This window comes from Thalassobius vesicularis (genome assembly GCF_004799325.1).
GTDB lineage: Bacteria > Pseudomonadota > Alphaproteobacteria > Rhodobacterales > Rhodobacteraceae > Thalassobius > Thalassobius vesicularis.
Map to the genome: position 1 here is coordinate 1 of NZ_SSMD01000003.1, position 110779 is coordinate 110779.

General features: G+C 64.6%; 114 protein-coding genes and 1 pseudogene (1 of these 115 cut by a window edge). 64 read left to right on the forward strand and 51 right to left on the reverse strand.

The window, feature by feature from the left end:
• Positions 1–41: 41 nt before the first annotated feature.
• Positions 42–206: a hypothetical protein gene (locus E7681_RS18935; protein WP_211089772.1), complete on the reverse strand. Its 165-nt coding sequence runs from the start codon at positions 204–206 to the stop codon at positions 42–44.
• Between the two features lie 273 nt (positions 207–479).
• Complete coding sequence (locus E7681_RS06490; RefSeq protein ID WP_136338474.1) at positions 480–1238, reverse strand: IclR family transcriptional regulator domain-containing protein; 759 nt, start codon at positions 1236–1238, stop codon at positions 480–482.
• Positions 1239–1497: 259 nt separating this feature from the next.
• Here E7681_RS06490 and tig point away from each other — a divergent pair, with 259 nt between their 5' ends.
• From tig to E7681_RS06505, 3 genes are all read left to right on the forward strand, one after another.
• Positions 1498–2835 carry a trigger factor gene (tig, locus tag E7681_RS06495; protein ID WP_136338475.1) on the forward strand — a complete coding sequence of 446 codons (1338 nt, stop codon included), beginning with the start codon at positions 1498–1500 and terminating at the stop codon, positions 2833–2835.
• A 203-nt stretch (positions 2836–3038) separates the two neighbouring features.
• Positions 3039–3575, forward strand: a complete 537-nt coding sequence (locus E7681_RS06500) for an HD domain-containing protein (protein WP_168733170.1) — start codon at positions 3039–3041, stop codon at positions 3573–3575.
• A gap of 63 nt (positions 3576–3638) precedes the next feature.
• A complete protein-coding gene (locus E7681_RS06505; RefSeq protein WP_136338477.1) occupies positions 3639–4055 on the forward strand; it encodes a DUF1330 domain-containing protein in 417 nt (138 codons plus the stop codon).
• 21 nt (positions 4056–4076) lie between these two features.
• Here E7681_RS06505 and E7681_RS06510 read toward each other — a convergent pair whose 3' ends face one another.
• The 5 genes from E7681_RS06510 to rpsF all read right to left on the reverse strand — a co-directional run bounded on the left by E7681_RS06510 (position 4077) and on the right by rpsF (position 7011).
• Positions 4077–4811, reverse strand: coding sequence for an acyl-homoserine-lactone synthase (locus E7681_RS06510; RefSeq protein ID WP_136338478.1), 735 nt, complete (start codon positions 4809–4811; stop codon positions 4077–4079).
• Between the two features lie 87 nt (positions 4812–4898).
• Positions 4899–5600: a helix-turn-helix transcriptional regulator gene (locus E7681_RS06515; RefSeq protein ID WP_136338479.1), complete on the reverse strand. Its 702-nt coding sequence runs from the start codon at positions 5598–5600 to the stop codon at positions 4899–4901.
• Between the two features lie 203 nt (positions 5601–5803).
• The gene (gene rplI / locus E7681_RS06520) at positions 5804–6391 is read right to left on the reverse strand and encodes a 50S ribosomal protein L9 (RefSeq protein ID WP_136338480.1); all 588 of its coding nucleotides are present in this window, start codon (positions 6389–6391) and stop codon (positions 5804–5806) included.
• 12 nt (positions 6392–6403) lie between these two features.
• Positions 6404–6631 (reverse strand): 30S ribosomal protein S18, encoded by a 228-nt coding sequence (gene rpsR / locus E7681_RS06525; protein ID WP_136338481.1) that lies wholly within the window; start codon positions 6629–6631, stop codon positions 6404–6406.
• 23 nt (positions 6632–6654) lie between these two features.
• The gene (gene rpsF, locus E7681_RS06530) at positions 6655–7011 is read right to left on the reverse strand and encodes a 30S ribosomal protein S6 (RefSeq protein ID WP_136338482.1); all 357 of its coding nucleotides are present in this window, start codon (positions 7009–7011) and stop codon (positions 6655–6657) included.
• Between the two features lie 260 nt (positions 7012–7271).
• On the opposite strand from rpsF, the gene E7681_RS06535 reads away from it, so the two are divergent.
• Both E7681_RS06535 and E7681_RS06540 read left to right on the forward strand, forming a co-directional pair.
• Positions 7272–7745, forward strand: coding sequence for a hypothetical protein (locus E7681_RS06535; RefSeq protein WP_136338483.1), 474 nt, complete (start codon positions 7272–7274; stop codon positions 7743–7745).
• Between the two features lie 112 nt (positions 7746–7857).
• Positions 7858–8439 (forward strand): YceI family protein, encoded by a 582-nt coding sequence (locus tag E7681_RS06540; protein ID WP_136338484.1) that lies wholly within the window; start codon positions 7858–7860, stop codon positions 8437–8439.
• A gap of 66 nt (positions 8440–8505) precedes the next feature.
• On the opposite strand, the gene E7681_RS06545 is transcribed toward E7681_RS06540, so the two are convergent.
• Positions 8506–9708, reverse strand: a complete 1203-nt coding sequence (locus E7681_RS06545) for a cytochrome b/b6 domain-containing protein (RefSeq protein WP_136338485.1) — start codon at positions 9706–9708, stop codon at positions 8506–8508.
• Positions 9709–9878: 170 nt separating this feature from the next.
• On the opposite strand from E7681_RS06545, the gene fabD reads away from it, so the two are divergent.
• The 3 genes from fabD (at position 9879) to E7681_RS06560 (ending at position 12121) form a co-directional block, all read left to right on the forward strand.
• Positions 9879–10814, forward strand: a complete 936-nt coding sequence (gene fabD / locus E7681_RS06550) for an ACP S-malonyltransferase (RefSeq protein ID WP_136338486.1) — start codon at positions 9879–9881, stop codon at positions 10812–10814.
• 74 nt (positions 10815–10888) lie between these two features.
• Complete coding sequence (fabG, locus tag E7681_RS06555) at positions 10889–11626, forward strand: 3-oxoacyl-[acyl-carrier-protein] reductase (protein WP_136338487.1); 738 nt, start codon at positions 10889–10891, stop codon at positions 11624–11626.
• 261 nt (positions 11627–11887) lie between these two features.
• Entirely contained in the window at positions 11888–12121 is a 234-nt protein-coding gene (locus E7681_RS06560) for an acyl carrier protein (protein WP_066009325.1), read from the forward strand.
• A gap of 8 nt (positions 12122–12129) precedes the next feature.
• Here E7681_RS06560 and E7681_RS06565 read toward each other — a convergent pair whose 3' ends face one another.
• Positions 12130–13026, reverse strand: coding sequence for a PilZ domain-containing protein (locus E7681_RS06565; RefSeq protein WP_136338488.1), 897 nt, complete (start codon positions 13024–13026; stop codon positions 12130–12132).
• A gap of 177 nt (positions 13027–13203) precedes the next feature.
• Between E7681_RS06565 and fabF the strand changes: the two genes are divergently transcribed.
• Together fabF and mltG are read left to right on the forward strand one after the other, a co-directional pair.
• A complete protein-coding gene (gene fabF, locus E7681_RS06570) occupies positions 13204–14463 on the forward strand; it encodes a beta-ketoacyl-ACP synthase II (RefSeq protein WP_136338489.1) in 1260 nt (419 codons plus the stop codon).
• Entirely contained in the window at positions 14463–15626 is a 1164-nt protein-coding gene (mltG, locus tag E7681_RS06575; RefSeq protein WP_136338490.1) for an endolytic transglycosylase MltG, read from the forward strand. Before fabF ends, mltG begins: the two co-directional genes overlap by 1 nt.
• Positions 15627–15664: 38 nt before the next feature.
• On the opposite strand, the gene E7681_RS06580 is transcribed toward mltG, so the two are convergent.
• The 3 genes from E7681_RS06580 to E7681_RS06590 all read right to left on the reverse strand — a co-directional run bounded on the left by E7681_RS06580 (position 15665) and on the right by E7681_RS06590 (position 19347).
• Entirely contained in the window at positions 15665–16831 is a 1167-nt protein-coding gene (locus E7681_RS06580; RefSeq protein WP_136338491.1) for a YbfB/YjiJ family MFS transporter, read from the reverse strand.
• Between the two features lie 131 nt (positions 16832–16962).
• Positions 16963–18210: a saccharopine dehydrogenase family protein gene (locus tag E7681_RS06585; RefSeq protein ID WP_136338492.1), complete on the reverse strand. Its 1248-nt coding sequence runs from the start codon at positions 18208–18210 to the stop codon at positions 16963–16965.
• Positions 18211–18255: 45 nt separating this feature from the next.
• A complete protein-coding gene (locus tag E7681_RS06590; protein ID WP_136338493.1) occupies positions 18256–19347 on the reverse strand; it encodes a carboxynorspermidine decarboxylase in 1092 nt (363 codons plus the stop codon).
• A 366-nt stretch (positions 19348–19713) separates the two neighbouring features.
• Between E7681_RS06590 and E7681_RS06595 the strand changes: the two genes are divergently transcribed.
• The 19 genes from E7681_RS06595 to cysK all read left to right on the forward strand — a co-directional run bounded on the left by E7681_RS06595 (position 19714) and on the right by cysK (position 35618).
• Positions 19714–20055, forward strand: coding sequence for a hypothetical protein (locus E7681_RS06595; RefSeq protein ID WP_136338494.1), 342 nt, complete (start codon positions 19714–19716; stop codon positions 20053–20055).
• Complete coding sequence (locus E7681_RS06600) at positions 19991–21331, forward strand: DNA-packaging protein (protein ID WP_136338916.1); 1341 nt, start codon at positions 19991–19993, stop codon at positions 21329–21331. Before E7681_RS06595 ends, E7681_RS06600 begins: the two co-directional genes overlap by 65 nt.
• A 78-nt stretch (positions 21332–21409) precedes the next feature.
• The gene (locus E7681_RS06605; protein ID WP_136338495.1) at positions 21410–22597 is read left to right on the forward strand and encodes a phage portal protein; all 1188 of its coding nucleotides are present in this window, start codon (positions 21410–21412) and stop codon (positions 22595–22597) included.
• Complete coding sequence (locus E7681_RS06610; RefSeq protein ID WP_136338496.1) at positions 22587–22814, forward strand: GTA head formation protein, RCAP_rcc01685 family; 228 nt, start codon at positions 22587–22589, stop codon at positions 22812–22814. Before E7681_RS06605 ends, E7681_RS06610 begins: the two co-directional genes overlap by 11 nt.
• 14 nt (positions 22815–22828) lie before the next feature.
• Entirely contained in the window at positions 22829–23377 is a 549-nt protein-coding gene (locus E7681_RS06615; RefSeq protein WP_136338497.1) for an HK97 family phage prohead protease, read from the forward strand.
• Positions 23378–23400: 23 nt separating this feature from the next.
• On the forward strand, positions 23401–24579 hold the full coding sequence (locus E7681_RS06620) for a phage major capsid protein (protein ID WP_136338498.1): 1179 nt from the start codon (positions 23401–23403) through the stop codon (positions 24577–24579).
• Positions 24580–24728: 149 nt separating this feature from the next.
• Positions 24729–25331: a head-tail connector protein gene (locus tag E7681_RS06625; protein WP_136338499.1), complete on the forward strand. Its 603-nt coding sequence runs from the start codon at positions 24729–24731 to the stop codon at positions 25329–25331.
• Positions 25328–25666, forward strand: coding sequence for a head-tail adaptor protein (locus E7681_RS06630; protein WP_136338500.1), 339 nt, complete (start codon positions 25328–25330; stop codon positions 25664–25666). The genes E7681_RS06625 and E7681_RS06630 overlap by 4 nt, the downstream gene beginning before the upstream one ends.
• Positions 25663–26091, forward strand: a complete 429-nt coding sequence (locus E7681_RS06635; RefSeq protein ID WP_136338501.1) for a DUF3168 domain-containing protein — start codon at positions 25663–25665, stop codon at positions 26089–26091. Before E7681_RS06630 ends, E7681_RS06635 begins: the two co-directional genes overlap by 4 nt.
• A 3-nt stretch (positions 26092–26094) precedes the next feature.
• Entirely contained in the window at positions 26095–26511 is a 417-nt protein-coding gene (locus E7681_RS06640) for a phage major tail protein, TP901-1 family (protein WP_136338502.1), read from the forward strand.
• Complete coding sequence (locus tag E7681_RS06645; RefSeq protein WP_136338503.1) at positions 26511–26843, forward strand: gene transfer agent family protein; 333 nt, start codon at positions 26511–26513, stop codon at positions 26841–26843. Before E7681_RS06640 ends, E7681_RS06645 begins: the two co-directional genes overlap by 1 nt.
• Positions 26830–27039: a rcc01693 family protein gene (locus E7681_RS06650; protein ID WP_136338504.1), complete on the forward strand. Its 210-nt coding sequence runs from the start codon at positions 26830–26832 to the stop codon at positions 27037–27039. The genes E7681_RS06645 and E7681_RS06650 overlap by 14 nt, the downstream gene beginning before the upstream one ends.
• Complete coding sequence (locus E7681_RS06655) at positions 27026–27685, forward strand: phage tail tape measure protein (RefSeq protein WP_136338505.1); 660 nt, start codon at positions 27026–27028, stop codon at positions 27683–27685. Before E7681_RS06650 ends, E7681_RS06655 begins: the two co-directional genes overlap by 14 nt.
• A 12-nt stretch (positions 27686–27697) precedes the next feature.
• Positions 27698–28330: a DUF2460 domain-containing protein gene (locus tag E7681_RS06660; protein WP_136338506.1), complete on the forward strand. Its 633-nt coding sequence runs from the start codon at positions 27698–27700 to the stop codon at positions 28328–28330.
• Positions 28331–28332: 2 nt separating this feature from the next.
• Complete coding sequence (locus E7681_RS06665; protein WP_425471378.1) at positions 28333–29205, forward strand: DUF2163 domain-containing protein; 873 nt, start codon at positions 28333–28335, stop codon at positions 29203–29205.
• The gene (locus E7681_RS06670; RefSeq protein ID WP_136338508.1) at positions 29202–29636 is read left to right on the forward strand and encodes an NlpC/P60 family protein; all 435 of its coding nucleotides are present in this window, start codon (positions 29202–29204) and stop codon (positions 29634–29636) included. The genes E7681_RS06665 and E7681_RS06670 overlap by 4 nt, the downstream gene beginning before the upstream one ends.
• Positions 29636–33529 carry a baseplate multidomain protein megatron gene (locus E7681_RS06675; RefSeq protein WP_136338509.1) on the forward strand — a complete coding sequence of 1298 codons (3894 nt, stop codon included), beginning with the start codon at positions 29636–29638 and terminating at the stop codon, positions 33527–33529. The genes E7681_RS06670 and E7681_RS06675 overlap by 1 nt, the downstream gene beginning before the upstream one ends.
• Before the next feature lie 116 nt (positions 33530–33645).
• Positions 33646–34461, forward strand: coding sequence for a serine O-acetyltransferase (cysE, locus tag E7681_RS06680; RefSeq protein WP_136338510.1), 816 nt, complete (start codon positions 33646–33648; stop codon positions 34459–34461).
• 95 nt (positions 34462–34556) lie between these two features.
• On the forward strand, positions 34557–35618 hold the full coding sequence (gene cysK / locus E7681_RS06685) for a cysteine synthase A (protein WP_136338511.1): 1062 nt from the start codon (positions 34557–34559) through the stop codon (positions 35616–35618).
• A 54-nt stretch (positions 35619–35672) separates the two neighbouring features.
• On the opposite strand, the gene E7681_RS06690 is transcribed toward cysK, so the two are convergent.
• The 4 genes from E7681_RS06690 to E7681_RS06705 form a co-directional block, all read right to left on the reverse strand.
• The gene (locus tag E7681_RS06690; protein ID WP_136338512.1) at positions 35673–36974 is read right to left on the reverse strand and encodes a pyruvate dehydrogenase complex dihydrolipoamide acetyltransferase; all 1302 of its coding nucleotides are present in this window, start codon (positions 36972–36974) and stop codon (positions 35673–35675) included.
• Positions 36975–36986: 12 nt separating this feature from the next.
• Positions 36987–38354 (reverse strand): pyruvate dehydrogenase complex E1 component subunit beta, encoded by a 1368-nt coding sequence (locus tag E7681_RS06695; protein WP_136338513.1) that lies wholly within the window; start codon positions 38352–38354, stop codon positions 36987–36989.
• Positions 38355–38369: 15 nt separating this feature from the next.
• Positions 38370–39359, reverse strand: coding sequence for a pyruvate dehydrogenase (acetyl-transferring) E1 component subunit alpha (gene pdhA, locus E7681_RS06700; protein ID WP_136338514.1), 990 nt, complete (start codon positions 39357–39359; stop codon positions 38370–38372).
• Between the two features lie 151 nt (positions 39360–39510).
• Positions 39511–39810 carry an FtsB family cell division protein gene (locus E7681_RS06705; protein WP_136338515.1) on the reverse strand — a complete coding sequence of 100 codons (300 nt, stop codon included), beginning with the start codon at positions 39808–39810 and terminating at the stop codon, positions 39511–39513.
• A 188-nt stretch (positions 39811–39998) separates the two neighbouring features.
• Between E7681_RS06705 and E7681_RS06710 the strand changes: the two genes are divergently transcribed.
• Complete coding sequence (locus tag E7681_RS06710) at positions 39999–41615, forward strand: acyl-CoA dehydrogenase family protein (RefSeq protein WP_136338516.1); 1617 nt, start codon at positions 39999–40001, stop codon at positions 41613–41615.
• On the opposite strand, the gene E7681_RS06715 is transcribed toward E7681_RS06710, so the two are convergent.
• From E7681_RS06715 to E7681_RS06725, 3 genes are all read right to left on the reverse strand, one after another.
• Positions 41612–42118 carry a GNAT family N-acetyltransferase gene (locus tag E7681_RS06715; RefSeq protein ID WP_136338517.1) on the reverse strand — a complete coding sequence of 169 codons (507 nt, stop codon included), beginning with the start codon at positions 42116–42118 and terminating at the stop codon, positions 41612–41614. The two genes, E7681_RS06710 and E7681_RS06715, sit on opposite strands and share 4 nt — an antisense overlap.
• 80 nt (positions 42119–42198) lie before the next feature.
• Positions 42199–43092: a fructose bisphosphate aldolase gene (locus E7681_RS06720; protein WP_136338518.1), complete on the reverse strand. Its 894-nt coding sequence runs from the start codon at positions 43090–43092 to the stop codon at positions 42199–42201.
• Positions 43093–43211: 119 nt separating this feature from the next.
• Complete coding sequence (locus tag E7681_RS06725; protein WP_136338519.1) at positions 43212–44405, reverse strand: phosphoglycerate kinase; 1194 nt, start codon at positions 44403–44405, stop codon at positions 43212–43214.
• A gap of 127 nt (positions 44406–44532) precedes the next feature.
• On the opposite strand from E7681_RS06725, the gene E7681_RS06730 reads away from it, so the two are divergent.
• Both E7681_RS06730 and E7681_RS06735 read left to right on the forward strand, forming a co-directional pair.
• Positions 44533–45039, forward strand: coding sequence for a peptidylprolyl isomerase (locus tag E7681_RS06730; protein ID WP_136338520.1), 507 nt, complete (start codon positions 44533–44535; stop codon positions 45037–45039).
• Complete coding sequence (locus tag E7681_RS06735) at positions 45032–45580, forward strand: peptidylprolyl isomerase (protein WP_136338521.1); 549 nt, start codon at positions 45032–45034, stop codon at positions 45578–45580. Before E7681_RS06730 ends, E7681_RS06735 begins: the two co-directional genes overlap by 8 nt.
• A 108-nt stretch (positions 45581–45688) precedes the next feature.
• On the opposite strand, the gene E7681_RS06740 is transcribed toward E7681_RS06735, so the two are convergent.
• Entirely contained in the window at positions 45689–46867 is a 1179-nt protein-coding gene (locus tag E7681_RS06740; protein WP_136338917.1) for a pyridoxal phosphate-dependent aminotransferase, read from the reverse strand.
• A gap of 238 nt (positions 46868–47105) precedes the next feature.
• Between E7681_RS06740 and cysS the strand changes: the two genes are divergently transcribed.
• The 4 genes from cysS (at position 47106) to E7681_RS06760 (ending at position 52020) form a co-directional block, all read left to right on the forward strand.
• Positions 47106–48527, forward strand: coding sequence for a cysteine--tRNA ligase (gene cysS, locus E7681_RS06745; protein WP_136338522.1), 1422 nt, complete (start codon positions 47106–47108; stop codon positions 48525–48527).
• Positions 48528–48645: 118 nt separating this feature from the next.
• Positions 48646–50283, forward strand: a complete 1638-nt coding sequence (cimA, locus tag E7681_RS06750) for a citramalate synthase (RefSeq protein WP_136338523.1) — start codon at positions 48646–48648, stop codon at positions 50281–50283.
• Complete coding sequence (locus tag E7681_RS06755; RefSeq protein ID WP_136338524.1) at positions 50280–51251, forward strand: alpha/beta hydrolase; 972 nt, start codon at positions 50280–50282, stop codon at positions 51249–51251. Before cimA ends, E7681_RS06755 begins: the two co-directional genes overlap by 4 nt.
• The gene (locus E7681_RS06760) at positions 51241–52020 is read left to right on the forward strand and encodes a squalene/phytoene synthase family protein (protein ID WP_136338525.1); all 780 of its coding nucleotides are present in this window, start codon (positions 51241–51243) and stop codon (positions 52018–52020) included. Before E7681_RS06755 ends, E7681_RS06760 begins: the two co-directional genes overlap by 11 nt.
• Positions 52021–52027: 7 nt before the next feature.
• Here E7681_RS06760 and E7681_RS06765 read toward each other — a convergent pair whose 3' ends face one another.
• Both E7681_RS06765 and cobA read right to left on the reverse strand, forming a co-directional pair.
• A complete protein-coding gene (locus tag E7681_RS06765; RefSeq protein ID WP_136338526.1) occupies positions 52028–53245 on the reverse strand; it encodes an MFS transporter in 1218 nt (405 codons plus the stop codon).
• Between the two features lie 80 nt (positions 53246–53325).
• Positions 53326–54177 (reverse strand): uroporphyrinogen-III C-methyltransferase, encoded by an 852-nt coding sequence (gene cobA, locus E7681_RS06770; protein ID WP_136338527.1) that lies wholly within the window; start codon positions 54175–54177, stop codon positions 53326–53328.
• 77 nt (positions 54178–54254) lie between these two features.
• On the opposite strand from cobA, the gene E7681_RS06775 reads away from it, so the two are divergent.
• Both E7681_RS06775 and E7681_RS06780 read left to right on the forward strand, forming a co-directional pair.
• Positions 54255–54884 carry a DNA-3-methyladenine glycosylase family protein gene (locus tag E7681_RS06775; RefSeq protein WP_136338528.1) on the forward strand — a complete coding sequence of 210 codons (630 nt, stop codon included), beginning with the start codon at positions 54255–54257 and terminating at the stop codon, positions 54882–54884.
• Positions 54881–55546 carry an alpha/beta hydrolase gene (locus E7681_RS06780; protein WP_136338529.1) on the forward strand — a complete coding sequence of 222 codons (666 nt, stop codon included), beginning with the start codon at positions 54881–54883 and terminating at the stop codon, positions 55544–55546. The genes E7681_RS06775 and E7681_RS06780 overlap by 4 nt, the downstream gene beginning before the upstream one ends.
• A 123-nt stretch (positions 55547–55669) precedes the next feature.
• Here the strand turns inward: E7681_RS06780 and E7681_RS06785 are convergent, their stop codons facing one another.
• Positions 55670–56080 (reverse strand): VOC family protein, encoded by a 411-nt coding sequence (locus tag E7681_RS06785; protein ID WP_136338530.1) that lies wholly within the window; start codon positions 56078–56080, stop codon positions 55670–55672.
• Positions 56081–56306: 226 nt separating this feature from the next.
• On the opposite strand from E7681_RS06785, the gene E7681_RS06790 reads away from it, so the two are divergent.
• Positions 56307–56894 (forward strand): HNH endonuclease, encoded by a 588-nt coding sequence (locus E7681_RS06790; RefSeq protein ID WP_136338918.1) that lies wholly within the window; start codon positions 56307–56309, stop codon positions 56892–56894.
• A 12-nt stretch (positions 56895–56906) separates the two neighbouring features.
• Here E7681_RS06790 and E7681_RS06795 read toward each other — a convergent pair whose 3' ends face one another.
• The 7 genes from E7681_RS06795 to E7681_RS06825 form a co-directional block, all read right to left on the reverse strand.
• On the reverse strand, positions 56907–58292 hold the full coding sequence (locus tag E7681_RS06795) for a glutamine synthetase family protein (protein WP_136338531.1): 1386 nt from the start codon (positions 58290–58292) through the stop codon (positions 56907–56909).
• Entirely contained in the window at positions 58289–59653 is a 1365-nt protein-coding gene (locus tag E7681_RS06800) for an aspartate aminotransferase family protein (protein WP_136338532.1), read from the reverse strand. Before E7681_RS06800 ends, E7681_RS06795 begins: the two co-directional genes overlap by 4 nt.
• Before the next feature lie 95 nt (positions 59654–59748).
• On the reverse strand, positions 59749–60837 hold the full coding sequence (locus tag E7681_RS06805; RefSeq protein WP_136338533.1) for a leucine-rich repeat domain-containing protein: 1089 nt from the start codon (positions 60835–60837) through the stop codon (positions 59749–59751).
• A 76-nt stretch (positions 60838–60913) separates the two neighbouring features.
• Positions 60914–61411: a bactofilin family protein gene (locus E7681_RS06810; protein WP_136338534.1), complete on the reverse strand. Its 498-nt coding sequence runs from the start codon at positions 61409–61411 to the stop codon at positions 60914–60916.
• Positions 61401–62735: a M23 family metallopeptidase gene (locus E7681_RS06815; protein ID WP_136338535.1), complete on the reverse strand. Its 1335-nt coding sequence runs from the start codon at positions 62733–62735 to the stop codon at positions 61401–61403. The genes E7681_RS06810 and E7681_RS06815 overlap by 11 nt, the downstream gene beginning before the upstream one ends.
• A 163-nt stretch (positions 62736–62898) precedes the next feature.
• Positions 62899–63708 (reverse strand): ferritin-like domain-containing protein, encoded by an 810-nt coding sequence (locus E7681_RS06820; protein ID WP_136338919.1) that lies wholly within the window; start codon positions 63706–63708, stop codon positions 62899–62901.
• 23 nt (positions 63709–63731) lie between these two features.
• On the reverse strand, positions 63732–64190 hold the full coding sequence (locus E7681_RS06825) for a peroxiredoxin (RefSeq protein ID WP_136338536.1): 459 nt from the start codon (positions 64188–64190) through the stop codon (positions 63732–63734).
• Between the two features lie 102 nt (positions 64191–64292).
• Here E7681_RS06825 and E7681_RS06830 point away from each other — a divergent pair, with 102 nt between their 5' ends.
• The 5 genes from E7681_RS06830 to lpdA all read left to right on the forward strand — a co-directional run bounded on the left by E7681_RS06830 (position 64293) and on the right by lpdA (position 72201).
• A complete protein-coding gene (locus tag E7681_RS06830; RefSeq protein WP_136338537.1) occupies positions 64293–67571 on the forward strand; it encodes a YhdP family protein in 3279 nt (1092 codons plus the stop codon).
• Positions 67568–68620 carry a tRNA preQ1(34) S-adenosylmethionine ribosyltransferase-isomerase QueA gene (gene queA / locus E7681_RS06835; RefSeq protein WP_136338538.1) on the forward strand — a complete coding sequence of 351 codons (1053 nt, stop codon included), beginning with the start codon at positions 67568–67570 and terminating at the stop codon, positions 68618–68620. Before E7681_RS06830 ends, queA begins: the two co-directional genes overlap by 4 nt.
• 99 nt (positions 68621–68719) lie before the next feature.
• Complete coding sequence (locus E7681_RS06840; protein WP_136338539.1) at positions 68720–70003, forward strand: MFS transporter; 1284 nt, start codon at positions 68720–68722, stop codon at positions 70001–70003.
• Positions 70004–70083: 80 nt separating this feature from the next.
• On the forward strand, positions 70084–70659 hold the full coding sequence (locus tag E7681_RS06845) for a DUF924 family protein (RefSeq protein WP_136338540.1): 576 nt from the start codon (positions 70084–70086) through the stop codon (positions 70657–70659).
• 147 nt (positions 70660–70806) lie between these two features.
• Positions 70807–72201: a dihydrolipoyl dehydrogenase gene (gene lpdA, locus E7681_RS06850; RefSeq protein ID WP_136338541.1), complete on the forward strand. Its 1395-nt coding sequence runs from the start codon at positions 70807–70809 to the stop codon at positions 72199–72201.
• Positions 72202–72294: 93 nt separating this feature from the next.
• Here lpdA and E7681_RS06855 read toward each other — a convergent pair whose 3' ends face one another.
• The gene (locus tag E7681_RS06855) at positions 72295–72654 is read right to left on the reverse strand and encodes a rhodanese-like domain-containing protein (RefSeq protein WP_136338542.1); all 360 of its coding nucleotides are present in this window, start codon (positions 72652–72654) and stop codon (positions 72295–72297) included.
• Positions 72655–72887: 233 nt separating this feature from the next.
• On the opposite strand from E7681_RS06855, the gene uvrA reads away from it, so the two are divergent.
• The gene (uvrA, locus tag E7681_RS06860; RefSeq protein WP_136338543.1) at positions 72888–75746 is read left to right on the forward strand and encodes an excinuclease ABC subunit UvrA; all 2859 of its coding nucleotides are present in this window, start codon (positions 72888–72890) and stop codon (positions 75744–75746) included.
• 60 nt (positions 75747–75806) lie between these two features.
• Here the strand turns inward: uvrA and E7681_RS06865 are convergent, their stop codons facing one another.
• From E7681_RS06865 to E7681_RS06890, 7 genes and pseudogenes are all read right to left on the reverse strand, one after another.
• Positions 75807–75992, reverse strand: coding sequence for a YgaP family membrane protein (locus tag E7681_RS06865; RefSeq protein WP_136338544.1), 186 nt, complete (start codon positions 75990–75992; stop codon positions 75807–75809).
• Positions 75993–76062: 70 nt separating this feature from the next.
• Positions 76063–76722 carry a Crp/Fnr family transcriptional regulator gene (locus E7681_RS06870; RefSeq protein ID WP_136338545.1) on the reverse strand — a complete coding sequence of 220 codons (660 nt, stop codon included), beginning with the start codon at positions 76720–76722 and terminating at the stop codon, positions 76063–76065.
• Complete coding sequence (gene mmsB / locus E7681_RS19360; RefSeq protein ID WP_484421931.1) at positions 76722–77639, reverse strand: 3-hydroxyisobutyrate dehydrogenase; 918 nt, start codon at positions 77637–77639, stop codon at positions 76722–76724. The genes E7681_RS06870 and mmsB overlap by 1 nt, the downstream gene beginning before the upstream one ends.
• Positions 77640–77654: 15 nt before the next feature.
• Positions 77655–78638: pseudogene (locus E7681_RS19365) on the reverse strand (enoyl-CoA hydratase/isomerase family protein); the annotation flags it as partial.
• Entirely contained in the window at positions 78635–79780 is a 1146-nt protein-coding gene (locus E7681_RS06880) for an acyl-CoA dehydrogenase family protein (RefSeq protein ID WP_136338547.1), read from the reverse strand. The pseudogene E7681_RS19365 and the gene E7681_RS06880, both read right to left, overlap by 4 nt.
• Before the next feature lie 77 nt (positions 79781–79857).
• Positions 79858–80991, reverse strand: a complete 1134-nt coding sequence (locus tag E7681_RS06885) for a carboxylate-amine ligase (protein WP_136338548.1) — start codon at positions 80989–80991, stop codon at positions 79858–79860.
• A 225-nt stretch (positions 80992–81216) separates the two neighbouring features.
• Positions 81217–82716 (reverse strand): CoA-acylating methylmalonate-semialdehyde dehydrogenase, encoded by a 1500-nt coding sequence (locus E7681_RS06890; RefSeq protein WP_136338549.1) that lies wholly within the window; start codon positions 82714–82716, stop codon positions 81217–81219.
• 102 nt (positions 82717–82818) lie between these two features.
• Here E7681_RS06890 and E7681_RS06895 point away from each other — a divergent pair, with 102 nt between their 5' ends.
• From E7681_RS06895 to coaD, 3 genes are all read left to right on the forward strand, one after another.
• A complete protein-coding gene (locus tag E7681_RS06895; protein WP_136338920.1) occupies positions 82819–83709 on the forward strand; it encodes a LysR family transcriptional regulator in 891 nt (296 codons plus the stop codon).
• A gap of 93 nt (positions 83710–83802) precedes the next feature.
• The gene (locus tag E7681_RS06900) at positions 83803–84237 is read left to right on the forward strand and encodes a CBS domain-containing protein (RefSeq protein WP_136338550.1); all 435 of its coding nucleotides are present in this window, start codon (positions 83803–83805) and stop codon (positions 84235–84237) included.
• 76 nt (positions 84238–84313) lie between these two features.
• Positions 84314–84811, forward strand: a complete 498-nt coding sequence (gene coaD / locus E7681_RS06905; RefSeq protein WP_136338551.1) for a pantetheine-phosphate adenylyltransferase — start codon at positions 84314–84316, stop codon at positions 84809–84811.
• Between the two features lie 51 nt (positions 84812–84862).
• Here coaD and E7681_RS06910 read toward each other — a convergent pair whose 3' ends face one another.
• From E7681_RS06910 to gap, 3 genes are all read right to left on the reverse strand, one after another.
• Positions 84863–85810, reverse strand: coding sequence for an alpha/beta fold hydrolase (locus E7681_RS06910; RefSeq protein ID WP_136338552.1), 948 nt, complete (start codon positions 85808–85810; stop codon positions 84863–84865).
• Between the two features lie 76 nt (positions 85811–85886).
• The gene (locus E7681_RS06915; protein WP_136338553.1) at positions 85887–86030 is read right to left on the reverse strand and encodes a glyceraldehyde-3-phosphate dehydrogenase; all 144 of its coding nucleotides are present in this window, start codon (positions 86028–86030) and stop codon (positions 85887–85889) included.
• A gap of 71 nt (positions 86031–86101) precedes the next feature.
• Positions 86102–87103 (reverse strand): type I glyceraldehyde-3-phosphate dehydrogenase, encoded by a 1002-nt coding sequence (gene gap, locus E7681_RS06920; RefSeq protein ID WP_136338554.1) that lies wholly within the window; start codon positions 87101–87103, stop codon positions 86102–86104.
• 193 nt (positions 87104–87296) lie between these two features.
• Here gap and E7681_RS06925 point away from each other — a divergent pair, with 193 nt between their 5' ends.
• The 3 genes from E7681_RS06925 (at position 87297) to menA (ending at position 89970) form a co-directional block, all read left to right on the forward strand.
• The gene (locus tag E7681_RS06925; RefSeq protein ID WP_136338555.1) at positions 87297–88259 is read left to right on the forward strand and encodes a DUF808 domain-containing protein; all 963 of its coding nucleotides are present in this window, start codon (positions 87297–87299) and stop codon (positions 88257–88259) included.
• A gap of 71 nt (positions 88260–88330) precedes the next feature.
• Positions 88331–89083 carry a ubiquinone/menaquinone biosynthesis methyltransferase gene (locus tag E7681_RS06930; protein WP_211089773.1) on the forward strand — a complete coding sequence of 251 codons (753 nt, stop codon included), beginning with the start codon at positions 88331–88333 and terminating at the stop codon, positions 89081–89083.
• A complete protein-coding gene (menA, locus tag E7681_RS06935; protein WP_136338556.1) occupies positions 89080–89970 on the forward strand; it encodes a 1,4-dihydroxy-2-naphthoate octaprenyltransferase in 891 nt (296 codons plus the stop codon). The genes E7681_RS06930 and menA overlap by 4 nt, the downstream gene beginning before the upstream one ends.
• A gap of 88 nt (positions 89971–90058) precedes the next feature.
• Here the strand turns inward: menA and E7681_RS06940 are convergent, their stop codons facing one another.
• Positions 90059–90523 carry a copper chaperone PCu(A)C gene (locus E7681_RS06940; RefSeq protein ID WP_136338557.1) on the reverse strand — a complete coding sequence of 155 codons (465 nt, stop codon included), beginning with the start codon at positions 90521–90523 and terminating at the stop codon, positions 90059–90061.
• A 216-nt stretch (positions 90524–90739) separates the two neighbouring features.
• Between E7681_RS06940 and nosZ the strand changes: the two genes are divergently transcribed.
• The 10 genes from nosZ (at position 90740) to E7681_RS06990 (ending at position 101010) form a co-directional block, all read left to right on the forward strand.
• Positions 90740–93025, forward strand: a complete 2286-nt coding sequence (gene nosZ, locus E7681_RS06945; RefSeq protein WP_136338558.1) for a Sec-dependent nitrous-oxide reductase — start codon at positions 90740–90742, stop codon at positions 93023–93025.
• 74 nt (positions 93026–93099) lie between these two features.
• Positions 93100–93750: a c-type cytochrome gene (locus E7681_RS06950; RefSeq protein ID WP_136338559.1), complete on the forward strand. Its 651-nt coding sequence runs from the start codon at positions 93100–93102 to the stop codon at positions 93748–93750.
• 16 nt (positions 93751–93766) lie between these two features.
• Entirely contained in the window at positions 93767–94477 is a 711-nt protein-coding gene (locus E7681_RS06955; RefSeq protein WP_211089774.1) for a c-type cytochrome, read from the forward strand.
• A gap of 65 nt (positions 94478–94542) precedes the next feature.
• Entirely contained in the window at positions 94543–95724 is a 1182-nt protein-coding gene (locus tag E7681_RS06960) for a hypothetical protein (protein ID WP_211089775.1), read from the forward strand.
• A 3-nt stretch (positions 95725–95727) separates the two neighbouring features.
• The gene (nosD, locus tag E7681_RS06965; RefSeq protein WP_136338561.1) at positions 95728–97011 is read left to right on the forward strand and encodes a nitrous oxide reductase family maturation protein NosD; all 1284 of its coding nucleotides are present in this window, start codon (positions 95728–95730) and stop codon (positions 97009–97011) included.
• Entirely contained in the window at positions 97008–97775 is a 768-nt protein-coding gene (locus E7681_RS06970; RefSeq protein WP_136338562.1) for a 4Fe-4S dicluster domain-containing protein, read from the forward strand. The genes nosD and E7681_RS06970 overlap by 4 nt, the downstream gene beginning before the upstream one ends.
• Positions 97772–98749, forward strand: coding sequence for a NapH/MauN family ferredoxin-type protein (locus E7681_RS06975; RefSeq protein ID WP_136338563.1), 978 nt, complete (start codon positions 97772–97774; stop codon positions 98747–98749). Before E7681_RS06970 ends, E7681_RS06975 begins: the two co-directional genes overlap by 4 nt.
• Before the next feature lie 11 nt (positions 98750–98760).
• Positions 98761–99624: an ATP-binding cassette domain-containing protein gene (locus E7681_RS06980; protein WP_136338564.1), complete on the forward strand. Its 864-nt coding sequence runs from the start codon at positions 98761–98763 to the stop codon at positions 99622–99624.
• 1 nt (position 99625) lies between these two features.
• The gene (locus E7681_RS06985; RefSeq protein ID WP_136338565.1) at positions 99626–100120 is read left to right on the forward strand and encodes a nitrous oxide reductase accessory protein NosL; all 495 of its coding nucleotides are present in this window, start codon (positions 99626–99628) and stop codon (positions 100118–100120) included.
• A gap of 5 nt (positions 100121–100125) precedes the next feature.
• Entirely contained in the window at positions 100126–101010 is an 885-nt protein-coding gene (locus E7681_RS06990; protein WP_136338566.1) for an ABC transporter permease, read from the forward strand.
• On the opposite strand, the gene E7681_RS06995 is transcribed toward E7681_RS06990, so the two are convergent.
• Complete coding sequence (locus tag E7681_RS06995; protein ID WP_136338567.1) at positions 101011–101544, reverse strand: TlpA disulfide reductase family protein; 534 nt, start codon at positions 101542–101544, stop codon at positions 101011–101013. It lies immediately after the preceding gene.
• Positions 101544–102158 (reverse strand): SCO family protein, encoded by a 615-nt coding sequence (locus E7681_RS07000; RefSeq protein WP_136338568.1) that lies wholly within the window; start codon positions 102156–102158, stop codon positions 101544–101546. Before E7681_RS07000 ends, E7681_RS06995 begins: the two co-directional genes overlap by 1 nt.
• 127 nt (positions 102159–102285) lie before the next feature.
• Here E7681_RS07000 and E7681_RS07005 point away from each other — a divergent pair, with 127 nt between their 5' ends.
• Positions 102286–103146, forward strand: a complete 861-nt coding sequence (locus E7681_RS07005; protein ID WP_136338569.1) for a bile acid:sodium symporter family protein — start codon at positions 102286–102288, stop codon at positions 103144–103146.
• Between the two features lie 69 nt (positions 103147–103215).
• Here E7681_RS07005 and tkt read toward each other — a convergent pair whose 3' ends face one another.
• A complete protein-coding gene (tkt, locus tag E7681_RS07010; RefSeq protein ID WP_136338570.1) occupies positions 103216–105234 on the reverse strand; it encodes a transketolase in 2019 nt (672 codons plus the stop codon).
• 203 nt (positions 105235–105437) lie between these two features.
• Here tkt and E7681_RS07015 point away from each other — a divergent pair, with 203 nt between their 5' ends.
• Complete coding sequence (locus E7681_RS07015; protein ID WP_136338571.1) at positions 105438–105920, forward strand: hypothetical protein; 483 nt, start codon at positions 105438–105440, stop codon at positions 105918–105920.
• Positions 105920–106315, forward strand: coding sequence for a cell division protein ZapA (locus E7681_RS07020; protein ID WP_136338572.1), 396 nt, complete (start codon positions 105920–105922; stop codon positions 106313–106315). Before E7681_RS07015 ends, E7681_RS07020 begins: the two co-directional genes overlap by 1 nt.
• 2 nt (positions 106316–106317) lie before the next feature.
• Here the strand turns inward: E7681_RS07020 and E7681_RS07025 are convergent, their stop codons facing one another.
• From E7681_RS07025 to E7681_RS07050, 6 genes are all read right to left on the reverse strand, one after another.
• Complete coding sequence (locus tag E7681_RS07025; protein ID WP_136338573.1) at positions 106318–106956, reverse strand: DedA family protein; 639 nt, start codon at positions 106954–106956, stop codon at positions 106318–106320.
• A complete protein-coding gene (locus tag E7681_RS07030) occupies positions 106953–107294 on the reverse strand; it encodes a hypothetical protein (protein ID WP_136338574.1) in 342 nt (113 codons plus the stop codon). Before E7681_RS07030 ends, E7681_RS07025 begins: the two co-directional genes overlap by 4 nt.
• Before the next feature lie 40 nt (positions 107295–107334).
• Positions 107335–107697 carry a Grx4 family monothiol glutaredoxin gene (gene grxD, locus E7681_RS07035; RefSeq protein ID WP_136338575.1) on the reverse strand — a complete coding sequence of 121 codons (363 nt, stop codon included), beginning with the start codon at positions 107695–107697 and terminating at the stop codon, positions 107335–107337.
• Between the two features lie 48 nt (positions 107698–107745).
• A complete protein-coding gene (locus tag E7681_RS07040; protein ID WP_136338576.1) occupies positions 107746–107982 on the reverse strand; it encodes a BolA/IbaG family iron-sulfur metabolism protein in 237 nt (78 codons plus the stop codon).
• A 307-nt stretch (positions 107983–108289) separates the two neighbouring features.
• Positions 108290–110449 carry a phosphoribosylformylglycinamidine synthase subunit PurL gene (purL, locus tag E7681_RS07045; RefSeq protein ID WP_136338577.1) on the reverse strand — a complete coding sequence of 720 codons (2160 nt, stop codon included), beginning with the start codon at positions 110447–110449 and terminating at the stop codon, positions 108290–108292.
• Between the two features lie 308 nt (positions 110450–110757).
• Positions 110758–110779, reverse strand: the 3' end of a protein-coding gene (locus E7681_RS07050; RefSeq protein ID WP_136338923.1) for a LysR family transcriptional regulator. 884 nt of this gene lie beyond the right edge of the window; 22 of the gene's 906 nt are visible here — the last part of the coding sequence; the start codon falls outside the window, past its right edge; it ends in the stop codon at positions 110758–110760.

The window sequence follows — 110779 nt, forward strand, 5'->3', positions numbered from 1 at the left end:
AACCGCTTGTCAGTGCGATCCGCACCGCATCTGCCCGGAATTCATCCGTCCTTGTCGTTCCCATAGCTCGTCTCCTTTGTTGCAATTAATGCTATCAAAGGAGCGGCATCAAACCGTGACAGGTCCAGATTTTCGCGCATTGCCGCGTGTGAGCCCGCCGATTTTGGCTCGTCAGTCGTTTGAGCTTTTAACCACTCTACGCTCATTGCGGCTGTTGTCCTGTTGAGAACTTTTGCAGTTGATCAACTATAGGAAGAATGCTGTTGGCTCCTATTTCGCTTGAGAAAGTTGATCTGCAACGGCGATTTCCCGAAATGAAAATTTTACAGTTCACCTTTTGTCCATCGGTTTTGACTGTAAAAAATACTACCTAATTTCTTGAAATTAAACGACTTTCACCAGATTTAGGTTCTGGCGCCGCAAGGCGTGGGGGTTCAAGTCCCTTCACCCGCACCATTTTACCGTTTGATTGAAATGACTTACAGCGCGCGCTTCAGGCCGGACTGCACCTTTTTCAAGGCGGGCAGGTAGGCGGTGACCAGCGCCTCGGCGCTGTCTTGCGTGGCGGCCATGCCGGTGTTCAGCGCGGCGATGGTGCGGCTGTGGGTGTCGAACAGGGGGACGGCGAGGGAGCGCAGGCCCATCTCGACCTCTTGATCGATCAGCGCGTAGCCCTGGGTGCGGACGCGGGCGATCTCGGCCATGATCTCGTCAGGATCGGTCAGGCTGCGGGGCGTGCGGGGCGACAGGTCCGCACCCTCGATCAGCGCGCGCGCCTCGGCCTCGGGCAGGGCGGCCAGCAGCACCCGACCCATCGAGGTGCAATGCGCCGGCAGGCGCGTCCCCGGCATCAGCCCGATCGACATCACCCGCTTTTGCGCGGCGCGCGCCAGGTAGACGATCTCGGACCCGTCCAGAACCGATACCGAGCAGGATTGCCCAATGGTTTCAGTCAGTTGGTCCAGCCATGGCTGCACGATTTGCGGCAGCGGCAAGGCCGCCAAAGCCCCCATTCCCAGCCGCAAAGTACGCGGGGTGAGGGTGAAAAACTTGCCGTCATACTCGGCATAGCCCTCGTGGTGCAGGGTCAGCAGACAGCGGCGCGCGGTGGCGCGGTCCAGCCCGGTGCGGGCGGCCACATCGGTGATGGACAAACGGGGACTGGCGGCGCCGAAACACTCCAGCACGCGCAACCCCTTGGCCAGCGAGGCGATGATATCCGTGGACCGTGGCGCCATGATTCAGGGCTAGCCGGAGGGCGGCGAAAGATCAACGGGACGGTGGGCGAACCAAGTGTTTACGGGCGAATTTGTATGATTCCCGGCGAAAATCGTACGACGCCCGCGCCCGCCCGCGTTTGCCGCGCCGCAGAACCCGCTGCACAAGGGATTCCCGCTTGCGCCCATGCCGTTCTGTCCTTAGAAGACGGCGAGATTTCGGCGCCTCCACGGGGGGCGTCTGCGTATTGCACCGAATGCACCGAGAAGGAAGAACAAGATGCAGGTCACCGAGACCCTGAACGAAGGCCTGAAGCGCGGGTATGAGATCACCGTGAGCGCGGCCGAACTGGACGCGAAAGTCAGCGAGAAGCTGGTCGAAGCCCAGCCCGAGATCGAGATGAAGGGCTTCCGCAAGGGCAAGGTGCCGATGGCGCTGCTGCGCAAGCAATTCGGCCAGCGCCTGCTGGGCGAAGCCATGCAGGAAACCATCGACGGCGCGATGAACGAGCATTTCGAGAAAACCGGCGACCGCCCGGCGATGCAGCCGCAGGTGACCATGGTCGACGGCGACAACTGGAAAGAGGGCGACGACGTCAAGGTCAACCTGGCCTACGAAGCCCTGCCGCAGATCCCCGAGGTTGATTTCTCGGGCGTGGAACTGGAGCGCCTGGTTGCCAAGGCAGACGACGCAGCCATCGACGAAGCGCTGGCCTCGCTGGCTGAAACCGTCAGCGACTGGAAAAAGCGCCGCAAGGGCACCAAGGCGAAAGACGGCGACCAGGTCGTCATGGATTTCGTCGGCAAGGTCGACGGCGAAGCCTTCGAAGGTGGCTCGGCCGAAGATTACCCGCTGGTTCTGGGCTCCAACAGCTTCATCCCCGGTTTCGAGGATCAGCTGATCGGTGAAGCCAAGGAAGGCGAAGAGATGGACGTGACCGTCACCTTCCCGACCGAATATGGCGCCGCCAACCTGGCCGGCAAAGAAGCCGTGTTCACCTGCACCATCAAGGCCGTGAACGAGCCCGTCGCGTCGGAAATCAACGACGAGATGGCCCAGAAGTTCGGCGCCGAGGATTTGGCCGCTCTGAAGGCGCAGGTCGCCGAGCGTCTGGAAGTCGAATACCAGGGTGCCGCCCGCGCCGTGCTGAAGCGCAAGCTGCTGGACGCACTGGACGGCAAGGTGTCGTTCGAACTGCCGCCGTCGCTGGTCGAGGCCGAAGCCGGCCAGATCGCGCACCAGCTGTGGCACGAGGAAAACCCGGACGTGCATGACCACAACCACGGCTCGATCGAGACCACCGAGGAGCACACCAAGCTGGCCGAGCGCCGCGTGCGCCTGGGCCTGCTGCTGGCCGATATCGGTCAGAAAGCCGAAGTCGAAGTGACCGACGCCGAGATGACCCAGGCCATCCTGAACCAGGCACGTCAGTACCCGGGCCAGGAGCGTCAGTTCTTTGAATTCGTCCAGCAGAACCAGCAGATGCAGCAGCAGCTGCGCGCGCCTCTGTTCGAAGACAAGGTCGTGGATCACGTGGTCACCAAGGCCAAGGTCACCGACAAGGAAGTCTCGAAAGACGAGCTGCAGAAAGCTGTCGAGGCACTGGACGACGAATAAGTCGCCCCGTGACACGGATTTGCGGAAGGCCACCCCCAGCGGGTGGCCTTTTGCGTTGGGGCTTGTGCGCATGGCCGGGCGTGCCTATGTTGAAGGGGCAGGGGGCGATCCGTGATCCGAGCCTGCGTTTTCCAAAACATCATGTCCCGCACCGTCGCCAATCCGTTTGGCGGGGTTGTGCGGGCTGTTCAACGGAGGTTCCGATGATGCTGATCCAACGCGCCAGCGCCTTTGCGCGCGCCCGTCATGCCGGCCAGACCCGCAAGGGGGCGGCGGCCGAACCCTATGACATCCACCTGGAGGAAGTGGCCGCCTTGGTCACCGGTTGGGGCGCGCCCGAGGCGTGGATCGCCGCCGCCTGGCTGCACGACACGGTCGAGGATTGCCCGCCGACCAGCCTGACCGAGCTGGAGGCGCTGTTCGGTGCGCAGGTGGCGGGGCTGGTGGGCGAGCTGACCGACGACAAGGCGCTGCCGAAACCCGCGCGCAAGGCGGCGCAGCTGGCACATGCGCCGGGCCGCTCTGATGGGGCTGCGCTGATCAAGATCGCCGACAAGACCAGCAATGTGCGGGCGCTGCGGGTCTCGGCCCCGGTGCATTGGGACGGGGCGCGCAAGCGGGCCTACATGGACTGGGCGGCGGCGGTTGTCGCGGCTTTGCCGGCGGGGCACACCGCAGCGCGGGCGGATTTCGCGCGCGAGTTGGCGGCCAGCCGGGCCGCTGTCGGGGACGCTGCGTAACGCGCGGGGTGCTTGACGCTGGGCCGCGGGGCGCGGCAGCATCCCCGGAAACGGAGGATGCAGATGAGCCATACCAGCTTTACCAAGGAGGGTTTCGCCGCCTTCCGCGCCAATGATCGCCCCGGCCCGATCCACATGCTGAACCTTGTGCGCCTGCGCGCGCGGGCCGAGTATCCGGACGGGCGCGAGGCAACCGGCGCCGAGGCCTATGCCGCCTATGGCGAGGGCAGCCAGAAAGTGCTGGAGCGGCTGGGCGGGCGGATCGTGTGGCGCGGGCAGATGGAGCAGATGCTGATCGGCCCCTCGGACGAACAGTGGGATCTGTGCTTTATCGCGGAATATCCCGGCCCGGACGTGTTCGCGCAGATGATCAAGGACCCCGAATACCGAGAGGCGATGGTGCACCGGCAGGCGGGTGTCGTGGATTCGCGGCTGATCCGGATGATGCCGCTACCCGCCGGAGTGAATTTCGGCGGGTAGCGGCGGGTTGACCGTGAGTGGTCAGGCCTTGCAACGGCGTCTGGGGGCACCGTCGATGAGGTGGGACAGCTCCAGCCGCAGCGCCTCGGCGGCGGCGCGTTCGTGCGGGTCGTCGGCGGTGGCGATCTGTTCGTCGCACCACGCCGCAAGGGCTGCGCTGGCGTCGAGTTTCGCGGCAGGGCGGCGGGATTTGCCGAAATGGGCCAGCGCGGTGTCGGTGTCGGCAAACTCGGGCGCGTCCAGCCGGAACCGCGCCCGAAGGCGGATGATCTGCTGGGCCGAACACTCGACCAGGGCCGCGACAAGACCATCGCGCGGCTGGCCGAGGTAGTCGTAAAGCGGCGGGCCCGAGCGGCTGAGCGCGCGGTCGGTGGGCGCATCCAGCAGGGCCACCAGATCCAGAACGCCAGCGCGGCGGGCATAGTCCAGCGCGCCGGTCAGCAGCATCGGGGCGGCACCGGGGGCGTCGGCCCAGAATTGCGAGACCTCCCACAAACGGGCCGAGCGCAGGGGCACCTGATCGGCCATCAGCGCGCTGCGGGTGTCGGACAGCATGTGCGGGCCGGTCGTCTGCATCAGGCGCAGCCCGCCGACGACCTGTCCGGCGTCGTCCAGACACAGGATATGGGCGGGGTTGCAGCGATCCAGCGCGTCGTCACCCGGATCGGAGGGCTGGCAGAGTTGCCGTCGTCGGGCGGCCTCGGCCAGCATGGCGCGGAACTGGTGCCGGTTCAGGGCATCCACCACGATCAACATCAGAGTGTTCCTACCTATGGTCAGTGCAGGTATGACTCTATCGCGCTGAGGCTGTTCCTCTATTAGGGGTTTCCCGTAGTCGCGGCGTCACCGGGGCTGGATCATGCCAAAGCCGATGGCGCGGCCGATGGCCTGCGCGGTGGTCAGCGCGCCCAGCTTCTCGCGCGAGGAGCGCAGGTGCACCTCGACCGTGCGGTGGGAAATCGACAGGATATCGCCGACGTCCTGCTGCGACTTGCCCGAGGCGATCCATTGCAGGATCTCGACCTCGCGCGAGGACAGGACGGGGCGCGCCAGCTGGCTGTGCAGGGACGAGGAGTTCTGCACCTGGTCATGCAGGCGCACGGCGCGCAGCTGCAACTCGCCCAGAGAGGCGGTGACGAGGTTGGCCCAGTCGGTTTCTGCACAGGCCGAGGTGACGCTGAGCAGGCCGTAATCGCCAAAGGGTCCGCGGATCGGGATCGACAGGCCCTGCGGGGTGATGCCAAAGGCGGCGGCCTCGGAGAACACGGTGTGAAAGCGCGCGTTGCGGTCAAAGCGCGACCATTCGACGGGCGCGATGCACTGCGCGGATTCGCTGAGGGTGGGGTCGATCAGGTGATAGCCGCGCTCTAGGTAGATCGCCTTCCACTCGGCCGGATAGGTGGCGTGGCCGAAGATGTCCCCGGTGACCGGCGATATGGTGGCGTAAGAGGCGTGATCGAATCCCAGATCGCGGCAGAGCGCGTCCAGCATCTGGCCATAAAGGCCCGCCCCATCCGGAATCGCGGCCAGATCAACGGCACGCATGACGGACCCGGCGCGGCAAAGGGGGAACTGGAACACGAACGGGGATTTTCGAACCCTCCGGCAAACTGATTGACGCAGGGGTATTTCAAAGCAGTTTGGCGGGAAATGCAAACCCATTCCGGATGGGCGTTCACTGGCCCCGACAAAAAGAAAACCGCGCGAGGTGGGCTCGCGCGGCTCGTGGTCCCGGTAAGGGGGCCAGTTTATTCCGAAGCAGCTTCGTCGTCGTCCGATGCGGCGCCGCCGATATCGTCGAACAGTTCGTTGATCTCGAACTCGGCTGCGGCGTCTTCTTCCGCGGCCAGGTCCTGGATCGACTTGCCCGATGCTTGCAGCTCGGCTTCTTCGGCCGAACGCGCAACGTTGATCTGGATCTGGCACGACACTTCGGGGTGCAGGATCACGTTGACGTCGTGCAGGCCCAGGGTCTTGATCGGCAGGATGATGACAACCTGCTTGCGATCGACCGAGAAGCCGCCGTCGGTTGCAACTTCGGCGATGTCACGCGGGGTGACCGAGCCGTACAGGTTGCCGCCGTCCGATGCCGAACGAATCACGACGAACTGTTCGCCGTCCAGCTTGGCTGCCAGGGCTTCTGCCTCTTTCTTGGTCTCCAGGTTGCGCGCTTCCAGCTGCGCTTTCTGGGCTTCGAAGTTGGCGACGTTGGCGGCCGACGCGGTCAGCGCCTTGCCCTGCGGCAGCAGGAAGTTGCGCGCGTAACCGGGCTTGACGTCAACGACGTCGCCCATTTGGCCCAGCTTGGCCACACGTTCCAGAAGGATAACTTGCATTTCAGTGTCTCCTTACTTCACGGCGTAGGGCAGCAGGGCCAGGAAGCGGGCGCGCTTGATGGCGCGGGCCAGCTCACGCTGTTTCTTGGCCGAAACTGCGGTGATGCGCGACGGGACGATCTTGCCGCGTTCGCTGATGTAGCGCTGCAGCAGCTTGGTGTCCTTGTAGTCGATCGCGGGCGCGCCTTCACCAGAGAAGGGGCACACCTTGCGGCGACGGAAAAACGGTTTGGTAGCCATGATTTAGCGTCCTTTCCTCAAGCTCACTGGCGACGTTCGCGGCGTTCGCCACGTTCTTCGCGCTTCTGCATCTGGACCGAGGGACCATCCTCGTGTGCGTCGACCTTGATGGTCAGGACGCGCATCACGTCGTCGTGCAGACGCATCAGGCGTTCCATTTCCTGCACGGCCGATGCGGGTGCATCCGACTTCAGCAGGGCATAGTGGCCCTTGCGGTTCTTGTTGATCTTGTAGGCCATCGTCTTGACGCCCCAGTACTCGCTGTCGAGGACCTTGCCCCCGTTATCAGCCAGCACGGTACCGAAATGTTCGATCAGACCTTCAGCTTGCGCGTTGGACAGATCCTGGCGCGAGATGAAAACATGCTCGTAAAGCGGCATGTGCACTCCTGTCATTTTCAGGCGCATTTCATAGGAGGGCTAACCTTCCGCGGCCCATCCACGAGAGACTGCGCGGTTCATCATTCAGATGCGGAAGGATGGGCGCGTATACGATGGATCGCCCCCCTTCGCAACCCTTGGAATGGCGTTTGGGGGCGGGGGGTGAATAAGGCGAATTTTTCGCAAATCTTCGCCCAATTGTTGCCTTTATGCGGGGCCAAGGTGGGGCCAGCCGCAACGGACAGCTTGAAAGGTATCCCATGTACGATTTGAATGCACACGCTCCGGGGCAGGCATTGCAGGACGCGCGGGCGCTGACCCGGGCGACGATGCGGTTTTTCGGCGTGGTGCTGGGCATGGTCGCGTTGGGCCTGTGGCTGGTGCCGGGGGCGTTCGACGACGCGGCCGAGGCGCTGATGCGCGGGCTGATGTCGGCGCTGTTCCTGGGCATCGCGGTGGGCCTGTGGGGCGCGGGGCAGACCCGGTTCGACGATGAATTCCATCTGGATCTGGAGAACCACCAGTTGCGCCACATGATGCGCGGGCAGGATGGCATCGCGCGGCTGCGCAAGCGCTATCGCTTTGACGATCTGGACGAGATCACCCTGCAGGGCGGCGTGCTGATGGCGCGCCTGACCGGCGGCCGCGAGGTTCTGCGCGTGGCGGTCGACCAGCAGCTGGAACCGGGCGTCATGGAGAGGCTGCGCGGCCTGAGCAAGCGCCCCGCTGTCTGACCCACTGTTCATCTGCAAACAGACCCTGTGGAAACGTGCGGAATTGCCCGGATGCGGCAGTGCGGCACATTGAGGGGCACACCCTCAACGGACTTTCCACAGGAGCCCACGAATGAAAAAGACCATGTTTGCCGCCGGTGTCGCCGCCGCGATCCTGACCGCCGGACTGGCAGCCGCCGAGCCGCAGAAATACGTTCTGGACGCAAGCCACAGCCAGATCGTGTTCAACTACACCCACCTGGGGTTCTCGACGACCTATGGCATGTTCTCGGGCTTTGACGGCGAGATCATGTTCGACCAGGAAAACCCCGCCGCGTCGTCGGTGACGGTGTCGTTCCCGGTGAAAACCATGCTGACCGGCTGGGAAGAGCGTTTCGCCCACTTCATGTCGCCCGATTTCTTTGACGCCGCCGATGATGAGGCCGTCAGCTTTGTCTCGACCGGCATCGAAGTGACCGGCGAGACCACCGCCAAGATCACCGGCGACCTGACCCTGAACGGCGTGACCAAGCCGGTCGTGCTGGACGCGGTTCTGAACCAGAAGGGCGACCACCCGATGGCGGGCAAGCCCTGGGCCGGTTTCAACGCAACCACCACGCTGCTGCGCTCGGATTACGGTCTGGGCCTGTACGCGCCCTATGTCAGCGACGAGGTTCAGGTCATGATCTCGGTCGAGGCGATGAAAGCCGAATAATCCCACGTACGGGACAACGAAAAAGCCGCCGGGAAACCGGCGGCTTTTTTGCGTTTGGGGTTTTGGTCAGGGGCGGGTTGCGGTCAGCTGGACCGAGATCGCCACGTCGAAGGCCAGGGTGCCGGGCTCGGCCACGCCGGCACCGATGGCAAAATCACGCCGGTCGGTGGTGGTGGTGCCGGCGACGGTGGCGGTGCCGTTTTCCAGCGTCAGGCTGAAGGGCAGGCTGAGGGGAATCGCGTGATCCTTGAGGCTGAGGGTGCCGATGGCCACGAATCCCTCGCTCTGCGCATGGATTTCGGCCTGGAATCGCGCGGTGGGAAAGGTGGTGGCGTCAAAGAAGTCCGGCCCCATCGCCTGCGCGGTCACGCTGCCCAAGCTCAGCGAGGGAATCGAGACGGTCACATCCACGGCCCCGCGCACGGGCTGCGTGCTGTCGGGGTCAAAGCTGATTTGCGCGGTCCAGTCGGTGAATTGGCCGGTCACGGGCTGGCCCATCTGGGTGATGGTGATGCCAAGGGTGCCGGTCTGGACCTGCCAGTCGCTTTGGGCTTGTTCCAGCACCGGGGCAGTCGTGGTCTGCAGGCTAAGCAGGCCGGTGGCGGTGGCGAACAGGGGCACCAGCGCCCAGCCAAGGATCGCGGCCACACCGGGCAGGCGCGAATGGCGCAGGGGCACGCCCGCCGGGGTGCCGCGGGTCATGCGGGCCAAGGTGGCATCGCGGTCGATCAGCGCGTGTTTCAGCGCGCCGCCGATATGCGCCAGCAGCGTGCCGATCAGCACCCAGACGAACAGGCCGTGCAGGGTCGAAGCGGCGTGCGAGACGGCCTCGGACTTGGGCACGAAGGGCAGGGACTGGCCGATCCCCCAGATCGGCGCGAATCCGGTGCTGGCGGCGTGGTGAACCCAGCCGGTCAGGGGAACGGCGACCAGCGAGATATACAGCGCGATGTGCACGGCCTCGGCGGCGAAGGTTTCCAGACGGCGCTGGGGATGCAGCGGGGCGGGGCGCGTCTGCAGCAGCATCCAGACCAGCCGCACCAGCGCCACGGCGAACAGCGCAACGCCCAGCGTCTTGTGCAGGGAAAACAGCGTGACGGTGCGGGCCAGCAACTGGGCTTCGGGCGCGGCCCCGGCGGCCTTGACCGCCTCGGCAAGGGATTCGGCGACGAACCCCAGCGGAATCAGCGCAAGGATCAGCGCAGCGGTCAGCCAGTGCAGCGCACGGGCCAGCGGGCCATAGGACAGGGCGGTATTGTGCAGGGACATCGGGGCCTCGTTCGCGAAAAGGGTGTGGACAAGCTACGCCTGCTGCGTCGCGGCGCAAATCCGCATGGGCGCGCACACCCTGCGCATCTGCGAACATGTGGCTGTTTTACTTGTGGTCAACCCGTCAGGCGGCTACACCGGCTGAAACGCTAAATGGGACGAGGACGACCATGACGACTGCTTTCGTTTTCCCCGGTCAGGGGGCACAGACCATCGGTATGGGCAAGGCCCTGGCCGACGCCTATCCTGCGGCCAAGGCCGTGTTCGAAGAGGTGGACAATGCCCTGGGCGAAAAGCTGAGCGCGCTGATCTGGGAGGGGGATCAGGACCAGCTGACCCTGACGCAGAACGCGCAGCCGGCGCTGATGGCGACCTCGCTGGCGGCCCTGCGCGCGCTGGAGTCCGAAGGGCTGGTGCTGGCCGAACGCGCCTCTTTCGTGGCGGGGCATTCGCTGGGCGAATACTCGGCGCTGGCGGCGGCGGGCTCGCTGTCGATCAGCGATGCGGCGCGCCTGCTGCGCACCCGCGGTCTGGCGATGCAACAGGCGGTGCCGGTCGGCGTGGGCGCCATGGCGGCCCTGCTGGGCCTGGATTTCGAGACCGCCCGCGACGTGGCTGCCGCCGCAGCCCAAGGCGATGTCTGCCAGGCTGCGAACGACAATGATCCGGCGCAGGTCGTGGTCTCGGGGCACAAGGCCGCCGTGGAACGCGCGGTCGAGCTGGCCAAGGAACAAGGCGCTAAGCGCGCGGTGATGCTGCCCGTCAGCGCCCCGTTCCATTGCGAACTGATGGCCCCCGCTGCCCGCGTGATGGCCGAGGCGCTGGACGACGTGGAGATCAACGACCCCGTGGTACCGCTGGTCGCCAACGTGGTGGCCGAGGCGGTGACGGATGCGACCATGATCCGCTCGCTGCTGGTGGACCAGGTGACCGGCTCGGTCCGCTGGCGCGAAAGCGTGTTGTTCATGGCCGAACAGGGCGTCACCGAGATCTGGGAGATCGGCGCAGGCAAAGCCCTGTCCGGCATGATCCGCCGCATCGAGAAGTCGATCGCCTGCAAGGCCGTCGGCACCCCCGAAGACGTGGCATCGGCGCTGAACGGCTGAGCCGGGCCAAGAATTTTTCAAAAATTCTTGACCAATTTCTTTGAAAGAAATTGGCCGGGAGAAAGGACCAAGACATGTTTGACCTGACTGGAAAATGCGCGCTGATCACCGGCGCGTCGGGCGGTATCGGTGGGGCCATCGCCAAGGCGCTGCACGGCGCGGGCGCAACCGTCGCCCTGAGCGGCACCCGCGTTGAGCCGCTGGAGGCGCTGGCCGCCGAGCTGGGCGATCGCACCCATGTGCTGCCCTGCAACCTGTCGGACCCGGCGGCGGTGGATGCCCTGCCGAAACAGGCGCTCGAGGCGATGGGCGCCGTGGACATCCTGGTGAACAACGCCGGGATCACCCGCGACCAGATCTTCATGCGGATGTCGGATGACGAATGGCAGTCGGTCATCGACGTGAACCTGACCGCCACCATGCGCCTCTGCCGCGGCGTGATGCGCCCGATGATGAAGGCGCGCTGGGGCCGGATCGTGAACATCAGCTCGATCGTGGGGGCCACCGGCAACCCGGGGCAGGTGAACTATGCTGCCTCGAAGGCCGGTATGGTCGGCCTGACCAAATCCATCGCCTACGAGGTCGCCAGCCGTGGCATCACCGCCAACGCGGTCGCCCCCGGCTTTATCGCGACCGCGATGACCGACAAGCTGAACGACGACCAGAAGGCCGCGATCAACACCAAGATCCCGGCCGCGCGCATGGGCACGCCCGAAGAAATCGCAGCTGCCGTGCTGTACCTGGCCAGTCCCGAGGCAGGCTATGTCACCGGCACCACGCTGCACGTCAACGGCGGCATGGCGATGCTGTAATCGCCGCCTTGGCACGGGATGCGACACCCGGTCCGAGGACCGGGTGACCGCTTTCTGGGAAATGGCGCTGCGAAAGCATTTGCCTCACCCGTCCCATGTGCTATAGGCCACGCAGATTTTCCGGGGGGCGGCTTGCCCGGCTGGACTACCCGCTTGCGGGAATATCAACCGCCCGGTACACCGGGCATGACAGTGAAGCCATCCCCGCGGGCGAGGGCGGAGAACCGGGCAGAGAGCCCAACAAAGTATGAGGACTTTGAAATGAGCGATATCGCAGACCGCGTGAAGAAAATCGTCGTCGAGCACCTGGGCGTCGAAGAAGACAAGGTGACCGAGAACGCGTCGTTCATCGACGATCTGGGCGCAGACAGCCTGGACACCGTGGAACTGGTGATGGCCTTCGAAGAAGAGTTCGGCATCGAGATCCCCGATGACGCAGCCGAAACCATCCAGACCTTCGGCGACGCGGTGAAGTTCATCACCGAAGCATCCTGATCCCTGTCCTACGACAGATCTAGATCCGGAACGGCACCCATCGGGTGCCGTTCTGCGTTTGGGGCGTGCAGTTTGCGGTTCAGCTCCAACAACTCGGCCAGATCGGCGGCGGGAATGGCGTGGCGAAAGTCCAGCCCTGCATAGAGCGCATTGCGCCAGACGATTCGCGCCTCGACCTGCCAGCCATGAGAACGCAGCACGACGAATTCGGCCCCCGAGGGCAGAGGCAGGTGCAGTTGCACCTTGGCGCCCAGCTGGCTGATGTCGTGCAGGGTGCCGGATCGCGTGACCCCATCGGCCGAAACCGCGCACATCAGCGCACAGGGGTGGCGGACGGCGCGGCGGCGGTGCCATTCGGCCCGGTGGCGCAGGGCGATGGCCAGCAGGGCCAGCCCGGCCGAGATCAGCAGGGCGATGACGCTGGTGCTGGCGGTGATCGTCGGCAGCTCGGACCGGCCACCGGGATCGGCGGGGCGCGGGAACGAGGCCAGCGGGCCGACCGAGCGGGCGGTGGAGGTTTCGCTCCAGCTCGGCTCGGTATCGCAGCGCATGTGAGAGATCAGGTAGCGGATTTGCGCGGTATAGGCCGCTGGATCCGCCTGTTGGGCCCCGCTCAGCAGGCTGCGTTGGGCGCGAACGAAGGCTTCGATGTCGGGGGTTTGCGCGCTCAGCCCGTCGGCGCGCATGTGGGGGGCGACGTCGGGCTGCGGATAACGCGCCAGCACCTGGCCCAGATCGCGGGCGGCCTGCGCGCCTTGCGGGCTGTCGCGGCGCTGCTGGTAACGCTCGGCCAGATGATAGACCTGCAACAGCCAGTCGCGCGTCGCGCAGTCATCCTGCGCGCGCAAGCCCGTCGGCAGCAGTAGCAACAGGCAGAGCGCAATCCCGGCCGTGGATCGTGTCATGTCAGAGTTTCCCTTGGGTCGGCCCTTTGTTTCACAAAGCCGTTAACCGCTTCCTTAGATTGGCCGAACCCCCGGCATTTCCTTGCGAGATGGCCGCGCGATGGCGTCCCACTCTTGCCCATGGGGTAGGATGCAGGGTAAGAGCGGAGAAAGACTGATGAGGAAGGGCATAGAAACATGCGTCGTGTCGTTGTAACTGGGCTTGGACTGGTCACCCCGCTGGCATGCGGTGTCGAGGAAACCTGGAGCCGTCTGCTGGCCGGGGAATCCGGAGCAGGCCCCATCACCCGTTTTGACGCCAGCAATCTGGCGACCACTTACGCCTGCGAATTGCCGCTGGGCGATGGCACCAACGGCACGTTCAATGCCGACGACTGGATGGAGCCGAAAGAGCGCCGCAAGGTCGATGATTTCATCCTGTACGGCTATGCCGCCGCGATCCAGGCGGTGACGGATTCGGGCTGGATGCCCGAGGATAACGAAAGCCGCGAACGCACCGGCGTGATGATCGGCTCGGGTATCGGCGGGCTGCAGTCCATCGAAGAAGGCGCGATCACCCTGAAGGAAAAGGGCCCGCGCCGGATTTCTCCGTTCTTCATTCCGGGGGCGCTGATCAACCTGATCTCGGGTCAGGTCAGCATCAAGTATGGCTTCAAGGGCCCGAACCACGCGGTTGTGACGGCGTGCTCGACCGGGGCGCATGCGATCGGTGACGCGGCGCGTCTGATCCAGTGGGGCGACGCGGACGTGATGCTGGCAGGCGGTGCGGAATCGGCGATCACGCCGCTGGGCATCGCGGGCTTCAACGCGTGCAAGGCGCTGTCGACCAAGCGCGGCGACGAGCCGACCAAGGCCAGCCGCCCCTATGACGCGGATCGCGACGGGTTCGTGATGGGCGAGGGCGCAGGCGTCGTCGTTCTGGAAGAATACGAACACGCCAAGGCGCGCGGCGCCAAGATCTATGCCGAAGTGCTGGGCTATGGCCTGTCGGGCGACGCCTATCACATCACCGCCCCGTCCGAGGATGGCGATGGCGGGTTCCGCTCGATGACCGCGGCGCTGAAGCGTGCGGGCGTCACCCCGGATCAGATCGACTACATCAACGCGCATGGCACCTCGACCATGGCGGACGTGATCGAGCTGGGCGCGGTCGAACGTCTGCTGGGCGCTGCGGCCAGCAAGGCGACCATGTCCTCGACCAAGTCGGCCACCGGGCACCTGCTGGGTGCGGCTGGCGCGATCGAGGCGATCTTCTCGATCCTGGCGATCCGCGATCAGGTCGCGCCGCCGACCATCAACCTGGACAACCCGGCGATCGAAACCCCGATCGACCTGGCCCCGAACGTCAAGCGTGAGCGCAAGATCGACATCGCCCTGTCGAACAGCTTTGGCTTTGGCGGCACCAACGCGAGCGTCGTGTTCGGGAAAGTCAGCTGATGTGGCGATCCATCGCGTCTAACGCGCTGACGATGATGATCGTGGCGCTGTTCCTTGCGGGCGGCGTCGTGATCTGGGGCAAGCGTCAGTACGAAACCGCCGGTCCGCTGGATACGCCGGTGTGTCTGCGCGTGGAAAGCGGCTCGAACCTGAAAAAGGTCAGCGCGACGCTGGAGAACGAGGGCGCGATCACCAACAGCACGATCTTTCGTCTGGGCGCGGATTACACCGACAAGGCCAACAAGCTGAAGGCGGGGTCGTTCCTGGTGCCCGCCGGGGCGTCGATGGCCGAGATCGTGGATATCGTCACGCGCGGCGGGGCTTCGACCTGCGGCACCGAGGTGGTGTTCCGCGTCGGTGTCACCTCGTCCGTCGTCGAGGTGCGCGAGCTGGACCCGACCACCAACCGCTACGTGGAAAAGGCCGAGTTCGACCCGGCAGCGGCTGAAAAGCCCGCAGAATACACCAAGGTGCGCGGTCAGGCCGACACGCGCTATCGCATCGCGGTGGCCGAAGGCGTGACCAGCTGGCAGGTGGTGGACGCGCTGTCGCGCATCGACCTGCTGGAAGGCGAGGCCGAGCTGCCCGAAGAGGGACGCCTGGCGCCCGACAGCTATGAGGTTGAGGTCGGCGATACGCGGGCCTCGGTGCTGACGCGGATGGCCGACAAGCAGGCGCTGATCCTGGAAGAGGCGTGGAAGAACCGTGTCGACGGCTTGCCGATCAACTCGGCCGCCGAGGCGCTGATCCTGGCCTCGATCATCGAAAAGGAAACCGGTGTCGCCGAAGAGCGCCGCACGGTGGCCAGCGTCTTTATCAACCGTCTGAACCGGGGCATGCGTCTGCAGACCGACCCGACGGTGATTTATGGCGTCACCAAGGGGCAGGGCGTGCTGGGCCGTGGCCTGCGCCAGAGCGAGCTGCGCCGCGAGACGCCGTGGAACACCTATCTGATCGACGGGCTGCCGCCGACCCCCATCGCCAACCCCGGCAAGGCCAGCATCGAGGCCGCGCTGGACCCGGCGCAGACGAAATACGTGTATTTCGTGGCGGATGGATCAGGTGGCCACGTCTTTGCGGAAACCCTGGACGAGCATAACCGCAACGTCGCCAAGTGGCGGCAGATCGAAGCGGAACGGGCCAAGCAGGACGACAACCAGTAACGCAGAACGCCTCGACACCGTGTCGGGGCGTTTTTCGTTCAGGCGCTCAGCGGGCGTTGCGCTAGGGCGATCACCGCGCCCAGGGCCAGGATCGCGCCACCAGCAGCGAGGCTTTGGCCGATGTCGCCGGTCAGATCCCCCAGCGCACCGGCCGCGATCGGGCCGATGGTCTGGCCGACCGCGAAGACCACGGTGAACAGGCTGACCGAGCGGCCCCAGCGTTGCGGCGGCAGGTTGAGCCGGCAAAAGCTGGTGACGGCACTGGGCGCCATGAAGACCGACACCCCGAACAGCGCCGCGGACAGCATCAGACCCAGCGCCGAGGGCATCGCCAGCGGCAGCAGCGCGCCTGCTGTCATCGTGGCCATCACGCAGGCCAGCGGCAGACCCGAGGCGTAACGGGCGAGGAGCGGCCTCCAGACGAAGGGAGAGGCCATGATCCCCAGCCCCATCACCACCCAGACGGCGGCGATCAGCGCGGCGGTGTCAAAGCCGCGCTTCATCCAGGCGACGAGGAAGGTGACATAGACGATGTAGCCCAGCCCAAAGCAGAAATAGCCCAGGATCTGCGCGGCCATCCGGCCCAGCGGCAGGCGGCCCGTGGTGGTGGCGGCGGGTTTGACCGGCGGGTGCAGTTGCTGCGCGGCCCACAGGCAGAGCGGTAGGAACAGCAGGCTGGTGCCGCCCATCAGCGCCCAGCTGAGCGGCCAGACCGAGGGCGGGTAATGGTCGAACAGCCACGGCAGGGCCGCGCCGGACAGGACCATGCCCAGGCCTCCGCCGACGCCGTAGTAGATGGCGATGGCCAGCGCGTTGCGGCTTTGGCTGTCGGGATGCAGGGCGGCGGCCAGCGCGCCCCCGGCGATGAAGGCCATCGCGCCGCCGATGCCGGTCAGCAGCCTCCAGGCGGACAGCAGGGCGTAGTTCTGCGTCAGCGCGGTGGCGATCAGGAAGGCGACGGTGATCGCCATGCCCCACTGAAAGATGCGTGCGGCGGGGACGCGCTGGACGATGGCCAGCGTCAGCATGGCCCCGACGATATAGCCCAGGGCGTTGGCGGTGTTGATCCAGCCGGCCTGAGTGTAGCTCCAGCCCAGATCGGCGCGCATGGCGGGCAGGATCAGGCCATAGGCGAAGCGGGCAAAGCCGTTGGTGATGCAGACGCCGAGCGTCAGGCCCAGAAGGATGGTGCCGGTGGATTTCATGTTATGCGCTCCCTGAGCCTGACAGTATCGGGGAATGCGGTGCGGTCAATCGGGGTTGCGGGGGGCGGAAACGACAAAGCCCGGCGCAAGGGCCGGGCTTTGCGTTTGATCAGGCGTCGATCAGGCGTCGGTCACGCTTGTGTCCAGGGCATGTCGGTGCCGCCCAGCCCGCCAATCTGGACGCGGGTCGGCAGGCCGATGCGATCCAGAAGCGTGAAGAAGGGCTTGGGGTCCAGCTCCTCGACGTTTTTCATGGTGTGGGCGTCCCATTCGCCGGTGGCGACCAGCATCGCGGCGGCAACGGGCGGCACGCCGGCGGTGTAGGAGATGCCTTGGCTGCCGACCTCTTCGTACGCCTCTTTATGGTCGGCGACGTTGTAGACGAACACCTCATACGGCTGGCCGTTCTTGGTGCCCTTGACCAGATCGCCGATGCAGGTCTTGCCGGTGTAGTCGGGCGCCAGAGAGGAGGGGTCGGGCAGCACGGCCTTGACGACCTTCAGGGGCACGACTTCCAGCCCTTCGGCGGTTTTCACGGGCTGTTCGGACAGCAGGCCCAGGTTTTGCAGCACGGTGAACACGTTGATGTAGTGATCGCCAAAGCCCATCCAGAAGCGCACATCGGCCTGAGGGTAGTTGGTGGCAAGGCTGTGCACCTCGTCATGGCCGGACTGGTAGGCGCGGCAGGTGCCGACGACGGGCAGATCCCAGTCGTGGCCCGAGGCGAACATCGACGTTTCCTTCCACTGCTGGTCCTCCCAGTAGTAGACGGTGCCGGTGAATTCGCGGAAGTTGATCTCGGGGTCGAAATTGGTTGCGAAATACTTGCCGTGGGACCCGGCGTTGATGTCGACGATGTCGATGGATTTGACCTCGTCCATCATGTCGATGGCAAAGCGGGCAAAGGCGTTGACGACGCCGGGATCAAAGCCCGCGCCCAGAATGGCGGTGACGCCTTTTTCGGCGCAGAGGTCACGCTTTTTCCACTCGTAATTGCCGTACCAGGGCGGGGTTTCGCAGATCTTGGCCGGGTCTTCGTGGATGGCGGTGTCGATATAGGCGGCACCGGTTTCGATGCAGGCATCCAGCACGGTCATGTTCACGAAGGCCGAGCCGACGTTGATCACGATCTGCGCGCCGGTCTGCCGGATCAGGGCTGCCACGGCGGCGCTGTCCATTGCATCCACGGCATGTGCGGCCAGAACGCCCTCTGTCTTCATTGCGCCCTTTTCGCGGACGGACTCAAGGATGGCCTCGCACTTGGCGAGGGTCCGGCTGGCGATGTGGATATCGCCAAGCACATCGTTGTTCTGCGCACATTTATGCGCCACGACCTGAGCGACGCCGCCGGCGCCGATGATGAGAACGTTCTTTTTCAACTGTAGAGACCCCCTTTGGTGGGTAGGTTGCTGGGTTTGCAGCACTTAGCCAAGCGCCGCGACGAAATCCTCATAGCCGAAGTCACGCGCCAGCGTAACCGTGCCGTCCAGTTCCCGAATGGCGATCGAGGGCATCTTCACGCCATTGAACCAGTTTTTCTTGACCATCGTGTAACCGGCGGCATCGTCGATCGAGATGCGGTCGCCGATTTGCAGCGGCGCGGGGAAGCGCGCGTCGCCGAAGATATCGCCCGCAAGGCAGGTTTTACCGGCGATCTGGTAGGCGTGGTCGCCCTGCTGCGGCAGCTTGGCGGTTTCGCGGTAGATCAGCAGGTCCAGCATGTGGGCCTCGATGCTGCTGTCGACGATGGCGACTTTCTTGCCGTTGTCGATGATGTCCAGCACGGACACTTCGAGCGTGGTGGATTTGGTGATGCTGGCCTCGCCCGGTTCCAGGTAGACCTGCACGCCGAGGCTGTCGGAGAACGCCTTGAGCCGGTCGGCCAGACGTTGCAGCGGGTAGTCGTCGCCGGTGAAGTGGATGCCGCCGCCGAGGCTGATCCAGTCGAGCTGGCGCAGGAAAGGGGCGAATTCGGTTTCGATCCGGCTCAGCTGGTCCGAGAACAGCTCGAAATCGCGGTTTTCGCAGTTGTAGTGGATCATCACGCCCGAGATGCGGTCCAGCGCCTGGGTCAGGCGGTCCATGTCCCATTCGCCCAGACGCGAGAACGGCCGCGCCGGGTCGGCCAGATCGAAGCCCGAGGTCGAAAAACGCGGGTTCAGGCGCAGGCCGGTGGGCTTGGTGCTGCGCCCAGCGAAACGGTCGAGCTGGCCCAGCGAGTTGAAGATGATCTTGTCGGCGTAGGAGATCGCCTCGTCAATTTCGTGGTCAGCCCAGCCGACGGAATAGGCGTGGGTTTCCTTGCCGAATTTCTCGGCCCCGAGGCGGAGTTCGTAGAGCGAGGACGAGGTGGTGCCGTCCATGTAATCGCGCATGAAGTCGAACACGCCCCAGGTCGAGAAGCATTTGAGCGCAAGCAGAGCCTTGGCACCCGAAGCCTCGCGCAGCCAGGCGATTTTTTCCAGGTTCTGGAGAAGGCGGGATTTGTCGATGAGGTAATAGGGGGTCTGCAGCATCGGCGGTGGTCCTGTCAGGCAAAAGCACGCGGCGGGGCGAACGCGGCCCCCGTTTAGGGCCGAGGGGGACGGGACGCAAGGATTTTCGCGGTTTTGCAGGGGGATGAGCGGGGTTGGGGGGCATTGCCCCCCGCGGCCCCACGGGGCCTTCCCCCCAGGATATTTGGGAAAAGAAGAAGGGGTTTTAGGAATTTGTTAATGATTGCGGGCGGTTAGGCGGATAGCGGGCTTGACTCGGCGCGCGGTCTTTGGTAGAGATTATGGCATGCTAGAAGAAGTGGGCAAGCGGCCCGGGGGTGACCCCGGTGCCGCTTTTTCCGTTTCTCTCGTGCGGAGCAATCCAAGCATGAGGCAGAGCGAGCACCGATGACTTTGATCACGACCGACGACAGCGCCTTTCCGCTGAACGACAGCCTGGAGACCATCAGGGACCAGTTGGAGGAGCTGCGGGCCGATATGGCCACCATGCAGGCAAGACTGAAAGACGGGGATATCGCGGCCGTCAAGGACGGCCAGAAAACCGTAACGGAGATCCGCCACTGGCTGCGGATCGCCATGGAACTGGAGATGGAATTTGCAAAACGACAGCAGAAACACGCCGGACTCGTCCATTCCTACGCCATCGACTTTGACGAGGCCCGGGATCGTATCCGGTGCCGGCTGGATCGCCTCCGCGCCTGCCGACGTGCAGGCGGAATTTCTGGATGATCTGGATGAGGGAGAGCTGCTGGCTCTCCCTTATTTGTTCGAGTTCTGGGCGATGGATCACCAGTTGCCGCCCGCCGGGGACTGGCGGTCCTGGGTGATCATGGGCGGACGTGGTGCGGGCAAGACGCGGGCCGGGGCCGAATGGGTGCGCTCGATGGTCGAGGGGTCGATGCCCAAGGATGCGGGGCGCGCGCGGCGTGTGGCGATCGTGGGCGAGACGCTGGATCAGACGCGCGAGGTGATGATCTTTGGCGAAAGCGGGATTTTGGCGTGCAGCCCGCCGGACCGGCGGCCCGACTGGATCGCGGGGCGGCGGGTGCTGCAATGGCCGAACGGGGCCGAGGCGCATGTCATCTCGGCCCACGACCCCGAGGCGCTGCGCGGGCCGCAATTCGATGCGGCCTGGGTGGATGAGCTGGCGAAATGGCCCAAGGCGCAGGACACCTGGGACATGCTGCAATTCGCGCTGCGGCTGGGGGAGCATCCCCAGGTCTGCGTGACGACCACGCCGCGCAACGTGCCGGTGCTGAAGAAGCTGCTGAAGCTGCCCTCGACCGTGGTGACGCACGCGCCGACCGAGGCGAACCGGGCCAATCTGGCGGACAGTTTCCTGGCCGAGGTGCAGGCGCGCTATGCCGGAACGCGGCTGGGGCGGCAGGAACTGGAGGGCGTGCTGATCGAGGATGCCGAGGGCGCGCTGTGGTCGCATCGTCTGCTGGAGGCGCAGCAGGTGGAGCATGCTCCGCCGCTGGACCGCGTCGTGGTGGCGGTGGACCCGCCGGTGACGGGGAATGCGGGCTCGGACGAGTGCGGGATCATCGTGGTCGGCGTGCGGATGCAGGGGCCCGAGCAGGAGTGGCACGCTTATGTGCTGGCCGATGCCTCGGTGCAGGGGGTCAAACCCGTGGGCTGGGCCAAGGCCGCCGTCAACGCGATGGAGGAATGGGGCGCCGACAAGCTGGTGGCCGAGGTCAACCAGGGTGGCGATCTGGTCGAGGCGGTGCTGCGGCAGGTCGCGCCCAACGTGCCGTTCCAGAAGGTCCATGCCTCGCGCGGGAAGGTGGCGCGGGCGGAGCCTGTGGCGGCGCTGTACGAACAAGGCCGGGTGCATCACGTGCGCGGGCTGGGGCAGCTGGAGGACCAGATGTGCCAGATGTCGGTGCAGGGCTATCAGGGCAAGGGCAGCCCGGACCGCGTGGATGCGCTGGTCTGGGCGCTGCACGAGCTGATCCTGGACAGCCGTGCGCCCGCGCAACCGCAGCTGCGTTCGCTCTAGTTCACTTTTCTTAAACTTTTAGCGTCAGGTTGCATCTCAACGCCGACGGGTGCGGCAGACGGAAACAAGGAGCACGGAATGATCATGGACTTCTTCAGACGGGGCCAGGCAGAGGCAGCGCCCGAGACCAAGGCCAGCGCCACCGGCCCCGTCGTGGCCTTTCAGGGCGCAGGCCGCGTGGCATGGACGCCTCGGGACACGGTCTCGATGACGCGGGCGGGGTTTTCGGGCAACCCGGTGGGCTTTCGCTGCGTGAAGATGATTGCCGAAGCCGCGGCGTCGCTGCCGCTGATCCTGCAGGACCGGGTGCAGCATTTCGACGTGCACCCCGTAAAGGAGCTGGTGCAGCACCCCAACCCGATGCAGGGCCGGGCCGAGCTGTTCGAGGCGCTCTATGCGCAGCTGCTGCTGACCGGGAATGGCTATGTCGAGGCCGTGGGCGGCGAGACGGGCGCGCCGGTGGAGCTGCATGTGCTGCGCTCGGACCGGATGGCGCTGGTGCCGGGGGCGGATGGCTGGCCGGTGGCGTATGACTACAGCGTGAACGGGCGCAAACATCGGTTCGACGTGACCGGGGCAACGCCGCCGATCTGCCATATCCGCAGCTTCCACCCGCAGGACGACCACTATGGGTTCTCGCCCATGCAAGCGGCGGCGCAGGCGGTGGATGTGCATAACTCGGCCTCGCGCTGGTCCAAGGCGCTGCTGGACAACGCGGCGCGGCCCTCGGGTGCGATCGTGTATCGCGGCGCGGACGGGCAGGGTACGCTGGCCCCGGATCAGTACGACCGGCTGGTGAGCGAGATGGAGAGCTATCACCAGGGCGCGCGCAATGCCGGACGGCCGATGCTGCTGGAGGGCGGGCTGGACTGGAAACCGATGGGGTTCAGCCCCTCGGACATGGAGTTCCAGAAGACCAAGGAAAGCGCTGCCCGCGAGATCGCGCTGGCGTTCGGCGTGCCGCCGATGATGCTGGGCCTGCCGGGGGACGCGACCTATGCCAATTACCAGGAGGCGAACCGCGCGTTCTACCGTCTGACGGTGCTGCCGCTGGTCAACAAGGTGACGGCGCGGGTGGCGGAATGGCTGTCGGGCTATGTCGGAGAGCGGCTGGACCTGCGCCCCGATCTGGACCAGGTGCCGGCGCTGTCGGCAGAGCGTGACGCGCAATGGCGGCGCGTGGCGGATGCGGATTTCCTGACCATGGGCGAAAAGCGCAAGCTGCTGGGCCTGCCCGCGCTGGAGGGCGATCAGGATGCGGGATGACCGACCGGGGTTCGAGCCGTTCGACTGTGCTCCGGCGTTGAGGCTGGAAGCGCATGAACGCCTCAGCGCGCTGCATCAGGACAGCCTGAACAAGCGCCTGGAACGGCAAGAAGCGATGATGGAGAAGCTGGAAAAACGCCTGTGGCTGACGGTCTACGGCGTGGTGGGCGTGATCCTGGCGCAGGCGTTCCAATCATTGCTGACGGCGCAACATTAACCTGTGAGGGGATTATGGATACGGGACTGGAACACAAATTCTGCCGCCTGAATGGCGATGAAGTCACGGTCGATGGACTGTCCATCGAGGGCTATGCCAGCCTGTTTGGCCAGACCGACCAGGGCGGCGATATCGTGCAGCAGGGGGCGTATGGAGCCTCGCTTGCGGGGCTGAAACAGGCCGGGCGCAGCGTGAAGATGCTGTGGCAGCACGACCCGGCGCAGCCCATCGGCGTGTGGGACGAGCTGCGCGAAGATGCCAAGGGCCTCTATGTGAAGGGGCGCCTGCTGGAGAGCGTCGAGAAGGGCCGCGAGGCCGCGGCGCTGATCGCTGCCGGCGCCATCGAGGGGCTGTCGATCGGATACCGCACCAAGCGGGCGGTGAAAAACCCGCAAGGCAAGCGGATCCTGACGGAATTGGAGCTTTGGGAGGTGTCGCTGGTGACCTTCCCGATGCTGCCAAGCGCACGGGTTGCGGCCAAGTCCGAGGACTTGGAAGGCGACCTGCTGCGGGACGTGGCGGCGGCCTTTGAAGGCGCGCGCCGGGAACTGGCGCGCGGCTAGCGCCTGACAGAAAGGAAAATGGGATGACCATGACCGAGCAAAAGGCTCGGACCGGAGAAGGTGTGTCTCCGGTTCATGAAGTGAGCTCCGCGATTGCGGGTTTCATGAGCGAGTTCAAAGGCTTTCGGGCCAACATTGATGCAAAACTTCAACAGCAGGAAGAGCGACTGACCATGCTTGATCGTAAATCGTACACCCCGGCGCGTCCGGTTCTGGCAACCTCGGCCGAGATCGAGGCCCCTCACCAGAAGGCGTTCGACGCCTATGTCCGCCACGGCGACGACGACGCGCTGCGCGGCCTGGAGCTGGAAGGCAAGGCCATGTCGACCGCCGTCAATTCCGATGGTGGTTACCTGGTCGATCCGCGCACCTCGGAAACCATCCGTTCGGTGCTGAAATCCAGCGCTTCGATCCGTCAGATCGCCAATGTGGTGAATGTCGAGGCGACGTCCTACGACGTGCTGGTGGACCACACCGATGTCGGCCACGGCTGGGCGAATGAAACCTCGGTTGCGGAAACCGGCACCCCGTCGATCGACCGCATCACCATCCCGCTGCACGAGTTGTCGGCGCTGCCCAAGGCCAGCCAACGTCTGCTGGATGACAGCGCGTTCGACGTCGAGGGCTGGCTGGCGGGCCGTATCGCGGACAAGTTCGCGCGTGCCGAAGCCTCGGCCTTTGTCGGCGGGGATGGCGTGGACAAGCCCAAGGGCTTTCTGACCCATACGGCGGTGGACAATGACGTCTGGGCCTGGGGCAATCTGGGCTATGTGCCCACCGGCACCGATGGCGATTTCGGCTCGGCCGATGCGATTGTCGATCTGGTCTATGCGCTGGGCGCGACGTACCGCGCGAATGGCACTTTCGTGATGAACTCGAAAACCGCGGGCGCCGTGCGCAAGCTGAAGGATGCGGATGGCCGTTTCCTGTGGTCGGACGGTCTGGCCGCTGGCGAACCCGCGCGCCTGATGGGCTATCCGGTACTGATCGCCGAGGACATGCCGGACATTGCCTCGGGCGCCGATGCGATCGCGTTCGGTGACTTCGCTGCGGGCTACACCGTGGCCGAGCGCCCCGACCTGCGCATCCTGCGCGACCCGTTCAGCGCCAAGCCGCACGTCCTGTTCTATGCCACCAAGCGCGTGGGCGGGGATGTCAGCGACTTTGCCGCGATCAAGCTGCTGCGTTTCGCCGTCGCGTAAGCGTTGGTGAAAGGGGGGCGGGCCTGATGGCCCGTCCCACAGGGGCGCGCGCTGAGGATTTTGGCGTTGTCTAGCTGCTCTCTCCGTCCGAGCAACGCTGGAGGCGCGCGCCTGACCCGATGGACGGGGGCAGAATGCGGAGTTTTTCCATGATGTTAGTCGAAGAGACCCAGGTGCCGCTGGCGGCGCTGCCGGTCGCGGATTTCAAGTCTCACCTGCGGCTGGGCAGCGGGTTCGCCGAGGACAGCGTGCAGGACGCCATGTTGGAAAGCTTCCTGCGGGCGGCGATGGCGGCGGTCGAGGCGCGCACCGGCAAGGTGCTGATCGAACGCGAGTTTTCCTGGACCCTGAACGATTGGCGCGATGCCAGCGGGCAGGCCCTGCCGGTGGCCCCGGTCAGCGCGATTGCGCAGGTGGTGCTGACGGACCGCGCAGGGGATGAAACCGTGGTGGATGCGGCGGCCTATGTGCTGCGCCCCGATCCGCAACGGTCGCGGATTTGCCCGGTGTCGGGGCTGTTGCCGACGGTGCCGATGGGTGGCTCGGTCCGGGTGCGGTTTCTGGCGGGGTATGGGCCGGACTGGTCCGACCTGCCGCACGATCTGGCGCAGGCGGTGATGATGCTGGGCGCGCATTACTACGAGTACCGGCACGAGACCGCGCTTTCGGGGCGCTGCATGCCGTTCGGCGTGACCAGCCTGCTGGAGCGCTATCGCACCGTGCGGGTCTTTGCCGGGGGGGCGGGGCAATGAGTGCGCCGCATCTGAACCGTGCGCTGGCGCTGGAGGAGGCCACGCAGGCCCCCGATGGTGCCGGCGGGTTCACCCAGGGGTGGTCCGTTCTGGGGCATCTGTGGGCCGAGGTCTCGTTCCGGTCGGGGCGTGAGGCGGATCTGGGGGGGGCGGCGGGTTCGTTGGCGTCGTACCGGATCACGGTGCGCGGCGCGCCGGTGGGGTCCACGATGCGGCCCCGTCCCGGACAGCGGTTCCGCGAGGGAGAGCGGGTGTTTCGCATCCTCTCGGTCGGGGAGCGTGACGCGGAGGGGCGGTTTCTGACCTGCATCGCAACAGAGGAGGCCGCGGCATGAGCTATGCAATGGCGGCGGCGCTTCAGGGCGCGGTGTATCAGTGCCTGCTGGCGGATGCGGTCGTGACAGCATTGGTCGGTGGGGCGGTTTATGACGCGATCCCCTCGGGCGTGGTGCCGGACACCTATGTCAGCCTGGGGCCGGAGCTGGTGCGTGACCGCTCGGACCAGACCAATGCGGGGGCCGAGCACGAGTTCACCGTAACCGTCTACACCGCGGAGGCGGGGTTCGCGCAGGCCAAGACGCTGGCGGCGGCGATCTGTGACGCGCTGGTGGATGCCAACCTGACGCTGACGCGCGGCCATCTGGTGGCGCTGAATTTCCACAAGGCGCAGGCGCTGCGTGATCAGAAGGGCGCGGGCCGCAGGATCGACCTGAAATTCCGCGCCCGCGTCGAAGATAACGGAGTTTTTCCAAAGGAGTGAGACATGGCTGCTCAGAATGGCAAGGATCTGTTGATCAAGGTGGACCTGACCGGGGACGGTTCGTTCGCCACCATCGCGGGGCTGCGTGCGACGCGCGTCAGCTTCAACGCCGAAAGCGTGGATGTGACCTCGCTGGAGAGCCAAGGGGGCTGGCGCGAGCTGCTGGGCGGCGCGGGCGTGAAATCGGCGGCAATCTCGGGGTCGGGCGTGTTCAAGGATGCGAACACCGATGAGCGGGCGCGCCAGATCTTTTTCGACAGCGAAACCCCGGATTTCCAGGTGATCATCCCCGATTTCGGCGTGGTCGAGGGGGCGTTCCAGATCACCTCGATCGAGTATTCGGGAAGCCATAACGGCGAGGCGACGTATGAGCTGTCGATGGCCTCGGCCGGGGCGCTGACCTTTACGGCGGACGCGTGATGGCAAACCCCTGGGCAGGCGAGGTGGCGCTGGTGATGGATGGCCAGCGCCACATCCTGAAACTGACGCTGGGCGCACTGGCCGAGCTGGAGGTCGCGTTGCAGGCCGACAGCCTGCTGGCGCTGGTCGAGCGGTTCGAAGGGGGGCGGTTTTCCTCGCGCGATGTGCTGCTGCTGTTGGTGGCGGGGCTGCGCGGGGGCGGCTGGAAGGGACAGGCGTCTGATCTGGCGCAGGCCGATATCGCGGGCGGCCCGATGGGCGCGGCGCGTGTGGCGGCCGAGTTGCTGGCGCGGGCTTTCGCCTTGCCGGGGGATGGCGATGGCCAGCTTTGACTGGCCCGCCCTGATGCGCGCGGGAATGCGCGGGCTGGGGCTGAAGCCAGACGAGTTCTGGCGACTGACCCCGGCGGAATTGCAGATCCTGTTGGGCGCGGGCTCGGGCCGGGCGCCTTTGGGGCGGGCACGTCTGGACGAGCTGTTGGCGGCTTACCCGGACCAGATAGGAGACGGAGACAATGGCGGAAATTGACGGGCTGGACGGGTTGCAGGACCAGGTTGACGCTTTGGAGACCTCGCTTGGGTCGGCGACCAGTATGGCAGCGGGGTTCGAGGCCGAGCTGCGCCGGGTGCAGGCGACGATGGGCGCGACGGCTGTAGATGTCAGCGCGCTGGAAAAGGGGCTGAGCCGCGGGCTACGCCGCGCCTTTGACGGCGTGGTGCTGGACGGGATGAAGCTGTCGGATGCGCTGCAGACGGTGGCGCAGTCGATGATCAACACGGTGTACTCGGCGGCGGTGCGCCCGGTGACCGACCATTTCGGCGGTTTGCTGGCGCAGGGCATGGGGAACCTGCTGAGCGGGGTGCTGCCCTTTGCGGATGGCGGCTCGTTCTCTCAGGGGCGGGTGATGCCGTTTGCCAATGGGGGCGTTGTGTCTGGCCCCACGACCTTTCCGATGCGCGGCGCCACCGGGCTGATGGGAGAGGCTGGCCCCGAGGCGATCATGCCGCTGGCGCGTGGCGCTGACGGTAAGCTGGGGGTGCGGATGCAGGGGCAAGGCGCCACGACGGTGGTGATGAACATCACCACGCCCGATGTCGAGGGCTTCCGCCGCTCGCAATCTCAGATCGCCGCGCAGATGGGCCGCGCCCTGGGCCGTGGCCAACGCATTCGCTGATCGGAGGACAAGATGCAGTTTCACGAGGTACGTTTCCCCGCCAACCTGAGCTTTGGTGCCGTCGGCGGGCCGGAACGCAAGACCGAGATCGTTTCTCTGGTTAACGGTCATGAAGAGCGCAACACCCCCTGGGCGCATTCGCGTCGGCATTACGATGCCGGGATGGGGATGCGGTCGTTGGATGACGTGGAAACCCTGATCGGGTTCTTCGAGGCGCGTCAGGGCCAGATGTACGGGTTCCGATGGAAGGACTGGTCGGATTTCAAATCCTGCCTGCCCTCTGGCAAGGTCGCGTTCGACGATCAGGTGATCGCAGAGGGAGACGGGGAGGCCAAAGCGTTCCAGCTGGTGAAGCTCTATCGCTCGGGCACCCATAGCTACGCGCGACCGATCAAGAAACCTGTGCAAGGCACGGTGCGGATCGGTGTGGAAGGCGTCGAGATGCAGGAAGGGGTACACTACAGCGTCGATACGGCGACCGGGATCGTGACCTTCGAGATGGCCCCGAACGAGGGGGACGAGATCACGGCAGGCTTCGAGTTCGACGTGCCGGTGCGGTTTGATACGGATCGCATCCGCTCTTCTGTGGCCAGTTTCCAGGCGGGCGAGGTGCCCGATGTTCCGGTGATCGAGGTGCGCGCATGAGCATGAGCGATGATATGCGCGCGCACCTGTCCGGTGGCATCACGACGCTGTGCCGCTGCTGGGCGCTGACGCGCAAGGACGGGGTGCAGCTGGGCTTTACCGATCACGACGGCGATCTGTCGTTCGAGGGCATCGTGTTTCGCGCCGATACCGGCCTGACTGCGCTTGCATTACAGCAGGGCACCGGCCTGTCGGTGGACAACACCGAGGCAATGGGCGCGCTGTCCGATGCCTCGATCAGCGAGGCAGATATCGCGGTCGGACGCTATGACGGGGCCGAGGTGCGCTGCTGGCTGGTCAACTGGGCGATTGTGGCGATGCGCGTGCTGCAATTTCGCGGCACCATCGGCGAGCTGCGCCGCTCTGGCGGGGCGTTCGAGGCTGAGCTGCTGGGGCTGACGGACTTGCTGAACCGTCCGCAAGGGCGGGTGTTCCAGAAACCGTGCTCGGCGGTGCTGGGGGATGGGTCCTGTCGTATGGATCTGGACGCGCCGGGTTACCGGACCGAGGCCGTGGTGACGCGGGTGGACGGTACTCGGATCGGGCTGGACGGCGTGGCGGGTTTTGACTCCGGATGGTTTCAGCGCGGGGTGCTGGAGGCGCTGGGCGGTGCGGCCGCTGGGCTGCGCGGGGTGATCAAGGCGGACGTTGTGGGTGTGGATGGGCGCGAGATTACACTCTGGTCCGGGCTTGGGGCCGATCTGGCGCTGGGCGATACGGTGCGCCTGACGGCCGGCTGCGACAAGCGGATGGAGACGTGCCGTTTCAAGTTCGACAACCTGCTCAACTTCCAGGGCTTCCCGGACATTCCCGGCAACGACTGGACGGTCGCTGTTCCGGCCTCCGCCACCGCGACGGGGGGTAGCCGCAGATGAGCCGCATCGTACTTGCAGCGCGGAGCTGGATCGGCACGCCCTACCGCCACCAATGCAGCGTCAAGGGCGCGGGCACCGATTGCCTGGGCCTGCTGCGCGGGATCTGGCGCGAGGTGGTCGGGCCCGAACCGGAAACGGTTCCCAACTATTCCCGCGATTGGTCCGAACCGCAGGGCGAAGAGGCGCTTTGGGCCGCAGCCCTGCGCCATCTGAACCCCAAGCCGCTGAGCGACGAGGCCCCCGGCGATGTGCTGTTATTCCGCATGCGTGACCGGGGCGTCGCCAAGCATCTGGGCATCGCTGGCCAGACCGGCGACCGCCCGACATTTATCCACGCGTATTCCGGCCACGCTGTCGTGGAAAGCCCGCTGAGCCAGCCTTGGCACCGGCGCATCGTGGCCCGGTTCGCATTCCCGGAAGGAGAGATTTGATGGCGACGATTTTGCTATCCGCCGCAGGTGCGGCGATTGGGGGCTCTGTTGGCGGCACCGTCATGGGGCTGTCGATGGCGGCGATGGGCCGGTTCGCCGGCGCCACCGTTGGGCGGGTGATCGACCAAAGGTTGTTAGGCGCGGGCTCGGACGTGGTTGAGACCGGGCGGGTGGATCGCTTTCGCCTGAGCAGTTCCGGCGAGGGCGACGCGATTTCCCGTGTCTTTGGGCGGATGCGCGTGGGTGGTCAGGTGATCTGGGCCACCCATTTCGCCGAGCATGTCTCGACCTCGGGCGGCGGCAAGGGGGGTGCCCCCGCGCCGTCGACGCGCGAATTCCGCTATACCGTCAGCCTGGCGATTGCTCTGTGCGAAGGGCAGATCGAAGGTGTTGGCCGGATCTGGGCTGATGGCTCCGAGATTTCTCCGGCCGATCTGACCATGCGCGTCTATCCCGGCGACGACCAGCAACTGCCCGACCCGAAGATGGAGGCGATCGAGGGCGCCGGCGCCGTTCCCGCGTATCGCGGCACCGCCTACGTGGTGTTCGAAGATCTGGACCTGTCGCAATTCGGCAACCGTGTGCCGCAGTTCAGTTTCGAGGTGTTGCGTGCCGATCGTGTCTTTGTGGACACCGATCAGGCCGAACCCGCCCGCGCTGTTCAGGGCGTGGCGCTGATCCCCGGCACGGGGGAATACGCGCTGGCCACGCAGCCTGCCGTCGTCGAATATGCGATGGGCTCCAGCAAGACGGTCAACGCGAATTCGCCCTCGGGCAAGACGGATTTTCTGACCTCTATGGACCAGATGGAGCAAGAGCTGCCAGCCTGCGAGGCGGTCTCGTTGGTGGTCAGCTGGTTTGGCGACGATCTGCGCTGCGGGTCGTGCCAGATCCGCCCGATGGTCGAGCAGTCCGAATTCGACGCCGCCGCCATGCCGTGGCAGGTGTCGGGCCTGACACGCGCGACCGTCGAAGTGGTGCCGCAGCTGGATGATCGCGCAGTCTATGGCGGCACGCCCACTGATCAATCGGTCATCCAGGCCGTGGCCGAGCTTGCCGCGCGGGGCAAGCGGGTGATGTTCTACCCGTTCATCCTGATGGACCAGCTAGAGGGCAACGCCTTGCCCGATCCCTACGGCGCAGATGAACAGGCCGCATTGCCCTGGCGCGGACGGATCACCGCCGAGGTCGCGCCGGGTCTGGACGGCTCGCCCGATGGGACGTCAGCGGCGGATGCTCAGGTGGCGGCGTTCTTCGGCACGGCCTCGGCCAGCGATTTCACGGTTGCCGAGGGCGCGGTCAGCTATTCAGGCCCCGACGAGTGGTCCTATCGCCGCTTTATCCTGCACAACGCGGCGCTGTGCGCTGCTGCGGGTGGCGTTTCGGCGTTCTGCATCGGTTCGGAAATGCGCGGGCTGACGCAACTGCGCGGGGTCGCCGGGTTTCCGGCGGTTCAGGCCCTGCGCGGTCTTGCGGCCGAGGTGCGTCAGCTGCTGGGGGCGGGGGTCAAGCTGGGCTATGCCGCCGACTGGTCTGAATATTTCGGCTATCACCCGCAGGATGGTTCGGGCGACGTGTATTTCCACCTCGATCCGCTTTGGGCGGACGAGCAGATCGATTTCATCGGTATCGACAATTACATGCCGCTGACCGATTGGCGCGACGGGGATGACCACCTGGATGCGGGCTGGGGCACGATCTACGATCTGGACTACCTGCGCGCAGGGGTCGAGGGCGGTGAGGGGTACGACTGGTACTATCACTCGGCCCAGGCCGAGGCGGCGCAAATCCGCACGCCGATCACGGATGCGCAAGAGCCGTGGATCTGGCGCTACAAGGACATTCGCAACTGGTGGCAGAACGATCACCACGAGCGGATTTCTGGTGTCCGTCAGGAAGCGCCGACCGATTGGGTGCCGCAGTCGAAACCCGTCTGGTTCACCGAGCTGGGATGTGCAGCCATCGACAAGGGCAGCAACCAGCCGAACAGGTTCTTGGACCCGAAATCCTCGGAATCCGGCCTGCCGCGCCATTCGTCGGGCCGGCGGGATGAGTACATGCAGATGCAATATCTGCGCGCGGTGTTGGGCTATTGGGGCGATCCGGCGAACAACCCGGTTTCTGTCGAGTATCAGGGCCCCATGCTGGACATGGCCAACGCCTATGTCTGGGCGTGGGATGCCCGGCCGTACCCGCATTTCCCCGCCAACACCGCACTCTGGAGCGACGGTGCGAACTATGCCCGCGGTCATTGGCTGAACGGGCGCGGGGCGGCGCGCTCGCTGGCCTCGGTCGTGCGCGAGATTTGCGAGGACGCGGATGTCAGCGCCCTCGATACGTCCCGGCTGCATGGGCTTGTGCGCGGCTACCTGGCCGACAGCACCGACAGCGCGCGGGCCCTTTTGCAGCCGCTGATGCTGTGCCACGGCTTTGATGCAGTCGAACGCGACGGGGTGCTGGTTTTCCGCAATCGGGATGGCCGGGCTGATGCGGTGCTAGAGCCGCTGACGCTGGCGGTTTCTGGCGACACCCCACACGGGGTCGAGCACGCGCGCACTGCCGAAAGCGATCTGCACGGCCGGGTTCGTCTGCGCTTCGTCGCGGCGGGCGGAGATTTCGAAGCTGCTGCTGAAGAGGCGGTTCTGCCGGATCAGGCCGATCATTCCGTCTCGCAGTCGGAAATGCCGATCCTGATGACCCGTTCCGAAGGGCGGCAGGCGGTGGAGCGTTGGCTGAGCGAGGCGCGCATCGGGCGTGACAGCGTCAAGCTGGCGCTGGCGCCGTCGCAATCCTGGCTGGGCGCTGGGGATGTGGTCGCGCTTGGCAAGGCGCTTTACCGTCTGGACCGCGTTGAAACCGGCGCGCTGCTGCAAGCCGAAGGTGTGCGGGTCGACGCTGAAACCTATCGCCCGACCGATCTGGACGACGAACCTGCCTCAGTCCCGGGGTTCGCGGCCCCGACCTCCGTGTTCCCGCTGTTCCTCGACCTGCCGCTGCTGAGCGGTGATGAAACGCCTCATGCGCCGCACGTCGCGGCTACGGCGAACCCTTGGCCCGGCACCGTTTCGGTGTTCAGTGCGACGCAGGACAGCGACTATGCCCTGCTGCAAACGTTGGGTGCGCCGGCGGTCATGGGGCAGCTTGTGGCGCCGCTGATGGCTGCTCCGTCCGGGCGGTTTGATCGGCACGGTGTCATTCAGGTGCGCCTTGCCCGCGGAACGCTGAGCGGGCGCAGCGAAATCGCGCTGTTGAACGGGGCCAATGTGGCCGCGATCGGTGACGGAACCCCCGAGAATTGGGAGCTGGTCCAGTTCCGCGATGCGCAACTGGTGGCTCAGGACACCTGGCATCTGTCGATGCTTTTGCGTGGGCAAGCCGGGTCCGATGGGCTGATCCCGGTTACGTGGCCCGAGGGCAGCTATTTCGTCTTGCTGGATGGCGCCGCAAAGCAGTTGGACCTGCCGTCCTCGATCCGCACGGTGGCGCAGCACTACCGGATCGGGCCATCGCTGCGCGCCTATGACGATCCCTCGTACAAGCACGAGGTGCACGCGTTTTCCGGCGTCGGTCTGAAACCCTATGCGCCGGCGCATCTGTCCAAACGGGAGTACGGAGGTGACATGGTCATCAGCTGGATCCGCCGTACACGGATCGACGGTGACAGCTGGGATGCCCCCGAAGTGCCCCTTGGCGAAGAGGCCGAGGCCTATCTGCTGCGCGTCATGCAGGGCAATCAGGTCATTCGCGAGGAAACCCTGACGGTGCCGAACTGGACTTATTCTGCCGCTCAGCAAGCGAATGACGGCCTGTCTGGCGCCTATGAAATCGCCGTGGCGCAGGTCTCGGCGCGGTATGGGCCGGGGCATTTTGCACGGCTGTCCGTCTCTGCCTGATCTCGAATGGCCCGCCTCGTGCGGGTCATTCCGTTTTGTGATCAATCATTTCAGACCTTTGCATTTTGCCAATCGGTCCTATCTGCTATAGTCCAAGTGACCGGAGGACCGCAGTCATGTATGAAACGCGCGCCAAACTTGCTGAAATCGATCCTGTCTGGAACCGGATCATCGCCGAGGCCGAACAGGCCGTAGCTGATGAACCGTTACTGGGCGGGCTGCTGCATTCGGGCATCCTGCATCATGCCTCGATCGAGAATGCGCTGGCCTATCGCACCTCGCTGAAACTGGCCTCGGGCGAGATGTCCGAGCAGCTGATCCGCGAAATCTGCGATGCCGCCTATCGGGCCGATCCGTCGCTGTCGCTGTCGGCGCGGGCCGATATCGTCGCAGTCTATGACCGCGATCCGGCCTGCCATCGCTTCCTTCAGCCGCTGATGTTCTTCAAGGGCTTCCAGGCGGTGCAGTCCTATCGCATCGCGCATTGGCTGTGGACAGTCGGGCGCAAGGATATGGCCTATTTCTTCCAGATGCGGATTTCGGAAACCTTCGGCGTGGACATCCACCCGGCGGCCCGGATCGGCAAGGGCATCATGATCGACCACGCGCATTCCATCGTCATCGGCGAAACCGCCGTCGTGGGTGATAACGTCTCGCTGCTGCACTCGGTCACGCTGGGCGGCACCGGAAAGGAAGACGAGGATCGCCACCCCAAAATCGGCGACGGCGTGCTGATCGGCGCGGGTGCCAAGGTGCTGGGCAATATCAAGATCGGGCATTGTTCGCGCATCGCGGCGGGCTCGGTCGTGCTGCATGACGTGCCGCCGAAAACCACCGTGGCGGGCGTTCCGGCCAAGGTCGTCGGCGAGGCGGGCTGCGATACGCCGTCCGTTGTCATGGACCAAAGCCTGAAGGGTTGTTCCGACTGCTGATCGGAAAAAGGGAAGCCCTCCCAACCGTTTAGATTGCGCAGATGCCCGGCGGGATTTACCCTGACCGGGCATTTTCATTCCCCGGGAGGAGCGCAATGACTCGCCAAACCGAAGGCCGCGGGCGTCTGTACGACAGCGTATTGGACACCGTCGGCAACACCCCCGCCATCCGCATCAACAAGCTGGCACCGGACCACGTCAGCCTTTACGTCAAGGCCGAGGCGTTCAATCCCGGCGGCTCGGTCAAGGACCGGCTGGCGCTGAACATCATCGAAGCGGCCGAGAAATCCGGCGCGCTGAAACCCGGCCAAACGGTGGTCGAGGCGACCAGCGGCAATACCGGCATTGGTCTGGCAATGGTTTGCGCGGCCAAGGGCTATCCGCTGGTGATCACGATGGTGGAAACCTTCAGCGTCGAGCGACGCAAGCTGATGCGCTTTCTCGGCGCCAAGGTGATCCTGACCCCGAAAGAGCAAAAGGGCACCGGCATGTACCAGAAGGCCAAGGAATTGGCCGAGAAAAACGGCTGGTTCTTCGCCCGCCAGTTCGAAACGCAAGCGAATGCCGACATTCACGAACACACCACCGCGCGCGAAATCATGGCCGATTTCGACCGGCTGGATTACTTCGTTACCGGCTTCGGCACGGGCGGCACCGTGACCGGCGTCAGCCGTGTTTTGCGGCGTGAGCGGCCCGAGACCAAGATCATCCTGTCCGAACCCGCCAATGCCGCGATGGTGCAAAGCGGCACCGCGCAGGAACGCACTGCGGATGGCGAACCCGCCGTCAGCCACCCGGCCTTCAACCCGCACCCGATCCAGGGCTGGACCCCGGATTTCATCCCGCTGGTGCTGCAGGAACTGCTGGACAAGAACGGCTATGACGAGCTTCTGCCCGTCGCCGGCCCGGAAAGCATTCAGGCCGCCCGTCAACTGGCGCTGCAAGAGGGGATTTTCACCGGCATCTCCGGCGGAGCGACCTTTGCCACGGCGCTGAAGGTGGCTCAGACTGCGCCTGCGGGATCGGTCATTCTGGCGATGCTGCCGGACACGGGCGAACGCTATCTCTCCACCCCCCTGTTCGACGGGGTCGAGGATGTGATGACCGAGGACGAGATCACCCTGATGCGATCAACACCTGGCTACCAGATGGGCTGAAACGAAAAACGCCGGGGCAGGACCCCGGCGTTTTTCTTTGGTATATCAGTGACTTCACGCCAGCATGGTCAGCGGGTTTTCCAGGTTGTCCACGATGGCTTGCAGCAGCTCGGCCCCCAGCGCACCGTCGATCACCCGGTGATCCACCGACATGGTGACGGACATCACGGTCGCCACGGTCAGCTCTCCATCCGCGCCGACGACGGGCTTTTTCACGCCCGAGCCGACCGCCAGGATGCCCGCATGCGGCGGGTTCACGATGGCGTCGAAGTTGTCGATGCCGAACATGCCCAGGTTCGAGATGGCAAAGGTGCCGCCCTGATACTCGGTCGGGGCCAGTTTGCGATCACGCGCGCGCTTGGCCAGGTCTTTCATCTCGGTCGACAGGGCCGACAGCGACTTCATGTCGGCATCTTTCAGAACCGGAGTGAACAGCCCGCCCTCGATCGCCACGGCCACGGCCACGTCCGAGGGTTTCAGCTGCAGCACACGGTCGCCCGCCCAGACTGCGTTGCAGGCCGGAACCTGTTGCAGCGCGTTGGCGACGGCCTTGATGATGAAGTCGTTGACCGACAGCTTCACGCCGCGCGCTTCCAACTGCTTGTTCAGCTGGCCGCGGAACTTCAGCAGCGCGTCCAGCTTGATGTCGCGACGCAGGTAGAAGTGCGGAATGGTCTGCTTGGCCTCGGAGAGGCGGGCCGCGATGGTCTTGCGCATCCCGTCCAGCTTGATCTCTTCGTAAGCGCGACCTTCGTACATCTTCTTGACGGTCTCGGTCGAGGGGCCAGCCGGGGCCGCTGCAGCAGGCGCAGGGGCGGCAGCTGCCGGGGCCGCTGCGGCCACGGGGGCAGCGGCGGGCTTGGCGGTGGCGCCTTGCACGTCGGCCTTGACGATCCGCCCACGCGGGCCAGAGCCTGCGATCTTCGTCAGGTCCAGACCTTTGTCAGCCGCGATACGGCGGGCCAGCGGCGAGGCGAAGACGCGACCGCCATCGGCAGCCTTGGGGGCAACCGGGGCAGGGGCAGCACTGGCCGCAACCGGGGCCGCCGCTGCGGCCGGCGCCGGAGCAGCCGCCGCCGGAGCGGAAGTTGCACCGATATCAGCGGCGTTTTCGCCTTCTTCCAGCAGCACCGCGATGGGCGTGTTCACTTTCACGCCTTCGGTGCCTTCGGCGACCAGGATCTTGCCAATCACGCCATCGTCGACCGCTTCGAACTCCATCGTCGCCTTGTCGGTCTCGATCTCGGCCAGCAGGTCGCCCGATTGAACGGTGTCGCCTTCTTTCACCAGCCATTTGGCCAGGGTGCCTTCCTCCATCGTGGGGGAAAGCGCGGGCATCAGGATTTCAGTAGGCATCGCGATTTCTCCTTACCGATAAGTGACTTGCTTGACGGCGGCGATCACTTCGTCGGTGGTCACCAGCGCCAGTTTTTCCAGGTTTGCCGCGTAGGGCATCGGTACGTCCTTGCCGGTGCAGTTGATCACGGGGGCGTCCAGATAGTCGAACGCGCGCTCCATGATGACTGCCGACAGGTGGTTGCCGATGGACGCAACGGGGAAGCCTTCCTCGACGGTTACGCAGCGGTTGGTCTTCATGACCGAGTTCAGCACGGTGTCATAGTCCAGCGGACGCAGGGTGCGCAGGTCGATGACTTCGGCGCTGATACCGTCGGCGGCCAGTTTGTCGGCGGCCTCCAGCGCGTATTGCATGCCGATGCCGAAGGACACGATGGTCACGTCGGTGCCTTCGCGGCAGATCTTGGCCTTGCCGAAGGGAATGGTGAAATCGTCCATGTCCGGCACGTCGAAGGTGCGGCCATAAAGGATCTCGTTCTCAAGGAACACCACCGGGTTGCCGTCGCGGATCGCGGTTTTCAGAAGGCCCTTTGCGTCGGCGGCCGAGTAGGGCATCACCACCTTCAGACCCGGAATTTGCGCGTACCAAGCGGCATAGTCCTGGCTGTGTTGCGCACCCACGCGGGCAGCAGCACCGTTGGCGCCACGGAACACGATCGGACAGCCCATCTGGCCACCGGACATGTACAGCGTCTTGGCGGCCGAGTTGATGATGTGGTCAATCGCTTGCATGGCGAAGTTGAAGGTCATGAACTCGACGATCGGACGCAGGCCACCAAAGGCAGAGCCCGTGGCGATGCCGGCGAACCCGTATTCGGTGATCGGAGTGTCGATCACGCGCTTGGCGCCGAACTCGTCCAGCAGGCCCTGGGACACTTTGTAGGCGCCCTGATATTCCGCGACTTCCTCGCCCATCAGGTAGACGGTGCTGTCACGGCGCATCTCTTCGGCCATCGCGTCGCGCAGGGCTTCGCGGACCGTCTGTTTCTTCATCGGGGTGCCTTCGGGCCAATCGGGCGTCAGGTCCGCCGCTTTGGCGACGGGGGCTGCCGCGACGGGCGCCGGGGCAGGGGCCTCGGCTGCGGGGGTTGCCGCCGCTGCGACGGGGGCTGCCGCGACCACGGCGTCGGCGCTTTCGCCTTCTTCCACCAAGATGGCGATGGGGGTGTTCACCTTCACGCCTTCGGTGCCTTCGGCGATCAGGATCTTGCCGATGACGCCTTCGTCGACGGCTTCAAACTCCATCGTGGCCTTGTCGGTTTCGATCTCGGCCAGGATGTCGCCGGATTGGACGGTGTCGCCCTCTTTGACCAGCCATTTGGCCAGGGTGCCTTCCTCCATCGTCGGAGAAAGCGCGGGCATCAGGATTTCGGTTGCCATTAGTCTGTCTCCTTCTCAGGCGTAAATGTCGGTCCACAGCTCCGAAAGCTCGGGCTCGGGGCTGGTCCGGGCGAAATCGGCAGACTTGTTGACGATTTCCTTGATTTCCTTGTCGATGGCCTTCAGGTCCTCTTCGGTGGCGTGCTTGCCGGTCAGCAGCAGCTCGCGCACGTGTTCGATGGCGTCCTTCTCGTCGCGCATCTTCTGAACCTCTTCGCGGCTCCGGTATTTCGCCGGGTCAGACATCGAGTGGCCGCGATAACGGTACGTTTTCACTTCCAGAATGTACGGGCCTTCGCCCGAGCGGCAATGTGCGACGGCTTTCTCGCTGGCCGCTTTCACCGCCAGAACATCCATGCCGTCGACTGCCTCACCGGGGATGCCGAAGGCCGCGCCACGGGTCCACAGATCGGGCGTCGAGGTCGAGCGACGCTGCGCCGTGCCCATGGCGTACTGATTGTTTTCAATGACGAAAATCACCGGCAGCTTCCACAGGGCGGCCATGTTGAAGGTCTCGTAGATCTGGCCCTGGTTGGCCGCACCGTCGCCGAAATAGGCAAAGGTCACGCGGCCGTTTTCCTGATACTTGTCGGCGAATGCCAGACCCGCACCCAGCGGCACCTGTGCGCCCACGATGCCGTGGCCGCCGTAGAAATGCTTCTCTTTCGAGAACATGTGCATCGAGCCGCCCTTGCCCTTGGAGTAGCCCCCGCTGCGGCCGGTCAGTTCGGCCATCACGCCGTCCGGGTCCATGCCACAGGCCAGCATGTGGCCGTGGTCGCGGTACGAGGTGATGCGCTTGTCGCCTTCTTCGGTCGCGGCTTCCAGGCCGACGACGACGGCTTCTTGCCCGATATACAGGTGGCAGAAACCACCGATCAGGCCCATGCCGTACAGCTGGCCGGCTTTTTCTTCGAATCGGCGGATCAGCAGCATGTCACGATAGAATTTCTTCAGCTCGTCGGCTGAAGTATTTGATTTGGCTTGGGTTTTTCTGGCGGCCATGCGGCGTCCTCCTCCCGAAAACGACAATAGTTTAGCATTAAACTATTTATACATGAGTTTTTCCGTTGAGGCGAGCGCAAATTGACGCAAGGCAAAACAGGCGGGGCAATCCCCGCCTTTTCAATCGGTTAGCGATGAGTGTAGCGTGTTTTCAGCGAATGACCAGTTCGTCGCTGCGCAGCAGACCCAGGACCGAGCGGGCCTGCTCGTCCAGAAGATCAAGGTCGAGATACTCGTCGGACAGGCGTAGGGTCAGGTTCTCCATACGCGCGACTTCGACGTTCAGTTTGGACAGTTCGGTTTCCAGAACGCGCGATTCCGCCGTGATCTCGGCCCGGCGAAATACGCCAAAGCTGCCCTGCACCGCGGCAAAGGTGAAATACCCGCCGGTTGCGAAGGCCAATGAGAAGTAAAGCCATGCCCCAAGGGCAGGTTTTCTGCGACGCGCCATGAATTTTGCCTCTGTCCCCGCCTCTTTCGGACGGCATCGCTAGATTGACACAAGTGATTCGATTTGTGAATCCCCTAATCGTTTCCGTGATTTGGCGTGGCGTCATTTCGCGCGGTACGCGGCGTCAATCTGGATCGGAATCCCGGCTATCGGCATTCTGCCGATACTTCTTGGAGGAGAATGTCGATATGAGCGCCACCGGACACAGCACCCTGCACACGCATGAAGTACTGAACCAACCGCTACCGCGTGGCGCGCGCGATCTCTGGGCGGATGACCTGCCGCTGCGTGAGCAGATGACCCGCGCGGGTGTCGATCTGGCAGCGCTGGAAAAGGCCGGCGCTGCGTTCGGAACCGACGAGATGCTGGGCGCTGCCGAGGATGCCCGCCGCGATCAGCCCCGGCTGAAGCTGTTCGATCGCTCGGGCCGGCGCCTGGACGAGGTGCGCTTTCATCCGGGCTATCACCAGATCATGGACATGGCGATCGAGCACGGGATTACCGCCACCGCCTGGGACGGCTCGCAAGGTGGGCACGCGACCCATGCGGCGCTGACCTATTACATGGCGCAGCTGGAGCCGGGCATTTCCTGCCCGTTGACCATGACATACGCTGCCGTACCCGCGCTGATGACCGATGCCTCGCTGGCGGGGCAATGGGTGCCGAAACTGACCGCCCGCAGCTATGACCCTTCGGTCAAACCACTGTCGGCCAAGGCCGGTGTGACGATGGGCATGGCGATGACCGAAAAGCAGGGCGGCTCGGACGTGCGAGCCAACTCGACCCGTGCGGTGCGCGATGGCGAGCAATACCGGCTGATCGGGCACAAGTGGTTCTGCTCGGCGCCGATGTGCGACGGGTTCCTGACGCTGGCGCAGGCCCCCGGCGGGCTGACCTGTTTCGTGGTCCCGCGCTGGCTGGAGGACGGCAGCCGCAACACGATGCACCTGCAACGGCTGAAGGAAAAGCTGGGCAACAAGGCCAACGCGTCCTCGGAAATCGAGTATGACTATACCCTGGCGTATCGTCTGGGGGACGAGGGGCAGGGCGTGAAAACCATCATCGAGATGGTGCACCACACCCGCCTGGATACGGCCGTCGCCCCAGCAGGCCTAATGCGCGCGGCCCTGGCCGAGGCGAAGTGGTGGATCGGTCACCGCAACGCCTTTCAGCGGCGTTTGATCGACCAGCCGTTGATGCAATCCGTTATCGCCGATCTGGCCCTGGATTGGGAGGCCGCGCTGGCCCTCGCGATGGGCTGTGCGGCGTCCTTTGACGGCACCAGCGACGAGGACCGCGCCTTTGCCCGCATCGCCGTGGCCCTTTCGAAATACCTGTCCAACAAGCGCGCCCCCGGCGTGATCTACGAGGCGATGGAGTGCCTTGGCGGCATGGGCTACATCGAGGAAACCCCGATGCCGATGCTCTACCGCGAGGCGCCGCTGAACTCGATCTGGGAAGGGTCGGGCAACGTAATCTGCCTCGACATCTTGCGTACCTTTGCCCGCGCGCCTGAGTCCGGCGAGGCGCTGCTGAACCGGCTGAACAAGTCCAAGGGGCTGGACGCGCGCTACGACGCGGCGCTGGAGGCGCATCTGGCGCGTTGGCCCGGCATTGCGCCCGAGGCCGAGGCGCGCTGGTTCACCGAAAGCCTGGCCACCCTGCTGGCCGCCGCCATGCTGCTGGAAAGCGCGCCCAATGCGGTGGTGGATGGTTACATCACCACGCGGATCGAGGGCGTGCGCGGTGCGACCGCCGGCGCGGTCTCGGGTCTGGACGTTCAGGCGATCATCGCGCGGATCTAAGGCGCGGGGCGGTCGTCCAGTACCAATTGCAGAAACGTCAGATCCAGCCAACGCTCGAATTTCTGGCCCACTTGAGGCATCTGCGCGACCGTCTGGAACCCCAGCTTTTCGTGCAGGTGGATCGAGGCCGCGTTGCCCGCTTCGATCCCCGCGACCATCACATGCTTGCCGTCTGCCCGCGCGCGCGCGATCAGCGCCTCCATCAAGGTGCGTCCGATCCCGCCGCCGTGCCTGCCGGGGTGGACATAGACCGAATGCTCGACCGTGGCGCGATAGCCGTCAAACGCCCGCCACGGCCCGTAAGAGGCATAGCCGGCGACCTGACCATCGACCTCGGCCACGATCACCGGAAACCCGTCGCCCTGGCGCGTCTGCATCCACGCCACGCGGTTGGCGGCGTCCACCTGCACGTCGTTCCAGATCGCGGTCGTGTTGACGACGGCGTGGTTGTAGATCTCGGCAATCTGGCCGGCATCCGCCGGAGTGGCATCGCGCAGGTGCATCTGGGTAGTCCTAATTGAAACGGGCGGCACGTGGTGTGCCGCCCGCAATCTCAACATCAGCCCGACGGGCTTGGCAAGGCTCAGCCTGCGACAGACGCCGCGTAGATGCTGCCGACGGTGGCGGCCAGCGTGTCGTCGAATTCGGCGTCGCTCTGCTGGGCCGACAGGCCCTCGGTCAGCGCACGAGAGAAGCTGGCGATGATGCCGGTGTTGTTGGACAGGCGGGTGTTTGCCTCGTCACGCGAATAGCCGCCCGACAGCGCCACGACGCGCATCACGCGGGGGTGGTCGACCAGCGGTTTGTAGGCGTTGGCGGCCTCGGGCAGGGTCAGCTTCAGCATGACTTGCTGATCGGCGGGCAGGGCGTCCAGCTGCTTGGTGATCTCGCCCAGCAGGATGGCTTCGGCCTCGGCCTTGTCAGCGATGGTGATGGTCACTTCGGGTTCGATGATCGGCACCAGACCGTGCGACAGGATCTGCTTGCCGACGGCGAATTGCTGTTCGACCACGGCCGCGATGCCCGAAGGCGACGCCGCATTGATGACCGAGCGCATCTTGGTCCCGAAGATGCCCTTCGATACGGCTTTCTCCAACAGGGTGTCCAGCTCGGGCATGGGTTTCATCATGCACACGCCGTCCGCCTCGTCGGCCAGGCCCTTGTCCACCTTCAGGAACGGCACCACGCGACGGTTCTCCCACAGGTAGGTCGCCGAAGGCTTGCCGCCGATGTCGCTGTCCATGGTGCGCTCGAACAGGATCGCGCCGATGATCTGGTCGCCGGTGAAGGCGGGCGAGTTCACGATACGCGCGCGCATGTCGTGGATCAGGCCGTACATTTCCTCTTCCGAGGCATAGGCGCTGGCGTCAACGCCATAGAGCTTGAGGGCCTTCGGGGTCGACCCGCCGCTTTGGTCAAGGGCCGCGATAAAGCCGTTACCTGCGCGCATCTGTTCGGTCTGCTGTGCTTTCGACATGTCCATTTCCGTATAAATTTGACTAACAATCGGGGGCATCCCCGTTTCGGCGCGACACTAGGTCAGCTGAAACGAGGATACAATTCTGGTCGCGCTAACGGGCGCGCGGTTTGGCGAAATCAGGCCGCCGAAGCCTCAAGCGCGGCAACGCCGGGCAAGGTTTTGCCTTCCATCCATTCCAGGAATGCGCCGCCAGCGGTCGAGATATAGGTGAAATCATCCGCGGCCCCGGCCTGATTCAGCGCGGCCACCGTGTCGCCACCGCCTGCGACCGAGGTCAGCTGACCGGCCTTGCTGAGCGTTGCTGCCTTTTGCGCGGCGGCGTTGGTGGCGGTGTTGAAGGGCTCGATCTCGAACGCACCCAGCGGGCCGTTCCAGATCAGCGTCTTGGCACCGTCCAGGATTTCGCTGATGCGGGCAACGCTGGCGGGGCCGGCGTCCAGGATCATCTTGTTAGACGGGCAGGCGTTGTTGGCGACGGTTTCATTTGCGGCGTTGGCTTTGAACTCGGCAGCGACGACGACGTCCGAGGGCAGCACGATCTCGCAGCCCGCATCACCGGCCTTGGCCAGGATCGAGCGCGCAGTGTCCGCCATGTCGTGTTCGCACAGCGACTTGCCCACGTCGATGCCTTGCGCCGCCAGGAAAGTGTTGGCCATGCCGCCACCGATCACCAGGTAATCCACCTTGGCGACCAGGTTGCCCAGCAGCTCCAGCTTGGTCGAGACTTTGGCGCCGCCCACGACAGCCACCACGGGGCGGACGGGCTTGCTCAGCGCCGCTTCCAGCGCCTCCAGCTCGGCCTGCATCAGGCGACCGGCGCAGGACGGTAGCAGACGCGCCACGCCCTCGGTCGAGGCATGGGCCCGGTGCGCGGCGGAAAACGCATCGTTGCAGTAGATATCGGCCAGCTTGGCCAGACGGGCGGAAAACTCGGGGTCGTTCTTTTCTTCGCCGGGATAGAAGCGGATGTTTTCCAGCAGCACCACTTCGGCGGCGCGTTCTTCATCGGTGTGCAGCTCGGCGGCGTCCAGCGTCTCAACGAAGACAACCTTGTGACCCAGCGCCTTCTCCAGCTCTTTCAGGGTCACGCGCAGCGACATGTCCAGCACGACCTTGCCCTTGGGACGGCCGAAATGCGCCACCAGGATCGGGCGGCCACCCTTGGCCAGGATATCGTTGACGGTGGGGGCGATACGTTCGATGCGGGTGGCGTCAGTGACCACGCCATCCTTGACCGGCACATTGATGTCCACGCGCACCAGCACGCGTTTGCCGTTCAAATCCATATCGTCCAATGTCTTCCAACCCATCGCGGATTCCTCCCTGGAGAAAATTTTGCCCTCTCTTGGCGTGAAGCCGCGTTTGCGTCAACCTCTGGCTTGGCAAGCGCGGCGATGGGTCTTAGGTATGGGCCAAGACTTAATGAAGGAGCCCGAAATGGCCGAGATCAAAGACCCCGAAAACACCATCCTGATGGAGCTGAAAGGCGGCACCGTCGTTATCGAACTGCTGCCCGCCGTCGCCCCCAAACATACCGAGCGCATGAAAGAACTGGCGCGTTCGGGCCAGTATGACAACGTGGCCTTCCACCGCGTCATCGACGGCTTCATGGCCCAGACCGGCGATGTCGAACACGCCAACATGGAGAAAGACTATAACCCCCGTCGCGCCGGCACCGGCGGCTCGGAACTGCCTGATCTGCCTGCGGAATTTTCCAAGCTACCGCATGATCGCGGCACCTTGGGCGCGGCGCGCTCGATGAACCCGAATTCGGCCAACTCGCAGTTCTTCATCAATTTCAAGGACAACCACTTCCTGAACGGCCAGTACACCGTCTATGGGCGCGTGATTTCCGGGATGGAGCATGTCGACGCCATCACCCGCGGCGAGCCGCCCGCGAATCCCGACCGCATGATCAGCGTGAAGGTGGCCGCAGATGCGTAAACTGGCGTTTGTGCTGGCACTGCTGGCCACCCCGGCTGCGGCAACCGGTCTCAGGATCGAAGTCGAGGGCGAAGGCGCCAATGGCACCATCGTGATCGACCTGGCCGACGACACCGCCCCCCAACACGCCGCGCGGCTGGCCGATCTGGCCCGCGAAGGCGCCTATGACGGCGTCGTCTTCCACCGGGTGATCGAAGGTTTCATGGCCCAGACCGGCGATGTGCAATACGGCAAGGTCGGCGGCGACATGCGCATGGCGGGCCGTGGCGGCTCGGAAAAACCGGACCTGCCGGCGGAATTCTCGGACGCCCCGTTTGATCGCGGGGTCGTGGGCATGGCCCGCGCACAGGATCCGAACTCGGCCAACTCGCAGTTCTTCATCATGTTCGCGCCGGGCCATTTCCTGAACGGACAATACACCATCGTCGGTCACGTTACCGAAGGCATGGAGATCGTCGACCAGATCAAGCGCGGCAAGGGCCGCAACGGCGAGGTCTACGGCCAACCCGACGTGATGAAAACCGTCACGGTCACCGAGTAAACCGCCCTCTGAAAGGCCCGGCACCGCCCGGGCCTTTTTCCTGCCCCTGGCTTCTTTCTGAGCCAAATACTCCCGCCGGAGGCGTCCGCACCCTCCGCCCGCGCCCCGTCAGGCCTGCCCCGCCAGCTCCCCCGCCACATCCAGCAATGTCTGAAACGCCGCGCTGAACGGCGCGTCCGGTATCGTCATCGCCACCCGGATATGCCCGGTCGCCGCCTGACCGAAGCTTTCCCCCGGCATCACGGCGATCCCGTGCTCCTCCAACAGGTGCGCGGCAAAGGCATTTCCGTCCAGCCCGGTCGCGCGGATGTCCAGCATCGTGTACATCGCCCCTTGCGGCGGCACCGCGCGCACGGCGTTCTGGCGCGCCAGCAGATCCAGCGCGATGGCGCGACGGCGTTGGAACGGCTCAGCGATCCTGGCCTCGAAATCCGCGCCAAGGGTCAGGGCGAACAGGGCGGCCTCCTGGATATACCCGGGCACGCCGTAATTGGTGTTGGTCGCAAGGTTGATCAGATGGGTGATCGCCTCGACCGGGCCGATGATCCAGCCGATGCGGCTGCCGGTCATGGCGTGGGATTTCGACATCGAGCCGATCACCAGCGTCCGTTCCGCCATCCCCGGCAAGGTGCGTGGCGACAGGTGCGCGCCGTCCCAGACCTGGGTGTCATAAACCTCGTCCGAGATCAGCCACAGGTCTTTGTCCTGCACCACGCGGGCGATCCCTTCGAGGGTTTCGCGCGAATAGATCACCCCCGTCGGGTTGTTGGGCGAGTTGATCAGCAAGCTTGTCGCCCCTTCCGCATGGGCCGCGATGACCGCCGGATCGGGCTGGAACCCGGCCTCGGGGCGGGCGGGGACGGGGACGGGGATCGCGCCATTGGCCCGCACGGTGCCGGGATATGTGGCATAATGCGGGTCGATGAACATCGCCCGGTCGCCCGGATTGCACACGGCGTGATGCGCAGCGTACAGCGCGGCCTGGCCTCCGGCGGTAATCAGTACGTTTTCGGGCAAAGTTTGTACGCCCGTCTGGGCCTGCACGCGCTTGGCCACGGCCTCTCGCAGCGGCGCAATGCCGGGGATCATCGCATAGCCCGTTGTGCCCGCCAGCGCGGTCTTGTGCATGTGGTTCAGGATCAGCGGGTCGGTACGGATGTCATGCTCGCCGATGGTCAGCTCGGTCACGGCGCGGCCCTCGGCCTTCATCTGGCGGGCGCGGTAGAAAATCCCCCAACCGTCCGAGCCGCCGCCGTTGATGCCCTTGATCCGCTGAGACAGTTCCATGCCGTGTTCCTTTTGCAGTTGCGGCATGGAAGCGGGGCATTTGATCAAATGTCAATTCACCGATTGTGACATGGCGCATCACAGGTTATGAACGGTTCCATGAAACGGACGATCACCATTATTGGCTGCATTCCCTGCTGAGACATATCGGCGGGCCGTTCTTCTATTCCAAATTAGCATCGAAGTTGCTAAGCCCGCCCGCAAAGACCGGTAGCGTTTGCCTGCGCGCGAGGACACGATGACGACGATCAAGCTGCACAACTCGAAGACCCGCAAGAAAGAGGTCTTTCAGCCCATCGACCCCGAAAACGTGCGGATGTATGTCTGCGGACCTACCGTTTATGACCGCGCCCATATCGGTAACGCGCGTCCGGTGATCGTGTTCGACACGCTGTTCCGGCTGCTGCGCCATGTCTACGGTGCTGAGCATGTCACCTACGTGCGCAACTTCACCGATGTGGATGACAAGATCAACGCGCGGGCGGCTGAAAGCGGGCGCTCGATCGGAGAGATCACCGCCGAGACCACGCAATGGTATCTGGACGACATGCGCGCCGTGGGGGCGATGGACCCGACCGAAATGCCGCGCGCGACGGCGTTTATCGGGGCGATGGTGTCGATGATCGAGGATCTGATCGCCAAGGGCCACGCCTATGCGGCGGACGGGCATGTGCTGTTCTCGGTCGAAAGCTATGCGGAGTATGGTGCGCTGTCCGGTCGCTCGGTTGATGACATGATCGCCGGCGCGCGGGTCGAGGTGGCGCCGTACAAGCGCAACCCGATGGATTTCGTGCTGTGGAAGCCGTCCAGCGACGACCTGCCGGGTTGGGACAGCCCATGGGGCCGCGGGCGTCCGGGCTGGCATATCGAATGCTCGGCCATGTCCTATGAGCTGTTGGGCGCGTCTTTCGACATCCACGGCGGCGGCAACGACCTGATGTTCCCGCACCACGAAAACGAGATTGCTCAATCGTGCTGCGCGCATCCCGAGGGCGGGTTCGCCAATGTCTGGATGCATAACGAGATGCTGCAGGTCGAGGGCAAGAAGATGTCCAAGAGCTTGGGCAATTTCTTTACCGTCCGCGATCTGCTGGACGGGCATGACGGCGAACCGGGGGTGCCGGGCGAGGTGATCCGGTACGTTTTCCTGTCGACGCATTACGGCAAGCCGATGGACTGGACTGCCAAGAAGGCGAGCGAGGCGGAAACCACGCTGCGGCGCTGGCGCAAGGTGACCGAAGGGGTGACGGCTGCCGCGCAGGCTCCGGTCGAGGTGGTCGAGGCGCTGGCGGATGATCTGAACACCGCGCAGGCGCTGACGATCCTTCAGGCGATCTCGAACGGCGTTCCCCTGACGATGCTGGGCTATGCACGCGAGGAACGCTATGGCATGGCCGATCTGCTGGCGGGCGCGCAACTGATGGGGCTGCTGACGCCCGAACTGGCGGGCTGGGAAGTGATCGAGGTGGTGGACCTGTCGCTGTTCGCCGAGAAGTTCCAGGCGGCACGCGTGGCCGCGATGGCCAGCAAGGATTTCAGCGAGGTGGATCGGCAGAAGGCCGTGTTCCGCGAGGCTGGCGTCGAGGTGCGGATGAGCAAGGACGGGGTCGAATTGATCGCTGGGCCGGGCTTTGATGCCTCCAGGCTGGAGGGGCTGTGATGGCGGCGTTGCGCCTGCGGCGAGCGGGGGCGGGGGGCGCTGCCCCCCACGTTGAAACTCGGGGAGTTTCAACGCTCCCCCGGGGATATTTTCAAAAAGAAGAAGCGAGGGCCGCGTGATGAGCCGCGAGCGTTTGTACATTTATGACACTACCCTGCGCGATGGGCAGCAGACCCAGGGCGTGCAGTTTTCCACGGCTGAAAAGCAGGTGATCGCGAAGACGCTGGACGTTCTGGGCGTGGATTACATCGAGGGCGGCTGGCCGGGGGCGAACCCCACGGATAGCGAGTTTTTCGAGAGCCGGCCGCAGACGCGGGCTGTGTTCACGGCGTTCGGGATGACCAAGCGGGCTGGACGCTCGGCCGAGAATGACGATGTGCTGGCAGCGGTGATGAATGCGGGCACGCCGGCGGTGTGTCTGGTCGGTAAAACCCATGATTTCCATGTCGAGACGGCACTGGGGATCACGCTGGCGGAGAATACCGAGAATATCGCGCGCTCGGTCGAGTATATCGTGGCGCAGGGGCGCGAGGCGCTGTTTGACGCCGAGCATTTCTTTGACGGCTACAAGGCCAATCCGGCTTATGCGTTGGAGGCGGCCAAGGCGGCCTATGAGGCCGGGGCGCGCTGGGTGGTGCTGTGCGACACCAATGGCGGGACGTTGCCGCATGAGGTTTACGAGATCACCAAGGCGGTGATCTCGGCGGGGATTCCGGGCGATCATCTGGGTATTCACACCCATAACGACACCGAGAACGCGGTGGCCGGGTCTTTGGCGGCGATTGATGCCGGGGCGCGGCAGGTGCAGGGGACGCTCAACGGGTTGGGCGAGCGCTGCGGCAATGCCAACCTGACGACGCTGATCCCGACGCTGCTGCTGAAAGAGCCCTATGCCAGCCGCTATGACACGCAGATCACGCAGGATGCGCTGACCGGGCTGGTCAAGGCGAGCCGCAAGCTGGACGACATCCTGAACCGTGTGCCGTTCCGGCAGGCACCCTATGTGGGGGCCTCGGCCTTTGCGCATAAGGCGGGGCTGCATGCCAGCGCGATCCTGAAGGATCCCTCGACCTATGAGCATATCGAGCCGTCGGTGGTGGGCAACAGCCGCATCATTCCGATGTCGAACCAGGCGGGGCAGTCGAACCTGCGCCAGCGTCTGGCCGAGGCAGGATTGCAGGTCGCGGCGGGCGATCCGGCCTTGGCGCGCATTCTGGACGTGGTTAAGGCGCGCGAGGCCGAGGGCTATACCTATGACAGCGCGCAGGCCAGTTTCGAGCTGCTGGCGCGGGCCGAGCTGGGCCTGTTGCCCGAGTTCTTCGAGGTCAAGCGCTACAAGGTCACCGTCGAGCGGCGCAAGAACAAGTACAACCGCATGGTCAGCCTGTCCGAGGCGGTCGTCGTGGTGAAGGTGGACGGCGAAAAGAAGCTGTCGGTGTCGGAATCGCTCGATGAGAGTGGCTCGGATCGGGGGCCGGTGAACGCGCTATCCAAGGCGCTGGCCAAGGATCTGGGGCGCTACTCGCAGGCGATCGAGGACATGCACCTGGTCGACTTCAAGGTCCGTATCACCCAAGGCGGGACCGAGGCCGTGACCCGTGTCATCATCGACAGCGAGGACGGGCAGGGCCGCCGCTGGTCCACCGTGGGCGTGTCGCCGAACATCGTGGATGCGTCCTTTGACGCGCTGCTGGATGCGATCAATTGGAAGCTCTTGCGCGAATTCGCGGGGGCGGAACAGGGCGCGGCAGAGTGATCGGTAAGATCGCCATATCGCTGGCGCTGTCGGCGCTGATCCCGGCAGGCATTGCGCTGGGGCTGGTGGCGTCGCAAGCGCCTCGGCCGATGGCGGGCGAGGGCGGTTTGGATTTCTCGCGCCAGATGGCGCGGACCGAGGCGCTGCCGGTGCAGTCCGTTGCGATGCGCGACGGGTTTGCCCTGCAGGTGCGCCACGTGGCGGGGCCAGAGGGCGCGCCGCTGTTGGTGATGGTGCATGGATCGGGCTGGCATGGCGGGCAGTACGACGCGCTGGCGCGGGCGCTGGAGGGGCAGGCCGAGATGCTGATCCCGGACTTGCGCGGGCACGGAGCCCAGCCGGGTCGGCGGGGCGACGTGGACCATATTGGCCAGCTGGAGGACGATCTGGCCGACCTGATCGCGGCCTATCGCAAGCCGGGTCAAAAGGTGATCGCGCTGGGGCATAGCTCGGGCGGGGGGCTTGTGGTGCGAATGGCGGGCGGTTCGCAAGGGGGCGCGCTGGATGGCGCGATCCTGCTGGCCCCGTTCCTGAAGTACAACGCCTCCACGACGCGGCCCAATTCGGGCGGTTGGGCGCAGCCCCTGACGCGGCGGATCATCGGGCTGACGATGCTGAATGCCGCCCATATCCGCGCGCTGAACCATCTGACGGTGATCCAGTTCAACATGCCGCGCGCCGTGCTGGACGGCCCGCTGGGGCATACGGCGACGACGGCCTATTCCTACCGGCTGAACACCTCTTACGCGCCGCGGAACGATTACGAAGCCGATATCGCCGCGCTGCCGCCCTTTCTGCTGGCCATTGGCGACCGGGACGAGGCGTTCGTGCCTGACCAATACCAGCCGCTGATGCAGCCGCTCACCGATAAGGGGCGCTATGCGATCGTGCCCGGCGCCTCGCATCTGGATGTGGTGAACGATCCCCAAACCCTTGCTCTAATTCAGGAATTCCTGCGTGAGTTTTGACGACCCCGACCTGATCGCCTGTGCCGAGCTGGTGCAGCGCGCCGACCCTGACCGGTTTCGCGTGGCAATGGCCGCGCCGGTGGCCGCCCGTGCGGTTCTGTTCCCGATCTACGCGGCGAATGTCGAGGTCGCGCGCGCGCCGTGGGTCACTCAGGAACACCTGATCGCGGAAATGCGCCTGCAATGGTGGAAAGACGCGTTCGAGGAGATTGCGGCAGGCAAACAGGTGCGTCGGCATCAGGTCGTCACGCCTTTGTCGCGGGTGCTGGACGCGGCCGGGGCGCAACTGCTGACCGAGATGGCCGATGCGCGCCGCTGGGATATCTACCGCGATCCGTTCGAGGATGAGGCGCATTTCGCCGAGTACATCCAGAAAACCGCCGGCAACGTGATGCTGGCCGCCGCCCGTGCCTTGGGCGATGCCGAGGAAAGCGTCGTGCTGGATGCGGGCTATGCGGCGGGACTGGCGAATTTCCTGATGGCCGTGCCTGCGCTGGAGCAAGCAAAGCGCGTGCCGCTGGTTGATGGCCGTCCCGAGGTCGTGGCCGATCTGGCGCGCGACGGGCTGGCGCGGTTGCGCCGTGCGCGCGCTCAGCGGGGCAAGGTGTCGCCCGAGGCGCGGCCCGCGCTGTTGGCCGCGTGGAAAGCCGAAGGTATTCTGAAACGGGCCGCCGAGAACCCCGGGCTGGTCGCTCAGGGGGCGCTGGAGGGGTCGGGCTTTGCCACGAACGCGGGCCTGATGGTGCGGGCGCTCAGCGGGCGCTGGTAGGCCCGCCTCAGTCCTCTTTCGGGCGCAGAACCAGCCAGATCAACGCGCCACCGGCCAGCATCAGGAAAGGGGCCATCGCCAGGTTGACCGAGGTCCACCCCGCTTGCGCGGTCCCGCCCGAGCAGTTCATCAAGCCACCCGAAGCCAGCGAGGCGACGGTCACGCCGCCAAAAACCAGCAGGTCGTTCAGGCCCTGCATACGGCCGCGCTCTTCGGGTTTGTGGGCGCCGGCCAGCATCGCCGTGGCGCCGATGAAGCCAAAGTTCCAGCCGATCCCCAGCAGGACCAGCGCGAGGAAAAAGTTTTCCAGATCAACGCCTTGCAGGGCGACGGCACCGGCGCCGGCCAGGATCACCAGACCCGTCGCCACGATCTTTTCGACGCCGAAACGCGCGATCAGGTGGCCGGTAAAGAAGCTGGGGATGTACATCGCCAGAACATGCGCCGAGACCACGTCGGCGGCGGTGTTCTTTTCAAACCCGCAGCCCACGACCGCCAGCGGGGTCGAGGTCATCACAAGGTTCATCAGCGCATAGCTGACCATCGCACAGATCACCGCGACCGCGATGCGCGGGGTGGTGATCAGCTCCCACCGGGTGCGGCCCTTGGGGGCGTCATGTGCGGGCGGTTGCGGCTTGGGGATGTCGAGGAACAGGAACAGCACCGATCCGATGACGTTCACGCCGATCACCGCCAGGTAGGTGCCGACGAAGGGGATCACCATCGAGTCGACTGTCAGCTTGACCAGCTGTGGCCCGATGATCGCGGACAGCAGACCACCCGCCATGACGTAGGAAATCGCCTTGGGGCGGAATTCGTCACTGGCGCTATCGGCGGCGGCGAAGCGGTAAAAACCCTGCGCGCTCATATAGATACCGGTGACAAGGCTGCCCATCAGGTAGATCGGGAAGGAGGCTTGGTAGAGGCCATACGCACCGATCGCCCCGCCGATCGCGCCCGCCAAAGTGCCCAGCATGAAGCCGACACGGCGGCCAAATCGCTGCATCACCCAGGACACCGGGGTCGCCGCCAGCATGCTGCCCAGCACGATCAGCGAGATCGGCAGCGTGGCGAAACACAGGTTGGTGGCCAGCGTCTGACCGGCCAGCCCGCCGATGGTAAAGATCATCGGCATCTGAGAGCCAAGCAACGCCTGCGCCATGACCAGAATGGTCACGTTGCGTTTGGCGCGGCGGTCATCGGGGATGTATGCGGAATTTGTCATGCGAGAAGTGCTAGCCGCTTGCCTGCCCTTAGGCAAGCCGGGATAAATACGATGTTAACTATTTGCGTGCGGACATTTCGTCAGGGCATTTCGGCGGGACGGCCCCGGCCCAATGGATCCAGATCGCGCGGGGCGTCCCCGGCCATCATGGATTGCCAGTCCAGCACCTGACGCAGCAGGACCGCGCGGCCAACGCACAGGATGGCGGGGGGCTTCAAGCCGTTGATCTCTATGTCGTTTTCCAGCGCGCCCAGCGTGGTTTCCAGCACGTGCTGATCCGGCGTGGTGGCTTGGCAGACGACGGCACAGGGCTCGTCCGGGCTGCGGCCACCGGCCAGCAGTTCGGCTGCGATGCGGCCTGCGTGCTTCATCCCCATGTAGATCACCAGCACCTGCGCGCCCTGCGCCAAAGCGCGCCAGTTGACGGCCTGCGGGGTTTCGCCGGTCTGATCATGGCCGGTCACGAAGACCACGGACTGGTTCACGTCGCGATGCGTCACCGGGATGCCTGCGTAAGCCAGCCCGCCGATCCCGGCGCTGATGCCGGGGATGATACGGATGGGAATGCCGTGCTGAACCAGAGTCTGGGCCTCTTCTCCGCCGCGGCCAAAGACGAAGGGATCGCCGCCCTTCAGCCGCAGGACGCGTTTGCCCTGCTGCGCCAGCTCAACCAGGCGGAGCGAGATATCCTGTTGTTTTGCCGAGGGTTTCCCGCCGCGCTTGCCCGCGTATTCGTGGATCGCCTGCGGCGCCCAGTCCAGGATCTGCGGCGCGACCAGCGCGTCGTAGACGACCACATCCGCCTGCTTCAGCGCGTTCAGCGCGTGCAGGGTCAGAAGGCCCGGATCGCCGGGGCCCGCCCCACAAAGCCAAACCCAGCCCGGTTCAAGTTTGGGCCAATCGAAGGAGGGGAGTGCGCGCGAGTCGATCATTTCCCTTGTATGCGCCGGAAACACGGACTGGAAAAGAGCACGATTGCCGCGCTAGGTTGGGCGCGAAAGGGGATCACATGGTCGGACGCCTTATCGAAACGCCGGACTGCGTGGCCGAAGGGGCCGCGTGGCTGTGCAGTAATGACCCATATATGTCAAAGGCTTACGGAATGACCGGGCCTTTGCCGCTGCGCCGGAACCCGGATGGTTTCGCGCAATTGCTGAGTGCGATCGTCAGCCAGCAGGTCAGCGTTGCCTCGGCCAACGCGATCTGGGGCCGGTTGGAAAAAGCTGGAATGCTCAAGGAAGAGGCAGTTCGGGCGAGCTCGGAAGAGGCGCTGCGCGAGCTGGGGTTGAGCCGCCAAAAAGCGCGCTATTCCAAGGCGTTGGCGGAGGCGCGGATCGACTATCCGGCGCTGCGGACTGAACCGACCGAAGTGGTGATCGAGACGCTGACGCAAGTGACCGGAATCGGGATCTGGACGGCCGAAATCTATGCGATGTTCAGCCTGGGCCGCGCGGACGTGTTCGCCCCCGGTGATCTGGCCTTGCAGGAGGCGGTGCGCCTCCTTTACGAGCTGGAGGAACGACCCAAGGAACGGGCGCTGCGGCAGATGGCGGAACGCTGGTCGCCCTGGCGCGGTGTTGCGGCCCGACTTTTGTGGGCCTACTATCATGTTGAAAAGAAAAGAGAAGGTATCAAATGACGCGAGTGTTGAAGGCCGGCCGGGTTGAGCCGAAATCGGGCGATACGCGCTCGGTCGTGGTGTTTTTGCACGGCTACGGGGCGAATGGTGCGGACCTTTTGTCGATCGGAGAAATCCTGGGCGATCATCTGCCGGATACCTTGTTCCTGGCGCCCGATGCGCCGGAGCGGTGCGCGGGGGCGCCTTTCGGGTTCCAGTGGTTCCCGATTCCGTGGATCGACGGGTCGTCCGAGGAAGAATCGCAGGCCGGGATGGCGCGGGCAATCGACGATCTGAACGCGTTCCTGGACGGGGTGCTGGTGGATAATGACCTGTTGCCGGAACAGATGGTGCTGTTCGGGTTCTCGCAAGGCACGATGATGTCACTGCATGTCGCCCCGCGGCGTGAGGATGAGGTGGCTGGAATCGTTGCGTTTTCTGGCCGTCTTCTGGCACCGGAGTTGTTGGAGGACGAGGTGGTCAGCCGTCCGCCGGTGTTGTTGATCCACGGCGACATGGACGATGTGGTGCCGCCGCAATCGCTGCCCGAGGCGGCTGAATCGCTGCAGCAGGCGGGCTTCAAAGAGGTCTATGCCCACATCATGAAGGGCACCGCGCACGGGATTTCCAACGACGGGCTGTCGGTGGCGCTGGCCTTCATGCGCGACAAGCTGGGGCTGTAACGAAGCGTTAACCCGGGGAATCGTAAGATTTCGGGGTGTTTTGGTACGATGGTTTTCCACGGCCGGACCTGCGTTTTTGGCGCGGTTCGGCCGTGAGTATTTTCAGTCAGAAAGAAGCAGGGGTCAGTCGAACCAGAGGCGCGGCTCGGCGAATTCGACGGAGTTGCCGGCGGGGTCGCGGATGTAGAGGGAGCGCGCGCCGGAGGGCCAGTCGAACTCGGCCTCGATCGGGATCTGGTGGGCGGTGAGGTGCGCGCGCCAGGTGTCGAGTTCGGGGCGCGTGGCGGCAAAGCACAGGTGGCCGGGGCCGGTGGCGCCGTGGCTGGGCACGGGCATCGCGGGGTTTCTGGCAGGCAGGCGGGTCTCGGCCGGGTTGAAGATCAGCAGGACAGACTGGCTGAGGCGGAAGAACAGGTGGCGATTCCCGGCGCGGGTGATCAGCGGCAGGCCCAAGACGGTGCCGTAGAAGTGCTGGGCGGCGTCGAGGTCTGGGCAGTAGAGCGCGGTCTCGAGAATGGCTGAGGGCGGTTGCATTGCCCCAGTCTAGGCCAAGTGCCGGAAAAATCCACGAAAAGCCGTGCCTGCAAACCGGGCAGTGCCTCTGTCATGCTGCTGTCATCCGGGCAGGGCAGGGTGCAATCGCGGAGAGGAACATGATGGGGCTTGCTCCATTCCTGACGCGATATATAGTTGTGGATAACTGGGGCGGGATGTCCCGCCCTGGGCCGATTGGCAGACAGGGCGAGGGGATGTGACGCCGATGGATGGAGACTTCAGGACCGAATTCGTACGGGAACGTGGTGGGCTGAAACAGCACCCGACCTTGGTGTTGAACGCGGATTATCGGCCATTGTCCTACTATCCCTTGTCATTGTGGCCCTGGCAGGAGGCGGTCAAGGCGGTCTGGCTGGACCGGGTCGATGTCGTCGCCGAGTACGAGCAGGAGGCCCGAAGCCCGAGTACGCGGATCAGGATCCCCTCTGTCGTGGTGCTGAAAGATTTCGTCAAACCTCAGAAGCGCGTGGCCTTCACGCGCTTCAATCTTTTTCTGAGGGACGAATTCAAGTGCCAGTATTGCGGCGGCAAGGGGGATCTGACCTTTGACCACGTGGTGCCGCGCGCCAGTGGAGGGATTACCAGCTGGGAAAACGTGGTGGCGGCGTGCTCTCCTTGTAATTTGCGCAAGGGGTCCAAGAGCCTGCGTCGCGCCGGGATGCACCTGATGAAAGTGCCGCGCGCGCCGGGGGTCGAGGAGATGCGCAACATCGGCCGCAAGTTCCCGCCGGGGCATTTGCACGAAAGCTGGATGGATTTCCTGTATTGGGATGCAGAGCTTATTCAGGAATGAGCTGGATGGGGCCTAGACGGTGTGCAGGTAGAGGTCGTAATCGACCTCGGAAATCGTGCGGGCGACGCGGTCGTATTCGGCGGATTTGACGGCGGTGAAGGTGCGGTGCATGTCCTCGCCCAGGGCGGATTTCAAGAAATCCGAGGCGCGCGCGGCGTCGATGGCGCTGGCCCAGTCGCGCGGGATGGCGGCGGGTTCGGGCGCGTCATAGCCGTTGCCGGTGACGGGTTCGCCGGGGTCCAGACGGTGCTGTAGCCCGTGGCGGATGCCGGCGAGGATGGTTGCTGCGACCAGATAGGGGTTGGCGTCGACACCGGCGGGGCGATGCTCGATCCGGCGGGCGGCGGGGGCGCCTTCGGGGACGCGCAGCGCGACTGAGCGGTTGTTCACCCCCCAGCTGGTCGAAATCGGCGCGTAGGAACGGTTGGCGAAGCGCCGCCAGGAATTCAGGTGCGGGGCGAAGATCAGCATCGATTCCGGCATCGTCGCGCGCAGGCCGCCAAGCGCGTGCAGCAGGGGCGGGGCGAAGGTGCCGGGGGTGTCCTCGACAAAGATATTCGCGCCCGCGTGGTCCAGCAGCGAGACGTGGAAATGCATCCCCGACCCGGCGTAATCGGCAAAGGGTTTGGCCATGAAACAGGCGGTCATGCCATGCGCGCGGGCCTGGGCGCGGACGATGCGTTTCAGGCGCATCAGGTCGTCGGCGGCGGCCAGCACGTCCTTGCGGTAATGCAGGGTCAGCTCGTACTGGCCCGGCGCGTATTCCGAGATCATGGTCTCGGCCTTGATCCCGGCGGCCTCGGCCCCGGCGTAGATGTCGGTGAACAGGGGTAGCATGCCATGGAGGTGATCGACGGAATAGACCTCGGTCTTGGTCGAGGCGCGGCCGTCAAGGGCGGCGCGGGCGGGCTGGATCTGGCCGTTGCCGTCGCGGTCGTTGGACAGCAGGAAGAACTCCAGCTCGAACGCGGCGGCGGGGAACAGGCCCTGTTCGGCCAGCGCATCGGCCTGCCGTTTGAGCGCGTGGCGCGGGTCCGAGGTCATCGGGGTGCCGTCCAGTTCGTAGAGCGAGAGCAGCACTTCGGCCCGCTGCGGCCGGGTGTTGTGCAACAGTTTCAGCGTGCCGGGGATCGGCCAGGCGCGCAGGTCGCCGTCGCCCTGATCCCAGATCAGGCCGGTCTCGTCCACGTCCTCGCCGCAGATGTCCAGACCCAGGATCGAGATCGGCATGTGCCGCCCGGATTGGTAAAGCGACAGCAACTCGTGCCGGCGGATGATCTTGCCGCGCCCGATGCCGTTGGAATCGTGCAGCACGATGTCGACGGCCTGCACATCCGGGTGGGCATCGAGGAAGGCTTGGGCTTCGGACGGGGCGGAGCCGGAGGGGCTGTGGGTCATGCGAAAAGCTCGGACAGGACAGAGGTGAAGGCGCGGATCAGCCGGTCGATCTGCGCACGAGAGGTGGCGGGGCTGACCAGCATCATGTTGTGAAACGGCGCGATCAGGCAACCCCGGTTCAGCAGCCCGGTATGGACGGCGGATTCGACGGGGTGGATATGGGCCTGCGCGGCCTCGATCCCGTTCAGCAGGGGGCCGGGGGCGCAGATGAATTCCACCCGCGCGCCGACGCGGACGACGTGCCAAGGGGCGTTGTGTCGGGTGATCGCGGCAGAAAGGCCTGCGGCCAGACGGGCAGCGCCGTCCTCCATATGTGCGTAGGCGGCCGGGGTCATGACTTCGGTCAGCGTGGCCAGCAGGCAGGCGAATTGCATCGGGTTGGCGGACAGGGTGGTGCCCATGCCGGAATGGCCCGCAGGGCGGGTGGCGTTATAGGCGGCGTAACGCTCGGCCAGATCGGGGCGCAGGCCCCAGACGGCGGTGGGCATCCCGCCCGCCACGCATTTGCCGACGACGAAGATGTCCGGGTTCAGCCCATACGTGCGCGTATAGCCGCCATAGCCCGAGGAGATCGTGTGCGTTTCGTCGATGATCAGCAGGGCGCCGTAGCGGGTGCACAGATCGCGCAGGCCGTCGTGGAAACCGGGTTGCGGCAGGACCATGCAAGAGTTGGTCATGACGGGCTCGGTCAGGACGGCGGCGATTTCTCCGGTTTGCAGGAGGGTTTCGACCGAGGCGAGATCGTTGAACTCGGCGCAGGCGGCGAGGCGGGTCAGGTCCGAGACCTGGCCGACAAGGCCGGGGCGCGGGGCGGTCTGGCCGTCCTGCCGCATCACCATCGCGTCCTGAACGGTGCCGTGATAGCAGCCGTTGAACACCAGCACCTTGGGCCGCCCGGTGACGGCGCGGGCGACGCGCAGGGCGAAGCGGTTGGCGTCGGTGGCGGTGGTGGCGATCTGCCAGCGGAAGTCTCCGAACGTGGCTGACAGGGCCTCTCCGGCGCGCAGGGCGGTTTCGGTGGGCAGCATGTAGGTCAGCCCGTTGCCCGCCTGTGCGCGGATGGCGCGTGCGACCGGGGCGGTGGAGTGGCCGAACATCGAGCCGGTGTCACCAAGGCAGAAATCGTCCAGCTTGTGGCCGTCCAGATCGGTCAACCGCGCGCCCTTGGCCTGGGCTACCAGCAGCGGAAAGGGCATCGGCCAGTCGCGCATCCAGTGCATCGGCACGCCGTCCAGCCATGCGGGTTCGGCCCCGTCCAAAGCGGCCTTGGTGCGGGGGCGGGCGGCGGCGTAGCGCGCGGCCTCACACGTGGCGAAATCGGTCAGGCGGGACAGGGGGATGCCGGCAAGCATCTGGGTCATGAGGGTGCGTCCAATGATTTGATCAAATTCATTGTCGCCGGGCGCAGGCCGATTTTCAACAGGGAAAATCGGCGCGGATGGATATGATCAAACCATCATTTCTTGAGCTTGACCCCGGGCGGCACCGGGCTGAAATCGGTGACGGGCGCGCCGATGACGTTCAGGTGCCGAAGCGGCAGATTGCGCAGCGGGCTGAGGTCGCTGACCTGCGTGCGCACCAGTTTCAGCCCCCACAGCGCAGGGGTTTCGGCCAGCGCCGAGATGTCGGACACCGGGGTGCGGTCCAGCCACAGGATTTCCAGCTTGGTCATCCCGCGCAGGGGCGACAGGTCCGAGACGTTGGTTTTGTCCAGCTCCAGGCTGCGCAGGTCGGGCATGTTGCGCACGACCGAGATGTCGGTGACGCCCGCGTTGCCGGACAGCGCCAGGCCGCGCAGTTTGGTCAGGCCCGCTAGCGGCGACAGATCGGTGATCGCGTTGGTTTCCAGGCTGAGCATGCGCAGATCCGTCAGGCCCGCGACGAATGACGCGTCGCTGAACACGGTGCGGCCCAGAGAACCGCGGATGTAGAGCGCCTCGAGCTTTTTGGCGTTGGCCAGAACGCTGAGGTCGGTCTGCTGGCCTAGGTCGAATTTGACGTTTTGCAGGTGGGGCAGGTTGGCGAGGGCCTCTTGCCCGGTGACGCCCAGGGCGATGACGTTCAGCACGCGCAGGTCGGTCCAGCTGGCCAGTGCGGACAGATCCAGCACGTCGCCGGGGGCGTAAAGGCGCAGGTCGCGCACGGTAGCGGGCGGGGTGGTCAGTTGACCCAGCGAACGGGCGGCCTGAGCCGACAGCGACAGCGCCCGCAGCGCCTGCATCGAGGGCAGCGGGGACATGTCGATCGGGCCGACGCGGAACAGCTCCAACTCGGTCACGGTGTCGTTGTTGGTGAGCGAGGAGAGGTCGTAATCCTCCTCGGGGTTGTCCGCCGAGACAACGTTCAGTTTCAGGCGGAAGTCGTTGCGCAGGTGGATCGGCAGCTGGGCGGGTTTGATCTCGCGCTTGTCACCGGGCAGGGGGTCGCAGTATCCGTCCTTCAGCGCGCCGATGCCGATGGGGGTCAGGCAAAGCTGATCCTCGGGGATCGGTTGAGCATGGAGGGGAGCGGCCAACAGGGCCAGGACCAGGAAAATGCGGCGCATTGGGGATACCATGAGGACGGACGAAAAAAATGCCGCGACAGGCGCGGCATTTCGGGATTTCACAAGGTAAGGCGGATCAGCCTTCGGCTTTGGGGGCCGCGGGGGCTGCGGGCTTGGGCGCTGCGCCCTTGTTCGACAGCGGGTCGTCCTGACGCTGAACCGAGCCTTCGAAATGGGCGCCGGATTCGATCGCGATGGTCTTGTGGATGATGTCGCCTTCGACGCGGGCGGTCGAGGTCAGGCGCACCTTCAGGCCACGCACGCGGCCCACGACGCGGCCGTTCACCACGACGTCATCGGCGACGACTTCGCCCTTGATGGTGGCGGTTTCGCCGACGGTCAGCAGGTGGGCGCGGATGTCGCCTTCGACGGCGCCTTCGACCTGAATGTCACCGGTGGTTTTCAGGTTGCCGACGATGGTCAGGTCCGACGACAGGATCGATGCCGGGGGCTTCGGTTTGGGGGCCGACGCTTTGAAATCGCTGGCCGGAGCGGTGGGCGCCTCGGGCATTGCGGGTTTCGCGGCTTCGGGGGCCTTCTGTGCGGGTTCGTTGATTTTGCTCTTAGAAAACATCTCGTGCAGCCTTGATAAAGATCATTGGATTGACGGACTTCCCGTCGACTCTCACTTCGTAGTGGAGATGGGACCCGGTTGAACGACCGGATGATCCCATATCACCGATGCGCTGTCCGCGCGATACTTTTTGCCCTTTCTTCACGGAAATTTTTGACAGATGGGCATAGCGGGTTTCGATGCCGAACTTGTGCTTGATCTTGATCAGGCGACCGTAGCCGGAGGACCAGCCCGCTTCGCTGACGACACCGTCGGCGGTGGCGTAGATCGGCGTACCGACGGGGGCGGCGAAATCCGTGCCCTGGTGCAGACGGCGGCCGCCGGTCTTGGGATCGCGGCGATAGCCGTAACCGCTGGTGAATCGGAAGGATTTGAACACCGGATTGGCGAAGGGCGCGGCCTCGGCGGCGATACGGTAGAGGTTCAGCTGGTCCATCTGCTGCAGCAGACGGTTGGCGCGGATCGCATCCTCGGAGGGTTCCTCGCCCATCGTGGAAAAGCTGATCGGCATCAGCGGGCCGCCCTGGCCGGAATAGCCGCGGCGCACCTGGTCCAGGATCGAGTTGGTGTTCATGCCAGCGGCGCGGAACATCTTGTCCAGCGGCTTGACCGAGACGCTCATCGCGTCTTCGAGCTGGCGGAAGATCTGGTCGTTCTGGTCTTGCATCAGGCGGATCTGATGGGACAGGTCATCGGCGCGTTGCAGGGCCTCTTGCGCATCCGCGACGATCTGATCGCGTTGCGCGGCGGTGTCGTCCAGCGCGGCAACCATGAAGTTCAGAGTGTCCAGATCGGTCTTGGCCGAGGCCAGCTTGGCTTTGCCTTTCTGGCCGTCCATCTGCTCTTTTTGTGCGCTCAGGGTCTGGCGCGCCTCGTCGCGTTCTTTAAGGGTGCGGCGCAGGGTGGTCTGGATCACTTCGATGCCGGTTTCCAGCTCGCGCCGGGCGGTTTCGGATTCCAGCAGCTGTTCCTGCATGACGGAAATCTGTTCAAGCGCCTTGTTAAAGCGCTCTTGCGCGGCCAGCGCCTCGACGGCGCGGCTGTCGCGTTCGTCCGAGACCAGATTCAGGCGGTCTTCGTAGGTGCGCTGATCGCGCTTGGCCTGCTCGCGGAAATTGCCGGACCCGATCGAGTCCATCAGCAGGATTGCGGTTGCGATGATCGCCCAGGCGATCACCGTCGCCGAACCCGTAAACCCGATCAGCTGAGTGACCGGACGCAGGCGGATGAACCGCGTGTCGGTGTCGGATCGCAGGAAAAGCCGCCGCTCGGGAAAGTATTTCTCCAGCAGTGCGTCGATCTTGATGGCCAGACGTGTCCTCACCCCAGCGTCCTTATTCCGTTTCCCCAGTCGGGCGCGTCTCGTTCATTGTTCGCGCGCCGCCCTAGGGGTGATTAACGGGCAAGAAAGGATTGGGCAAGAATTTTGGCCAATTGGCCGGGCCGGGTGGGTCGATTCCCGCCGATTTGGCGGGAACCTGCCGATGTCAGCGGGCGTGCCGCGGGGGCGTTTCGTCGGCCAATGGCCAGTAGAAATCGGGCGGAAGGCCTGCTTCGGCGCGTTTTTCCTCGTTGAACGGGGGTTTTAGCGCGCCGTGGAAGTAGCGCTTCACCAGCGCGTGGAACTGGTCCTTGGGGTCCAGATCGTGGCGACCGCACAGGAAATGGAACCACTTGGAGCCATAGGCGACATGGCCCACTTCCTCGGCGTAGATGACGCCGAGGGCGTCCACCACGTCCTGTTGACCGGCCTTTCTGAAGACCTCGATCATGCCGGGGGTGACGTCCAGCCCGCGCGCTTCCAGCACCATCGGCACCACGGCCAGACGGCCCAGAATGTCGGCGGCGGTGTCCTCGGCGGCGCGCCACATGCCGGCATGGGCGGGCAGGGCGCCGTAATGGCTTCCCATCGCCTCAAGGCAGTCGCAGACCAGATTATAGTGCTTCGATTCCTCGTCGGCGGATTTCACCCAGTCGTCGTAGAACCCCGGCGGCATCGGGATGTGGCCGAAACGGGCGATGATGTCCCAGTGCAGGTCAACGGCGTTCAGCTCGATATGGGCGACGGCATGCAGGATCGCGGTGCGGCCCTGAACCGATCCGGGGCGGCGGCGCGGCACGTCGCGCGGGTCCAGCAGTTCGGGCTGCGCGGGGCGGGCGGGCTGCATCGGCGGGTTGGCGGTGCCCACGGGGATCGGGGTGCCAGCGGCGCGGGCGGCGAACCATGCGGCGGCGTGACGGCGCGAGAGCGCGGTTTTCGCGCGCCCGTCGGCGGTGGTCAGCACCTCGACCGCCATTTCGGTCAGGGTCAGGGTCTGGGTCATAGGGCGCGGGCGGCCTCCAGCACCTCTTCGACATGGCCGGCGACTTTGACCTTGCGCCATTCGCGGACGATGGTGCCGGTGCCGTCAATGAGGAAGGTCGACCGCTCGATCCCCCAGAATTTCTTGCCGTACATCGACTTTTCTTTCCACACGCCCAGGCGTTCGCTGAGATCGCCGTTTTCGTCCGACAGCAAGGAAACGCTCAGGCCCTGCTTTTCACGGAATTTTTCATGGCTTGCGAGGGAATCTTTCGATACGCCGAAGACCTTGACGCCAAGGGCTTCGAAAGCGGGCAGGGCTTCGGTGAAGCCGATCGCTTCTTTCGTGCAGCCCGAGGTGTTGTCGCGCGGGTAGAAGAACAGCACCACGGGCGACGGGCGCAGGGCCGACAGGGTGACGGGGTCTCCGCCATCTTGGGGCAGGGTGAAATCGGGGGCAGTGGTCAGTTCGGTCACGGTCAATTCCTGAGATGCGTCGCGGGGTCTGGTGTAGTAATAGTACGTTAACGAAAAGAATAAAGGCGTTCGGCCCCTCGGGTTGGGCGAAGTTGGGCAGAGATGACGAAGCTGCAAAGCCAGGCGGATCACGCGCACCGTTCGCGGTGGGGGTGGCTTTGGTGGCTATTTATCGGCTTTGGCTGCCTGTTGGCCGGGGCCGGGGCGTGGATCTACCAGCAGACCGGACGCCCGATCAAGATGCCCGACTGGGTGCATGAACGGGTCGAGGAACGGCTGGCGCAGGCACTGCCGGGGGCGGATATCCGGTTTGGCGACATCTCGTTGCTGTTCCCGCGAACGGGGCGGCCCCGGATCATGATGCGCGACGCCGAGATTCTGACGGACGAGGGGCTGCCGGTCATCAGCCTTGCCAACCTTGAGGCGCGCGTGGCGTTCCGGCCGCTGCTGGAGGGCAAGATCCTGCTGGGCAAGCTGCACCTGAGCGGCGCCAGCGTGAACGTGCGGCGGCGGGCGGATGGCAGCTTTGACCTGAGTTTTGGCGCCTTGCCCGAGGCCAAGCGCGCGGCCAGCCCGGCGGAACTGATCCAGGCGCTGGACGCTCTGCTGCTGACCCCCGAACTGTCGGCACTGAGCGAGGTCGAGGCCGACGGTTTGACCCTGCAATACGAGGACGCCCGCGCGGACCGCACCTGGACGGTGGACGGTGCGCGGTTCGAGCTGATCCGTCAGGGCGATGACCTGCAAGGCCGGGGCGATCTGGCGCTGCTGGGCGGGTATGATTACGCGACCACGCTGGAGGTGAACTTCGAAAGCCGGATCGGCGAGACGCAGACCCGGTTCGGCATGAGCTTTGAGGATATGGCCGCGCGCGACATCGCCTCGCAGGTCGGCGCGCTGGCTTGGTTGCAGGCGCTGCGGGCACCGATCAGCGGGGCGCTGCGCTCGGGTCTGGATGCCGAGGGCAAGGTCGCCTCGCTGTCCGGGACGTTGCAGATCGGGGCGGGGGTGTTGCAGCCCAACGACCGCACGCGCCCGATCCCGTTCGACGCGGCGCGCAGCTATTTCAGCTATGATCCGGCGGCGCAGGTGCTGCGGTTCGACGAATTGTCGGTGGAAAGCCAATGGTTTACCGGTCGGGCCGAGGGCAAGGCGCGGCTGCTGGGGCTGACCGCAGGCCGCCCGTCCGGGTTGCAGGCGCAGTTCGCGCTGACCGGGCTGAGCGCCAACCCCAACGGTATTTACCCTGAACGCGTCACGCTGGACGGGGCGCAGATGACCTTTCGCCTGGGGCTTGCGCCGTTCGATCTGACGCTGGGCGAAGCGAGTTTCCTCAAGGATGGGCATGTGGCCGTACTGAACGGCCGTCTGCGCGCCGAAGAGGGCGGCTGGAACCTGGCGCTGAACGGGCATATCGACGATCTGACCCGCGATACGGTGCTGTCTTTCTGGCCGGAACAGGTGGTCTCGAAAACCCGGACGTGGATTTCGGAAAACATCGCGGCCGTGGTGCTGAGCAACACCCAGCTGGCCCTGCGGGTGCGGCCTGGGGCGGAACGGCAGATCTATGTCGGCTCGGAGTTTCGGGACGCGGAAATCCGTTTCCTGAAACACATGCCGCCGATCACCGGGGCTGCGGGCCGGGCCGAGCTGATGGGCCATCGGTTGGTTGTCACGGCGGCGCGCGGCACGGTGCTGGCCCCGCAAGGCGGGCCGCTGGACGCGGCGGGGACCAGTTTCATCGTCGATGACGTGCGGATCAAGGGCGGGCCGCCTGCGCAGGTCAAACTGGCCGCCGAGGGCACGATCACGGCGGCGCTGTCGCTGCTGGACAGCGAGCCGCTGAACGTGATGCAGAAGGCCAAGCGCCCGGTCACGCTGGCGGATGGCCATGCCAAGGTGCAGGGCGAAATCCGGCTGGAGCTGAAGAAGAAGCTGCCGATGGACAAAGTGCATTTCGACGTGACCGCGGCGCTGAGCGATGTGCGCTCGTCCAAGCTGATCCCGAACCGGGTGCTGGCGGCGTCGCGGCTGAGTGCCCATGTCACGCCCGAGCGGCTGGTCATCAAGGGGCGCGGGCGTGTCGGGCAGGTGCCGTTCGACGCGGTGTTCGCGGCCCCGTTGCGGGACAACCCGGCGCGCGTGGCGCGGGTCGAGGGCAGCGCGACCGTCAGTCAGGCGTTTCTGGACGAGTTCAAGATCGGCCTGCCGCGCGGAACTGTCAGCGGTGCGGGGCCGGCGAAATTCGTACTGGACCTGGCCGAGGGACAGGAGCCGGTCTTTACCGGCTCCAGCACGCTGGCGGGCATTGGGCTGAGCATCCCGCAACTGGGCTGGTCGCTGCCTGCGGCGGGGACCGGGGCGTTTTCGGTCCGTGGTCGGCTGGGCGTTATTCCGGCCATTGACCGGATCGAGCTGGAGGCCCCGGGCCTGACAGCGGTCGGCGCGGTCAGCCTGAATGACAGCGGGCTGGACCGGGCGCAGTTTTCTCAGGTCAAGGCGGCGGGATGGCTGGATGCGCCGATCACGCTGGTCGGGCGCGGGCAGGGTCTGGCGCCGGGGGTCGAGGTCGAGGGCGGCTGGGCCGATCTGCGTAAGCTGCCGGTGATCGACTCGGGCGCGGGCGGGGGCGGTTCGGCGGAAAGCGTTCCGATCACCGTGCGGCTGGACAAGTTGCAGGTGATCGACCAGATCGCGCTAAACGGATTCCGGGGCGATTTCACCGCGCGCGGGGGGATTTCGGGAAAATTCACGGGGCGGATCAACGGCGGCTCTCCGATCTCGGGGCATATGAGCCCGCAGAACGGGCGCAGTGGGTTCCTGATCCGGGCCGAGGATGCGGGGGCGGCGATTTCGGATGCTGGGCTGCTGTCCAAAGCCTCCAAGGGTGAATTGGCGCTGCGACTGACTCCGGTCGGGCGCGACAGCTATGACGGACGGCTGGAGATCAAGGACGTCTGGCTGAAGGACGCGCCCGCGATGGCCAACCTGCTGAACGCCGCCAGCATCATCGGCCTGCTGGAGCAGATGAGCGGCGGCGGCATCCTGTTCAGCCAGGTCGAGGGCGATTTCAGGATCACGCCCAGCCAGGTGATCGTGACGAAATCCAGCGGGGTCGGGGCCTCGATCGGGATTTCGCTGGATGGGATTTACGACGTGGCCAGCAAGACGCTGGACATGCAGGGCGTGTTCTCGCCGGTCTATGCGGTGAACGCGATCGGGGCGCTGCTGACGCGCAAGGGCGAGGGGCTGATCGGTTTCAACTTTACCATGACAGGCGACGCGGCGGATCCGAAGGTTTCGGTAAATCCGCTGTCGATCTTTACGCCGGGCATGTTTAGAGACATATTCCGCCGCCCACCCCCAACGGTAAGCCAATGAAACTGTCCGACTTTGATTTCGACCTGCCCGATCACCTGATTGCCACGCGTCCTGCCAAGCCGCGCAGCTCGGCCCGGTTGCTGGTGGCCGAGGGGGATGCGATCACCGATGCAAGGGTGACGGATATCCTGCGCTGGCTGCGCCCCGGCGATCGGCTGGTGCTGAACGACACCAAGGTGCTGCCGGCACGTCTGTCTGGCACGCGGTCGCGGATGGGCGCAGAGGGGCTGACGCAGGCCAAGATCGAGGTCACGCTGCTGGAGCCGCGCGCGCATGGCCATTGGGCGGCGCTGCTGAAACCGCTGAAGAAAATCCGCGAGGGCGAGGAGATCGTGTTCTCACCGGACCTGACGGCGCGTCTGGAGGCCAAGGAGGACGGGCAGGGGGTGCTGTCATTCAACCTGAATGGTGCGGATTTCGACGCGGCCCTGCAAGGCGCGGGGCAGATGCCTCTGCCGCCCTATATCGCGGCCAAACGCGCGGCGGACACGCAGGACAAGACCGATTACCAGACCGTCTGGGCGCGCGCCCTTGGGGCCGTCGCCGCCCCCACGGCCAGCCTGCATTTCGACGAGCCGCTGCTGCAGCAGATCCGCGCGCTGGGGGTCGAGATTTCCTTTGTCACGCTGCATGTCGGCGCGGGCACCTTTCTGCCGGTCAAGGTCGAGGACGTGACCACCCACAAGATGCACGCCGAATGGGGCGAGGTCACAGCCGAGGCCGCCGCCGAGATCGCTGCCACCAAGGCCGCCGGTGGGCGCGTCATCCCGGTGGGCACCACGGCCCTGCGCCTGATCGAAAGTGCCGCGCGCGACGGGCAGATCCGGCCGTGGCAGGGCGAGACGGATATCTTCATCTATCCCGGCTTCACCTTTCATGTCGCCGACGCGCTGATGACCAATTTCCACCTGCCCAAATCGACGCTGATGATGCTGGTTTCGGCGTTGATGGGGCCTGAGCGGATTCGCGCGATCTATGATCATGCCGTCACGGAAGGTTACCGCTTCTTCAGCTATGGCGACGCCTCGCTGTTGATCCCGCCGCGCTGATCGTGCCATCACGTCGCTAACCAGCGGCGGCCAGTCGCAACCGACAGGCGGGTCAATGCGTTGACCTGCCATACTAAAGATCACGTACAAGGACCGGTCATGTTTCTAGTTCTCAAGAACGCCTGGGCGCTGCTGCTGGGCCTGATGCTGCTGATGGTGGGGAACGGCCTGCAAGGGACGTTGCTTGGCGTGCGCGGCGCGATGGAGGGATTCTCGACCTACGAGATGTCCATCGTCATGGCCGCCTATTTCGTCGGCTTCCTGGGTGGCTCGCGCATGGCGCCCGAGATGATCCGCCGCGTCGGCCATGTCCGCGTGTTTGCCGCCCTTGGATCGTTCATTTCCGCCGTGCTGATCCTGTTCCCCGTGCTGGCCGAGCCCTGGGCCTGGACCATCGGGCGCATGATCATCGGGTTCTGTTTCTCGGGCGTCTACGTCGTCGCTGAAAGCTGGTTGAACAACGCAGCCACCAATGAAACCCGTGGTCAGGCGCTGTCGCTCTATATGATCACAATGATGGTGGGCATCATCATCGCGCAGGGCCTGCTGCTGGTGGCCGATCCGTCAGGCTTTGTGCTGTTCGTGATCCCCTCGGTGCTGGTGTCGATTGCCTTTGCGCCGATCCTGCTGTCGATCAACCCGACGCCCGCCTTTGAATCCACAGCCCCCATGAGCCTGCGCGGGCTGGTCAATGTCTCGCCGCTGGGTGCAGTGGGGATGCTGCTGCTGGGCGGTGTCTATGCGGCACAGTATGGTATGGCGGCGGTCTATGGCTCGAACGCGGGGCTGAGCCTGCCGGAAATCTCGCTGTTCATCGCGATGTTCTATGTTGGCGCGACCGTGGCGCAGTATCCGCTGGGCTGGCTGTCGGACCGGATGGACCGGCGCTTGCTGATCCTGCTGGTGTCCGCCACCGGAGGACTGGCGGCGCTGCTGGCGATGATGTTGGGCGGAAACTACGTGATCCTGCTGGTCGCGGCTTTCGTGATCGGGGGCACGGCAAACCCGCTGTATTCCCTGCTGATTGCCTATACGACCGACTTCCTGCAACCCAAGGACATGGCGGCGGCCTCCTCGGGGTTGGTGTTCACCAACGGGCTGGGCGCCATCGCGGGCCCCGTCGTCACCGGTTGGACCATGAGCACCTTTGGCGCGCAGGGCTACTTTCTGCTGATTGCGCTGCTGCTGGTCGGGTTGGCGGTTTACGCGGGTTACCGGATGACCCAGCGCCGTGCGCCCTCGCATGACGATGCCAGCCAATACGCCCCCGTATCGCCCTCGGCCTCGCCCATTGCGGTGGAAATCGCCCAAGAAGTGGCCATCGACGCGCAGGAACATGCCGAAGCTAGCGCTACCAACACGGAATATGACCAAAAGTCGTAATTCGTGACTGTTCACGCCGGCGTATGGTTATGTAACATTCCCATGACATCATGAGAAAAGGTGGCAAGGGAGGCTTCCGAATGGTGAGTGTCGAGCAAGTATTGTCCTTTTGGCTGGATGAAACCGGGCCGCAGGGCTGGTACGACGGTAACGAGGCACTGGATCAGGCGATCCGCGACAAGTTTCTGAAGGCTTGGGAAAACGCGCAGCAGGGGGCCTACAGCCTGTGGCTGACCTATCCCAGCGGGGCGTTGGCCTATATCATTTTGCTGGATCAGTTCCCCCGCAACATGTTCCGCGGCGAGGCGCGCGCCTTTGCCACCGACCGGGTGGCGCTGACAGCGGCCAAGAACGCGATCGACCACGGCTGGGATCTGAAGATCGACGAACCGGCGCGGCAGTTCTTCTACCTGCCGCTGATGCATTCCGAAAACCTGTGCGATCAGGAACGCTGCGTGCGCCTGATGGCCGAGCGGATGCCCTCGACCGGTGCGCCGAACCTGCTGCATGCCAAGGCGCATCGCCAGGTGATCCGCGAATTCGGTCGTTTCCCCTATCGCAACGCGGCGCTGGATCGCCGCAGCAGCGCGCATGAGCGCGAGTTTATCGACCAGGGCGGATACGGTCGCACCGTCAGGATGCTGCAGGCCGGATAAGGCCGCGGTATTTCGAAAGAAAAAGAACAAGCCTTTTCAAGGGCCTGTTTGCCCGTTGCGCGTCAAAGCGCAGCGGGCGTTTTGTTTTGGTTGAGTGGCGGGAAAAAATAGTTTAACGTCAAACTAGTTTTGAATCGGAGGGGGCGCATGTCTGCCAAGTCGTTTGATATGATCGTGATCGGGGCTGGCCCCGGTGGGTATGTGGCGGCCATCCGTGGCGCTCAGCTGGGGCTGAGCGTTGCCGTGGTCGAACGCGAACATCTGGGGGGCATCTGCCTGAACTGGGGCTGCATCCCGACCAAGGCGCTGCTGCGCTCGTCCGAAGTGTTCCACCTGATGGAGCGCGCCAAGGAATTCGGTCTGAAGGCGGACGGCATCGGCTATGACCTGAACGCAGTGGTGCAACGCTCGCGCGGAGTGGCCAAGCAACTGTCGGGCGGCATCGGCCATCTGATGAAGAAGAACAAGGTGACCGTGGTCATGGGCGAGGCCACGCTGCCCGCCAAGGGCAAGGTCAGCGTCAAGACCGATAAGGGCGTCGAGGAACTGACCGCTAAGGCCATCGTGCTGGCCACCGGCGCGCGGGCCCGCGAATTGCCGGGTCTGGAGGCCGATGGCGATCTGGTCTGGACCTACAAACACGCGCTGACCCCGAAACGGATGCCGAAAAAGCTGCTGGTCATCGGCTCGGGCGCGATCGGGATCGAATTCGCCAGCTTCTACAACACGCTGGGCGCCGACACGACCGTGGTCGAGGTGATGGACCGCATCCTGCCCGTCGAGGACGCCGAAATCAGCGCCTTCGCCAAGAAGCAGTTCATCAAGCAGGGCATGACCATCAAGGAAAAGGCGATGGTCAAGCAGCTGGATCGCGGCAACGGCAAGGTCGTTGCGCATATCGAGGAAAAGGGCAAGGTCGAGAAGATCGAGTTCGACACGGTGATCTCGGCCGTCGGCATCGTCGGCAACGTCGAGGGGCTGGGCCTGGAAGGGCTGGGCGTCAAGATCGACCGCACCCACGTGGTGACGGATGCGTATTGCCGGACGGGTGTCGAGGGGCTGTACGCCATCGGCGACATCGCCGGTGCCCCTTGGCTGGCGCATAAGGCGTCGCATGAAGGTGTGATGGTGGCCGAACTGATCGCGGGCAAACACGCGCATCCGGTCAAGCCCGAGAGCATCGCCGGCTGCACCTATTGCCACCCGCAGGTGGCCTCGGTCGGGTATACCGAAGCGAAGGCGAAAGAGCTGGGCTTTGACGTGAAGGTCGGCCGCTTCCCGTTCATCGGCAACGGCAAGGCGATTGCCCTGGGCGAGCCTGAGGGCATGATCAAGACCGTGTTCGACGCGAAAACCGGAGAGCTGCTGGGCGCCCACATGGTCGGCGCGGAAGTGACCGAGATGATCCAGGGCTACGTGATCGGCCGCCAGCTGGAGACCACCGAGGAAGACCTGATGCACACCGTCTTCCCGCACCCGACGCTGTCCGAGATGATGCACGAGTCGGTGCTGGACGCGTATGGGCGTGTGATCCACATGTAACGAAAATGGCCCCGTCAGATCCGGCGGGGCCAAATTCTTTGAAAGAATTTGGTCCGGATTTTTTCGAAAAATCCGGACGCGTGTGGTGAGCGATTACGCTTTCTCGACCGGGCCGCCGGCGGCAACCCAGTGGCCCAGACCGCCGATGTTGGTCACGTTCTCATAGCCCAGACGCTTCATCAGGCCCACGGCCATCTGCGACCGTCCGCCGGAGGCGCAGTACAGGCAGATCGGCTTTTTCATATCCAGATCAGGGTGGAAATCGGGGTGGCGCGGGTCGGCCATGTCGGCCAGCCGCATCAGCGGAATGTGCAGCGCGCCCTTGGCCTTGCCGGAATAGGCCAGCTCTCCGTGGTCGCGGATGTCGATCAGGATCGCCTCACCCTCGGCCACTTGCTTGATGGCGTCAGCGATGGGCAGGGCGGGGGCAGATTGGCGCATGAAGTTGAACATGTGCGTGTCCTTGTGTGTGGTGTCACTTTGGTGACTTATCTGATGGGGCTTTGCGCCCGCTTCAAGATGACCCTATCAAATAAATAGTGAAAACGGAATATGAATTTGCTGCGCACGCGAAATAGTGTCGGCTGACGCTGAAAACCTATCCGTTGTTCATGCAATGTTCTGCTTTTTTTCTTGGAGACTCGTCGCGCCTCTACTATCTGTTAACCACTGATCCGGGGGACCCCATGGCCGAGCTGAAGAAAATCGAGGTGCGCGGCGCGCGCGAGCACAATCTGAAGAATATCGACGTGGATATTCCGCGCGATCAGCTGGTGGTCATCACGGGGCTGTCGGGGTCGGGCAAGTCGTCGCTTGCTTTCGACACGATTTATGCTGAGGGGCAGCGGCGCTATGTCGAAAGCCTGTCGGCCTATGCGCGGCAGTTCCTGGACATGATGGAAAAGCCGGACGTGGATCACATCAGCGGCCTGTCCCCGGCGATCTCGATTGAACAGAAGACGACCAGCAAGAACCCGCGCTCGACCGTTGGGACGGTGACCGAGATTTACGACTACCTGCGTCTGCTATTCGCGCGGGTGGGGACGCCCTACAGCCCTGCAACCGGCCTGCCGATCGAGGCGCAGCAGGTGCAGGACATGGTGGATCGCGTCATGACGATGGAGGAGGGCACGCGCGCCTACCTGCTGGCCCCCATCGTCCGCGACCGCAAGGGTGAGTACAAGAAAGAGTTCCTGGAGCTGCGCAAGCAGGGCTTTCAGCGCGTCAAGGTGAACGGCGAATTCCACGATCTGGACACGCCCCCCGTGCTGGACAAGAAGTTCCGCCATGACATCGATGTGGTCGTCGACCGTATTGTCGTGCGCGAAGGGCTGGAGACGCGGCTGGCCGACAGTTTCCGCACCGCGCTGGACCTGGCCAGCGGCATCGCCGTGCTGGAGACAGCCCCGAAAGAAGGGGAGCCGGAGCGGATCACCTTCAGTGAAAACTTCGCCTGTCCTGTCAGCGGTTTTACCATCCCCGAGATCGAGCCGCGGCTGTTTTCCTTCAACGCGCCGTTCGGGGCGTGCCCGTCCTGCGACGGGCTGGGGGTCGAGCTGTTTTTTGACGAACGTCTGGTGGTGCCAGACCAGAACCTGAAGGTCTATGACGGCGCGCTGGCACCTTGGCGCAAGGGCAAGTCTCCGTACTTTCTGCAGACGATTGAATCGCTGGCCAAGCATTACGGGTTCGACAAGAATGCCCGCTGGAAAGACCTGCCCGAGGCGGTGCAGAAGATGTTCCTTTATGGCTCGGGCGACGAGGAAATCCTGTTCCGCTATGACGAAGGCGGGCGCGTCTACCAGGTGACGCGCGTGTTCGAAGGCGTGATCCCCAACATGGAACGCCGCTATCGCGAGACCGACAGCGCGTGGATCCGCGAGGAGTTTGAGCGCTACCAGAACAACCGCCGTTGCGGGGCCTGTGGCGGGTTCCGACTGAAGGACGAGGCGCTGGCGGTGAAGATCGCCGGGCTGCATGTGGGTCAGGTCGTGGAGATGTCGATCAAGGAGGCCTACGCCTGGATCGAGACCGTCCCCGAGCACCTGACCAAGCAGAAAAACGAGATCGCCCGCGCCATTTTGAAAGAGATCCGTGAGCGCCTTGGCTTCCTGAATAACGTTGGACTTGAATACCTTACGATGAGTCGTTCAAGTGGCACGTTAAGTGGTGGCGAGAGCCAGCGTATCCGTTTGGCCAGCCAGATCGGCTCGGGTCTGACGGGGGTTTTGTACGTGCTGGACGAGCCGTCCATCGGCCTGCACCAGCGCGACAATGACCGTCTGATCGGCACGCTCAAGAACCTGCGCGATCAGGGCAACACCGTGCTGGTGGTCGAGCATGACGAGGACATGATCCGTCAGGCCGACTATGTGTTCGACATCGGCCCGGGTGCCGGTGTGCATGGTGGACAGATCGTGGCCGAAGGCACGCCCGAGGCGATTGCCGAGGACGCCGCCAGTCTGACCGGCCAATACCTGAGCGGGACGCGCGAAATCGCCGTGCCCACCGAGCGGCGCAAGGGCAACAAGAAAAAGATCACCGTCGTTAAGGCCACGGGGAACAACCTGCGCGATGTGACGGCCGAATTCCCGCTGGGCAAATTCGTCTGCGTCACCGGCGTGTCGGGCGGGGGCAAGTCCACGCTGACGATTGAAACGCTGTTCAAGACCGCCTCGATGCGGCTGAACGGGGCGCGGCAAACGCCCGCGCCGTGCGAGACGATCAAGGGGTTGGAGCATTTGGACAAGGTGATCGACATCGACCAGCGTCCGATCGGACGGACGCCACGCTCGAACCCGGCGACGTACACGGGCGCGTTCACCCCGATCCGCGACTGGTTCGCCGGGCTACCCGAGGCGAAGGCGCGCGGCTACAAGCCGGGGCGGTTCAGCTTCAACGTCAAGGGCGGGCGCTGCGAGGCCTGTCAGGGCGACGGCGTCATCAAGATCGAGATGCACTTTCTGCCCGACGTCTACGTCACCTGCGAAACCTGCAAGGGTGCGCGCTACAACCGCGAAACGCTGGAAATCAAGTTCAAGGGCAAAAGCATCGCCGACGTTCTGGACATGACGGTCGAGGACGCGCAGGGGTTCTTTACCGCCGTTCCCTCGATCCGCGAGAAGATGGACGCGCTGATGCAGGTGGGGCTGGGCTATATCAAGGTGGGCCAGCAGGCGACGACCCTGTCGGGCGGCGAGGCGCAGCGGGTGAAGCTGTCGAAGGAGCTGGCGCGGCGCTCCACGGGCCGCACGCTCTATATCCTGGACGAGCCGACCACCGGCCTGCACTTCGAGGACGTGCGCAAGCTGTTGGAAGTGCTGCATGAATTGGTCGAGCAGGGCAACACCGTCGTGGTGATCGAGCATAACCTGGACGTCATCAAGACTGCCGACTGGATCATCGACATTGGCCCCGAAGGCGGCGATGGCGGCGGCGAGATCGTGGCCGTCGGCACCCCCGAGGACGTGGCAGCCGAGCCGCGCAGCCATACTGGGCGCTATCTGAAGGACATGCTGTTCCCCAAGCGCCGGGCGGCGGAGTGACAAAACCCCCGGCGATGAACCGGGGGTTTGACCGTTCCGTGTCGTCTGACACGGGGCGGGTTATTTCTTCATCGGGCAGGTGTTCAGGCCGATCAGCTTGTAGGCCGGGCAGGTGCCCAGCAGGCCGGTGACCAGCGGCACGACGCCGATCCACATCCACACGCCGTAGCCCATCAGAGCGCCAACGATCAGGGCTGCGCCAATGACGATGCGCAGGATGCGGTCAATTCCACCAACGTTTTTCATGAGAGGATCTCCTTTCGTGTGTCCTTGGGGGCAACGATAGGCGATTCTGTGGGCGGCGTCTGTGACGGGGTCACATACCCTCGGCCGCGAGGGCTGTCAGGGCAGCGGGGTCCAGGATTTCCACCGTGCCGCGCCCGGTTTTGACCCAGCCGCGACGCGACCATGCCTCTAGCCGGCGCGAGACGACCTCGCGCGCGGTGCCGACCTGGGTGGCCAGATCGGATTGGGTGACATTCAGCACAGGCCCGTCCGACGACAGCGCGACCAGGCGTTCGGCAAGGCGGCATTCAACGCGGGTGAATGCAACCTTTTCAATGAGTTGCATCATGCTCTGAAAGCGTTGCGCGAAGGCGCGGAAGACCAGTGTGCGGAACCCGGCATCGCTGTCCATCAGTGTCAAGAACAGGGGTTTCGGCAGTAGAACGAGGCGAGTGTCCTGCGTGGTTTCCGCCTCGGCGGTGTAGTCGTCGCCGCCCAGCAGGCCCATCGTGGTCTGGATGCAGGATTGGCCCGGCTCGACCGAATAAAGCAGCATTTCGCGCCCCGAAGCCCCCGTCATCGAGACATCGACGCGGCCCGACAGCACCATCGCATAGCCCTGCACGGCGTCGCCGGCATGAAACAGCGGGGTGCCGGCAGGCAGGGTCACCGGCACCAGCCCAGCCAGACGGAGCCGCGATTGCGGCGCCAGTTCGGCCAAGGCGGGGGTGTCGGCGACCCAGTCTTTCATCACCCTCTGCCGCGTTTTTCGAAGCGGGGGAGCATGGCGCTGAAGTCCATGCCTTTGCCGTCTTCGGTCTCGACGAACTGGGTGTAGAGGGCGGCGGCCAGCTGGCCCATGGGCGTGTCGGCATCCGCGCTTTCGGCGGCTTGCTGGGACAGGCGCAGGTCTTTCAGCATCAGTTCGGCGGCGAAGCCGGGCTTGTAGCCGTTATCGGCCGGGCTGGTCGGGCCGACGCCGGGGGCGGGGCAGTAGGCATTCATCGTCCAGCTATAGCCCGAGGAGGTGGAGACCACGTCGAACATCTTCTGCCGGTCCAGTCCCAGCTTGTCGGCCAGGGCAAACGCCTCGCAGGTGGCGATCATGGTGACGCCCAGGATCATGTTGTTGCAGATCTTGGCAGCCTGACCGGCGCCACTGTCGCCGCAATGCACGGCCTTCTGGCCCATGATGTCAAACAGGGGTTTGGCGATCTGGAACGCCTCGGTGGTGCCGCCCGCCATGAAGGTCAGCGTGCCGTTGATCGCGCCGCCGGTGCCGCCGGAAACGGGGGCGTCCACGGCTTTCAGGCCGGCGGCCTGAGCTTGCTCGGCCACGGCACGGGCGCTGTCGACGTCGACGGTCGAGCAATCGACCAGCACGGCGCCCGGTTTCATCGCGGGGATGACCTGCTCGGCGACGGCGCGCAGGATGGCGCCGTTGGGCAGCATGGTGATGACCACGTCGGCGCCTGCGACGGCCTCGGGCGCGGTGGCGGCGTTGGTGACGCCTTCGGCGGTGGTGCCGGCGGTGTCGAAGCCGATCACGCTGTGGCCGGCCTTGGCCAGGTTGGCGGCCATGGGCGCGCCCATGTTGCCCAGACCGATGAATGCGATTTGCATGGTGGTATCCTCCTCAAAGCTGAGTTTGTCGGCACCCAGAGGCATCAGCATCTGCGACACGGCGGTCGCGGGAACGCTGTCATGGGCGTGTTTCCATTTGGGATTGCGGTCCTTGTCGATGATGGCGGCGCGGATCCCTTCGAGGAAGTCTCCGTGCTCCATGATCCGGTGCGAGACGCGGTATTCCATCTCCAGCGCCTTGCGGATGGTCAGGCTGGGACCGCGCAGGCGGTGGATCATTTCCAGCGTGACGGCCATCGACAGGGGCGCGTTGCGCATCAATGTTTTCAGGGCCTTGGCGGCGAATTCGCCGCCGTCGGTGTGCAGGGCGTTCAGCAGGTCCTGCAGCCCTTCGCCGCCGAACAGCGCGTCGATTTCCGGCTGTTGCGCGGCCATCGGGCTGTCGGGGGCGGGCTGTGCGGCCAGCGCCACGGCCGCGACATCGCCCGAGGCGGCCAGCTGGTCGATCAGCGCAGGCCATTTGTCCTGCGGGATGTAATGATCGGCAAAGCCCGCGTGGATCGCGTCGCCCGGTCCCATGCGCGCGGCGGTCAGGCCCAGATATTCGCCCAGACGCCCCGGCGCGCGGGCCAGGATGTAGCTTCCACCCACATCGGGCACGAACCCGATGCCGCATTCGGGCATCGAGATTTGCGAGCTGTCGCACACCACCCGGTGGCTGACATGGCCGCCCAGACCGACACCGCCGCCCATGGTAAAGCCCTGCATCAGGCTGACGATGGGCTTGGGGTATTCGGCCAGCTTGGCGTTCATGCGGTATTCGTCGCGCCAGAACTTGCGCCCGTAATCGAGGTTCCCGGCAGTGCCGGTGGCGTACATCTCGGCGATGTCGCCGCCCGCGCAGAACGCCTTTTCGCCCTCGGCGTCGATCACGATCAGCGCCACGGACGCGTCATCGCGCCAGGCGTCCATCGCGCGTTCCACGGCCATGCACATGTCATAGGACAGCGCGTTCAGCGCCTTGGGGCGGGTCAGGGTGATGTGGCCGATGCGGCCGCGGGTGCGGATGGTCAGCTCGCTCATGCGCGGTCGCTCAGCAGTTGGCGCGCCACGATCATGCGCATGATTTCGTTGGTGCCTTCGAGGATCTCGTGAACGCGCAGGTCGCGCACGATTTTCTCGATCCCGTAATCGGCCAGATAGCCGTAGCCGCCATGCAGTTGCAGGCAGTCATTTGCCACCTTCGAGCCGACCTCGGTCACAAACCGCTTGGCCATCGCGCAGAACTTGGTGGCGTCCGGCGCGCCCTGGTCCAGCTTCCACGCGGCCTGCCGCAAGAAGGTCCGCGCGGCTTGCAGCTCGATCTCCATGTCGGCCAGACGGAATTGCAGGGCCTGGAACTGGTCGATGGTTTTGCCAAAGGCCTTGCGCTCGCCCATGTATTGCAGGGTTTTGGTCAGCGCCGATTGCGCAGCCCCAAGCGAGCAGGCCGAGATGTTCAGACGCCCGCCATCCAGCCCCATCATCGCGTATTTGAAGCCGTCGCCCTCGGTGCCGACCAGGTTCGCGGCGGGGATTTTGCAATCGTCGAACTGGACCTGACGGGTCGGCTGGGCCTTCCAGCCCATCTTGTCCTCGAGCCCGCCAAAGGACAGCCCATTGGTGCCGTTTTCCACCACCACGGTCGAGATCCCCTTGGGGCCGTCATCGCCGGTGCGGCACATCACGACATAGGCGTCGGAATACCCACCACCCGAGATGAACGCCTTGGTGCCGTTCAGCGTGAAGCCCTCGTTCGTCTTCTCCGCGCGGGTTTTCAGCGCGGCGGCGTCACTGCCCGAGCCGGGTTCGGTCAGGCAGTAGGACAGCACGGTGTCCATGCTGATCGCGGGGGCCAGGTAGCGTTCCTTGACCTCGTCCGAGCCGAACGCGTCCAGCATCTTGGCGCACATGTTGTGGATCGACAGGAAGGACGCGACCGAGGGGCAGGACATGCTGAGCGCCTCGAAGATCAGCGTCGCATCCAGACGCGTCAGGCCCGATCCGCCCGACTCCTCGGACACGTAAATCCCGCCCAGACCCAAGGCGCCGATCTCGGGCCACAACTCGCGCGGGATGGTGCCGGCCTTTTCCCATTCGGCAGCGTAGGGCGCGATATGCTCCTCGCCAAAGGCGCGCGCCATGTCGAAAATGGCCACCTGTTCCTCGGTCAATGCGAAATCCATGACTCTCCTCCGGGTCGATTACTGAACGTGTGTTTAATTCTGAACTGTTTCAGAAGTTTTGCAAAGGTCGCAACGGGTTACAGATCGGCATGAAACTCCTCGATCAGGTGTTTCACGACGGATTTAAGCGCGTCATGCGGGGTGTCACCCGCCTGTATCGCGTCCTGATAGGCAGCCCGCTGGCGGTCGGCCGAATTGCCGTGGGCCAGAATGCTGCGCATGTTCTCGATCTCGGCGGTGCAGCCCAGCACCTCGGCATCCTCGGCGACCAGGGCGATCATTTCCTCGATCAGCATATCGAACGGCTTGATCTGGCGCGCACCAAAGTCGATCAGCCCGCGCGACAGACCGTAACGCTGCGCGCGCCAACGGTTTTCGGCGATCAGGAAGTTGTCGTAAACCCGCCAGCGCTGGTTCTGCTGGCTCAGCCGCCAAAGCATCCGCGTCAGGCACTGGATCAGCGCGGCGAGGGTCAGGGTCGTCTCCAACCGCGGGGACACATCGCAAATCCGCGCCTCAATGGTGGGGAACCGGGCCGAGGGCCGCAGATCCCACCAGATTTTCGAGCTGTCTTCGATCAGGTTCAGATCCACCAGAGCCTGCACACTGCGCTCGTAACTGCCCCAGCCGTCGAATTGTGGCGGCAAGCCGGTGCGCGGCAGGTTGTCGAACACGGTCAGGCGATAGCAACTCAGCCCGGTATCCTCGCCCTGCCAGAACGGCGAGGAGGCGGACAGCGCCAGCAAATGCGGCAGGAAGTAGCTCAGCTGGTTCATCAGGTCGATGCGCTGATCGGGATAGGGGATTCCCACATGCACATGCATCCCGCAAATCAGCATCCGCCGCACCACGCCCGCCAGATCGTCGCGCAGGTTGTTGTAGCGTTCCTTGTCGGTGTGATGCTGGTCACGCCAATCCGAAAACGGATGGCACGAGGCCGCGATGGGCGCCAGGTTATAGTCCTTGGCAATCCGCGCCACCGTTGCCCGCAGCGTCTGCAACTCCGCCCGAGCATCACTGACGCCGGCGCATACCTTGGTGCCGATCTCGACCTGGCAATTCAGGAATTCCGGGCTGAACCGCCCTTCCAACTCCGCTCCGCATCGCTCCATCAACTCAGAGGGGGCCGGTGCCAGGTCCAGCGTATCCAGATCGACAAGAAGATACTCTTCCTCCACCCCGATGGTGAAATCCGGTTTGGGAATGGGCATGACGAACCTCCCGCACAACAAAACCCTGTCGAAACAGAGCAGATTGCCCCCCTCACGGCAACCTCAACCGTGCCGCACTCGGCGTCGGTCCGACATTTGAGTATTTGGATCAGAAAGAAGCCTGCTTCGTTTCTTTCTGAACGAAATACTCCGGGGGTATGGGGGCAGCGCCCCCATCCTGCCCGAAGGGCGTGTAGAGCGCGCGCGAACGCGCGCCCATTTGGATCAATCCATCGCTTTGAAGTGGAACTCGCCACCTTCCTTGATGCCCGAGAACCAACGCGCGGTGACCGTTTTGGTCTTGGTGTAGAAGCGCAGCGCGTCGGGGCCGTATTGGTTCAGGTCGCCGAAGGCCGACTTTTTCCAGCCGCCGAAGGTGAAATAGGACAGCGGCACCGGGATTGGGAAGTTGATGCCGACCATGCCCACGTTCACGCGGTTGGCGAAGTCACGCGCGGTGTCGCCGTCGGCGGTGAAGATCGCGGTGCCGTTGCCGTAGTTATTGGTCATCACCAGGTCCAGCGCTTCGTCATAGGTCTTGGCGCGGACGGTGGACAGGACGGGGCCAAAGATCTCTTCTTTGTAGATGTCCATGTCCTTGGTGACCTTGTCGAACAGCGACGGGCCGACAAAGAAGCCGTCTTCGTAGCCTTGCAGGCTGAAGTTACGGCCGTCGACGACCAGCTCGGCACCTTGTTCAACGCCCGAGTTGACCAGGCCGTTGATGCGCTGCTTGGCGGCCGAGGTGATGACGGGGCCGTAATCCACGCCTTCGCCGGCAGTGTAGGGCCCGACTTTCAGTTTCTCGATGCGCGGCACCAGGCGTTCGATCAGGGCGTCAGCGGTTTTCTCGCCCACGGGGACGGCGACCGAGATCGCCATGCAGCGTTCGCCTGCCGCGCCGAAACCGGCACCGACCAGCGCGTCGGCGGCCTTGTCCAGGTCGGCGTCGGGCATGATGATCATGTGGTTCTTCGCACCGCCGAAGCACTGCGCGCGTTTGCCGTTCGAGCAGGCGCGGCCATAGATGTACTGCGCGATCGGGGTCGAGCCGACAAAGCCCACGGCCTGGATGGTTTCGTTGTCCAGGATGGTGTCGACGGCCTCTTTATCGCCGTTGACGACTTGCAGAACGCCTGCGGGCAGGCCGGCTTCCATCGCCAGTTCGGCCAGACGCAGCGAGGTCGAGGGCACGCGCTCGGACGGTTTCAGGATCATGGCGTTGCCGCAGACCAGTGCGGGGGCCATTTTCCACAGCGGGATCATCGCCGGAAAGTTGAACGGGGTGATGCCAGCGACCACACCCAGCGCCTGGCGCATGGAGTACAGGTCGATGCCGGGGCCGCCGTCGTTCATGTACTCGCCCTTGAGCAGCGCGGGCGCGCCCATGCAGACTTCGACCACTTCCAGGCCGCGCTGCACGTCGCCGCGGGCGTCGGGCAGGGTCTTGCCGTGTTCGCGGCTGACCAGCTCGGCCAGCTCGTCCATGTGCTCTTCGATCAGGGCGGCGAATTTCATCATCACGCGGGCGCGGCGCTGCGGGTTGGTGGCGGCCCATGCGGGCTGCGCGGCAGCGGCGGAGGCGATGGCGGCGTCCATCTCGGCGGGGGTGGCCAGCGGCACCTTGGCCTGAATCTCGCCGGTGGCGGGGTTGTAGACATCGGCAAAGCGGCCCGAGGTGCCTTTGACGTGCTCGCCGTTGATGAAGTGAGTCAGTTCTTGCATTGGGGTTCCTCCACAGAATTGAGCGCAGCTTAGGCTTGCAAAATTCCTGAGGGAAGAGGCAAGTTGTCAAAAGGGTTTTGCATTTCTGCAAAGGTGGCAAAGATGAATTGGGACGATCTGAAAGTGTTCCTGGCCGTGGCGCGGGCTGAAAGTCTGTCGGGGGCAGGGCGCGGGCTGAAGGTGGACCCGGCAACGGTGGGCCGGCGTATCGGGAGGCTGGAAGAGGAGCTGGGCGCGCCTTTGTTCGCCAAGTCTCCGCAGGGCTACGCGTTGACGGATGCGGGGCAGCGGCTGATGGGCCATGCGGAACGCGCCGAGCAGGCGATGGGAGCCGCGGTCGAGGAACTTGCGGGGCAGGCGGGGGCGCTGTCGGGGCAGATCCGCATTGGCGCGCCGGATGGCTGTGCGAACTACCTGCTGCCGCAGGTCTGCGCGCGCATCGTGCAGGACAACCCGGACCTTGAGGTGCAGATCGTCGCCCTGCCGCGCGTGTTCAACCTGTCCAAGCGCGAGGCGGATATGGCGATCGGGGTCAGCCCGCCCAATGCCGGCCGCCTGACGGTGCAGAAGATCACCGATTACAAGCTGCACCTGGCCGCGCATCGCGACTACCTTGCGCAGCATCCACCGATCCAGAGCATCGACGATCTGCTGGGGCATCCGATGATCGGCTACATCCCCGACATGATTTTCGACAAGGAGTTGGACTATCTCAGCGAGTCCGGGGTGTCGCGGGTCTCGCTGGCGTCGAACTCGGTTTCGGTGCAGTTCAACTGGGTCCGCCAGGGTAGCGGAATCGGCATCGTGCACGACTTTGCGATTCCCTCGACCACGGGGCTGCAAAAGCTGCTGGAGGACCGCATCAGCCTGACCCGCAGCTTCTATCTGATCCGCCACGCTGACGACCGGCGGCTGGACCGGATGAACCGTTTTGCGCAGTCGCTGGCCGAGGGTTTGCGCGCCGAAGTTGCCCGGCTGGAGGCGCTGTGCTGAGGCTGTCTTTGTAATCGCCATAGTAGTCCTTGACAGTTTGTCGCGGTCAGGTGACGGTGGGTCAAAGTAATAATATTGCGGAGGAGACCCCAAATGCTTGTGCATCAGATCCTGAAGGCCAAAGGCGACGACGGTGTGGTGACGGTTCAGCCCGGAACCTCGATCTCGGATGTGGCCCAGATCCTGGCCGAACGCCGGATCGGTGGCGTGGTCGTCTCGAAGGACGGGCAGGTCGCAACCGGCATCATTTCCGAGCGCGATATCGTGCGCGCGCTGGCCGTCAAGGGCGCCAGCTGCATGTCCGAAAAGGTCGAGGACATGATGACCCGCAACCCCGTCTGCTGTGTCCGCAATGACAGCGCCGACGACGTTCTGACCCGCATGACCGAAGGCCGTTTCCGCCACATGCCCGTGGTCGAAGAGGGCGTCCTGGTCGGCATCGTGACCATCGGTGACGTGGTCAAGGCCCGCCTGCAGGAACTGTCGATGGAAAAGGATGCCCTGCAGGGCATGATCATGGGGCATTAACCCTTGCATTCCCCGGCGCAATAATGTTGCGTGCGCAGAAAGTATTCTTTTGTGTTCCGAGGGGAGGGGCAGTTTGATGCGCATCGGTCTGTATCCGGGGACGTTCGACCCGATCACACTGGGCCATATCGATATCATCCGGCGGTCGGCCAAACTGGTTGACCGTCTGGTGATCGGGGTCGCGATCAACCGCGACAAGGGGCCCTTGTTCCCGCTTGAGGAACGCGTTGAGATGATCGAAGGCGAGATGGCCAAGCTGTCCGCCGAAACCGGCACGGAAATCCTTGTACATCCGTTCGAAAACCTGCTGATCAACTGCGCCCGCGATGTCGGCGCTCAGGTGATTGTGCGCGGTCTGCGGGCCGTCGCGGATTTCGAGTATGAATTCCAGATGGTTGGCATGAACCGCGCGCTGGACAGCAGCATCGAGACGGTGTTCCTGATGGCCGAAGCCCGCCATCAGGCGATTGCCTCGAAGCTGGTGAAAGAGATCGCCCGTCTGGACGGCGACGTGGCGCGCTTTGTGACGCCACCGGTCAAGGAAAAGCTGCTGGCCAAGCTGGGCAAGATCTGAGCCGCCAGTCAGGCTGAAACGAAATGGCCCCGCATTTGCGGGGCCTTTGTTTTATGCGGGGCAGGCCTGTCGGATATAGGCCGCCGTTTCCGCAATATGCGTCAGCGGCAGCATGTGTCCGCCATCTACCAGATGCAGCTTGATCTGCGGATGCTTGGCCACCAGCGCCTCGCCATGTTCGCGGTAGTCCAGCACCTGGTCCTGTTTGCCGTACAGGATCTCGACCGGGACTTTCAGACCGGCATAGCCCTTGAGCATGAAACCCAGACTGCCGCCCGAGGCCAGATAATCGCGCGCGGTGTTGCGGAACGACTCGGGGCGCAGGCTCAGCAGGCCGCCGCCGGCGATGGCATAGTCTGCGGGCACGGGATCGGGACCAAAGATCGCCTGCATATTCTGTTCAGCCATGCGCATTGAGGTGGGGATGGCAACCGTCTCGGACACGACCCGGCGCATCAGGCGCGAGGGCAGTTTCAGCCCGTCAAACACCTCGGCCGGGGCGGTCGGCGGCATGGTCAGCGGGGCCAGCAGGGCAAGGCCGCGAATCTTGTCGGGGAAGTCGAGCGCCAGACATATCGAGATCGCGCCGCCCAGCGAGTGGCCAACAACCAAGGGCTTGTCCAGCTTCAGCGCGTCGATCACCTCGGCCACCTGCGCGGCCTGGGCGCGGGGGCTGGCGTCGGTGTCCTCGGGGCGGTCGGACCAGCCCATGCCGGGACGGTCGATGGCGATCACGCGATGATCGCGCGCCAGGTCATCGGCCAGACCGGTGTCGAAATTGCCCAGGTTCGCGCCCAATCCGTGGATCATCAGCACGACCGGACCTTCGCCCTTGTCAATGTAGTGCAGCTTGCCGGTCGAGATCTGCACAAAGCGCCCGCGCGGCGGCGCGGCGCGCGCAACCGAGGCGGCGGTTTTCTGGGTGATGTAGGTGTTCCAGCCCAGCCAGCCGACCGGGGCCGCAACCGCAGCGCCCACAAGCAAAGGTATGAGAGTCATCCTGATCCCTTCCGGTTTTGCGGTCAGGATAATGGGCGGGGAAAACGGGACAAGCTGCCTGTCATATGACGCAGCGTCAGCGCCAAAAGGCCATCCAGTCCAGCAGCTTGGCCAGTTTCTTCATCACAAACAGCACGAAAATGCCGTCGTGCAGCACGATGTCGGCGACGATCAGGCCGGTGATGCAGATGGCCATGATGGCGGCGATACGGTTGGTCATGCGATCGGTCCAATGAAAAAGGCGCCCCGGCAGACTATGCCGAAGCGCCCCGAACTGTTCAACCGCAGGAATTACAGCAGTTTGCCCATGGCAACGGCCACGTCAGCCATCCGGCAGGAGAAGCCCCACTCGTTGTCGTACCAGGCCAGGATGCGGACCAGACGGCCGCCGATCACCTTGGTCTGGTCAGCCGCGAAGAACGAGCTTTCCGAGGTGTGGTTGAAATCGACCGAGACCAGTTTTTCCTCGGTGTAGCCCAGGATGCCTTTCATGGCGCCTTCGGAGGCTTCTTTCATGATGGCGTTCACGTCAGCTTCGGTCACGTCTTTCTGCGCGATGAAGGTCAGGTCCACGGCCGAGACGTTCGGGGTGGGGACGCGCACGGCCGAGCCGTCCAGCTTGCCTTTCAGCGCGGGCAGCACTTCGCCCAGGGCCTTGGCGGCGCCGGTCGAGGTCGGGATCATCGACATGGCCGCAGCGCGGGCGCGGTACAGGTCCTTGTGGCGGCGGTCCAGGGTCGGCTGGTCGCCGGTATAGGCGTGGATCGTGGTCATGATGCCCGATTCAATGCCGATCGCGTTGTGCAGAACCTTGGCCACCGGGGCCAGGCAGTTGGTGGTGCACGACCCGTTCGAGATCATCACGTCGCCCTTGGCCAGCTCTTCGTCGTTGACGCCCATGACGATGGTTTTCTGCACGTTCTTGGCAGGGGCCGAGATCAGCACCGACTTGGCGCCGCGTTCCAGGTGTTTCTTGGCCTTTTCACCGTCATTGAAGTTGCCGGTGCATTCCAGCACGACATCGACGCCCGACCAGTCCAGCTCGTCCATGTTGTAGGTCGACTGCACCTCGAACGCGCCGCGGCCCATGTCCATCGTGCCCTCGCCGATTGTCACGGTGCCGGGGAAACGGCCGTGGACCGAGTCGTAGCGGATCAGGTGCGCCGCAGTGTCCAGCGGGCCGGTGGCGTTGATCTTGACCACTTTGATGTCTTCGCGCGCGCTTTCGGCGATGTGCGAAAGCGTGCAACGGCCAATACGGCCAAATCCGTTGATGGCGACGGTGATGGTCATGATGCAACTCCTGAAGCGAATGAATTCGGGGGCCGTATAGCCCCCCAAAGCCGCGTTCGGAAGGTGAAACTTACTACGAAACAAGGGTGTTAGCGCAAAACCTGTCTGGTTGCGCTAACGATTTGGTGGCAATCGGCCTTGTTCAGCCGGAACCAATGGCTAGATTGGGGGCAACCGAACGGCGAGGTGTGGTATGAGCGGTCTTCTGGCCCTGTTGGACGATGTGGCGGGGATCGCCAAAGTGGCGGCGGCCAGCGTGGATGACGTGGCGGCGGCGGCAGGCAAAGCCGGGGCCAAAACGGCGGGCGTGCTGATCGACGACGCGGCGGTGACGCCGAAATACGTCGCCGGGTTTGCACCGGCGCGCGAATTGCCGATCATCTGGAAGATCACGCGCGGTTCGCTGTTCAACAAGATCGTGATCCTGCTGCCGCTGGCGTTGCTGCTGTCGAATTTCGCGCCCTGGCTGATCACGCCGCTGCTGATGCTGGGCGGTTCGTACCTGTGTTTCGAGGGCGCCGAGAAGATCTTTCACGCGCTGTTCCCGCATGGCGACGCCTATGTCGAGGCAGACATGGAAGACAAGGATCCCTCGCATCTGGAAGAGCAGAAGGTCGCCGGTGCGATCAAGACCGACTTCATCCTGTCCGCCGAGATCATGACCATCGCCCTGTCCACGATCGAGGCCAGCAACATCTACATGGAGGCGGCGACGCTGGCCGTTGTCGGCGTGATGATCACCGTGGTGGTCTATGGCACCGTCGCGCTGATCGTGAAGATGGACGATGTCGGTTTGTTCATGGCGCAGCGGTCCCGAACGGGCGTTGGCCGCGGAATCGGGCGGGGGCTGGTCAAGGGGATGCCGCGGCTGATGTATGTGCTCTCGGTCGTGGGGACGGCGGCGATGCTGTGGGTCGGCGGCTCGATCGTGATCCACGGGCTGCACGAAATGGGGATGCACCACCCGTACGAGGACATCCATCACCTGGCCGAGATTGCCGCCCATGCCGTGCCGGCACAGGCCGCTGGCGCTGTCAGCTGGGCGGTGACGGCGCTGTGCGACGGCGTTCTGGGGCTGCTGTTTGGCTTTGTCCTGATCCCGATTGCGACCCGCATCGCCGGCCCCGTGATCGGCGCGGTTACCGGAAAGCGTTGATTTGATTATTGTCAAAACACGGCACGTCGCCGCGTGATAGCCAAGGCGCGAGACCTACGAAAGGACGCGCCATGGAACGAGCCTCCAGCCTGGATGAGATGCGGACAAGTTTTGGCCGCCAGACGGTAGAGCAGACCGACCGCCGCGACGAGGTGCAGGCGTTGTTCAACCGCATCGCCCCGCGCTATGACCTGATGAACGACCTGATGAGCTTTGGCACGCACCGGCTGTGGAAACGCACGGTGATCCGGCGGGCGCTGGCGCATCTGGGCGCGGTGCCGGGGGCGTTGCTTGACGTGGCCGGGGGCACGGGCGATCTGGCGATTGTGCTGCGCGCGGCCCAGCCGATGCGGCAGGTCGTGGTCGTGGACCCCTCCGAAGGGATGCTGGAACAGGCCCGTCTGCGCGCGGGCGACACGCTGGATTACGTCCAGGCGCCGGGCGAGGATCTGCCCTTTCCCGACAATGCCGCGGCGCTGGTCACCCTGTCCTTCGGGCTGCGCAACATGGCCGATCCGGCGCAGGGCCTGCGCGAGGTTGCCCGGGTGCTGCAACCGGGCGGTCATCTGGTTCTGCTGGAATTTTCCAAGCCAGATCCGTGGTTTGCGCCGTTCTACGGCTTGCATGCGCGCTATGTGATCCCGCGTCTGGGGGCGATGGTGGCGCAGGATCGCGGCGCCTATCAATACCTGGTCGAGTCGATCGACAAGTTCCCCGCCCGCGCCGAAATGGCGGCTGAAATCGCCGCTGCAGGGCTGGAGATGGTCGAGGAGCGCGCCTTTGTCTTCGGCGTCGCCCGGATGCAAATCGCGAGGAAGCCATGACCGCCACTCAGACCCGATCCCGACTGGCGGCGCTGCCCAAACCCGCGCTGTGGATCATCGCGGCACGGTTCAAAACCGTCAGCCTGTCGCTGATGCCGGTGCTGGCCGGAAGTTGGCTGGCGGCGGGGCAGGGGACATGGCGGGTGGACGTTTCGCTGGCGGCGATGCTGGCGGCGGCGGCGATCCAGGTGGGGACGAACCTTTGGAATGACGCGGCGGATGCGGCGAGCGGGGTGGACCGTGACGACCGGCTTGGCCCGCCGCGCATGACCGCTTTGGGGCTGCTGGATGGCGCCTCGGTCCGGCGCGGGGCGCTGGCGGCGTTCGGAATAGCCGTGCTGGCGGGCCTCTATCTGGTGGCCCTTGGCGGCTGGCCGATCATCGCGATCGGGCTGGCGTCGCTGGCCTTTGGCTACCTCTATTCGATGGGGCCGTTTCCGATGTCCGGCCTGCCGTTCGGAGAGCTGCTGGTCATCCTGTTCTTCGGCCTGGTGGCCGTGTCCGGCACCGCATACCTACAAGATGTGGATCCGCTTGCGCCACAGACACTAGCCCTTGGGTTGGTGATCGGGTTGCCCGCGGCGGCCGTTCTGATGCTGAACAACCACCGCGACCGCGCGCAGGATGCGCGGGCGGGGCGGCGGACGCTGGCTATTCTGCTGGGGCAGACGGGCGCGCGGATGGTGTATTTCGGCCTGCTGTTGGGGGCTTTGGCGCTGGCCGGGGCGATGTGGCCGGGCTGGACGCTGCTGCCTGCGGGCGCGCTGGCGCTGTGGCTGGGTCATGCGATGTGGCACTGGCCGGTTTCGGCGCGTCTGAACAGCCTGCTGGCGCAGACGGCGGGGTTCCAGATGCTGCTGCTGGCCGGTGTGGTGACAGCTGGTTAACCCGCGAAATTGTAAGATTCTCGGGCAAAACCGTACGCAAGAAAAAGGCCACCCGACGGGGTGGCCTTTGACGTTTCAACGACCGGGCTCAGTTCATCGCGCCGGGGGCCTTGACGGGCAGCGAGAGCGGAACCTCGCCCGCCTGTTCGAAGATCAGGGTGACGGGGACGGTGGCACCCTCGGTCAGGGGGGTGGTCAGGCCGATCAGCATCAGGTGCAGGCCGCCGGGTTTCAGAACGGCCTCGCCGCCGGCGGGGATGTCGATCGCCTCGACCCGGCGCATTTTCATCATGCCGTTGTCATGGATGTGGGTGTGCAGCTCGGGTTGGGTGCAGTTGGGCGAGCTGAAGCCGATCAGCCGGTCCGCGCCCCCACGCGAGCGGATCGTCATGAAGGCGGCCCCGGCCTGGGCGACCTTGGGCGAAGCGCGGGTAAAGCCGCCGGAGATGTCGAGCGTGTCGGTCTGGGCCTGCTGCGCAAAACCCGGAAGGGCGGGGGCGGCACACAGGGCGGACAGGGACAGCACAGCTGCGCGGCGGGAGAATGTTCTCATTTCAACCTCTGATCTGGAACGTGGTTGGCCGCAGCTTTTGCCGAAAGGAACATCCACGCCTTAACATTTGTCAAGGAGCCACCCCCCGATTCCATGAGACCACACGCGTGGCGCAGATCATTGGACCGACTGTGCCCACAGGAGGGCGAAGTGTTCGTGGGACCGAACATGCCGCCAGAGACGCGTTTGAAAACGGTCATGATACGAGAGGGAAACATGGTGAATACCATTCAGAAACGCCTGCTTATGGCGACCACTGCGGTCGGCATGCTGGCAACGGGGGCCTCTGCCGAGACGCTGGACCAAGTGATGGCCCGCCGCGGGCTGACCCAACAAGACTTGGTTTCCGCGGCAAAGACTTATACGCCGACCGGCGGCCGCGATGAATTCATTGTCTTCTCGTCCGGCGGTCAGTCGGGCCAGATCATGGTGTATGGCGTTCCGTCCATGCGCATTCTGAAATACGTTTCGGTGTTTACGCCCGAACCCTGGCAAGGCTACGGGTTCGACGAAGAGTCGAAGGCCATCCTGGAACAGGGCAAGGTCGACGGCCGCGAAATCCACTGGGGCGACACCCACCACCCGGCCATCACCGAGACCAACGGTGACGTGGACGGCGAATACCTGTTCATCAACGACAAATCCGCGCCCCGTGTGGGCGTTGTGTCGTTGCATGACTTCGAGACCCAGCAGATCGTCGTGAACCCGATCCTGCAATCCGAACACGGCGGCACCTTCGTGACCCCGAACTCGGAATACGTGATCGAAGCCGCGCAATATCCGGGTGTTCTGGGCCGTGGCTACGCGCCGCTGAGCCAGTTCAACGAGAAGTTCCGGGGCGCTGTCACCTATTGGAAGTTCAACCGCGAGAAGGGCCGCATCGAGCCGGAAAACTCGTTCTCGCTGGAACTGCCGCCGTATAGCCAGGACTTGTCGGACGCCGGTAAGCTGGTGTCGGATGGCTGGTCGTTCACCAACTCGTTCTGCGCCGAGCGTTACGTCGGCGGGATCGAAAGCGGTCGCCCGCCGTTCGAGGCTGGCTGCTCGCAGAACGACACCGACTATCTGCACATCATCAACTGGAAGAAGGCCGAAGAGGTCTACAAGGCCGGCAAGGTCACCATGATCAATGACCACCCGGTCATCACCATGGAAACCGCGATCGCCGAAGGCCTGGTCTATCTGGTCGCCGAACCGAAATCGCCGCACGGCGTGGACGTGTCGCCGGATGGTAAATACATCATCGTCGGTGGCAAGCTGGACACGCAGGGCTCGGTCTACTCGTTCGAGAAGATCATGGCCGCTGTCGACGCCAAGAAGTTTGCGGGCACCGACCCCTATGGCATCCCCGTGATCGCCATGGAGGATGCGCTCCACAAGCAGGTTCCGCTGGGTCTGGGTCCGCTTCATACCCAGTATGACAGCAAGGAATGCGTGGTCTACACCTCGCTGTACGTGGACAGCCAGGTTGCCAAGTGGGACTATTGCGAAGGCAAGGTTCTGGACAAGATCTCGATCCACTACAACATCGGCCACCTGGTGGCGATGGAAGGCGAGACCGTCAATCCGAAGGGCAAGTACCTGATCTCGCTCAACAAGCTGGCAATCGACCGGTTCAACCCGGTGGGTCCGCTGCACCCGCAAAACCACCAGCTGATCGACATCTCGGGCGACAAGATGGAGCTGCTCTATGACATGCCCGTCCCGCTGGGCGAGCCGCACTACGCCACCGCGATCTCGGCTGAAAAGCTGAAGCCGCTGGTGCGCTACAAGTACGGCACCAACAGCCGGACCGGCGAACGCCACGAGGGCGCAGTGCGTCCGGGCCAAGAGCGCATCGAGCGTGACGGCACCAACGTCAAGGTCTACATGACCGCGATCCGGTCGCACTTCACCCCCGAGATCATCGAGGTCAACGAAGGCGACACCGTCGAGTTCATCATCACCAACTCGGAACGGGCCGAGGACGAAACCCACGGTTTCGCCGTCTCGACCTATGACGTGAACCTGTCGCTGGAACCGGGCAAGACCGCAACCGCGAAGATCGTCGCCGACAAACCCGGTGCGTTCTCGTTCTACTGCACCGAGTTCTGCTCGGCGCTGCACCTGGAGATGACCGGCTTCCTGATGGTCAAACCCAAGGGCTACGTCGATGCTGACGCGGGTGCCGTGACCGAGGGTCAGGCCTACACCAAGGCCGATTACGACAAGCAGGTCGCCAACAACGTGGCCACGCAGGAAGTGATCGACTCGGTGGTCGTCTACATCACCCAGCGCAACTATGACGCCTTCCCCGAAGTCGTCAGCCTGGTGGAAGACGCGACCGACCAGCTGAACTTTGCCGCTGAAGCCAAGGCCAAGTCCGAGGAAGCAGCCGCCAAGGAAGACTGGCAGAACGCGACCCTGTGGGCCGGCCAGTGGTGGCAGTACCAGGTGAAGGCCGCGGATATCGGTCTGCGCGCCAAGACCTTCCTGGACGAGCACGGCGCCGTCAAGAAGTAAGCAATGTTGGGCGGCAGCATCAGCTGCCGCCCGCATCCCCCTGCAAACATTCACTTATTCGCAAGGAAATCGCCATGCGACCGACCACCAAACTCCTTCTGGCTGCCGTGATGGCGCTGGCCGCGCTGCCGGCTGCGGCTGATCCGGTGAAGGACGGCAAGAAGGTGTACATGACCAAGACCTGTATGGCCTGTCACGGTAAGGGCGGCGGAAAGCCGGTCATGACTTACCCCGCGCTGGCCGGACAGAACGAGAAATACCTGCAGCAGCAGTTGCAGGACATCAAGGCAGGCAAGCGCGTCGGCTCGGTCGATCCGGCAACGGGGCACCCGTTCGTCCAGGGCATGACCGATATCATGCACCTTGTGGATGAGACCGACATCAAGAACGTCGCCAAGTACCTGTCCGCGCAAGACCCCGCCGCCCCCAAACCGCTGGACCCCGCGCCCTCGGCCGAGGAGCTGGCTGCCGGTGAGGCCGCGTACAAGGGGCTGGGCTGCAAGGCCTGCCACGGCAATGACGGGCTGAAGCCCTCGAACAAGGCGTATCCGTTCCTGGCCGGTCTGAACCGCGATTACCTGATCCGCGCCATGACCGAGATGCGCGAAGGCGAGCGCACCAACGGCAAGTCCAAGATGATGTTCGGAACGATCAAGAAAGCAAGCGACGAAGATATCGCCGCGATGGCCACTTGGCTGTCGCAGGTGGATCGCTCGGCCAAGTGAGATGAAAGGAATAACCATGAAAAAGGCACTTCTCTCTACCGTGTTCCTGGCGCTGGCGATGCCGGTGATGGCCGGTGAAAAAGTCGACACCAGTTCCTGGAACCAGGGTGGCGGCGAGCAGGACGAGGCCCTGCACCTGACCCCGGATCACCAGAACGGGATCGACACCTACGAGGTGTGCTCGGCCTGTCACCAGCTGAACGGCTGGGGTCTGACAGACGGTACCTTCCCGCAGATCGCGGGGCAGCACTTCAACGTCACCATCAAGCAGTTGGCCGACATCCGCGCGCTGAACCGCGACAACCCGACCATGTACCCGTTCGCACTGCCGTCGGAAATCGGCGGGGCGCAGTCCATCGCGGACGTGGCGGCCTATATCGAAAAACTGCCGATGAACCCGGAAAACGGCGTTGGTGCCGGGGATGATCTGGAGCTGGGCGAAAAGCTGTACAAGGACAACTGCGTGCGCTGCCACGGCGAGACCGGCGAGGGCAACAACGAGAAGTTCTATCCGCGTATCCACGGCCAGCACTACAACTACCTGGTCCGCCAGTACCAGTGGATCAAGGAAGGCAAGCGCCGCAACGCCAACCCGGACATGGTGCAGCAGATCCAGACCTTTACCGACCGCGATACCAAGGCTGTGCTGGACTATGTCTCGCGTCTGCGTCCGCCGGCCGAGATGGTGGCAGAACCCGGTTGGGTGAACCCCGATTTCGACTGGTAAACCCGGTTGCGCGGGCGGCGGTTTCCCGCCCGCGCCAAACTTCTAAACAATAAGGATTTGTTCCCATGAACAAGGCCTCGCCCGACCGCCGCGGTATCACGTACCGCGTACTGACCCTTGTTGCCGTTTTCCTGATCGGCTTTGCCTTTGTCTCGCCGGGCTGGTGGGTGTCGCTGACCGCCCCCAACTATCCCGAGGCGACCTTCCCGCAGGGGATCCGCATCCTGTTCCACATGGACTCGGTCCGTAACGGCTGTGACATCCGCGCCAGCCAGGAAGTCGAAGAGACCGAGGCGCTGGATTGCGTCCACGAGATGGACACGATCAACCACTATGTCGGCATGTACCCGATTGCCTCGGGCGGGCCGGTGGAAAAGGCGTTCTCGCCCTTCCTGTTCGCGATGATCGTGGTGATGGCGCTGGCCTTTGCCGCCCCCGGACGCACCGCGCGGGTCGTGGTGTCGGTCGCCGGGTATGGTGCGATCGGGGCCTGGATGTGGCTGGCTGTTTATGGCGAAAATGGCGTGTCATTGCACACGACGGGCTATCTGAAGGGTCTGGTCGTGTCGCTGGGGCAGGACGGATCCGAAAAGGTGGATGACAGCAACCTGTCGCCCATCGTGAAGATGCTGCGCGAGTCGCTGGCCGAAAGCGAGGCCAAGGAGCAGGCAGAGGTCGCCGAGACCGACGACCGCCAGGCGCTGTTGGACAACCTGCGGGCCAACTACAACATCGACAACAACAAGCTGCCGGCCGCCCAGCAAGAGGCGTGGAACGGCTCGATCATGCAGGTGTTCAAGTGGCACTACTCGAAGTCGCTGGCGCGCTGGTTCAACGAGCCCGAGCGCAACGAGCCGCTGGTCGCCACGATGACGACGGTTGCGAATATCCTGTTCGTCGCGGTGCTGGGCTTCATGGCGCTGATGGTTGCCGCCGCGCTGCGCGCCGACAAGATCTGGTACTGGCTGCTGGTGCTGGCGCCGCTGGCGCTGCCGGTGGGCTTTCTGGCGGAATATGCCGGCTGGCTGTGGTGGTACGGCCATAGCCTGAACGAGATGGGCGCCTTCACGCTGAAACCGTTCATGCCGACCGTGCTGGGCGACGGCAAGGTGGCGCAGTTCACCACCCACTCTTACCCGGCGCAGGGGTTCTACCTGATGCTGGCCTCTTCGGCGCTGCTGGCGCTGGCCGCGCTGATCCGCGCCAAGCAGCTGCGCCTGTCCGGTGATCAAGCAAAACGGATGTAAGCCATGCGTCTGATCGCGCTGATCCTGATCCTGTGCGGTTCCTGGGGGGTGGCCTTGGCCGAAACCCTGCAGGAACGGCTGGACGCCGCCCCCGAAGGCGCCGAGATCGTGCTGGAGCCGGGTGTGCATATGGGCCCGCTGGTCATCACCAAGTCGGTGGTGCTGGACGGGCAGGGCGTGGCCGTCATCGACGGCGGTGGGCAGGGCACGGTCGTGACCCTGGCCGCCAGCGGGGCCACGCTGAAGAACCTGACCATCCGCAACTCGGGCCGGCTGCACAACAAGGTCGATGCCGGGCTGCGGATCAAGGGCAACTTCAACGTGATCCGCGACGTGCGGATCGAAAACAGTCTGTTCGGCCTGGACCTGTCGCAGGCCAGCAATAACGTGATCCGGCGCAACTACATCAGCTCGAAGGACATGCCGCTGGAGATGCGCGGGGATTCCGTGCGGATCTGGTACTCGGACGACAACGTGTTCGAGCATAACCACATCGAGCACAGCCGCGACATCGTGATCTGGTACAGCGAAGGCAACAAGCTGCAGGACAACCGCATCCAGCACGGCCGCTATGGCATCCACTTCATGTACGCCCACAAGAATTTCGTCGAACGGAACGAGATTTCGGACTGCGTGGTGGGCGTATTCATGATGTACGCCAACGACATCACCGTGCGCGGCAACCAGATCCTGCGGGCCTGGGGCGCGTCGGGGATGGGCGTGGGGTTCAAGGAGACCTCGGGCGCGATCGTCGAGGACAACCTGATCCTGGGCAACGCGGTGGGCATCTACCTGGACCCGTCGCCGTGGGACCCGGACCGCACCAACGAGTTCCGCCGCAACCAAATCGCCTATAACGGCGTCGGGGTGGAGTTTCACACCGATTGGGTGGGCAACAACTTCGCCGAGAACAACTTCCTGTCGAACTTCACGCAAGTGTCGGTGCGCGGGCGCGGGACGGCGCTGCGCGAGGGCTGGAACGGCAATCACTGGGACGATTACGCCGGGCTGGACCGTGATGGCGACGGCGTGGGCGACACCCCGCACGAGATTTTCATGTATGCCGACCGGCTGTGGATGGACCTGCCTCCGGCGGCGTTCTTCCGGGGCGGGCTGGCCCTGTCGGCGCTGGATTTCGTCGAGCGTCTGGCCCCCTTCACCGAACCGCGCCTGCTGGTGCGCGAAGAGCGCCCGCTGGTCGACATGGTGGACCACGCCGCCGCGCGCACGGAAACCGCGCCCCAGGCAGGCAAACCGAAATCCGCATTGGAGCTGCTGACACAATGAGCAAGACCGCAGACACTCCGAAGAAACCGCGGCTGACCCGGCGCGAGCTGGAACGCCGCCGGATGCTGATCCGCACGATGGCATTGGGCGTGGCCGCGGTCTCGGCCGGGCTGATCGGCTGGTATCCGGTTTATAAGAAGGTGTTCGACCGGCTGCGCCCGCCCGGTGCGCTGGACGAGGACGAATTCCTGGCCGCCTGCATCAAATGCGGCCAATGCGTGCAGGTCTGCCCGGTCGAGGCGATCAAGCTGGCCGATGGCGACGAAGGTTACGGGCTGGGCGTGCCCTATATCGACGCGCGGGCGCAGGCCTGTGACTTTTCTTGCGACGCCGTGCAATGCGTGCTGGCCTGCCCGACGGGCGCGCTGAGCCACCTGATCGCCAAGAAGGAAGAGGTCACGATGGGGTTCGCCCGTCTGGCCCGCCCCGAGGCGTGCCTGGCGATGAAGGGGCTGGGCTTCACCGGTCTGGCGCGCGGCGACGATTTCCCCGGCCTGCTGCGCTATGAGGAAATCGACCGCTGGGAGCCGCAACCCGTGGCCAGCCACCCCTACGAGCTGGAGATCTGCGATCTGTGCGTGCGCGAATGCCCGATCGAGGGGGCGATCACGCTGGAACCCTTGTCCATTGATTATCAGGACAAACGCCGCGTGCCGACGATCCACAAATCCTGCGTCGGCTGCGGCACCTGCGAGATGATCTGCCCGGCCGAACCGGCAGCCATCGTCATCGACACCGAACTGGCATTGGAGGCATCGGCATGAAGTGGTTCCTGCACAAACTGGCGATGATGTTCGGCGCCGATCCGCGCCGCCCAAGCGCGGACGAGGAAACCGACGCCGCCCGCGCCATGAAGGCGCTGAAGAAAACCCCCGATGAGGTCGCCAAGCGCAAGGCCCTGATCGCGGACGAGCATGAGAACCCGCAGTTCAGCCATAAATGGCGGAACTTGCGCTGGGTCTCGATCATCGTGATCAACGCGCTGTTCGTGATCTCGTTCGCGTGGGACGTGCAGCTGGTCGAAGGCTCGATGAGTGCGTCGCGGTTCCTGGGCTTCCACATGGCCGACCCGAACGCGGCGCTGCAGGTGATGCTGGCCTTCAAAGAGGTGATGCTGAACCTGGTCATCGGCACCGTCACCGTGATCGCGCTGTGGTGGATCGTGGGTGGGCGGGCGTTCTGCGCCTGGGCCTGCCCCTATCACCTGCTGGCCGAATGGGCCGAGGCGATTCACCTGTTCCTGGCCCGTCGCGGCTGGGTCAAGGACCACCCGTTCCACCGCGGCCTGCGCCTGGTGCTGTGGGTGATCTTCATGATCCTGGCCTTTGCGACCGGCTATACCGTGTTCGAATACATCAACCCGGTGGGCATCGTCAGCCGCGCGCTGATCTACGGGCCGACCGTGGCGATCATCTGGGTGATTTTCCTGCTGGGGGTCGAGATTTTCTTCTCGCGCCGGTTCTGGTGCCGCTACGTCTGCCCGATTGGCCTGACTTATGGCATCACCGGGGCGGTCGCACCGATCCAGATCAAATACGATTTGGAAAAATGCCTGCATGAAGGGGAATGCCGGGCCGTGTGTCTGGTGCCCCATGTGCTGGAGATCACCAAGATGGGCTATGCGCAGGACGAGGTGGAATTCATCGGGCCAGACTGCACGCGGTGCGGGCTGTGCGTGGATGTCTGCCCGCAGAACGCGCTGAGCTTTGCCGTGCGTGGGCTGGACAAGATTATCTGAGGAGACGCGTCATGATCACCATCGACCGCCTGACCAAACGCTTTGACCGCCGCGCCGTGCTGGACGAGCTGACGCTGAGCATCGACGCGGGCGACCGGATCGCTCTGATCGGTTCGAACGGGGCGGGTAAGACCACGCTGTTCCGCTGCTTGCTGGGGCATTACGGGCACGGTGGCTCGGTCGGGTTCGAGGGCACGTCGGGCAAGCGCCGCGATGCGCGGGCGCTGGCGCGGATCGCCTTTGTGCCGCAGCTGCCGCCGCCCCTGCGGATGCCGGTGGGCGAGTTGCTGACCTTTGCCGAGAAGGGCGCAGGCGCCAGTCGCGCCCGTATGGACGAGATCGCGGGCAAGCTGGGCATTGATCTGGACGAGGTGCGCCGCCGCCCGTTCTATCGCCTGTCGGGCGGGCAGAAGCAGAAGATCCTGGTGACGGTCGCGCTGGGGCGCGATGCCGATCTGATGATCTTTGACGAACCGGCCGCCAACCTGGACCCGGCCGCACGGGCGGTGTTCATCGACCTGCTGGCGGAACGGCGCGATGCCTCGATGCTGATCGCCAGCCACCGGCTGGAGGAGGTCGCCCCGCTGGTCAACCGCGTGATCGAGCTGGATCGCGGCCGCGTCGTGCTGGACGACAACCTGCGTGATCGTTTGCGCGCGGGCGACTTCCGTCAGGCGCTGATCGTGCTGAGCGCGCCGCACGCCCCGCTGACCCAGGCACTGGAGGGGTGGGGTTTTCGCTCTGACGCCACGGGCACGCGGTTTTCCGGCCCGGTCCCCAGCGCCGAGACGTTTCGCTTCCTGGGCCTGCTGGCCCGCTATGGCAGCCTGATCGAGCAAATGACGCTGGAGCAGGTGCCGGAAAGGGTGTTCTGACATGTGCCGCCACCACCACCATACCCGCCGCGCCACGCTGGCCCTGCTGGCCGCCACGCCGTTCCTGTCCGCCTGCAAGGCCGAGGCCGCCGGCCCCGAGGACATCCGCTGGGGCCGCGAAGTGTGCGAAATTTGCGGCATGATCATCTCGGATCCGGGCTATGCCTCGGAAATCCGGGGGGGACCGGACCGTAAGCTGGTGAAATTCGACGATATCGGCGATGCGATCAACTGGCTGAAGGAACAGCCGTGGAAGGACGACCCGAGCATCGAGTTCTGGGTGCGCGACTATGGCACCCGGCAGGATTGGCTGGACGCGCGGCAGGCGCATTACCAGCGGGGCGTGATCTCGCCCATGGATTACGGGTTCGCGGCGCTGTCGGCACCGTCCACGGATTCGATCAGTTTCGAAGAAATGCGCCGCGATGTGCTGGCCAGGGGGTTGACCTGGCGCTGCATTCCGGGCGGAGAAGACGGGGAGGGACATAAAGGATGAACGCCATGAGCACCGACCCGTTTACGCCACTGCCCAGCACCCGTAGTGCAGGCCCCGTGCCGCGCACCGGCGTGTCGCTGATCCTGCGGCTGGAGCTGTCGGAATCGCTGCGCTCGCGCTGGTTCCATTTCTATTCGTTGGTCGTGGTGGGGCTGATGCTGCTGCTGATCACCACCGGCATTTCCGAAAGCCGCGTGCTGGGCTTTACCGGCCTGTCGCGCCTGCTGGTCAGCTATATCCAGATCGCGATGGCGGTGCTGCCGCTGTTCATCATCGTGACGACCGCGCGGTCCATGGTGGGTGACCGTGAGGCGGGCAACCTGGAATACATGCTGGCCTTTCCGGTCTCGCTGACGACCTGGTACTGGGGGCGGTTCCTGGCGCGGCTGGTGCTGGTGCTGGCCCCGGTGGGCGTGGCGCTGATCGTCGCCGGTGTTTACGGCATGGCGATGGGCCATGCGGTGCCGTGGTGGCATATCGGCCTGTATTCGGGGCTGATCGCCGCGCTGGCGACGTGTTTCCTGGGGCTGGGCTTCCTGATCTCGGCCTGGTCGCGGTCCACCGAGGTGGCGCTGGGGGCCAGCCTGCTGATCTGGCTGCTGCTGGTGGCGCTGTTGGACCTGTTGCTGCTGTCGGTGCTGATCCAGCAGCGGGTGTCCTCGGACCTGGTGATCGGGATTGCGCTGGCGAACCCGTTGCAGGCGTTCCGCACCGCCTCGATGATCCTGTTCGATCCGCAGCTGATCCTGCTGGGGCCGTCGTCCTATGTCATCCTCGATAACTTCGGGGTGAATGGCTATGTCGCCTGGGCGATGGGCTATCCGGTGGCGCTGGGTTTGGCGCTGGCAGGGCTGGGGTTCTGGCGCTTCCGCAAAAGCGATCTGGTCTGATCAGAGCAGAGATGTAAGCCACGACAGGGTGGGGGCGTCATCCCAGACGGCCTCGCCCGAGACGAGGGAGAGCGTGTGGCTGTCCCGACCGATCACGAAGACCGAGGGCAACAGCTCGGTATCCAGCACGGCCTTCAGGTTTTCGCCGTCCCCCATCAGCACAGGCAGGTTGTCGATGCCCAGACGGGTGTAGAACTTGCGCACGGCGTTCGGGCCGCGCCAGTCAAAGGCCAGCGGCAGCACGGTGGGCCCCTCGGGGCCCAGTTGCGCGGCAAGGCGCGACAGGGTGGGCAGTTCGCGCTGGCAGGGCACGCACCACGGCCCCCAGAGCGGCAGGACCAGCACCGAGCCGGCCCAGTCGGACAGCGGGCGGGTCTGGCCCTCAGCATCCGTCAGTTTCAGCAAAGAGGCGTCGCGCGGGGGCTGCACCGGGCGGGCGCGGCTGGCGGCAGAGGCAGCGCCCTCCGCAAACGCAAAATCCGGCCGGGCGCAAAGCGCGCCCAGACCGGCCACAAGCCCGCGACGAGAGATCATCACCCGTTGCCGCCTTCGACGGCCATGATGCTGCGCATGTCGGCGGCCATATCCTCGGCGGCGACGCCATGCGGGTAGCGTTTGATCAGCATCCCCGCCGGGTCCAGAAACGCCATCGAGGCGGTGTGATCCATCGTATAGAGATCCGGGCGCGCCGGGTCCGAGATGTTTTTCTGGTAGCGCGCGTTGAACACTTTGACCATGTGGTCGGTATAGGCCTTTGGCCCGCGCAGCCCGACGATCCGCTTGTCGAAGAAGGCCAGGTATTCCTGCAGCAGCTTGGCGGTGTCCTGTTCGGGATCGACGGTGACGAAAACCGGGGTCAGCTTGTCGGCATCCTCGCCCAGCAGCTCCAGCGCGTCGGCCATGGTGGACAGCGAGGTCGGGCAGACGTCAGGGCAGCCGGTATAACCGAAATAGACCAGCAGGAAACGGCCCTGGAAATCCTCGTTCGTGACGGCGTTGCCATAGAGGTCTTCCATCATGTAGCGGCGGGGGCGTTCGTCGTTCATCGCCTCGGCCGCGCCCGGTTCCAGATCGGCGTGCTGGGCCCAGGCATAGGGGGCGGCGAGCGCCGCGAATGCGGTGGTCAGGAACAGGCGGCGGTTGAACATGATCGGTCCTTTCTTGGCTTGGGCAGACCTTACGCGCAAAGAAACCCGACGCCTTGACTTAGGTCAGGGCGATGGGGTCGCAAAGGCGTGAAAAGGCGGCGACGCAAGTCACCCTGTAGGAGACCCCATGACTGCCCTTCTTGCCGCCTTTTTGCCCGTCGCGATGATGATCCTGATGTTCTCGTTGGGTTTGCGATTGTCGCTGCGCGATGTCGCTGTGGAATTTCGAAACCCGCGTGCCCTGCTGATCGGGCTGGCGGTGCAGGTGATCGGCCTGCCGCTGCTGGCGTGGATGGTGGGCGTGGCCGCGCTGCTGCCGCCGGTGATGCTGGCGGGGCTGTTGCTGGTTGCGGCGTCCCCCGGGGGGGTGACCTCGAACTACGCGGCGCTGCTGATGCGGGGCAAGGTGGGGCTGTCGGTCAGCATGACGCTGGTGACCAGTCTGGCCGCGCCGATCACGCTGCCGCTGGTGTTGTGGCTGACCGGGGCCGCCGATCTGGATGGCGGCGGGCTGTGGAAAATCTCGCTTGGGATGACGGCGGTCGCGCTGGTGCCGATGGGGCTGGCGATGGGGCTGCGCCGGGTGTGGCCGGGGATCGTGACCGGTCTGGTCCGCGTGGTCGATCCGCTGGCGCGGGCGCTGTTCGTGCTGATGGTGATCGCCACCTTTGCGCAGAACTGGGACGCGATGGGTGAAACGTTCGGCCAGGTCGGGCTGCCGGTCATTATGCTGGCGATCCTGGTGCCGTGCTTTGGCTTTGGCGTGGCCTGGGCGATGGACCTGGGCGGGCCCGAGCGCCGGACGGTGATCACCGAGGCCAGCCTGCAGAACGTGGCGATCACGATCTTTGTCGCGGGCAAGCTGCTGGGCATGCCCGAGCTGGCGATCCCCGGGCTGATCTATGCGGTGATGATGAACGTGGTGATCTTGGTGATGATCGGCATCGTCGCCCTGCGCGCCGGAGGGTTCCAGCGCACTGCCGCCTGATCCAGTCCGCAGACACGAAAAAACCGCGCCCGGTTGGGGCGCGGTTTTGTTTTGGTCACGCGGCTGAGGTTACAGCAGCGATTTGACCTTGTCGGCCACGGCTTGCGCGGTGATGCCGAATTTCTCGTACAGCACTTCGGCCGGGGCAGAGGCGCCGAACGACGCCATGCCCACGAAACCGGCCTTGGCTTCGCGGCCACGCTCGCCCAGCAGCAGCTTGTCCCAGCCACCGTCACGCACGGCGGCCTCGACGCCCACGCGGACGGGGCCAGCGGGCAGAACGCGCTTGCGGTAGGCTTCGTCCTGCTCGGCGAACAGCTCCATGCAGGGCATGGAGACGACGCGGGTGCCGATGCCGGCGGCTTGCAGCAACTCGCGGGCTTCCATCGCGATGGAGACCTCGGAGCCGGTGGCGATCAGGATGGCCTGACGCTTGCCCTCGGCCTCGGCCAGCACATAGCCGCCCTGGGCGACCAGGTTTTTCTGGCTGTGGTTGACGCGCATGGTCGGCAGGTTCTGACGGGTCAGCGACAGTACCGAGGGGGTTTCCTTGGTGGTCAGCGCGATTTCCCAGCTTTCCGCGGTTTCCACGGTGTCGCAGGGGCGGAACACGTAGGTGTTGGGCGTCGCGCGGCTGATGGCCAGGTGTTCCACCGGCTGGTGGGTCGGGCCGTCTTCGCCCAGACCGATGCTGTCATGGGTCATCACGAAAACGCTGGGGATGCGCATCAGCGCGGCCAGACGCATCGAGGGGCGGGCGTAGTCGGTGAACGCCATGAAGGTGCCGCCATAGGGGCGCACGCCGCCATGCAGCGCCATGCCGTTCATCGCGGCGGCCATGCCGTGTTCGCGGATGCCCCAGTGGATGTAGCGGCCCGCGCGGTTGTCCAGATCGAAGATGCCCAGATCGCCGGTCTTGGTGTTGTTCGAGCCGGTCAGGTCAGCCGAGCCACCGACGGTTTCGGGCAGGATCGGGTTGACGACTTCCAGCACCACCTCAGAGGATTTGCGAGTGGCGTGCTTGGGCTTTTCTTCGCTGATCTGCTTTTTCAGGGCGCGGATGGTGGCCGACAGTTTTTTCGGCGCGTCCAGCGCGTAGATGCGGGCGAATTCTTCCTGCTTGCGGCCCGAGATCGAGGCCAGGCGGGCCTCCCACTCGGCGCGGTCTGCGGCGCCACGGCTGCCGATGGCTTCCCATGCGGCCTTGATGTCGGCGGGCACTTCGAACGGGCCCGAAGCCCAGCCATAGGCTTCTTTGGTGGCGGCGATCAGCTTGGGATCGGTCAGCGCGCCGTGGCCCTTGGAGGTGTCCTGCGCCGCCGAACCCAGTGCGATATGGGTCTTGCAGGCGATCATCGAGGGCTTCTTGGTCGTCTTCGCCTTGGCGATGGCGGCGTCGATTTCCTCGGGGTTGTGGCCGTCGATTTCCTGCACGTGCCAGCCCGACGCCTTGAAGCGCGCGACCTGATCGGTGCGGTCAGCCAGATCGACGGTGCCGTCGATGGTGATGTTGTTGTTGTCCCACAGCACGATCAGGTGACCCAGCTGGTGACGCCCGGCCAGGCCGATCGCCTCTTGGCTGACGCCTTCCATCAGGCAGCCGTCGCCGGCGATCACGTAGGTGTAGTGGTCGACGATCTTCTTACCGTAGCGGGCGCGCTGGATTTCCTCGGCCATGGCAAAGCCGACGGCGTTCGAGATACCCTGACCCAGCGGGCCGGTGGTGGTTTCAATGCCCTCGGCGTGGCCGTATTCCGGGTGGCCGGCGGTTTTCGCGCCCCACTGGCGGAAATTGCGGATCTCCTCCAGCGTGATGTCCTTGTAGCCGGTGAGGTACAGCAGCGAGTAGAGCAGCATCGAGCCGTGACCGGCCGACAGGATGAAGCGGTCGCGGTCGGGCCAGCGCGGCGCCGAGGCGTCGAATTTCAGGTGTTTCTCGAACAGCACGGTGGCCACGTCCGCCATGCCCATCGGCATGCCCGAATGGCCCGAATTGGCGGCGTGAATGGCGTCCAGCGTCAGGGCGCGGATGGCGGCGGCCTTGAACCAGTGGTCGGGATTGCTGTTGCGCAGGGCAGTGATATCCACGGCGAGAGTCCTTTGATCCGGTGAATGAGTGCTTGACCGCTCAATACCAGCCTAAGACCAGAGTGCAAGCGTGCCGTCTAACCCATTGGGCCGGAAGGGGGCGCATTTTCCGGGGGCATTGGGTAAACTTGGCGCAAAGCGCAGCCAAAACGATTCGCGCGCCGAATTTCCGGGCGGCTTGATAATAACGGAAGGTTGAGGTCATGAGCGAAATCAGCGAATTGGAGGGCCGGATCACAGCCGCCCTGGACCGCATCTCGCGCGGGGTGGACGGGTTGTCCGACGGGGCCGGGGACACGGCCGAGGTTGAGCGTCTGACGCAGGCGCTGGAAGAAGAGCGCACCGCCACCGCCCAGCTGGAGCAGCGCGTGAAGGCGCTGCGCGAGCGGCTGGACCAGAAGGTATCGGCGTTGGAGGCAGCGCTGGACGAGGCGCGCGAGGCGGTCACCTCGATGGACACCGAATTGCAGCAGCTGCGCGACGTGAACGACCAGCTGCGCGAAAGCAACGTGGCGCTGCGGGATGCGAATGCCGCCGGTCTGGCCGATGCCGACCTGATCAACGCCGCCATGATGGCCGAGCTGGACGCCCTGCGCGCCACCCGCGCCGCCGACGCCGCCGAGATGGGCGCCGTGCTGACCCAGCTGGACGCGATCCTGGATGGCGCCAAAGAGGAGAACGCCTGATGCCCGAGGTTGAAATCAAGATCGGTGGCCGCGGTTTCGATGTCTCCTGCCAGGAGGGCGAGGAGCACTATCTGCACTCGGCCGCCAAGATGTTGGACGACGAGGCGCAGGCGCTGGCCAGCCAGATCGGGCGTCTGCCCGAGGCGCGGATGTTGCTGATGGCGGGGCTGATGCTGGCCGACAAGACCGCCGGGGTCGAGGATCGCCTGCGCGAGATGCAGGTGCAGGTGGACACGCTGAAAACCGAGCTGGAGCGGCTGAAAAACGCTCCCAAGGCCGAGCCAACGCGCGTCGAGGTGCCGGTGGTGCCGCAAAGCGTGCTGGAAACCCTGGCCGAGGTTGCCGCCCGCGCCGAGGCGCTGGCCAGCCAGATCGAAGAACGCGCCGAAAGCTGAGATCAGGGGCGGGCAGGGCCGGCTTTGCGCCGGACCTTGCCGCCAGTCACCTCGTAGCTGTGCAGCAGGTGGCGTAGGCGCAACAACGCCAGAGCCGCCACTGCAAGGGCCGCCAGCAGGCCTAAGCCGTCGCTGATCATCGGCCAGATCTGCGCCAGGTTATGCCCGGCCCCAGCCCCCAGACCGACATAGACGGTGACCCAGACCGCCTCGCCCGCGATGGCGGCGAGGGTGAAGCCGCGCCAGCCCATCCGGGCCGCGCCCGAGGCAAGGTTCACGTAGGGCCCCAGCGGGCTGAGCAGCCAGCGCGACAGGAAGACGGCAATGCTGCCGCGGTCTCGGGTCAGGCGGGTGGCACGGCCGAGGGCATGGGCCTGACGGCCGCCCTTGGCCTCGATCCGGGTGACGAGGCCACTGCCGGAGCGGCCCAGCCAGAACCCGGCCTGATCGCCCAGCACCGCGCCGCCCAGTGCGCCCAGCACCACGGCGGTGGGGCTGAGATCGCCCGAGGCGGCAAAGCCCCCGGCCGCCATCATCACCAGCGAGGCAGGCACGGGCAGGGCAAGGCAGGACAACAGCGTCACCAGCGTCAGGAAGGGCACGCCGTAGTCGGGCAGCAGGTCCAGCAGCAGATCGTTCATTTGGTCGCGCCAAGCGTCGCCGTCAGATCGGAAATCAGCGCCCCTACGGGGCGGTTCTGGGCGTGGGCGATATCCTCGAGCGTTTGCCTGCGTTGCGTGTCAGGGATGTGAAGCGCGTCCAGCACCTGATCCGGCGGCACCTCCCACGCGTGGGATACGAAGCGGACAGTCATCCACGGCTCTAACGGCGGATGGCCGCCCTGGGTCTGGTGCCAGTAGACCGCGTGGACGGCAAAGCGCGCCGCGAACACCAGCGCCACGACCACCGCAAGGGCCGAGATCACCACCGTCGGGCGATGCTGTTGCCACAAAAGACGAAGGGGCGCTGGCCGTTTCATGGCCGCGCCCCTTCGGTATGTCGCGTCGCCGTCATGGGGTTCAGGCGTTGGCCTCGCGGATCTTGTCCGCCGCTTCCTTGGAGAAGCCCACGCCGTTTTGTTCGAACAGCGCGTCCAGCTCGCCCGACAGGGTCATTTCGGTGACGATGTCGCAGCCGCCGACGAATTCGCCCTTCACGTAGAGCTGGGGGATGGTCGGCCAGTCCGAGTAATCCTTGATGCCCTGACGGATTTCGTCATCGGCCAGGACGTTCACGTCCATGAACTCCACGCCCATGTAGTTCAGCACACCGGCCACGCGGCTGGAGAAGCCACATTGCGGCATCTGCTTGGTGCCCTTCATGAACAGCACGACGTCGTTGTTTTTAACGGTTTCGTCGATGCGGGTATTTGCGTCGGTCATTGTCGTTTCCTTCAGGCCATGCGGCCGTTTCTATGGGGGCGAGGTGTCTTAGTCCGGGGCCTTGGTGGTCAGGGCCAGCGCGTGCAATTCGCCCTGCGGGCCGTCCATCTTGCCCTTCAGCGCGGCATAGACGGCGCGCTGCTGCTGCACCCGGTTCATGCCACGGAAGCTTTCGTCGATGATCATCGCGGACATGTGACGCCCGTCATCGCCTTCGACGGCGATCTTGGCATTGGGAAAGCTTGCGCGCAGCAGATCCTCGAGTTCCTGTGCGTAAATGGCCATTTGGGTCTCCGGGATTCTTCTGTTTGTTGGGGTGAATCTAGGCCGAGACGGGGGCAGGTGCAAGACACGTGGCGGAGAGATTCTGGGAACATGACTTTGTGGCGCATGTTTAGAGGGGTGCCCGATCGCTAAGGGTGCGGATTTCCGCAATGGCCGGGGCGGGGTGCGCCGGGGTAGGACGGTATTGCGCCCACGGGTGCGGCGATTTCAGCAAGTCATTTCAAACCGCTGCGGGCCATGCCTGTCAGCAGAAACAAGAGGGGCCGCAAGTGCGGCCCCTCTCATTTTGTCACATTGGGTCAAAGCGTTAGCCGACCGCGGCCTCGAACGCGCCGCGATAGAGGGCGGCCAGATCGGCCAGCGGGGCTTGGGTTGCGCCCAGTTTCACGCTGTCACCGCCGAATTTGCCGACGGTCTTGATGCTGACACCGGCCTTGGCGGCGGCGGCCATCAGCGCCTCGGCGGCGTCGAAGTCGCAGGCGATCAGGTAGCGGGCCTGATCCTCGCCGAACAGCTGGGCCATGTCGGCCTCGTCGATCTGCACGCCGGTCTTGCCAGCCTCGGCCATCTCGAAGGCGGCCAGGGCCAGACCACCGTCGCTGAGGTCGGTGCAGGCGCCGATCAGGGCGTGGTTGGCGCGGATGAAGTCGCCGTTGCGCTTTTCAGCGGCCAGGTCGACATGGGGCGCATCGCCGTCTTCGCGCTTGAAGACCTCGGCCAGCAGGGCGGATTGGCCCAGGTGACCGGCGGTGTCGCCAACCAGCAGCGCCACGTTGCCAGCCTTGGCCGCACCCAGGATCGCCAGATCCGGCGAGGCGATCAGGCCAACGGCGCAGATCGTCGGGGTCGGCAGGATGCCCTTGCCGTCGGTTTCGTTGTAGAGCGACACGTTGCCCGACACGATCGGCATGTCCAGCGCGGCAACGGCCTGGCCGATGCCCTGGATCGCGCCGACGAACTGGCCCATGATCTCGGGCTTTTCGGGGTTGCCGAAGTTCAGGTTGTCGGTGGTCGCCAGCGGCAGAGCGCCAACGGCGGTCAGGTTGCGATAGGTTTCGGCCACGGCCTGCTTGCCGCCTTCGACCGGGTTGGCCTTGACGTAGCGGGGGGTCACGTCGCTGGTGAAGGCGACGGATTTTTCGGTGCCGTGGATGCGGATGATGCCTGCGCCCAGACCGGGGGTGCGGACGCTGTCGCCCATCACCTGGGTGTCGTATTGTTCATAGACCCACTGCTTGGCGGCGTAGTTGGGGCTGCCGATCAGGGCCTTCAGGGCGTCGATGGGATCAACGGCGGGCACATCCGCCATCGCTCCAGCGGCGGGGGTGGGGACCCAGGGACGATCGTATTCGGGCGCCGAGGAGCTGAGTTTCGACAGCGGCAGGTCGGCTTTCACGTCGTTGCCGTGGATGATGAGGAAGCGGTCCTCGGGGATGGTTTCGCCGACGATGGCGAAGTCCAGGTCCCATTTCTCGAACACGGCGCGGGCTTCGGCCTCCAGCTCGGGCTTCAGCACCATCAGCATGCGTTCCTGCGATTCCGACAGCATCATTTCATACGCGGTCATGTTGGTTTCGCGCTGGGGCACGTCATCCAGTTGCAGCTTGATGCCCAGACCGCCCTTGTCGCCCATTTCCACGGCCGAGCAGGTCAGACCCGCGGCACCCATGTCCTGGATCGAGATGACGGCACCGGTGGCCATCAACTCCATGCAGGCTTCCATCAGGCGCTTTTCGGTGAAGGGGTCGCCGACCTGAACGGTGGGGCGCTTTTCCTCGATGGTCTCGTCGAATTCAGCCGAGGCCATGGTTGCGCCGCCGACGCCGTCACGGCCGGTCTTGGCGCCCAGATAAACGACGGGCATGCCGACGCCCGAAGCGGCCGAGTAGAAGATCTTGTCCGCATCGGCCAGACCGGCGGCGAACGCGTTTACAAGGCAGTTGCCGTTATAGGCGGGGTGGAAACGCACCTCGCCGCCCACGGTGGGAACGCCAAAGCAGTTGCCGTAGCCGCCGACGCCTTCGACGACGCCGTGGACCAGCTGCTTGGTTTTCGGATGGCCGACCTCGCCGAAGGACAGCGAGTTCATCGCCGCGATCGGGCGCGCGCCCATGGTGAACACGTCGCGCAGGATGCCGCCAACGCCGGTGGCCGCGCCCTGGTAGGGTTCGATGTACGAGGGGTGGTTGTGGCTTTCCATCTTGAAGACGATGGCCTGGCCGTCACCGATATCGACAACGCCCGCGTTTTCGCCGGGGCCGCAGATGACTTGCGGGCCTTCGGTCGGCAGGGTGCGCAGCCATTTCTTGGACGACTTGTAAGAGCAGTGCTCGTTCCACATCGCCGAGAAGATCCCCAGCTCGGTGAAGGTCGGCTCGCGCCCGATGATTTCCAGGATACGCTCATACTCATCCGGCTTCAGGCCGTGGGCGGCGATCAGGTCGGGCGTGATGGCTGGGTCTTGCATGGCAGTCTCTCCGCAGGCGCGCTGTTTGGGCGCCTCTTTAGGGCATCCACACGCGCGGGGAAAGAGGCAAGGCCGCGTCCCGGCAGCGCAGGACGGATAGTTTCTGCGCCTTACCGCAAGATTCGCGAAAAAAAAGGCCGAGCACTAAGCTCGGCCGAAGTCCAACAGGGAGGTATGAAGATGATGCGAGAAACATCAGCATCACCGTCGAATGCTGAAATAGGCATCGGAATTGAATCGATCAAGCTCCAACATGTCGCACTTGCAGCATGGCCGATATGCACCCGGCGCATGGCTGTGGTGCGAAGCTAGCTAAGCTCCTGATCTTTC

Excerpts from the sequence above, each read along its gene's own strand:
- E7681_RS06605 (WP_136338495.1), top strand. The coding sequence starts at position 21,410 with ATGATCATGGACTTCTTCAGACGGGGCCAGGCAGAGGCAGCGCCCGAG.
- E7681_RS06985 (WP_136338565.1), top strand. The coding sequence starts at position 99,626 with ATGTGCCGCCACCACCACCATACCCGCCGCGCCACGCTGGCCCTGCTG.
- E7681_RS06955 (WP_211089774.1), top strand. The coding sequence starts at position 93,767 with ATGAAAAAGGCACTTCTCTCTACCGTGTTCCTGGCGCTGGCGATGCCG.
- E7681_RS06640 (WP_136338502.1), top strand. The coding sequence starts at position 26,095 with ATGGCTGCTCAGAATGGCAAGGATCTGTTGATCAAGGTGGACCTGACC.
- E7681_RS06670 (WP_136338508.1), top strand. The coding sequence starts at position 29,202 with ATGAGCCGCATCGTACTTGCAGCGCGGAGCTGGATCGGCACGCCCTAC.
- cysK (WP_136338511.1), top strand. The coding sequence starts at position 34,557 with ATGACTCGCCAAACCGAAGGCCGCGGGCGTCTGTACGACAGCGTATTG.
- E7681_RS06730 (WP_136338520.1), top strand. The coding sequence starts at position 44,533 with ATGGCCGAGATCAAAGACCCCGAAAACACCATCCTGATGGAGCTGAAA.
- E7681_RS06625 (WP_136338499.1), top strand. The coding sequence starts at position 24,729 with ATGATGTTAGTCGAAGAGACCCAGGTGCCGCTGGCGGCGCTGCCGGTC.
- E7681_RS06545 (WP_136338485.1), bottom strand. The coding sequence starts at position 9,708 with ATGTCCCTGCACAATACCGCCCTGTCCTATGGCCCGCTGGCCCGTGCG.
- E7681_RS07015 (WP_136338571.1), top strand. The coding sequence starts at position 105,438 with ATGAGCGAAATCAGCGAATTGGAGGGCCGGATCACAGCCGCCCTGGAC.
- E7681_RS06960 (WP_211089775.1), top strand. The coding sequence starts at position 94,543 with ATGAACAAGGCCTCGCCCGACCGCCGCGGTATCACGTACCGCGTACTG.
- E7681_RS18935 (WP_211089772.1), bottom strand. The coding sequence starts at position 206 with ATGAGCGTAGAGTGGTTAAAAGCTCAAACGACTGACGAGCCAAAATCG.
- E7681_RS06795 (WP_136338531.1), bottom strand. The coding sequence starts at position 58,292 with ATGACCCACAGCCCCTCCGGCTCCGCCCCGTCCGAAGCCCAAGCCTTC.
- tig (WP_136338475.1), top strand. The coding sequence starts at position 1,498 with ATGCAGGTCACCGAGACCCTGAACGAAGGCCTGAAGCGCGGGTATGAG.
- E7681_RS06565 (WP_136338488.1), bottom strand. The coding sequence starts at position 13,026 with ATGACACGATCCACGGCCGGGATTGCGCTCTGCCTGTTGCTACTGCTG.
- E7681_RS06995 (WP_136338567.1), bottom strand. The coding sequence starts at position 101,544 with ATGATCTCTCGTCGCGGGCTTGTGGCCGGTCTGGGCGCGCTTTGCGCC.
- E7681_RS06725 (WP_136338519.1), bottom strand. The coding sequence starts at position 44,405 with ATGGGTTGGAAGACATTGGACGATATGGATTTGAACGGCAAACGCGTG.
- E7681_RS06635 (WP_136338501.1), top strand. The coding sequence starts at position 25,663 with ATGAGCTATGCAATGGCGGCGGCGCTTCAGGGCGCGGTGTATCAGTGC.
- E7681_RS06580 (WP_136338491.1), bottom strand. The coding sequence starts at position 16,831 with ATGAAATCCACCGGCACCATCCTTCTGGGCCTGACGCTCGGCGTCTGC.
- lpdA (WP_136338541.1), top strand. The coding sequence starts at position 70,807 with ATGTCTGCCAAGTCGTTTGATATGATCGTGATCGGGGCTGGCCCCGGT.
- grxD (WP_136338575.1), bottom strand. The coding sequence starts at position 107,697 with ATGACCGACGCAAATACCCGCATCGACGAAACCGTTAAAAACAACGAC.
- cysE (WP_136338510.1), top strand. The coding sequence starts at position 33,646 with ATGTATGAAACGCGCGCCAAACTTGCTGAAATCGATCCTGTCTGGAAC.
- E7681_RS06930 (WP_211089773.1), top strand. The coding sequence starts at position 88,331 with ATGGAACGAGCCTCCAGCCTGGATGAGATGCGGACAAGTTTTGGCCGC.
- coaD (WP_136338551.1), top strand. The coding sequence starts at position 84,314 with ATGCGCATCGGTCTGTATCCGGGGACGTTCGACCCGATCACACTGGGC.
- E7681_RS06540 (WP_136338484.1), top strand. The coding sequence starts at position 7,858 with ATGAAAAAGACCATGTTTGCCGCCGGTGTCGCCGCCGCGATCCTGACC.
- E7681_RS06710 (WP_136338516.1), top strand. The coding sequence starts at position 39,999 with ATGAGCGCCACCGGACACAGCACCCTGCACACGCATGAAGTACTGAAC.
- uvrA (WP_136338543.1), top strand. The coding sequence starts at position 72,888 with ATGGCCGAGCTGAAGAAAATCGAGGTGCGCGGCGCGCGCGAGCACAAT.
- E7681_RS06595 (WP_136338494.1), top strand. The coding sequence starts at position 19,714 with ATGACTTTGATCACGACCGACGACAGCGCCTTTCCGCTGAACGACAGC.
- E7681_RS06695 (WP_136338513.1), bottom strand. The coding sequence starts at position 38,354 with ATGGCAACCGAAATCCTGATGCCCGCGCTTTCTCCGACGATGGAGGAA.
- E7681_RS06915 (WP_136338553.1), bottom strand. The coding sequence starts at position 86,030 with ATGACCAACCGTATCGCCGCCATCATGGCCATCTGCATCACCGGCCTG.
- pdhA (WP_136338514.1), bottom strand. The coding sequence starts at position 39,359 with ATGGCCGCCAGAAAAACCCAAGCCAAATCAAATACTTCAGCCGACGAG.
- E7681_RS06510 (WP_136338478.1), bottom strand. The coding sequence starts at position 4,811 with ATGTTGATCGTGGTGGATGCCCTGAACCGGCACCAGTTCCGCGCCATG.
- E7681_RS06690 (WP_136338512.1), bottom strand. The coding sequence starts at position 36,974 with ATGCCTACTGAAATCCTGATGCCCGCGCTTTCCCCCACGATGGAGGAA.
- E7681_RS06990 (WP_136338566.1), top strand. The coding sequence starts at position 100,126 with ATGAGCACCGACCCGTTTACGCCACTGCCCAGCACCCGTAGTGCAGGC.
- E7681_RS06970 (WP_136338562.1), top strand. The coding sequence starts at position 97,008 with ATGAGCAAGACCGCAGACACTCCGAAGAAACCGCGGCTGACCCGGCGC.
- queA (WP_136338538.1), top strand. The coding sequence starts at position 67,568 with ATGAAACTGTCCGACTTTGATTTCGACCTGCCCGATCACCTGATTGCC.
- E7681_RS06610 (WP_136338496.1), top strand. The coding sequence starts at position 22,587 with ATGCGGGATGACCGACCGGGGTTCGAGCCGTTCGACTGTGCTCCGGCG.
- E7681_RS06800 (WP_136338532.1), bottom strand. The coding sequence starts at position 59,653 with ATGACCCAGATGCTTGCCGGCATCCCCCTGTCCCGCCTGACCGATTTC.
- E7681_RS06950 (WP_136338559.1), top strand. The coding sequence starts at position 93,100 with ATGCGACCGACCACCAAACTCCTTCTGGCTGCCGTGATGGCGCTGGCC.
- E7681_RS06830 (WP_136338537.1), top strand. The coding sequence starts at position 64,293 with ATGACGAAGCTGCAAAGCCAGGCGGATCACGCGCACCGTTCGCGGTGG.
- E7681_RS06660 (WP_136338506.1), top strand. The coding sequence starts at position 27,698 with ATGCAGTTTCACGAGGTACGTTTCCCCGCCAACCTGAGCTTTGGTGCC.
- E7681_RS06910 (WP_136338552.1), bottom strand. The coding sequence starts at position 85,810 with ATGACTCTCATACCTTTGCTTGTGGGCGCTGCGGTTGCGGCCCCGGTC.
- nosD (WP_136338561.1), top strand. The coding sequence starts at position 95,728 with ATGCGTCTGATCGCGCTGATCCTGATCCTGTGCGGTTCCTGGGGGGTG.
- E7681_RS06740 (WP_136338917.1), bottom strand. The coding sequence starts at position 46,867 with ATGGAACTGTCTCAGCGGATCAAGGGCATCAACGGCGGCGGCTCGGAC.
- E7681_RS06790 (WP_136338918.1), top strand. The coding sequence starts at position 56,307 with ATGGATGGAGACTTCAGGACCGAATTCGTACGGGAACGTGGTGGGCTG.
- menA (WP_136338556.1), top strand. The coding sequence starts at position 89,080 with ATGACCGCCACTCAGACCCGATCCCGACTGGCGGCGCTGCCCAAACCC.
- E7681_RS06880 (WP_136338547.1), bottom strand. The coding sequence starts at position 79,780 with ATGGATTTCGCATTGACCGAGGAACAGGTGGCCATTTTCGACATGGCG.
- rpsR (WP_136338481.1), bottom strand. The coding sequence starts at position 6,631 with ATGGCTACCAAACCGTTTTTCCGTCGCCGCAAGGTGTGCCCCTTCTCT.
- cysS (WP_136338522.1), top strand. The coding sequence starts at position 47,106 with ATGACGACGATCAAGCTGCACAACTCGAAGACCCGCAAGAAAGAGGTC.
- E7681_RS07030 (WP_136338574.1), bottom strand. The coding sequence starts at position 107,294 with ATGAAACGGCCAGCGCCCCTTCGTCTTTTGTGGCAACAGCATCGCCCG.
- E7681_RS06810 (WP_136338534.1), bottom strand. The coding sequence starts at position 61,411 with ATGTTTTCTAAGAGCAAAATCAACGAACCCGCACAGAAGGCCCCCGAA.
- E7681_RS06765 (WP_136338526.1), bottom strand. The coding sequence starts at position 53,245 with ATGACAAATTCCGCATACATCCCCGATGACCGCCGCGCCAAACGCAAC.
- E7681_RS06630 (WP_136338500.1), top strand. The coding sequence starts at position 25,328 with ATGAGTGCGCCGCATCTGAACCGTGCGCTGGCGCTGGAGGAGGCCACG.
- E7681_RS06855 (WP_136338542.1), bottom strand. The coding sequence starts at position 72,654 with ATGTTCAACTTCATGCGCCAATCTGCCCCCGCCCTGCCCATCGCTGAC.
- mltG (WP_136338490.1), top strand. The coding sequence starts at position 14,463 with ATGTGGCGATCCATCGCGTCTAACGCGCTGACGATGATGATCGTGGCG.
- E7681_RS06560 (WP_066009325.1), top strand. The coding sequence starts at position 11,888 with ATGAGCGATATCGCAGACCGCGTGAAGAAAATCGTCGTCGAGCACCTG.
- E7681_RS06665 (WP_425471378.1), top strand. The coding sequence starts at position 28,333 with ATGAGCGATGATATGCGCGCGCACCTGTCCGGTGGCATCACGACGCTG.
- E7681_RS07020 (WP_136338572.1), top strand. The coding sequence starts at position 105,920 with ATGCCCGAGGTTGAAATCAAGATCGGTGGCCGCGGTTTCGATGTCTCC.
- E7681_RS06785 (WP_136338530.1), bottom strand. The coding sequence starts at position 56,080 with ATGCAACCGCCCTCAGCCATTCTCGAGACCGCGCTCTACTGCCCAGAC.
- E7681_RS06975 (WP_136338563.1), top strand. The coding sequence starts at position 97,772 with ATGAAGTGGTTCCTGCACAAACTGGCGATGATGTTCGGCGCCGATCCG.
- gap (WP_136338554.1), bottom strand. The coding sequence starts at position 87,103 with ATGACCATCACCGTCGCCATCAACGGATTTGGCCGTATTGGCCGTTGC.
- E7681_RS06925 (WP_136338555.1), top strand. The coding sequence starts at position 87,297 with ATGAGCGGTCTTCTGGCCCTGTTGGACGATGTGGCGGGGATCGCCAAA.
- nosZ (WP_136338558.1), top strand. The coding sequence starts at position 90,740 with ATGGTGAATACCATTCAGAAACGCCTGCTTATGGCGACCACTGCGGTC.
- E7681_RS06655 (WP_136338505.1), top strand. The coding sequence starts at position 27,026 with ATGGCGGAAATTGACGGGCTGGACGGGTTGCAGGACCAGGTTGACGCT.
- E7681_RS06845 (WP_136338540.1), top strand. The coding sequence starts at position 70,084 with ATGGTGAGTGTCGAGCAAGTATTGTCCTTTTGGCTGGATGAAACCGGG.
- E7681_RS06820 (WP_136338919.1), bottom strand. The coding sequence starts at position 63,708 with ATGGCGGTCGAGGTGCTGACCACCGCCGACGGGCGCGCGAAAACCGCG.
- E7681_RS06490 (WP_136338474.1), bottom strand. The coding sequence starts at position 1,238 with ATGGCGCCACGGTCCACGGATATCATCGCCTCGCTGGCCAAGGGGTTG.
- E7681_RS06895 (WP_136338920.1), top strand. The coding sequence starts at position 82,819 with ATGAATTGGGACGATCTGAAAGTGTTCCTGGCCGTGGCGCGGGCTGAA.
- E7681_RS07005 (WP_136338569.1), top strand. The coding sequence starts at position 102,286 with ATGACTGCCCTTCTTGCCGCCTTTTTGCCCGTCGCGATGATGATCCTG.
- cimA (WP_136338523.1), top strand. The coding sequence starts at position 48,646 with ATGAGCCGCGAGCGTTTGTACATTTATGACACTACCCTGCGCGATGGG.
- cobA (WP_136338527.1), bottom strand. The coding sequence starts at position 54,177 with ATGATCGACTCGCGCGCACTCCCCTCCTTCGATTGGCCCAAACTTGAA.
- rplI (WP_136338480.1), bottom strand. The coding sequence starts at position 6,391 with ATGCAAGTTATCCTTCTGGAACGTGTGGCCAAGCTGGGCCAAATGGGC.
- E7681_RS06650 (WP_136338504.1), top strand. The coding sequence starts at position 26,830 with ATGGCCAGCTTTGACTGGCCCGCCCTGATGCGCGCGGGAATGCGCGGG.
- E7681_RS06900 (WP_136338550.1), top strand. The coding sequence starts at position 83,803 with ATGCTTGTGCATCAGATCCTGAAGGCCAAAGGCGACGACGGTGTGGTG.
- E7681_RS06865 (WP_136338544.1), bottom strand. The coding sequence starts at position 75,992 with ATGAAAAACGTTGGTGGAATTGACCGCATCCTGCGCATCGTCATTGGC.
- fabF (WP_136338489.1), top strand. The coding sequence starts at position 13,204 with ATGCGTCGTGTCGTTGTAACTGGGCTTGGACTGGTCACCCCGCTGGCA.
- E7681_RS06675 (WP_136338509.1), top strand. The coding sequence starts at position 29,636 with ATGGCGACGATTTTGCTATCCGCCGCAGGTGCGGCGATTGGGGGCTCT.
- E7681_RS06890 (WP_136338549.1), bottom strand. The coding sequence starts at position 82,716 with ATGCAAGAACTGACTCACTTCATCAACGGCGAGCACGTCAAAGGCACC.
- fabG (WP_136338487.1), top strand. The coding sequence starts at position 10,889 with ATGTTTGACCTGACTGGAAAATGCGCGCTGATCACCGGCGCGTCGGGC.
- E7681_RS06620 (WP_136338498.1), top strand. The coding sequence starts at position 23,401 with ATGACCATGACCGAGCAAAAGGCTCGGACCGGAGAAGGTGTGTCTCCG.
- mmsB (WP_484421931.1), bottom strand. The coding sequence starts at position 77,639 with ATGCCTCTGGGTGCCGACAAACTCAGCTTTGAGGAGGATACCACCATG.
- E7681_RS06645 (WP_136338503.1), top strand. The coding sequence starts at position 26,511 with ATGGCAAACCCCTGGGCAGGCGAGGTGGCGCTGGTGATGGATGGCCAG.
- E7681_RS06870 (WP_136338545.1), bottom strand. The coding sequence starts at position 76,722 with ATGAAAGACTGGGTCGCCGACACCCCCGCCTTGGCCGAACTGGCGCCG.
- E7681_RS06515 (WP_136338479.1), bottom strand. The coding sequence starts at position 5,600 with ATGCGTGCCGTTGATCTGGCCGCGATTCCGGATGGGGCGGGCCTTTAT.
- E7681_RS07040 (WP_136338576.1), bottom strand. The coding sequence starts at position 107,982 with ATGGCCATTTACGCACAGGAACTCGAGGATCTGCTGCGCGCAAGCTTT.
- E7681_RS06590 (WP_136338493.1), bottom strand. The coding sequence starts at position 19,347 with ATGCTGCAGACCCCCTATTACCTCATCGACAAATCCCGCCTTCTCCAG.
- E7681_RS06505 (WP_136338477.1), top strand. The coding sequence starts at position 3,639 with ATGAGCCATACCAGCTTTACCAAGGAGGGTTTCGCCGCCTTCCGCGCC.
- E7681_RS06500 (WP_168733170.1), top strand. The coding sequence starts at position 3,039 with ATGATGCTGATCCAACGCGCCAGCGCCTTTGCGCGCGCCCGTCATGCC.
- E7681_RS06535 (WP_136338483.1), top strand. The coding sequence starts at position 7,272 with ATGTACGATTTGAATGCACACGCTCCGGGGCAGGCATTGCAGGACGCG.
- rpsF (WP_136338482.1), bottom strand. The coding sequence starts at position 7,011 with ATGCCGCTTTACGAGCATGTTTTCATCTCGCGCCAGGATCTGTCCAAC.
- fabD (WP_136338486.1), top strand. The coding sequence starts at position 9,879 with ATGACGACTGCTTTCGTTTTCCCCGGTCAGGGGGCACAGACCATCGGT.
- E7681_RS07025 (WP_136338573.1), bottom strand. The coding sequence starts at position 106,956 with ATGAACGATCTGCTGCTGGACCTGCTGCCCGACTACGGCGTGCCCTTC.
- E7681_RS07000 (WP_136338568.1), bottom strand. The coding sequence starts at position 102,158 with ATGTTCAACCGCCGCCTGTTCCTGACCACCGCATTCGCGGCGCTCGCC.
- E7681_RS06780 (WP_136338529.1), top strand. The coding sequence starts at position 54,881 with ATGACGCGAGTGTTGAAGGCCGGCCGGGTTGAGCCGAAATCGGGCGAT.
- E7681_RS06775 (WP_136338528.1), top strand. The coding sequence starts at position 54,255 with ATGGTCGGACGCCTTATCGAAACGCCGGACTGCGTGGCCGAAGGGGCC.
- E7681_RS06885 (WP_136338548.1), bottom strand. The coding sequence starts at position 80,991 with ATGCCCATTCCCAAACCGGATTTCACCATCGGGGTGGAGGAAGAGTAT.
- purL (WP_136338577.1), bottom strand. The coding sequence starts at position 110,449 with ATGCAAGACCCAGCCATCACGCCCGACCTGATCGCCGCCCACGGCCTG.
- E7681_RS06980 (WP_136338564.1), top strand. The coding sequence starts at position 98,761 with ATGATCACCATCGACCGCCTGACCAAACGCTTTGACCGCCGCGCCGTG.
- E7681_RS06940 (WP_136338557.1), bottom strand. The coding sequence starts at position 90,523 with ATGAGAACATTCTCCCGCCGCGCAGCTGTGCTGTCCCTGTCCGCCCTG.
- E7681_RS06720 (WP_136338518.1), bottom strand. The coding sequence starts at position 43,092 with ATGTCGAAAGCACAGCAGACCGAACAGATGCGCGCAGGTAACGGCTTT.
- E7681_RS06735 (WP_136338521.1), top strand. The coding sequence starts at position 45,032 with ATGCGTAAACTGGCGTTTGTGCTGGCACTGCTGGCCACCCCGGCTGCG.
- E7681_RS06705 (WP_136338515.1), bottom strand. The coding sequence starts at position 39,810 with ATGGCGCGTCGCAGAAAACCTGCCCTTGGGGCATGGCTTTACTTCTCA.
- E7681_RS06840 (WP_136338539.1), top strand. The coding sequence starts at position 68,720 with ATGTTTCTAGTTCTCAAGAACGCCTGGGCGCTGCTGCTGGGCCTGATG.
- E7681_RS06615 (WP_136338497.1), top strand. The coding sequence starts at position 22,829 with ATGGATACGGGACTGGAACACAAATTCTGCCGCCTGAATGGCGATGAA.
- E7681_RS06715 (WP_136338517.1), bottom strand. The coding sequence starts at position 42,118 with ATGCACCTGCGCGATGCCACTCCGGCGGATGCCGGCCAGATTGCCGAG.
- E7681_RS06805 (WP_136338533.1), bottom strand. The coding sequence starts at position 60,837 with ATGCGCCGCATTTTCCTGGTCCTGGCCCTGTTGGCCGCTCCCCTCCAT.